Raw genomic sequence first — 114,371 nt, 5'->3', positions numbered from 1 at the left:
CAGCAAAAGGCGGCATTGCCCCCACGAGAAGCCCCACGGAATGGCGCGCAAGTCTTCGATGCGGCGATGCTTCGGGTCCTGCAGCTTGCGCGAAGCCGGCCGGCTGCCGATATTGAGCTCGGCGATTTCGGAAATCGGCGTCGATTCAAAGAAATAATCGGTGAAGCCCGGCGTTTCGTACACAAGCGCGCGATAGGCGGCCATTGCGGCGTCCGAGAGCGACTGCATCGTCTCCTCGAACGCCGACAGATTGGCCGGTGCATTGCCTTGCGGCAGCAACGTCGCTTCGAGCGTGGCCGCGATGACGGTTTCCAGGTTGCGCCGCCCGATCTCGGGGTTGCCGAACTTGCTCGCGATGACTTCGCCTTGCTCGGTCAGACGGATTTGACCCTGGACCGTGCCCGGCGGCTGCGACAAGATGGCCTGGTAGGTCGGGCCGCCGCCGCGACCGACCGTGCCGCCGCGGCCGTGGAAGAGCCGCAGCGTGATGTCGCGCTCGCGAAACAGCGCGACGAGGGCGAGTTCGGCGCGATAGAGCTCCCAGTTCGACGTCAGGAAGCCGCCGTCCTTGTTGCTGTCGGAGTAGCCGAGCATGACCTCCTGCTCGCCGCCCTGATGCGCGACCAAAGCGTCGACGCCCGGCAGCGCGAAGAACTCGCGCATGATGACGGGCGCGTTGCGCAAGTCGGCAATCGTCTCGAACAACGGGATCACCATCAGCGCATTCTTCGCCCCGGCGCCGCGTGCGTTGCTGCCCAGCGTGCCTTCGAGCAAGCCCGCTTCCTTTTGCAGCAGCAGGACTTCGACGAGGTCGCTGACGGTTTCCGTATGCGAAATGATGTAGTTGCGAACGGAACGCGCACCGAACCGTTCGCGCGTGGCGCGCGCCGTTTCGAGCACGCGCATTTCGCTTTGCACGAGCGGCGAATAGGCGAGATACGGCGAGCGCAGCAACCGCGGCTGTTCGAGTTCGGCCAGCAGCACGCGCAGTTTGTCGGCTTCGGACAGCGACGCGTAATCGTCCTCGACGCCGGCGCGCGCGAGCAGTTCGGCGATCACGGCCTCATGCACGTCGGAACTCTGGCGCAGATCGATCGATGCGAGGTGAAAGCCGAACACCTGCGCGGCGCGCGCGAGCGGCGCCAGCCGCGGCGTGGCCAGCGAGGCGCCGTGATGCGCAGCGAGCGAATCGACGAGCACTGTCAGATCGGCCGCGAAGGCTTGCGCGTCGGCGTAGGGCGCCGCGTCGGGGGCAACCCCGCTGCGCGTATGCACGACACCTTCGCCAAGCAGCGCGCGCGCCGTTGCGGCCAGACGCGCGTACACGCCGATCAGCGCGCGCCGATACGGCTCGTCGACGCGGTGCGGCGATTGGTCGGGCGACGCGGCGGCGAGTGCTTTCAACGCTTCGCTCGAACCGGCGAGCAGATTCGAAACCGACAGTTCGGCGCCGAGTGCGTGGACCTCTTCGAGATAGTGTTCGAGGATGACGGTGGCTTGGCGCGTGATCGCATGCTCGAGCGTGTCTGCCGTCACGTTCGGATTGCCGTCGCGGTCGCCGCCGATCCAGCTGCCCATTTGAAAGAACGCGGGGACATGCGCCGGCGTGCCCGTGTGTTCGGCGAGCGCCGTTTCGATATCGTCGTAAAGCGCGGGAATCTCGTTGAGGAACGTGGTGCGGTAGTACGACAGCGCGTTTTCGATTTCATCGGCGACGGTCAGGCGCGAGTCGCGCAACATGCGCGTTTGCCAGAGCGTCGTCACGCGTGCGCGCAGCATCGCTTCGTTGCCCGCGCGCTCGCGCTCGGTCAGCGGCTGGTCGCGCTCGGCCAGCAGGCGCGCGATGTCGTGCTGCGCGTCGAGAATGCTCTTGCGCTGCACTTCGGTGGGGTGGGCCGTCAGCACGGGCACGATCAGTGCGTCATCGAAGAACCGGGCCAGCGCAGCGGCGTCGGGATTGCCGTTCAGCGCGAGGTGGCCGAGCGCGTACGCGATCGTGCCCGCTTGCGGAGCCGAGCCCGCGAGCGCGTGAATGCGGCGACGCCGGTTGTGGTGGCGGTCTTCGGCGATATTGGCCAGATGCGAGAAGAAGCTGAACGCGCGCACGACGCTGACTGTCTGCCCGGGTTCGAGCGCGCGCAGTTGCTTTTCGAGCGACTGCGCGGCGCTGATGTCCTCCTCGCGCCGGAATTTGACGGCGCTTTGCCGAATCGTTTCGACGACGTCGAACACGGCGTCGCCTTCCTGCTCGCGCACCACGTCGCCGAGCAGGCGGCCGAGATAGCGGATGTCCTGGAACAGCGGCTGATCTTTGTCTTCGCGGCCGCGACCGGCCGGTTTGGAGGGAGCAGGGCGGGCCGCGCCGTTGGTGCGGGCGCCGGTGGCAGCGGGTGCGGCGGCGCGCACAGCGGCTGACGCGGCGGCCTTTGCGGATGAACGGGGCGATGCATCGTTGCGGCGGGCGGTGCGCGCCGATCCGGAAGACGTCACGGTGAATTCCTCAGTGAAGCCAGGGTGAAAGGGGCTACAACAGGCAGATACGCAAAACTGACGAAACGACTGCAAACTGCGGATGGGCGCTCAGGTCCTGTTTCCGTTCCTCACGGCGCGGCGTTCGTGGCGACGCACCCGGACGCCGGCGGCGCGCTGATAGAGCGCGCCTGTTCACCGGCAAGCGCGAAAAATGGGGCAGGGCGTGCGTGCTACCATTTCCCGATGTTCGATCCCGTCATTCGAAGTGTTGACTCATGAATTCCGAGACGCTTTCAGCCGCACCGCCTGCCAAACTCGTGATTGCTTCGCGAGAGAGTCGTCTCGCGATGTGGCAGGCCGAGTTCGTCCGCGATGCGCTGCGGAAATTATATCCATCTTGCGACGTGCAAATTCTGGGAATGACGACACGCGGCGATCAGATTCTCGATCGCACCCTGTCGAAGGTCGGTGGTAAGGGCCTGTTCGTCAAAGAGTTGGAAAACGCGTTGGCCGACGGCAGGGCCGATCTGGCCGTGCATTCGCTCAAGGATGTGCCGATGGCGCTGCCCGAAGGCTTCCTGCTGGCGGCCGTGATGGAGCGCGAAGATCCGCGCGACGCGTTCGTCTCGAACGATTTCGACTCGCTCGACGCCTTGCCGGCCGGCAGCGTCGTCGGCACGGCCAGTTTGCGCCGCGAGGCGATGTTGCGCGCGCGCTACCCCGACCTCGTCGTCGCGCCGCTGCGCGGCAATCTCGATACGCGTCTGTCCAAGCTCGATCGCGGCGATTTCGCGGCCATCATTCTGGCGAGCGCCGGGCTGATACGGCTCGGGCTGGCGGCGCGAATTCGTGCCTCGCTCGATGTCGAAGACAGCCTGCCGGCTGCCGGACAAGGTGCGCTCGGCATCGAAATCCTCGCCGGGCGCCCCGATCTGCAGGCTTGGCTTGCCCCGCTGAAGCACGAGCCGACGCGGTTGGCCGTCGAAGCGGAGCGGGCCGTCTCACGCGCGCTCGGCGGCAGTTGCGATGTGCCGTTGGCCGCCCATGCAAGCTGGCAGGGCGAGCGCATGCATCTGGCAAGTAGCGTCTCGATGCCTGACGGCAGTCGCGCGGCGTTCGCGCAAGCGTCGGCGCCGGTGGCCAGCGACGTCGATGCGCTTGCGCTGGGCGACGCCGTTGCGCGTTCGCTCGTGGCGCAAGGGGCGCGCGCCGTCGTCGACGAGCTCGCGGCCGCGCGCGGCGCCGAGCCGGCCGCCTAGGGCGCTGCACCGATCGTGACGAGCGTCGAGCCCGGCCGCGGCGAGTCCAGCGTGAACGCTGGCGCTGCGCGCTTCACCGTTGTGCTGACGCGCCCAGCCGGGCAATCGGCCGCGCTTGCCGCCGCGCTCGAACGCGAGGGCATCGCCGCCTTCGATTTCCCATTGATCGAGATCGCGCCTGCCGAAGACCTGGCGCCGTTGCGCGAACGATTGGCTTCGCTGGAACGGTTCGCGCTCGTGGTCTTCGTCTCGCCGAACGCGATCGAGCGTGCGTTGGAGCTTGCGACCCGGCTCACGCCCGGCTTTGTTTGGCCGCGCTCCGTCCCCATCGGCGTCGTCGGGCCCGGCAGCGTCGCCGCGTTGGCCCGGCACGGCATCGTCGCGCCGGCCTACGAAGTCATCGCACCGGCGGGGGCGCAGGCGCCCGATGAGGGCGTCACATTTCGTGCGGGCGCCACGCACGGCTATGCTGATGCACCGGGTGCACCGGGCCAGGCGCAAGCCCCGTCCGCCGTGGCTTGCGCGAATGACGAAAGCAACGGCGACGCCGACTCCGGCGCCCGTTTCGATTCCGAGGCGCTGCTGGCCGCGCTGTCGCAGCGCTTGGGGCTGTCCTCTCTCGACGCCCATTCCGTGCTGATCGTGCGCGGCGACGGCGGCCGCGAGTGGCTGGCCGAGCGACTGCGCGAGGCGGGCGCGCATGTGCAAGCCGTGTGCGCCTACCGGCGTGTCGTCCCCGCTGTCTCCGACGCGACCTGGACGCGCGTGCGCGCCCTTTTGGGTGGCGCGCCGCATGCCTGGCTGCTCACGAGTTCGGAGGCAGTGCGCAATCTCGACGCGATGGCGCGCACGGCGCTCACCGATGCCGAACACGAGGCGCTGCTGCATGCTCCGCTCGTCGCGCCGCACCCGCGCATCGCCGAAACGGCGAGGGCGTTGGGTTTTGATACGATTACGGCATCCGGCCCCGGCGATGCTCGCATCCTCGGGGCGTTGCGCGCCTTATCCGCATCGTCTCGCGCCTTCCTCGAACAACCGGCTCAGGCCTTCTCCTCGACCCATTCGCGCATGACTGATACGAACCAAGAACCGTCTCCCGCGTCGTTTCCGCCGGCTGCGCCGCCGCCTTTTCCGCCTTTGACGCCGCCTGTCTACGAGGCGCCGCCCCGGCGCCGCAACGGCCTCGTCTGGCTCGTCGTGCTCCTGCTCGCGATCGCGACGGGCGTCGCCGCGTTCGCCTTCAACCGTAAGCTCGACCGGCTCGATGCGCGGCTCGCCGCGCGCCAGCAGGCGCTCGACGCTCAAACCGCGGAGCTGCGCGCCAAAACCGATCAAGCCGTGGCGACGGCGCATCAGGCCGACGCCGCGCTTTCGCAGTTGCAAGGCAAGCTCTCCGACGCGCAGACGGCCCAGCAGGCGCTGCAGCAGCAGTACCAGGACCTCGCGCGGAACCGTGACGATTGGACGCTCGCCGAAGTCGAGCAGATGCTGTCCAGCGCCAGCGAGCAGTTGCAACTCACGGGCAATACGCAGCTCGCGTTGTTCGCGCTGCAAAGCGCCGATACGCGGCTCGCTGCCTCGGCGAGCCCGCAGGCCCTCGTCGTGCGTCGCGCGATCGCCGCAGACATCGACAAGTTGAAGGCCGCGCCGTCTACCGATCTGACAGGGCTCGCGATCAAGCTCGACGATGCGATCGGGCAGATCGACGCGCTGCCGTTGCTGGGCGAAGCACCGGCCCCGCACACCGCATCGGCATCGGCTGCGTCGGCTCCGGTTGCGGCGAGCGGCGCCGCCCCCGGCGAGTCGCGCGTGGCCCATTGGTGGCGCGTGTTCTCGCAAGCGGCCGGCGACGAACTCAAAAACCTTGTCCAAGTGCGCCGGCTCGATAACGCCGATGCGATGCTCAACACGCCGGAGCAGGGCGAATTCATCCGCGAGAACGTGAAGCTGCGTTTGCTCTCGGCGCGCCTCGGGCTGCTTTCCCGCAACGAGGCGACGCTGAAGTCCGATCTGCAAGCCGCCGATGCCGCGCTCGCACGCTACTTCGACGGTGCCTCGAAACGCACGCAAACGGTCCGCGCGCTGGTCCAGGACGTCGCCCAGGGCGCGGCGACGGTTGAAGTGCCGAACCTGAACTCGAGCCTGCAGGCGGTTCACAACTATAAGAGCCGAGGCTGACGATGGCGCTCAGAGGACTCGTGTGGCTCGCCTTGTTGTTCGTGCTCGCCGTCGTGCTGGCCACGGTCGGCCATTTCGACGCCGGGCAGGTGCTGCTCGTCTATCCGCCGTATCGCATCGACGTGTCGCTCAATCTCGTCGTCGTCGGCGTGATCGCGCTGTTCATCGTGCTCTATGCGCTGATCCGCATCGGCCGTAACGTCTGGACGATGCCGCAGCGCGTGGCCGCCTACCGCGTGCGCGCCAAGGAAGCGAAGGCCCATGCGGCGTTGCGCGAGGCGATCGGCAACCTCTACGCCGGGCGTTTTTCACGCGCGGAAAAGGCGGCTCGCGAAGCGCTTTCGTCGCCGGCGAATAAAGGCGCGGCCGGGCTGATCGCCGCCGTGGCTGCGCATCGCATGCGCGAGTACGTGCGCCGCGACGAATGGCTTGCGGCGATCGATGCCCCCGATTGGCAGGATGCCCGTCTGATGGCCAGCGCCGATATGCGCGCCGACGGCCGCGACCCCGACGGCGCGCTTGCGGCGCTGACGGAAATGCAGGCGCAAGGCACGCGCCGCATCCATGCGCAGCAAATCGCGCTGCGCGCGCAGCAGCAATTGAAGAATTGGGCCGAAGTGCTCAAGCTCGTCAAGACGCTCGAAAAGCGCGAGGCGCTGCATCCGGCCGTTGCCGTGCGGTTGCGTCAGCAGGCGGCCGAGAATCTGCTGCGCGATCGACGCCATGACCCCGAGGCACTGCTCGCGCTCTGGCATTCGCTTGCGCCGGTCGAGCGGCAATCGCCGCGGCTTGCCGATCTGGCCGCCGAGCTGCTGATCGCCCTGAACCGGCACCCGGAGGCGCGCAAGATCGTCGAAGAGGCGCTCGCGCACAACTGGGATGCGCGCCTGTTGCGTCGCTACCCCGAAACAGCGCAACCCGACGACGCGCTGCCGCTGATTCAAAAGGCGGAAGCGTGGCGCAAGGAGCGTCCCGAGGATCCCGATCTGCTGTTCGCGCTGGGTCGGTTGTGCCTGCACCAGCAGCTGTGGGGCAAGGCGCAGTCGTTCCTCGAATCGGCGCTCAGGCTCGCCGACGACAACGACGCGCTCGTGATCCGCACGCATCGCTCGCTTGCGCGACTGTTCGAGCAGCTTGGCGATACCGCGCGTGCGAGCGAACACTACCGCGCCAGTTCGTTGGCGATGAAGATCGTCTAAGCGAAGCCGGCAACGATCGCGACAACATCGGCGCCCCATCGATCGAAGCGGCCGGTTCGGCCGATTCGACGTCCGGCGGGTGGTTCCCTTACTTGTTGACGAGCCGCGCCGGCACGCTGAGTGCGAGCAGCGCGCCAAGCACCATGAACGCGGCCAGCATGTACATCCCTGAGTCGTTCGCTCCGGTGGCCTGCTTGAGCCAGCCCACGGCATAAGGACTCAAAAAGCCGGCGAGATTGCCGATCGAGTTGACCATGGCGATGCCGGCTGCGGCGCCCGTGCCGGCCAGAAACGCCGTTGGCAGGCTCCAGAACAGCGGCAGCGACGTGATGATGCCGGCGGTGGCGAGCGTGAGCGCGGCCATCGCCAGCGTCGTGTCATGCGCCCATACCACCGATAGCACGAGCCCGAGCGCGCCCGCGATGCCCGGCAACGCGACGTGCCAGCGGCGCTCGCGACGCTTGTCGGCGCTGCGCGCGACGAAAATCATGGCAACGACGGCCACGGCGAACGGAATCGCAGAGAGCGAGCCGATCATGAATGCGTCGGTTACGCCCGTCGCCTTGATGATCGTCGGCAGCCAGAAGCTGACGCCGTAAAGGCCCATCACGAACGACAGGTAGATGAGGCTCATGAGCCAGACGCGGCCGCTTGCCAGCACGGCCATGAGCGGCATCTCCTCCTTGCCCGCATCTTCGGCGCCGATGTTGCGTTCGAGCAGTTGCTTCTCTTGCGGGTCAAGCCAGCCTGCATCGGCGATGCGGTCGTCGAGCAGGAAGAAGACGAACACGCCGGCGATCACCGACGGCAGCCCTTCGAGCAGGAACAGCCACTGCCAGCCCTGCCACCCGTGCGCGCCGTCGAACGTCTTGAGGATGTAGCCGGAGACGGGGCCGCCGATGACGCCCGAGAGCGCGACGGCCGTCATGAACCATGTCGTCATGCGCCCGCGCCGATGAGCGGGATACCAGTAGGTCAGATAAAGAATGATGCCGGGGAAGAAACCGGCTTCGGCGAGCCCGAGCAGAAAGCGCATCGCGTAGAACATCGCGGGCGTCGTGACGAACATCGTAAGCGCTGAAATGATGCCCCACGAAACCATGATGCGGGCGATCCAGAGCCGCGCGCCGACGCGATGCAGGATCAGGTTGCTCGGAATCTCGAAGAGAAAGTAGCCGAGGAAGAAGATGCCGGCGCCGAGGCCGTAGACGGCGTCGCTCAGGTGCAGGGCGGACGCCATCTGCAACTTGGCGAAACCGACATTGACACGGTCGAGATAGGCGACGAGATAGCAGACGAGCAGCAACGGCAAAAGCCGCCACGAGACCTTGCGGTAGGTGGCTTCTTCGAAGCTCGACGACGGTGCGCCGGCACCGGGCATCGCGAGCGGGTCGACGGGGTTGGGGCTGGCCATACGGACTGTCTCCTCTTCGTTATGTGATCGGTCGTGAGGTGAAACGGTACATCGGTGAAATCCGGCAACTCAGGTAAAGCGGCTACACGCAGCGCCCGCCGTCGACTTCGAGGCTGACGCCCGTAATGAACGCCGCCTCGTCGGACGCCAGATAGAGCGCGGCGTTGGCCACATCCTGCGGCGTTGAAAATCGGCCGAGCGGGATGCCGGCCAGAAAGCGCTGACGGTTCTCGGGCGTGTCCTCGCAGCCCATGAACTGCGCCAGCAGGCCCGTTTCGCCGATGACGGGGTTCACGCAATTCACGCGAATGCGGTCGGGGCCGAGTTCGGCGGCGAGCGCCTTGCTGGCGACGATCACGGCGCCCTTGCTGCCGTTGTACCAGACGAGCCCCGGACGCGGACGCACGGCGGCCGTCGACGCGATGTTGACGAACACGCCGGCGCCTTGCTCGCGGAAATACGGCACGAAGGCCTGCACGCTCCAGTAGATGCTTTTGACGTTGACGGCATAGACGCGATCGAATTCCGCTTCGGTCACTTCCATGACAGGCTTGTTTCGGTGCGTTGTGCCGGCGTTGTTGACGACGATCTGCACGCTGCCGAAATCGTCGATCGCCGCGGTGCGCAGCGCATGCCAGTCGTCGATCCGGGTGACGTCGCCTTCGGCGAAAATCGCGCGCCCGCCTGCGAGTGCGATCTCGCTTGCGACGCGCTGCGCAGCCGAGCCGTTCAAGTCGTTGACGACGACGTTGGCGCCCTCGCGGGCGAACGTCTTCGCGATGCCTTCACCGAATCCGGAACCCGCGCCTGTGACGACGGCCGTCTTGCCCTGCAATCGCATGATGTCTTCCTCCTGGCCTGATCGGCCCTGCCCATTGTTGTATCTCGTCCCGGCGAGCGCCTGCAGCCCGACCGTACGCGTCCGGTCGCACCTGCGTGAATGGACCGCTGCGGTCCACCGCAGCGACCGCGCCCGACGCGCTAACCGTGCCGAATGGCAATCGTCTTGAGCGTCGTGAAACCGTAAAGCGCTTCGAATCCTTTCTCGCGCCCGTGCCCCGATTGGCCCGTGCCGCCGAATGGCAATTCGACGCCGCCGCCGGCACCGTAGTTGTTGACGAACACCTGCCCTGCGCGAATCCGTCTGGCGAGCCGCAGCTGGCGCGCGCCGTCGCGCGTCCAGACGCCTGCGACCAGCCCGTAGCGCGTGCCGTTGGCGAGCGCCAACGCTTGCGCTTCGTCGTCGAACGGCATGGCCGCGAGCACAGGCCCGAAGATCTCTTCCTGGGCAATGCGGTGTTGGGGGGCGACGTCGATGAAGAGCGTCGGCGCCTGGTAGAAGCCGCCGCGGGGCGCTTCGGCGACGATTTTGCCTTGGGCCGCGAGCCGCACGCCGTCGCGCTCGGCATCCGCGATAAATTGCGCGACGCGCCGATGCTGCCGGGCATTGATGAGCGGGCCGCAGTCGGGATCGAGCGCGCTCGGCCCGACGCGCAGCGCGTCGAACGCGGCCGAGAGACGCTCGACGAGGGGGGCGTAGATCGCGCGCTCGATCAGCACGCGGCTGCCGGCCGAGCAGGTTTGCCCGGCGTTTTGGACGATCGCCGCCAGGAGCGTGGGCAATGCGGCGTCGAGGTCGGCATCGGCGAAGACGATCTGCGGCGATTTGCCGCCCAGTTCCAGCGTGACGGGCGCATGGTGCTCGGCGGCCAACTGCGCGACGAGCGTGCCGACGCCGGGCGATCCCGTGAACGAAATATGATCGACGCCCGGGTGGCGTGCGAGCGCCGCGCCGGCCTGCGTGCCGTAGCCCGTCACGATGTTCAATGCGCCGTCGGGCAGCCCGGCCTCGGCTGCGAGCGCCGCCACGCGCAGCAGCGAAAGACACGCGTCTTCGGAGGGTTTGACGACGCAGGCGTTTCCGGCGGCCAGTGCTGCGCCGACGCTTCGCCCGAAGATCTGCAACGGATAGTTCCACGGCACGATATGGCCCGTCACGCCATGCGGCTCGCGTACGGTCATGACCGTGTAGCCCGCCTGATAGGGGAGCGTTTCGCCGTGGAGCTTGTCGCACGCGCCCGCATAGAACTCGAAGTAGCGGGCGAGCGCGGCGGCGTCGGCGCGCGCTTCGCGCAGCGGCTTGCCCGTATCGCGCGCTTCGAGGCGCGCGAGTTCGTCGCCGCAGGCAGCGATCAGCAGCGAAAGCCGCGACAGAATGCGGCCGCGCTCGGCGGCGCTCGTTTGCCCCCAGGCATCGTCGTAGGCCGCACGAGCCGCGCGCACCGCCGCATCCACGTCGGCGGCATCGCCACGCGCGATGCGGGCGAAGACCTCGCCGTCGGACGGATCGATCACGTCGATCGACTCGCCGCTCGCGGGGGCCGTGGCGCGACCGCCGATGAAGTGTTTCGCTTCTTCCATCATCCAAAGCTCCTCGTGGTCGCACGGATCGGATCAGAACTGTCAGTCGAAACGTCACTCGGAGGGCATTATGGCCCGATCCGCGCGCAAAGTGCGCATGCCTGCTCGGCTATAATGGCGCGCAACGCCCGTCGCGCGCTCCGGCGCGCCTTCGGGGCGCGCCTGCATCAGCCGCCGCTGCCGTGTCTGGCGGCGCGAGCCCTACGTTTTCCCATTTCCATTTCCTGAAGAGAACGCCATGAGCTTCAATCACGTCCCCGCTGGTAAGGATCTGCCGCAAGACTTCAACGTCGTCATCGAAATCCCGGCGCAAAGCGATCCGGTCAAGTACGAGGCGGACAAGGAACTGGGCCTGCTCGTCGTCGACCGCTTCATCGGCACGGGCATGCGCTACCCGGTCAACTACGGCTACATTCCGCAAACGCTGTCGGGCGACGGCGATCCCGTCGACGTGCTCGTCATCACGCCGTTCCCGCTGATCCCGGGCTGCGTCGTGCGCTCGCGCGCCCTCGGCATGTTGCAGATGACCGACGAATCGGGTGTCGACGCGAAGCTCGTCGCCGTGCCGCACGACAAGCTGTGCCCGATGACGGCGCACATGAAGTCGATCGACGACGTTCCCGGCTACCTGAAGGACCAGATCAAACACTTCTTCGAGCAATACAAGGCGCTCGAAAAGGGCAAGTGGGTCAAGGTGGAAGGCTGGGCCGGCATCGACGCCGCGCACAAGGAAATCAGCGAAGGCGTCGCGAACTTCAAGAAGTAACGAGTTCGGGCATGACCGACTCCAACGTGCGCTCGCCGGCCGCGAGCGCACGCTTATCGGCAGCGCAAAGCTGCTTGACGCGGTATTCGGCGCGCAACGCGCTCGAACGGTCGGCCAACTCGAACGAAGCCAGCAGCGCGACAGGTTTGCGCGCACGCGTATAGCGGGCTCCCTTTCCGGCCGCATGCTTGTCGTAGCGCGCTTGTACATCCGTGGCGATGCCGGTATAGACGCTGCCGTCCGCGCATTCGATCAGGTAGAGAAACCAAGCCATCGTCGCGTGATCCGTGGGTGTGCCGGGCTATCCGTGCTTCTTGAACGGATCATGTTCGCGCAGTTCGTCGAAGTGCGCGTGAATGAGGTTCGATTCGTTTTCCAAGAAACGCGCGACGGCGTCCGAATAAGCCGGATGCGCGAGCCAATGCGCCGAATGCGTGACGGTCGGCATAAAGCCGCGCGCCATCTTATGCTCCCCTTGCGCACCGCCTTCGAACACGCCCAGCTTTTCCTCGATGCAAAACTCGAGCGGCTGGTAATAAGCCGTCTCAAAGTGCAAGCACGGGACATGCTCAACGGCGCCCCAATAGCGCCCGTATAACGCCCCTCCTGTTTGCGCATCTCGCTGATAAACGATCAGCGAACTCGCAATGGGCCGGCCTTCGCGCTCGGCGATCACGAGCAGCAGATTCTCGGGCATGCTCTGCCCGATCATGCGAAAGAATTCCAGATTCAAATACGGCGACGAGAAATGCTCGCGATACGTCTGCCGATAACATCGATTGAAAAACCGCCAGTCGGCATCGGACGCATCCTCGCCGCGCACGCGCCTGAAGGTGACGCCCGCCTCACGCACCTTGCGGCGCTCGGCGCGAATGTTCTTGCGCTTCTTCTGTTCGAGCGTCGACAGGAAATCTTCGAAATCCCGATAGCCGTCGTTGATCCAGTGAAACTGGATGCCCTCGCGCCGCATCATGCCCAGTGCTTCGAGCGTGTCCGCCTCGTACTCCGTGGGAAACAGCACGTGCAGCGATGACACGTCCGATTGCTCGGCCAGCGCCACGAGCGTAGCGGCAAGCCGGCTGCGCGCGTGCTCGTCGGTGGCGATGAGCCGTGTGCCCTGCACGGGCGTGAACGGCACGGCGCAGACGAGCTTCGGGTAGTAGGCGAGCCCGTTGCGCTGATAGGCGTCGGCCCAGGCCCAATCGAACACGTACTCGCCATACGAATGCTGCTTGACGTAGAGCGGCGCCGCGGCCGTGAGCGCGCCCGTTTGCGCATCGACGAGCGTGACGAAGCGCGGCGCCCAGCCCGTTTGCCCGGTGGCGCAATTCGTGGTCGTCAACGCGCTCAGAAATTCATGCCGCAAAAATGGCGTCGGCTGCGGCTGGCGTGCAACGAGCGCGTTCCACTCGCGCGCGTCCACCTCGAGCGGCGAGTCTAGAAGCCCCATGCGATAATCGATGCGTTCCTGTTTCAACTGTCGTCCGACCGTGTTCTTCGGGACGGTGCGATGCCTGTGCGTCGCACACCGCGCCCGTCGTTTATTTCGCCGAGTCGTCCGGCCGCAACGGCCGCTTGCCGCTCACTGCCATGAAAACCCGTATTGCTCTAGCACAAATCAACGCTACCGTCGGCGATTTCGCCGGCAATATCGCCAAAATCGTCGACGTCGCGCAGGCGGCGCATCGCGACGGCGTGAAACTGGTCATTACGCCGGAGCTTTCGCTGTCCGGTTATCCGCCGGAGGATCTGCTGCTGCGCCCGGCGTTCTATGCCGCGTGCGCCGCGGCCTTGCGCGAGCTGGCCGCGAAACTGGCGCCGCTTGCCGGGCTGCACGTCATCGTCGGCCATCCGCACCGTGCTGCCGATGCTGCGGCGGCGAGCGGTCATGGTAATGCAAACGCGCCGATCCAGCGCGGCGCAGCTCCCGTCGACACCTACAACGCGGCGTCGTTGATCGTCGACGGCCGGATTGTCGGCACCTACCTGAAGCAGGATCTGCCCAACACGGAAGTTTTCGACGAGAAGCGCTACTTCGCCTCCGACACGACTCCGTTCGTGTTCGAGCTCGATGGCGTCAAATACGGCGTCATCATTTGCGAAGACGCATGGCACGCATCGGCGGCGCAACTCGCGAAGGCGGCGGGTGCGCAGGTGCTGTTGATTCCGAACGGCTCGCCGTTCCACCTGAACAAGGACGCGACGCGCGTCGACATTGTCCGCGCGCGAGTGGTCGAAACGGGCCTGCCCGTCGTCTATGTCAATCTCGTCGGCGGACAGGACGAACTGATCTTCGACGGTGGTTCGTTCGTGCTCGATGGGCAAGGCGAGATGGTCGCGCGCATGGCTCAATTCGTCGAGGGCCACGCGATCGTCGAATTCGAAGGCGCACGGCCGCTGGGCGGTGAAATCGCCGCCGCGGAGTCGCTCGAAGCGCAGGCGTATGCGGCGCTCGTACTCGGCGTGCGTGATTACATCGGCAAGAATGGCTTCCCGGGCGCGATCATCGGCCTTTCGGGCGGGGTCGATTCGGCGCTCGTGCTCGCGGTTGCGTGCGACGCGCTGGGTGCCGATCGTGTGCGAGCCGTGATGATGCCTTCGCGCTACACGGCCGACATCTCGACCTCCGATGCGGCCGAAATGGCGCGGCGCGTCGGGGTGCGCTACGACGAAATCGCGATTGCGCCGATGATGGAAGCGTTCCGCGGCGCGCTCGCGCCCGAATTCGAAGGCCTACCCGAGGATGCGACGGAAGAGAACATCCAGGCGCGCATTCGCGGCACCTTGCTGATGGCGTTGTCGAACAAGTTCGGCTCGCTCGTGCTGACCACAGGCAACAAAAGCGAAATGGCCGTTGGCTACTGCACGCTGTATGGCGACATGGCCGGTGGTTTCGCCGTGATCAAGGACATCGCGAAAACGCTCGTCTACCGTCTCTGCCGCTATCGCAACAGCGCGACGCGGTTCGCGAGCCGCGACGTGATCCCCGAGCGGATTCTCACGCGCGCGCCGTCGGCAGAACTGCGCGAGCACCAAACGGATCAGGACAGCTTGCCACCGTACGACGTGCTCGACGCGATCATGCGCATGTACATGGAAGAGGACAAGTCGCTCGCCGACATCGTCGCGGCCGGCTATGCGCGCGCGGATGTCGCCCGCGTGACGCGCCTCATCAAGCTCAACGAATACAAGCGCCGGCAGGCGCCGATCGGCATCCGCGTGACTCATCGTGCATTTGGGCGCGACTGGCGCTATCCGATCACCTCGCGTTATACCGAGCCGATCCAGTCATAGCGCTGTCACGCCGTTGCGCTGGCCGGACGCGGGCGGCCGCGGCGTAGAATCGCTGGATCGGGTCGTCCATTTGTCCGTTTTAAGTTCGTTGATCTTACGAGGCACGCCATGAAACGCATTACCGCCATCATCAAACCGTTCAAACTCGACGAAGTGCGCGAAGCGCTGGCCGAAGTGGGCCTCACAGGCCTGACGGTGACAGAAGTGAAGGGCTTTGGACGCCAGAAGGGGCACACGGAGCTGTACCGTGGTGCCGAATACGTCGTCGATTTCCTGCCGAAGGTGAAAATCGAAGTGGTGGTTGCGGCCTTGCAGTGCGACCAGGTCATCGACGCGATCATCGGCGCGGCTCGCACGGGCAAGATCGGCGACGGCAAGATCTTCGTGACCGAAGTCGAACGCGTGATTCGCATTCGGACGGGCGAAGAGAACGAAGCGGCAGTCTGATTCGCTTCGATCGACGAAATGATCGGCCGGGGCGCTCGCCGTTGCAACGGGCACGGGCGCATTGGTTTGTTCAGTTTGTTCGGTCTTTTCGCTTCTTTCGGTCTGCGGATGCGAGCGCGAGCCATCGCCCTTGCACGGATAGCGCCGATCTGAACACACAAAAAAAAAGGTGCGATGCCCTGACGGGACACCGCACCGATACGCGCCTCTCGCAGCAGCGTGAAACTTAAAACTCGTATAAAACTCGTGGAACACCCGGGCAAAGCCCGGGTGAAACCCGATTAAGACTTTTTTTGTAGGCTACGCCGTTCGTTTAGAACGAGTGCTGAATGCCAGCGTAGACGCCCGATTGGCTGTGGCCGGGCAGAGGGTTGTCCGCATTGCCGACGCCGTTCGCTTCCAGGCTGAAGTTGGCATTCTTGCTGTTGCGTACCGTTGCGATCTGGATGTCGAGCAGCGTGCGCTTGGACAGGTTGTACGTGCCGCCGATCGTGTAAATCGTCGCATTGCCCGCACCGTTGTTGCCGTTCACGTGATAAACGGCGGCGATAGCGGCTGCGGCCGGCGTGGCTTGCCACGTCACACCACCCCATTCGTGATCAAGCGTCGAGGGCACGCCAGCGACTTGCGCGTTGATACCCGAGGTGCGGATAGCCTGGTAAGCACCTTGAAGTTTGAACTGGCCAAGGAACACGTTCACTGCAGCCGTGTACTCGCGCGAGTAGTTGTACGCGCCAGTGTTCGCCGGGTTCCCGCCGGCAGCGACGGTGCCGTTGAGCTGGCCATTTGCCGGGTCGCGGATTTCGTCATAGATGCCTCGCACCTGGAACAGCGAGTTCGTGTACGTCAGTTGCAGACCGGCTTCGCGGCCTTGGCCGTTCGCGTTATTGCCGTTCCAGTTCGTCGCATTCGACAGCGCGTATTGGCCGTAGATGTCGAAACCGTTCCACTTCGGCGATTGGTACGCGATGTTGTTGCTCGACTGCGGCCAGTTGCGGCCACGCACGAGCGATGCCGACGACCAGCTCGATTGACCGAACGGATCGAAGTCCCACACGCCGTTCGCGATGTAGAGCATGCGGCCCATCGTCAACGTACCGTAGTTGGCATTGGACAGGCCGACCGTCGCCCAACGATTGAAGAGACTGCTTTGGAGCTGGCCGTTCATCAGGTTGAAGCCGTTCTCCAACTTGAACACAGCCTGATTGCCGCCGCCCAGGTCCTCAACACCCTTCAAACCCCACAGGCTCGTGCCCCAGTCACCGCTCTCTGCGCGGAAACGCGAGCTCGAACCGCCGCCAGCTGCATTGGGGATGCCCGTCATGTACTCGATACCTGCGTCGACGCGACCGTACAGCGTCACGCTGCTTTGAGCGTGGGCGATGACGCCAGCCGACATGAGCGCTGCGGCGAGCAAAGCTTTCTTCATCTTCTCCTCCATTACCCTGTCAAAAGTGAAGCCACTACTGCGAATAGCGCTCGGGCGAGAGCATCGCCCGAGCGGGAATTTTTCTAGGGAGATCCATCGGAACGCGCGAGGGTCAGCCGCGGGCCTGGTGAGCCGTTCGCGCTGCGCTCGGGTTCGAGACCGCTCGTGGGGGCGGTGTCTCCTCGTTTGAAGTAAAACTACATTTGTAGAACTTTGTTTTGCTACTTTGGTTACTAATTTAGCAAAAATACATCCCGGTCGCCAAGCAAATCGTAGTCTTGCTAGCCGGTGTCTCTAAATTGCCATATTCAGATGGTGGGATATCGAGTCGGGGCGCCCCGCCGCGCCTTGCGGGATGTAGTGCAGCAATACACTCACATGTTGTGCAGGACTGTGGTCGAGGATTTTCGGTATTGACGTCAAATATTGGTTGGGGTAGTCGAATTTATCCGGTGTGAGCGTCTTTGTTCGTCGATTGTGCGAGCGGTAGTGCAGGCCGTTGACAAGCGCCGTGTATCCGCGCCGCCCGACGCCTTACCGCGGTTTCCTCAGCCTTGAGAGGGTCTCTTTCCCTTCCTGCGTCGATCGTGCCCGGCCGGAACCAAGCGAGTGCGGGCGCCCACCCTCGAAATCTTCCGAATTGGCCGATAACGCATTGATCGTGCGTCCTCTCGCGTATTCGTGGCCGCATCGATTAAAATCAACGCCCAATAAAAACGCAAAGATGTCTGAGAGGGCCGATCTCCATGGGATCTCAATTGCTGTCCGACACCGCATTCGCGGGAGGCGGGCAAGCCGGTCGTTTGCTTCGACTCGACACGCCATTGGGCGCGGATTGGTTGCTGCCATTGCATGCTAAGGGCACATCCAGGTTGGGCCGGGATTACGAGTTCGTCGTCGACGCCGCATCGACGAAAGGTCGTGAAATCGAATTGAAGGCTTTGATTGGGCAGCCGGTAACCTTGTGGCTGCAGCAAGCCGATCGCTCGTATTTGCCACATCACGGGTATGTCAAATCGTTCTGCAGGCTAGGCAGCGATGGCTATCTGACGTTCTATCAGTTGCGCTTTTCCTCCTGGATGTGCTTTTTGCCGCTGCGCCGCGATATGCGCGATTGGCAGGAGCAAACGGGCGAGCAGATTGTTGCCGATGTGTTCGACCAACATCCGCAGGCGCAGGGCGCATATCGCTTCGATCTTCGGCAAGCCATGCCGCAGTATTCGAACCGCGTGCAATGGGAAGACGACTGGAATTTCGTGCATCGCAGTTTGGAAGAGGCCGGCGTATTCGGTCGCTTCGAGCAGGCTGAGGATGGCAAGTCGCATGCGCTGGTGTTGATGGACGATTTGTATTTCGTGCCGCGGCTCGCGGATAAGACAGTGCGGTTTGTCCGCACGGGTCTACGCGAAGAAAGCGAGGGATTTACGCAGTGGAAAGAGCAACAGCTGATCCAAAGCGCGAAGCTGACGACGCGAACCTTCGATTACAAGCGGCCTGATCTGCATAAAGAGGTGCGCAGCGCGATCAGCCCGCGTGACGATATCCCGGCGCAAGGCGAGGTGTACGACTATACGGGCGCGTATTCGTGGGGTGTGCGCGATCGAGGCGAGCATCAAAACGCCATGTGTGTGGAGGCGTGGGAATCGCTGATGAAGCGGTTTCATGGGATCGGCAGCTTGCGCTCGGCGCGGCCCGGGTATTGGTTCACGTTGGAAGGGCATCCGATCCACGAAAAGGAGCCTGAGGAAGATCGCGAGTTCGCGATCTTGGAGACGACCTGGACCATTCGCAACAACCTGCCCGGTATGGATGGCGTGGCCGATTTCGCGGACAGTTTGCAATCGGAAGTGTCAGCGGCCGCGCGGGCGAATGCGGGCGGGGTGAAGGTTCGTCATCCCGATGGCAGCGAAGGCTATTTTCAAGTCGAAATTGAAGCGCAACGGCGGCGCTTGCCGTTTCGCAGTCGGTTCGAGCATCGCAAGCCCGTTCTCGAATTGCAGACCGGGATCGTTGCCGGGCCCGATAGCGAGGAGATTTATACCGATTCGCTCAACCGGGTGAAGGTGTGGTTTCCGTGGAATCGGCGCAATGAAGGCGATGAAAAGGCGTCGGTATGGGTGCGGGCTGCGTTTGCCGATGCCGGGCATCAGCGCGGGGGGCATTTTCCGCTGCGCAAGGGCGATGAGGTGGTCGTCGGCTTTATGGGCGGTGATTGCGATCGGCCAGTGATTGTCGGCCGTATGCATGGTGGGCCGACGCCGCCGGTTTGGCACACGAACGGGTTGCTGTCGGGGTATCGGTCGAAGGAGTATGGCGGCAGCGGATTCAATCAACTCGTTATGGATGATGCGACGGGGCAGAACCGCGTCCATCTATATTCGACGAGCGCGGATTCGCATCTGCATCTCGGCTACCTGATCGATCACAACGGCAACACGCGGGGCGGGTATCTCGGCTCGGGCTTTGATCTGAAGTCGAATGCGTATGGTGCGATTCGGGCGGGGCAGGGGTTGTATGTGTCCAGCCATCCGGCTTCGGTCAAGCAACCGATGGATGTGGGGCCGGCCAGTAAGCAGCTCGTCAATGCTGAGAGCGTGGTTGAGGCGTTGTCGGATGCGAGCGCGGGGCATCAGGCGGAGAGTCTGAAGGACGGGCACGACTCGCTGAAGGCGTTCACGGATGCGACACAGAGCAGCGTGTCCGGCGATGCATCGAGCGGCGGCAGGACAGCGGGTGGAGGGACCGGCAACGCGAATGGCTTCGCAGAGCCGATCATGCTGATGGCGAGTCCATCGGGTATCGGGCTGTCGACCCAGCAATCGACGAATATCGCTGCGGACAAGCACGTGAGCGTCGTCAGCGGCGCGAGCACTCATATCGCTAGCGGGAAGTCGCTCATCGCTTCGATAGGCGAGAAGCTGAGCCTTTTCGTGCAGAACGCGGGGATGAAGTTGTTTGCGGGGAAAGGGAAGATCGAGGTTCAGGCGCACTCTGACGGAATCGACCTGAGCGCGCATAAAGGTGTGAAGGTGATTTCGATCACCGATGTCATTGAAATGGCCGGTAAGCGCGAGGTCCTGCTGACTTCAGGCGGCGCATATATCCGCATCAAAGACGGCAACATCGAAGTACACGCCCCGGGGTCCATCGATGTGAAGGGCGCGAAGCGCGTGTTTGCCGGGCCCACGGAGATGCCGTATCCCATGCCTCAACTACCGCAGCAAATCTGCGTGGAGTGCATGATTCGGGCGGCACAAACCAAGATGCCTTTCGCGATCAGCAACTGAAGATGAACGACGAAGAATTGCTTAACGGGTTGCGATCGGTTGGCGCCGTGCAAGGCGAGGGGCTTACCCTCTACGCGTTGCTCGATAGCGCAATCTATGCCGGCGCGACGATGGATGAGACGGGCAAGAAGTTCGGCAACCTTGCATCGGTGCTGGTCGACGCGCAGCTGGAGTCGCTTTTTGTCTATGCGTTCGACGACGAGCGCACAGACGCGTCGCCGTTGCTCGTGTCGCTTAGTGATCTGAATGGTGGACTCGCCGCCAGGATCGCAACGCTGGCGCGCGAATACCATCTGACGAGTTGGATCTGGTCGCCGCTGCCGTCCAATGAGCTTGCTCGTCATCTGGCTGCATTCATTCGTGCGAAATTCGGAGATGCCGCTGCGATGCTTCGACCATACGATCCGCGCGTGATGGAAGACATCATTGCGTGTTTTGATCCGGGAAGGCAGGCGGCCTTGTGGGGGCCGATTTGCGCTTGGGCGTATGTCGATGAGGACGGTGTGCTGAAGCAATTGTCGCGTTCGCGGGTGCAGCCGGCGTCACGGGTTGTCACACCGCTAGTGCTTGACGAGGACGAGCAACGACGGTTCGAGGCGCTGGCAAGTCGGATTGCGCTCCAAACATACGTCGAGACACACGCGCCGTCGATCATGACGCCCTTGACGCCCACTCAGCGGAAAGCGTTCAGTGCGCTGCAAATCGAAATCGGCAACCGGCTGAACGTTGAATCGATGGGAGATTTGTTGATCGTTGCGGCGCTGTCCGGCGCTTACGGGGCTGAATGGATCGACGAAGACGCGATTGCACCGTTGGTGCGGTCTGTCTCTTCTGGCTCGACGTCGCTGGCAATGGTGGCGACGGAGATCAGCCACCGGTTGGAACAGCGATCGTGATCGTGATCGCGAGTGCCCTATGGGAACTGCGGTTCGTTTGGCGTCGGGTGCCGTGGCTGTGCCGTTATTGGGCGCTGACGTTGGTGAATGACGCTAACAACATCGATAAACAATCAATTCCGCTGGCAACATAAATTCGTTATGCGAACCTTAGACCGAATTGCGCTCGCGTCAGCGTTGCTGTGTGCACTTAATGGATGCTCGCGTGCGAAGCCGATTGGACTCGCCGTGGAAGGGTACAACTACACGAACCGGTACGTCGCGAGTTTCACGGTGACGGACGAAAGCGGAAACGGGGCATGGGGCGGGAACGTCGAACTGAGCACACCGACGGCTGGGGGGGGTAAGTCCACCTGCTGTGTAATGCTTGATCCGAATGTCAGTCGGCCCGTTCGACTGCGCGTCGACTGGACGTTGGACGAGGTAGACGATGCGATGGGACATGTAATTGCGCCTGAAATGAAGAGGCAGGCATGGGTGACAGTAGATCCTCCCTTTCCCAGTGATCCTCAAAATCTCGAAGTACATTTTTATCCCGATGGTCACGTAGAAGCTGTTGTGACGCACTGGTCGTCGCCGCCTCGCATTTTGCTGCCGGAAGGACGGAGGCCGACACCATGAGTGATGCCGCGCTTCTTCCTGATGCGGAACTGATCGCCAGACCGTCCCCGACAAACGTGGTGCGGCGAGCAGCACAAATGGCGTCGGCCGCGATCGACCGCCCTCATACAACAGCATCCTGTATCGCCGACGTATGGTTCACCGCCTTCTTTGACGGGACCAGCAACAGCATGTACGACGAGGATTCGCGTCCGCCGGAACAGCAGGCTTATACCAATGTCGCGAGGTTGTTCTTGGCGCATGAGTCGCAAGACGATTCAAAAGGAATATATGCGCAATACCTGCAAGGAGTCGGGACGAAGTTCCCCGAAATAGGGGATGGAGGTGGTGTCCAAGGAGCAGCCACAGGCTTCATGGGAATGGAGCGGATCGACTTTGCCGAAAAGCGTCTCGGAATCGCTGTCAACACCCAGAAGTCGCGCGGTTTCAAGATCGACACGGTGCATGTGGCGGTGTTCGGCTTCTCTCGCGGTGCTACTTTGGCGCGCTCGTTTGTCAACCGGCTCGCTAACCAGTCTAAGCGGCAAGGGGCACATTGGGTACGCGATGGTGCCCGGTTCCGCATCTACTTTGTTGGAATTTTCGATACTGTGGCGTCGGTCGGATTGCCCCGCGATCACAATACGTACGCCAAGGAGCTTGGCATACCGCCAATGGTTGAACGGTGCGTACATATGGTCGCCGGGCATGAACTCAGATTTGCGTTCCCACTTGATTCGGTGCGGCGTGATGGTCGGTATCCGACGAATACTGTTGAGTACGTATACCCGGGAGTCCATTCCGACGTTGGAGGCGGTTATGCGGTAAACGAACAGGGGCGGTCTAACGCGTATGCAAGGCTGCCCCTGCACATGATGTATCGGCAGGCGTATATGGCGGGGGTGCCGCTCAATCCAGCAGAGAGGTGGCAGCCACATGTCCAAAAGCAATTCACGGTTTCCGATGACCTGCCCGTGGCCTTCCGCGCCTACATGACTGCCCTGGAAACCAGCGGCGAATCCCTCGAAGAGCAGGCCTTCGGCCATCTGAAACTCTATTGGCGTTGGCGCAAACTTCGCTTGAATGACGAAAACGCGCCCATCCCCCAGCGACTCGAAACGCTCTCGCAGCAGGCGAAGCAGGAAAACAAATCGCTGTTCCAGCGATTGAGGTTGCTACGGGACGACGATACGCGATTCCTCTTGTTCAAAGCTCAGGGCGGCATCCTTACCAAAAACCAATCCGCGCAGCTGAGGAGCAACGCTACGCAAGAGGCTGCACTCGGCAAAGCAATATCAACGAACAACCAGTTCGGAACCGACACCGCGCAAGCGGAGGAATCCGACCGCACCCTGCAAGGCGAAGCGCGCGCACTTGACCGCATCGTGGCGGGCGGCCGCGCATCGGTCTGGGAGAAAGCCGTCTGGGAGGCATGGAACGATCCACGTCCTTTGCCTCAGGCAGTCGCTGCGTTCTTCGACAATTACATTCACGACAGCCAGGCCGCGTGGAATCATGCAACGGACGCAGCGGCAGTCGCGTTAAATCAAGTCGGCGCTGCGCAAACCTGCGGTCGCTACTTCAACGTGATCGCGGCGAAATACTGTGCAGAGGTCGAGGACGAGAATAGAGCCGGCACGGTCAAATATTTACGACCGCGCACGCTCTTCTTTGGCCCGAAGGAGGCGGTTTTCGCCGCGTCGGACACAAACCTTTAGGGTGACGAAGGCCGATCGACGACCATTGAGGTAACCGGCAACACAAAAATTCTGACACCCCCTGCGCGTCGGAGCACGAACTGGAGTCCAACCTTGTGTGCGACCGCCCAATGAGAATTGTATTTGATGTCTGGCCTCGCTGTGAGAACACCTATTCGTATTGTTTTTGTTGCCTCTTTGATGACTGCGCTGATTGGATGCTCGCGAGCCAAGCCAATCGGGCTGTCCATCGAGGGTTATAACTACACGAACCGGTTCATTGTCGATCTCACAGTTACAGATGAAAGCGGTAATAGTGCTTGGGGTGGAGACGTGCTACTCAGCACGCCCACTGCAGGCGGGGGGAAAGATGCTTGCTGCGTAATGCTTGATCCAAATAACAAAAGGCCGGTTCGCCTTCGTGTCGCCTGGATGTTCGATCGGGTAGATGATGTGAATGGGCATACGATCGCAGCGGCAGTAAAAAAAGCGGCGTGGGTAACGGTTAATCCACCTTACCCCAGCGATCCTCGAAATTTCGAGATTCATTTTTATCCGGACGGTCACGTGGAGGCTGCGGTGACCCACTGGTCCTCGCCGCCACGCATTTTGTTGCCCAAGGACCGGAGGCCAACGTCATAAGTGACCTTGCAATTCGCTTTGGAAGCCGTCTGCGGCACAGATTGTGACGCTAGCGGCTCATTGATTTGATAAGCGAAGTGAAAAAAATTAAGAGAAAATGATGAAATCAGCATTTCACATGCTTCTGACGTTGAGTATTTACTTGGGGATGAATTGCGCCGCTTATGCGTCAGACGTCGATGCGGTTGGGGGTGTTTAATTTATCTCGCCATTCTTTGTGACGATAAACCATGAGAGCATTTCGGCGCGCCTTTGCAACAATCACGTGTGTCCTGGCATTGATTCCGTGCCACGCTTTCAGCGCGCCGCCGTTCCATAAAGCAGTCGCAGTCTTGCACATTGACGATGGTGGCGTTTACACGACCGATTGGACTGTCTACCCACTTCGAGTGGAACGAATCGACATGACCAATCAGAAGCCTGAAGAGATGATTTTAGCGCTGTTCGAGGATGGAAAAGAGGGTGGATTTACAGGGGTTGTCAAAATTTACTGTGATCAACCGGTCGCCTCTTACGTTTCGACCGGCAACAGCGGAATGCAACAGTTCAACGATGTCTCGTTGAAAGACATGATGAAGAGTGAAGCGTTTCCTCGCAAACTCGTTGAAAACGTATTTAAATTATTTTGCGAAAATGTTTCGCTAAAGGCCGCGGATCTCAACATGAGCCGGAATTGACAAACTATAGCCGGCAACAAGGGACCCCGCCAACCGCGGACGCGGTCACTCGCAGTGACTGTCGCGCCCTACTTCAAACTCCCCGCCAAAAACTGCTTCAGCCGCTCGCTCTTCGTATTGGCAAAAACCTCATCAGGCTTGCCTTCTTCCTCGACGCGCCCCTGATGCAAAAACATCACGTGATTCGAAACGTTGCGCGCGAAACCCATCTCGTGCGTCACGACAATCATCGTACGGCCTTCCTCGGCCAACTTCTGCATCACCTTCAGCACTTCGCCCACCAGTTCGGGATCCAGCGCCGAAGTAGGCTCATCGAACAACATCACATCGGGGTTCATCGCCAACGCCCGCGCGATCGCCACGCGCTGCTGCTGCCCACCGGACAAGTGCGACGGATACTGCTTCTCAAGCCGCGGCGCGAGCCCGACCTTCTCCAGATACATCCGCCCACGCTCTTCGGCTTCGCGCCGCGCGAGCCCCAACACATGCATCGGCGCTTCGATCACATTCTCGAGCACATCCATATGCGCCCACAGATTGAAGTGTTGAAACACCATCGACAGCTTGGTGCGAATGCGCTGCAACTGTTTCTGATCGGACACGCGTAGCGCACCGGTCTTATCCTTGTTCGTCCGCACCTCTTCCCCATCGACGTAAATCCGCCCAGCGCTAGGCTGTTCGAGGAAGTTGATGCAGCGAAGCATCGTGCTCTTGCCTGAGCCCGATGAGCCGATGACGCTGATCACATCACCGGCATTCGCTTTGAGGGAGACGCCCTTGAGGACTTCGTTGTTGCCGTAGTGCTTGTGCAGATCGTCGATGAAAAGCTTATGCATGAGTTACTTGCCTTGCGGGCGCAGATAGGCGAGCCAGCGCCTTTCGGCGCGGCGAAACAGCGCGACGAGCGCGAACGAGATGCCCAGATAGAGCAGCGCCGCGATACCGAACGCCTGGAACGACATATAGGTGGCCGAATTCGCGTCGCGCGCGATCTTCAGAATATCGGGCACGGTGGCCGTGAATGCGACCGTCGTCGCATGCAACATCAGAATCACTTCGTTACTGTAAAGCGGCAACGCACGCCGCAATGCCGAAGGCAGAATCACGCGCCGATAAAGCGTGAACGTCGACATGCCGTACGCGCGCGCCGCTTCGATCTCGCCGTAGGCCGTCGCCTTGATCGAGCCGGCGAAGATCTCCGTCGTATAGGCACATGTGTTCAGCGTGAACGCCAGAAGCGTGCAGTTCATGCCGTCGCGAAAGAACGCGTTCAGCAATTCATGGTTGCGTACGACTTCAAGGCTGTAAAGCCCCGTATAGCAAAGCAGCAGCTGCACATAAAGCGGCGTGCCGCGAAAGATGTACGTGTACAGCCAAACAGCGCTCGACAGCACCTTATTGCGCGAGACGCGCGCCACCGCCAGCGGCACCGACAAACAAAAGCCGATGCCGATCGAGACGACGAGCAGCCACATCGTGATGGCGAGGCCCGTGATGCGATAGCCGTCGGTGAACAGGTAGTTGCGCCAGTAGTCGTGAATCAGCTCGATCATGGTGTTGTGTGACAGACCTTATAGCTCGGCCTTGCGTACGCCGATCGAGTAACGCTTCTCGAGCCACAACAGCACGAGATTCGATATCGTCGTGATCGCGAGATAGATCGCACCCGCGATCAGCGTGAAGAAGAAAAACCGCAACGTGCCTTTCCCGGCGTCTTGCGTCGCCTTGACGACATCGGCCAGCCCGATGATCGACACCAGCGCGGTCGCCTTGACCATCACCTGCCAGTTGTTGCCGATGCCGGGCAGCGCGAAACGCATCATCTGCGGAAACATGATGCGCGAGAACGTCTGCCAGCTTGTCATGCCGTACGCCGCGCCCGCTTCGAGCTGCCCGCGCGGCACCGAAAGAAACGCGCCGCGGAATGTTTCCGTGAAGTAGGCCCCGTAGATGAAGCCCAGCACGATGACGCCGGCGATGAACGGGTCGATATCGATCTCGTCCCAGCCGACGAAGTCGGTGAAATTGTTCAGCCAGATCTGGATGCTGTAAAACAGCAGCAGCATCAGCACGAGGTCGGGCACGCCGCGCACGAGCGTCGTGTAGACCGTGCCGGCGCCGCGCGCCAGTCCGTTCTTCGAGAGTTTCGCCGCTGCGCCGATGAGGCCCAGCACGAAGGCGAGCGCAAGCGAGAGCAGCGACAGCTTGACGGTCTGCCAGGTGCCGGCGAGGATCAGCGGGCCGTAGCCTTGTAGAAGCATGGTAGGAAGTGCGGTCCTTGACGGCGCGCGCATGGTGCGCGCCGCGAAATTCTAGGCGGACAAAAAAAGCGTGCCCTGATGTCAGTGAACCCGCCGCCGGCGAATCCGCCTGCGGCTGGCTGCGAGCGCAACAGAAGCGGGCGGGGCCGTCAACTCACGGGCCACATCCCTCTCGTCGCGCCCGGGCGGCGCCGTCTTACCGGTTGCCCGCGCCCGGTCGAGGCCGTCCGAGGGCAAAAAGCGCGGTATTTTAACCGAACGCGCGGTCGGTGCCAGTGCGGTGAACCCGAGGAGTGCCACCGGCCGGTGCGATCGGCCGTGCCGGAACCGTGCGCGGGCGGGGCGGTTCCAGGGGCGAACCTGCTACGCCGCGCGTGCCTTGAGCGCGTACCGCACGCCCCTGCAGCGGGCATCAAGCGCCACACGGTCACACAGTCATCCGGTCACCAGCCACATCGCCGACGTAAAAGACGTAAACGACGAACGCCGCGGCCGAGAGGCGCGCGGCGTCTGTGGTGCCTGGCGCGCCCCGCCCATGCGGGCGAGGCGATCATCCGGCTTAGGCGCAGGCGGTTATTGATTCGCCGGCGCAGCCTCCGACGCAGCGCCCTGCCGCTGCTCCCAGCGCTTGTGCATATGTTCCCGTATCGATTCCATCCTCGAGAAACGTTGCTTGAACATATCGCTGACCATCGTCTTTTGTTGGTCGTCGAGCGCGTTGTAGGCGGCCAGCCAAGCCGTCGCCGTCTCCTCGCGCAGGCGCGCGCCGTCTTGCTGGGTCTGCATATGGGCCGCGTGCAGCGCGTTCATGTCGAGGATCGGCTGCTGCATCATCGTTTTGAGCTGCGCTTGGATTTTCTCGCGGTCGACCCGCGCGGCGGCACGGTCGCGTTTCATCGTATCGAGGGCGCTTTGCCAGAGTTTGTCCTGGTCGCGCGTGAGCTTCAGGCGCGTGTGCAGATCGGCAAGCTGCTTTTCCATCATGAAGCCGCCATGGTGATGCCAACCCGCGGCGGGGCCGGCGTCCGGGCCTGGCCCGCTCTGCGTGCCGGCCGCGTAGGCGCCCAGCGAGAGGGCCAGCGCCGCAGCGGCTGCCGTGACGAAGCGTAAAGGGCTGCGAGTGGTGGGAGAGAGGGCATTCATCGAATTGACTCCGTGGTTCGAAATCGACGGTGAGCGGCGTGGATGCGCTCTTTGTCGGTTCGACCAAGGTAGTCGCCGTGCCGATCGGCCGTGTTACGCGCCCGGTGCGCGCAATTACGGCGCATTACGGATTGCTTTCGCCGTAACGTCTGGTAACCCTTCGGGCAACCCTGGGCATCGTCTCGCCGGCGGCAGGCGTTAAACTTCGCTCCATGGCTACACAAATCCTGGTCGTCGACGACGACGCCGAACTGCGCGACCTCCTGCGCGACTATCTCGTCCGTCAAGGCATCGAGGTGTCGGTGCTGCACGATGCCGCCTCGCTGGAACGCCGGCTCGAACGCGAGCGGCCCGATCTCATCGTGCTCGACCTCATGATGCCGGGCGTCGATGGGCTCACGGCCCTGCGCAAGCTGCGCGCGACGGGCGACGACATCCCGGTCATCATGCTCACGGCGCGCGCCGACGACGTCGACCGCATCGTCGGCCTCGAGTTGGGCGCCGACGATTACCTGGGCAAGCCGTTCAATCCGCGCGAACTGCTCGCACGCGTGCAAGCCGTACTGCGCCGGCGCCGCACGATTCCGTCGGCGGCGCCCGAGCAGCGCGAGCCCTTTGCGTTCGGCCGTTTCCAGCTCGACTTCCAGTCGCGTACGCTGAACCAGGAAGGCCGGCCGCTGACCTTGTCGGGTAGCGAGTTCGCGCTCCTGAAGATTTTTGTCAATCACCCGATGCGCACGCTCACGCGCGAGCGGCTGCTCGAACTTCTGCACGGGCCGGAATACGACGGAACCGACCGCGGTATCGATGTGCAGGTCTGGCGTCTGCGGCGCATCCTCGAAACGGACCCGTCGGCCCCCCGGTTCATCCAAACCGTGCGAGGCCGCGGTTACGTCTTCGTCCCCAACGGCGACTCCGATGCGGCGCCCAATTGATTCGCTGTTCGGTAGGCTTGCGCTACTTGTCGTCGCTGTCCTGCTGATCTCGCACTTCGCCTGGTTCGTGCTGATACGCGTCGAGCGCAGCCAGTCGCAGGCGCGGTACGCGGTCGAGGAAGCCGCCTTTCTGATCGACGCCGTGCGGCAGCACGTGGCCCGCACGCCGTCGGTGCCGCTGCCCTCGCGTGTGCGGCTCGTCGATCCGGCCAGCCCCGAAGTGCCTGCGGCCGATCAGGAGCTACCGCCCGCGCTGAAACGTTTCGTCGAGGATGTGCGCGAGCGCTTGCCGCCGGGCTCGCTCGTGCGCGTCGGTGCGCCGGGGCGTCCGCCGATCCTCTGGGTTCACGAGGCGGCCGACCGTGATTGGATCGTCGTGCCGATGCTGGCGCTGCACCCGCCGCGCCCGCGCGACAAGATGCTCGCGTGGCTCGGCACCATTTTTTCGGTGGCGGTGATGTGTGCGCTGTTCGTCGCGTGGCGCTTGCAGCAACCGCTGGCTGCGCTTGCCGGCGCGGTCGTGCGTTTCGGCCGCGGTCAAAGCGTGCCGCCGCTCGCCGAACGCGGTCCCCGCGAGTTGCGCGAACTCACGCGCGGCTTCAACCAAATGGTGCGGGAAGTGTCACGCACAGAGCAGGATCGCGCGGTCATGCTCGCCGGTGTGGCGCACGATTTGAAGACGCCGCTTGCGCGGCTGCGGCTGCGTGCCGAGATGATGGAGGAGGCCAAGCTGCGCGATGGCGTGGTGCGCGACGTCGATTCGCTGGCCCACATCGTCGATCAATTCCTCGTATTCGCCCACGACGCAACGGACCGTAGCGAACCCGTCGTGGTCGACGAACAGTGCGAGCGCATCGCGCGCAGTTATCGCGCGGTGGCTCCAGGCAGCCCCGCGGTGCGCACAGAACTCGCCGCCGGGCCAGACTTTCGCCTGCCGGCCGCCACGCTCGAGCGCATTATCTCCAATCTGCTCGACAACGCACATGCGTACGGCGCACCGCCCGTGATCGTGGCGACGGCGCGCAGGACCACGGGCTGGGAACTGTCGGTCAGCGATCATGGTCGCGGCATCTCGCCGCAAGATCTGGTCAATGCGAGCCGGCCGTTCGTGCGGCTCGATCCCGCGCGCGGCGGCAACGGCCACAGCGGCCTGGGCCTCGCCATCGTCGAGCGGCTCGTGCGACGGCTGGGCGGCGTTTGCGAAATCGGTAACGCGCAAGATCGCGGCCTGCGCGTGGCCATGACGTTCCCGTTCACGACCGCGACGCGCGCAGCGCCGCATTCCGAGAGCGCCTGGTAAAGCCGGCCGCCCCGGGGCGGCCGATCGCTGTTGCGCTCCTACTATCCGGCTGCGATTCGGCTGCTATGCGGCCGTCACCGAACCGTCATTCGGCGAAGAGCGAATCGAGCGCGGCGGCGGCCTCGCCGTCGACCGTGTTGTAGGTCACGCTGTTCGCTTCGAAGATGTAATGCGTGGTGTATTTGCCCAGCCGCGCCAGAATCTCGTCCTGGATGTCCTCGGGCGCGCTGTCGAGCTTCACGTACCACGCGGTGGAGGACAGCCTCGTTTGAAACGCGCCGTATTCGGCCATGAGTTCGTCGAAGGCGGTCGCGTCCTGGTCGCGACAAACGATGACCAGATTTCCTTTCATTCGGCATCTCCCGGTAGATCGGTGGGGCATTCGCCACGAGAGACCGATCATACGCGTTCTCGGCGGCGTGCCGTTTGTTCGCCGTTTTTGCATGGACGGCGGTCTGCCTTTGCCGGCCGCGTGGGTTCCCCGCGGACCGGCTTCACGGCATAATTTCATGTTTGCAGGCTTGCTTTCGGGTTATTTTTGCGTCCACGCGCGCGCCAGGGCATGGCCCTGGCGGAAGAACGCCACGTGCATGCACATTTCATTCACACACGCCGCGCTGGGCGGCGGCCAGGCGCGCCATCCAGCCCCCGAAGGCATTTTATGGCTATTGCGGTTGTGCCTGAAACACAGGTTGTAGTAGTGTCGTGCCGTCAAAAAGAAAGGCGACGAAGGCCGCCAGTAAGATCGACGGCTCGGCAACCCAACGATTCGCGCTCAACGCATCACCGCAACCCTACGCTCGTCATGCTCGTATTTCGTGTCACGGATCGTGTCAGTGTCCCGCACTCGCCCGGCTGCGCCCGTTTAGCGGCCGTACACAGCGCCGCCACGGGCGGCCCCGTGGCGGCCATTCACCGTTCGCCACCCGGCGCGAAGGGGGCTTGATGGAATTCGGCTTCAACCTGAATCGCACGGCGAATGCGTCGGCATGGCGCCTCGCGCCAAACCGTTGGGATTTCGTCGCGTTCCCGCTCATCATCTGCGCCATCGCCATGGCCGCGATCGGCTTTCACCAGACGATGGCGCCCATTTCGACGCTCAAGACGCAGGTCATCTCGCTCGATCCCGCGATGTTGCCCGAGTACGCCCTGCGCACGACGTTGCGCATGCTGGCGGCCATGGTCGCGTCGCTCACGTTCACGCTCGGCTACGGCACCCTGGCGGCCAAGAGCCGCCGTGCGGGCATGGTGCTCGTGCCGGTCCTCGATATCCTGCAGTCGGTGCCCGTGTTGGGCTACATCTCGTTTACGGTCACGTTCTTCCTTGCGCTCTTTCCCGCCCGTGTCCTCGGCGCGGAACTCGCGGCGATCTTCGCCATCTTCACGAGCCAAGCTTGGAACATGACGTTCAGCTTCTACCAGTCGTTGCGTACGGTGCCGCGCGATCTCGATGAAGTTTCCCGCGGTTTTCACCTGACGGCCTGGCAACGCTTTTGGAAGCTCGAAGTGCCGTTCTCGATGCCCGGCCTGATCTGGAACATGATGATGTCGATGTCGGGCGGCTGGTTCTTCGTCGTCGCCTCCGAAGCGATCACCGTAGGCAACAATACGATCACGCTGCCCGGCATCGGCGCGTATCTGGCGCAGGCCATTGCGGCGAAGAACCTGGCGGCCATCGGCTGGGTGATCGTCGCGATGTCGGTCGTCATTCTCGCTTACGATCAGCTGATGTTCCGCCCGCTGGTGGCCTGGGCCGACAAGTTCCGCATGGAAACGACGAGCTCCGGCGACGCGCCCGAATCATGGCTGCTCGACCTCGTGCGCCGCACCCGGCTGATTCATCTGCTGCTCGTGCCGGCGGGTTGGTTGTTCGCCAAGCTCGCGCGCCTGCCGCTGCGCCTGCCGCGCGTCGATGCCGCTCCGTTCACGCGGCTTGCCCGCCTGGAGAAGCGCTCGCTCGTGGGCGACATCGTCTGGGGGCTGCTCGTGCTGGTCGCGATGGTGTACGTGGTTTGGCGCGTCGTCGCCTACGTGCGCACCGGTGTGACAGGGGCGGAAGTCGGCCACGTCTTCGTGCTCGGGTTCATCACGCTTGCCCGCGTCGTGATTCTGATCGCGATTTCGTCGCTGATCTGGGTTCCCGTCGGCGTGAAGATCGGGCTCAAGCCTGCGCTCGCCGAGAAAGCCCAGCCGATCGCGCAGTTTCTGGCCGCCTTTCCGGCGAACCTGCTGTTCCCTGTATTCGTGATCGTCATCGTGCGCTTTCACCTGAACGCCGATGTGTGGCTGTCCCCGCTGATCGTGCTCGGCACGCAGTGGTATATCCTGTTCAACGTCATTGCCGGCACGATGGCGTACCCGAACGACTACCGCGAAGCCGCGACAAACTTTCGCATCCGTGGCTGGCAATGGTGGCGTCAGGCAATGCTGCCGGGCATTTTTCCGTATTACGTGACAGGGGCCATCACGGCGTCGGGCGGCGCGTGGAACGCGAGCATCGTGTCCGAATTCGTGCAGTGGGGCGATACGAAGGTCGCCGCGCACGGGCTCGGCGCATATATCGCCGAATATACGGCCGCGGGCGACTTCCCGAAGATCATATTGGGGATCGCGGTGATGTCGTTGTTCGTGACGCTGTTCAACCGCCTGCTGTGGCGTCCGCTCTATGCGTACGCCGAAGCGAAGCTGCGGCTCGATTGATCGGGATCGATCGGAACTCGCCTGAAGGCGCGCCGGGCAGGCGCGTCTACCGAAAGCTCAATTCAAGAGTGAAGCGCAATGCAAAACCCCAAAGCTGACCTAAGCGCCGCCCCGTTCGCCAACGCTGCGCCAGCCGCGCCGCGGCTGGGCGAAGAAGTTCTCGACGTCAAAGGCGTGCGCCGCGGATTTTCTAAAGCGCAGGGCGAGCTGCTCGTGCTCGACGACGTCAATCTCACGCTGCGTGCAGGCGAAATCGTCGGCCTGCTCGGTCGTTCTGGCTCGGGCAAGTCCACACTCTTGCGCATCATCGCAGGTCTGATCGAACCGACCGCCGGCGAAGTGCGCTACCTCGGCGAGCCGCTTTCCGGTCCGGCCGAAGGCGTGGCGATGGTGTTTCAGACGTTCGCGCTGTTCCCCTGGCTCACGGTGTTGCAAAACGTGGAAGCGGGGCTCGAGGCGCAAGGCGTGGCCGCGCGCGAGCGACGCGAGCGTGCGTTGGCCGCGATCGACCTGATCGGCCTCGATGGTTTCGAAAACGCGTATCCGCGCGAGCTTTCGGGCGGTATGCGTCAGCGCGTGGGCTTTGCGCGCGCGCTCGTCGTCGATCCGACCTTGTTGCTGATGGACGAGCCGTTTTCCGCACTCGACGTGCTGACCGCCGAGACGCTGCGTACCGACCTGCTCGATCTGTGGACCCAGCGGCGCATGCCGATCAAGTCGGTGCTGATCGTCACGCACAACATCGAAGAAGCGGTGTTCATGTGCGATCGCATCCTCGTGTTGGCGTCCAATCCCGGGCGCGTGCTGGCGGAGATCAAGGTGCCGTTCGCGCATCCGCGCAACCGGCTCGATCCGGCCTTCCGGCGGCTCGTCGACGAGATCTACGCAAAGATGACGGCTCGCCGCACCGACGAGGCTACCAAGAAGGGCCTTGAACTCGGCAGCTGGTTGCCGAGTGTGTCGACGAACCTGATGGCCGGTCTGATCGAGACGCTGGCTGCGCCGCCGTACCACGGCCGTGCCGACATGCCGGAAATCGCGCGTTCGTTGCACCTCGAAGTGGATGATCTGTTTCCGATCGCCGAAGTGCTGCAATACCTCGGTTTCGCCGATGTGCGCGAGGGCGATATCTTCCTGACCCCGCCCGCGCGCGTGTTCGCCGAGTTCGGTACGCAAGAGCGCAAGATGATGTTCTCCGAACACCTCCTGCGGCACGTGCCGCTGGCCGCGCGAATCAAGAAGGTGCTCAACGAGCGTCCCGGCCATCGCGCGCCGCGTGTGCGCTTCGAGCAGGAGCTCGAGGATTTTCTGTCCGACAGCGCCGCAGAAGAAACGCTCGACGCCGTCATCAACTGGGGCCGTTACGGCGAGATCTTTTCGTACAACGATCAAACCGAAATCTTCAGCCTCGAAGACGTCGAGTCGTGAGCCGGGTCTTAAGCCTGAGTACGCCGGGCGTCGATCGAACCACCCGCGCCATCTGATGAATGCGCCGCATCGCGCCGAAGGCGGGCGCGATGCGGCGCGTTTGCCGTTATGCCTCCGGCGCGCTGGCGCCGTCGTCTTCTTCCTCGTAAGCGCCGAGCCGGTTGTACAGCGTCTTCAGGCTGACGCCGAGCGCCTTCGCCGCGCGACGTTTGTCGCCGCCGCAGTGCTTGAGCGTTCCGAGGATGATCTGCCGCTGCGCTTCCGCGAGCGGCGTGCCGACCCATATGCTCATCGCGTCGCCTTGCGTGACAGCCTTCTTCGAGCGCGCGGCCAGCCGCGGATGCTCGATCTCGACAGTCTTCTCGGCGAGGATGAACGCCCGATAGACGCTGTTCTTGAGTTCACGTACGTTGCCGGGCCAGGAGTAGGTGCGCAGCGTTTCCCTCGCGCGTTTGCTGAAGACCTTGTTCGTGCCTTCCTGCGCGTTCAGCTCGGCCAGAAAGTGCTGCGCGAGCAACTCGCGATCGCCTTCGCGTTCGCGTAGAGGCGGTGCGCGCAGCGGAAAAACGGCGAGCCGATACATCAGGTCTTCGCGCAGGCCGTTTTCCTTGACGGCCACGAGTGGATCCCGGTTCGTCGCTGCGATGACGCGCACGTCGCTGTGCAAGAGCTCGGTGCCGCCGACGCGGTAGAACGTGCCGGTTTCGAGCGCGCGCAGCAGCTTGACCTGACGCACGGGCATCATCTCGGTGACTTCGTCGAGGAAAAGCGTGCCGCCGTTCGCATGCTCGAAATAGCCTGCACGGCCTTGCACGGCGCCGGTAAAGCTGCCGCGCTCATGGCCGAACAGCTCGGCCTCGAGCAGGCTGTCGGGAATCGCGCCGCAGTTGACGGCGACGAACGGGCCGTCCTTGCGCGAACTGCGATCGTGAATCGTGCGGGCGACGAGTTCCTTGCCGGTGCCCGATTCGCCGACGACGAGCACCGTTGCGTCCGTCGCTGCAACGCGGTCGATTTGCTCATACAACTCGATCATCGACGGCGAAGAACCGTATAGCAGACCATACGATTGGAGCCCCGCCGCATCGCGTACGAGGTTTTTGGCGAACCGCGCTGCCGCACGTTGCTCCGGCGAGGCAGGCGCAGTTTCGATATCGGTTAGCTCGGCCATGTGATTGCTGTCCATAGAGCGCTCGCGCGCCGAAAAAAGAGAGTGATGCTCTCCTTTTGGCGCCGCTGCGCGTGGCGGGTTCCCAAACAACTATTTAACCACGCAACGTAGGCCCTACGTAACGGCGAGCGATGCGTGGTGCTGGCACGAAACATGCGACATGTGGAACTCGGCGGTCAGCGGAACTTGGCGTCGTCCGATCGATCCCATCTGGATGCGAGCGGCGCGCGGGCGATTGCTCGGCCCCGCACTCGTCAATGAACCGGGCAATGCGAGGGGGATACGATGGCTCGTCCCAGAATCGGCATATTTGGCGCGCTGGTCGCGGTCGGCGGCATGATCGCGTGGCGCTGGGCGCAAAAGCACCGTGCATCGCGAGCGCGGCTCGCGGCCGAGCTGAGCCGGTGGGAAGGCGAAGGCGGCGCGGTCGTGGCGCAAGGGGCGGCCCCCGGTGCCGCGCCGCAATTGTCGGCCGGCGGTCAGGGGCGCGATGTCGCGCCTAACGGCGCGGGCCACGGTGCCTTCGGGCACGTAGGCAGCACGCCCGACGCGTGGATTTTCCCGCACGGGCATGGCTGACCCAGCAGCGCGCGCCAGCGCCGCAGCGTAAAGCGCCGCCGTTCAGGCGGCGCTTGTTTCACCCGAGTGTGCTGAATCGCTCGCTTCCATCGTCGCGTCTAGGCAGAATAAGGTGCGACGTGCGATCCGGGCAGGGGTCGTTCGCGCCGGGCGTCGGCCCCTCTTCTTCAACCTTTATACAAAACTGATCCAGCTAACTCCGATATGCCACATGTGCTGATCGTCGACGACGACCCCGAAACCCGCGAAGCCCTCGTATCGATCATCGCCGCAGACGGCTTGACGACAGCGACTGCCGGCGATTTGCGCGAGGCTCGCATTCAGCTCGGGCGACAGACGCCCGATGTCGTCTTCACGGACTTGCAACTGCCCGACGGCAGCGGCGTCGATTTGTTCGAAGATCTCGACCCGCGTTCGGGCGTCGAAATCATCGTGATCACAGGCCATGCGACGGTGGAGTCGGCCGTCACGGCGCTCAAGATGGGCGCCACTGACTACCTCGTCAAACCGATCAACATGCAGCGCGTGAAGGCGGTGCTCGATCGCCTGCCGCGCGCCGGGGATCTGAAAGCGCAGATCGGCACGCTGCGTGGCGAATTGCGGCGAATGGGGCGCTTCGGCCTCATGCTCGGCAGTTCGCCCGCCATGCAATCGGTCTACGACCAGATCGGCCGGGTGGCGCCCACCGCCGCGTCGGTCCTGCTCGTCGGCGAGTCGGGTACCGGCAAGGAAGTCGCGGCGCAGACGATTCATGAGTTGAGCCTGCGTCGCAAGCATGCGTTCCTCGCCGTCAATTGCGGGGCGATTTCGCCGAATCTGATCGAATCGGAAATGTTCGGCCACGAGCGTGGCTCGTTCACGGGCGCCGACCGCCAGCACAAAGGGTATTTCGAACGGGCCAGCGGCGGCACGATCTTTCTCGATGAAATCACCGAGATGCCGGCCGAGTTGCAGGTCAAGTTTCTGCGCGTGCTCGAAACCGGCATGTTCATGCGCGTGGGCACGACCAAAGAGATCGAGACCGATGTCCGCGTGATCGCGGCGACGAACCGCGACCCTGAAGAAGCGGTGCTCGAAGGCAAGCTGCGCCTCGATCTTTACCATCGGCTCAACGTGTTCCCGATCAGCCTGCCGCCGCTACGCGAGCGCGGCAACGACGTGTGGCTGCTGGCGCAAGCGTTTCTCGAAGAATTCAACGAGCGTCACGGCACGCGCAAGCAGTTCCCGCCCGCCGTACGCGACATGATGTTGTCGTATCCGTGGCCCGGCAATGTGCGCGAATTGAAGAACTACGTGCAGCGCGCTTTCATCATGGCGGGCCCCGACGCCGACAGCACGGCAGCCGTGCCGTTGCAAATCTCGCTGTCGAAGCCTTCGGCTGGCACGGCCGTGACGATCCCGTTCGGCACCTCGCTGGCGACGGCCGATCGCCAACTCATTCTTGCGACATTGGAGCAGTGCGGTGGCGTCAAAACGCGTGCGGCCGAGATCCTCGGCATCAGCCTGAAGACGCTCTACAACCGTCTCGTCGAGTACGGCGAAGATGCGAAATCGGCCAGCGAAAGCGATGCGGCCGGAGAAACCGGCGAGGCTACCGCCGGCAAGTAAGCGTGCGTGCCGCGTGCCGCGGTCGTCGGCCAGGGGCCGGCGCCGCGCTGCACGCCGCCTCGGAGATCTCGAAAGGGCGGCCCCTCGTCGCCGCCCCACGTCATGTGCTATCGGCGTGCAGCTACGCTGGCGCGCTTACCCTTTCCTTCTGGCAGAAGACTTGCTCGCTTGAACACCTGACCCAGGTTGCTCAGCGAGGTACGCCGTGACATCAGCATTGCAGAGCGGGCCGTTGCAGTTGCATACGCCCGAGCCGGAGCCGTCGGTACCGCCGCCGGAGGAGCCGCCCACTCCGGGGCCGATCCCCGAGCGCGATCCTCCCGAACCACCTCAACCTCCGATCGGCGATCCACCGCCCACGCCGTCCGATATGCCCCCAATGCGCTGAGCAATCCCCTGACGAATTCGATGACGAATTCCACGAGAACCCGAGTGTATCGGTTACAAATCTGACGCAATTGTTACCGCGCGAAGGGTCGCCCGGCATCCTAGACTTAATTGCTTGTCGGCCATTCGCTCAGCTCCTGGAGACCGTTCCATGAGACATCCCGCGTTGCGGCGTTCGCCGCGCCATGCGCTCAAGCGCGAAGCGAAGAACGGCGGCGCTTTTGCCGCCCGGTCGTCGCCATCGTCGCAAGACCCGTCCGCTCAGAATCGCTCCGCGCCCGACGCGCCCGCCGACGGCGAGCATAACCAGGGCGGCGCTCGCGCAGAAGGGCTCGACTATCAACGCGACCTGGGCTCCGAACAGGACGCCTGAGCGTCGTTCCTCGAACGGGCGCACGGTTGGCGCCTGCGGATCCAGGCATCGGCTTCGGTCGATGAGGGCGTGCGCGCTGACATTTCATCGAAGGCGCGACTTCGACATTGTCGAATGCCGTGCATAGCGACCCGCAGCACCGAAGTGCTTTGTTCAGACGTATATCACGGCACGCACCTTGCATACCCGATATTTCAGCGACGGCGAGACGGTTCGCCGCGCAAGAATGCCAACCGAAGAGGTGGAGCCGCCAATGAGCAGATTAATCGTGGTGTCAAACCGCGTCGCGCCGACGCAGGAGGGCCGCCCCGCGGCAGGGGGGCTCGCGATCGGCGTGCTGGACGCCCTGAAGGAAACGGGAGGCGTTTGGTTCGGATGGAGCGGAGAAATCGTCGGTGAGCCGCAGGCCCCGTCGATCGACACGCAAGGGAAGGTCACGTACGCGACCGTCGGTCTCACACGGCGCGATTACGATCAGTACTACAGAGGGTTTTCGAACGCGACCTTGTGGCCGGCGTTTCACTATCGCACCGACCTGTCCCGCTACGATCGCCAGGAGTACGCCGGGTACCTGCGGGTGAACGCAACGTTGGCCAAGCAGTTGAAGGCCATGCTCCAACCCGACGACATCATCTGGGTACACGACTACCACCTTCTGCCGTTCGCGCGGGCGTTGCGCGATATCGGCGTGCACAACCCGATCGGCTTCTTCCTGCATATCCCGTTTCCCGTGCCGGAGATGCTGCGCACCGTGCCGCCGCACGAGGAACTCGTCAAGGCGATGTGTAGTTACGACGTGCTCGGCTTCCAAACCCAGGCCGATCGACAGTCGTTCGTCGATTACATCGAACGCGGCGGGTTCGGCACGGCGAGCGACGACGGCATGATCCACGCCTTCGGGCGCGTGCTGAAGGTCGGCGCCTATCCGATCGGCATCTATCCCGATGCCATCGCCAAAGCCGCACAACAGTTCGGCGACCGCAAGCAGGTGGGTACGTTGCGCGAGGCGATGCGCGGCCGCAGGCTCATCATGAGCGTCGATCGTCTCGACTACTCGAAGGGGCTTGTCGAGCGGTTCCAGGCGTTCGAGCGGTTGTTGCTCAGCGCGCCGCATTGGCATGGACGTGTGTCCCTGGTGCAGGTCGCTCCGCCGACGCGCTCCGACGTGCAGACCTATCAACGCATTCGGCAAACGCTCGAAGGCGAGGCGGGTCGCATCAACGGCCGTTTCGCGCAGCTTGACTGGACGCCGATTCAGTACCTGAACCGCAAGTACGAGCGCAACATCCTGATGGCGCTGTTCCGTCTATCGCAAGTGGGCTACGTCACCCCGTTGCGCGATGGGATGAATCTAGTAGCGAAAGAGTATGTTGCCGCGCAGGACCCTGAAGATCCGGGCGTGCTGGTGCTGTCGCAGTTCGCGGGCGCAGCCGAGCAATTGCCTGGAGCGCTGGTCGTCAATCCGTTCGATCTGACGCAGATGGCAGAAGCGCTCGAGCGGGCGCTGTCGATGCCGCTCGAAGACCGCAAAGCGCGGCATGCCGACATGATGGCGCGTTTGCGCGCGAACGATCTGTCGACATGGCGCGATGCGTTCCTTGCCGATCTGCGCAATGTCACGACCGCGGCGTCGGTCACGCGCAAGGCCGTCAAGCTTGCCGATATCGCGGCCTGAGTAGCAAGCGCTGCTGCTTGCGCGGCAGCGCTCCCCATCACGAGAAAGGGCCGGCGTAGCGCCGGCCCTTTCTCGTTTCCGCTCCCGAACGGGCGATCAACCAGCGATCGCCCGTTCGCGGACCATCACCACGATGCGCTAAGCCTGACGCCGCAGTTGCGCGGGCGGCACCTTCAGCAGATTGCGATACTTCGCTACCGTGCGACGCGCGACGATCATGCCTTCCTGCGAGAGCATCTTCGCCAACGCGACATCGGACAGCGGATTGCGCGCGTCTTCCTGATCGATCATCTCTTTGATCAGCGCCCGCACGGCCGCCGCAGAACAGCGCCCGCCCGTCTCGGTCGCAAGTTCGCGCGGGAAGAAGTGGCGGAACTCGAAGATGCCGCGGGGCGTGGCCATGTACTTGTTGCTCGATGCGCGCGACACCGTCGATTCGTGCAGGCCCAGTTCTTCGGCAAGCTTGCTGAGCACGAGCGGCTTCAGTGCGATTTCGCCGTAGTCGAAGAACGCCTTTTGATAAGAGACGATGCACTGCGCGACGCGTTGGATCGTGGTGAAGCGTTGTTCGGCATTGCGCAGCAGCCAACGCGCTTCTTGCAGTTGCTGACCGAGCGGCGAGCCGGCTCCGCCCGACTGTGCGAACAGCTCGGCGTAGACGCGATGAATTCGCGCTCGCGGCAGCACGGCCGGGTTGATTGTGGCTACCCAACGTCCTTTGACGCGACGCACGATGACATCGGGGATCACGTAGTTGTCGTCGGCCCGCGAGTAGAACTGGCCCGGTTTCGGATCGAGCCGACGCACGAGCGCGCATGCCTTGCGCAACTCTTCGGCCGAGCACCCGAGCTGCCTTTGCAGTTCGGCATGTTCGCGTCGCGCCAGTCGTTCGAGATGATGTTCAACGACTTCGCAAGCGATATCGCGTGCCGGCGTTTCCGCCGGCATGACGTCCAATTGCAGCTTCAGGCATTCGGACAGCGAGCGTGCGCCGACGCCGGGACGGTCGAGCGTCTGCACGAGCCGCAGTGCGACCCGCAATTCCTCTTCGCCGAGCGGCGGATCGGCTTCGAAAGAGGCGGCCAACTCGTCGAGCGGTTCGCGCAGGTAGCCGTCGTCGTCAAGCGCTTCGATAACGATCTGAGCGGCTGCCCGATCGCGCTCGCTGAGCGGATACAGATGCAAGAGGCTGTGCAGATGCTCGTGCATCGTAGGTTGGGCGTGTGCCCAGGCGCCGGGATCGACGTCGTCCGAATCGCCGTTGTTGCGCGAGGCGCTACGCGTCGTCCAATCCTGACCGAAATCGCCGGTGGGATCGTCCGCGGGCGAACTGCTCACGGTATCGACACCGACGCCGTCATACGAGTCGGCTGAATCGGCTGACTCGGCGGTCGGCGCTGCGTCGGTCGCGACGCCGGCTTCCAATGTGCTGCCATCGCGCTCGTGCGTGCCGTTCGGACCCGTTTCGGTTTCCTCGACGATAGGGTCGTCGTATTCGAGAAATGGGTTGTTGTCGAGCGCCTGACGCAGTTCGTGCTGAAACTCGAGCGACGACAACTGCAGCAGACGCACCGATTGTTGCAGACGCGGAGTCAGCGCGACGTGTTGTTTGCTGCGCAGTTCGAGAGTGGGCGGCATAACGAAATGTCCAGTGGAATAGTCCTAGCTTTTAAGCAATGGCCGTACCAAGCGTTGCCCCGCGCGGTGTTGGCCCGATTCATTCCTGCCAGGAATGTGCCTGGCGAGCGCGGCGGCGGCAGCTTTTACAGGGCGCAGTGCAAAAAGCGAGGCGCGCTTTGCTGCGCCTGCGTCCGACCCTTTTGCTGCGAGGGCATCTCGCGGCGATGTAAAGGGGGCACGACTATTGCGGTGGGTCGGGGGCGGGCCTGCGGCCGGTAGGTATCTCTTTCCGATCCAGTTGCGCATCGTTGCGCATCCGCTATCCGTGCTTCGGCAATCCCTTCCATCTTTGAGCAGGAGAAATCGTGAAGACGCTCCCAGTTCTCAAAATCGCCACGATCGTTGTGTCCCTCGCATTCGCCGGTGGCGTGACGGCCCAGACCACGGAATCGTCGGCGGCCTCGGCGCCGTCCGGCAGTTCCGAGTCGCTCGGCCAGCACATCAGCGACGGCACGATCACCACGAAGGCCAAAGCCGCGTTGATGGCGGCCAAGGACGTCAAATCGACGCGTATCCACGTCAAGACGCGACGCGGCACCGTCTGGCTGACCGGTTCGGTACCGACCAGCGATGAGAAGTCGCGTGCTCAGGAGGTGGTCGAGGGCATCGACGGCGTGCATCAGGTGAAGAATCGCCTGAAGGTGCGCGCGGCTGGGACGAAGGAATAGCGCCTTGCGCGGAGACGGCCGGCGCGTCGAAGCTGTCGCGCCGCGCCCGATCTCGCGCGGATAAGCATCAGTCGATGCGACTGGGCGTGCGTAGGCGCATCAGGCTGACGATCGACGCGACGCCGGCGACACCCGCCGCGGTGACGAGCGCGAGTATGGGGCCGCGTTCGGCCGACACGCCGAAGATCAGCGCGACGAGCGCTGCGCCGATCGTTTGCCCGGTCAGCCGTGCGGTGCCGAGCATCCCGCTCGCACCGCCGCTGCGCTCGCGTGGCGCAGCCGACAGCATCTGCCGGTTATTGGGCGATTGGAAGATACCGAAGCCCGCGCCGCACAGCGCCATCCGCCAGGTGATGGCGAACGCGCTCGGGTGCGGCCCCAGCGTGGCGAGCAGCGCGAGGCCGAGCGTCAGGGCGAGCAGCCCGATGCCGCCCAACGCACCGGCCGAGTACCGATCCGACAACACGCCCGAGAGCGGTGCGGCAAAGATAATCGCGAAAGGCCAGGGCGTGATGAGCAAGCCCGTCTGGACCTGGTCGAAGCCGAAGACGTTCTGAAACAAAAACGGCAGCGACACGTAGGCCAGCATCTGCGCGCAGAACGAACAGACGGAAGTCGCGATCGACAACGCGAAAACGGGGATCTTGAGCAGATCGATCGGCAGCAGCGGCGCAGCCTGCGTCAGTTGGCGCCGAACGAACACGTAGCCGACGACCAACAGAACGAGCGCCTGGACGACGAGCCAGCCCGCTGCCTCCGCATGGCCCAGCCCGTCGATCGTAAAGATCAGCAGGCCGAATACGACCGCGTTCATTGCCGCACTCAAGAAATCGTAGGGCGCTTGGTGTCCTTGATTGGTGGGCAGCGCGCGCATCGCGCCGACGACCGCAGCGATGCCGATCGGCACATTGATCGCGAAGAGCCACGGCCAGCTCGCGACCGACAGGATGGCCGAAGCGACGGTCGGCCCGACGGCCGACGACACGGCGACGACCATCGCGTTGATCGCGACGCCGCGGCCAAGCTGGGTGGGCGGGTAGATCGTGCGGACCAACGCTGTGTTGACGCTCATGATGCCGGCTGCGCCGAAGCCCTGCACGACGCGCACCGCCGCGAGCACGGGCAACGAGGTCGCGAGCGCACAGCCGAGCGAGGCGATCGTGAATAAAGCGAGCCCCGCCGTATAAATGCGTCGATAGCCGATCCGATCGCCGAGCGAGGCGAGCGGCAACAACGAGATCGTGATCGAAAGCTGGTAGGCGTTGACGATCCAGATCGACGAGGAGGGGCTGGCCCGCAGGTCGCGCGCGATCGTCGGCAGGGCGACGTTGGCAATGGCGCCGTCGAGAACCGCCAGCGTGATGCCGAGCGCGATGACCACAATCGCCCAATAGCGTTGAGGGAGGGGGAGGCCTTGTTCTACTTCCATCGGGAGCGACTCGGGTGGCAGCGGGGACAAACCCTCGCATTCTATGCGCGAATCCCTCGATGCGCTGGCGGGCGAGCTGCGGCGGGGGGAGCCGGCGTCGTTGTGCGCGCAACGAGCGTACCGCCGGCCCCGGCGGTCCTTGGCGACGACGCGGGGAGTGCCCCGCATCGCCCGGTGGCATGCGCTTACTTCAGCTCGTAGAGGCCCGTATAAGTGGTCGAATCGATCTCGTTCAAATGCGTCATGAAGCGGGCAACCGCATTGGTCGTCTCGGGCGTGATCGGCAGATGATCGACCTTCAGCGCATGCAAGCGAAAGATATAGCGATGCGGCTTGTCACCGCGCGGCGGCGCTGCGCCGCCGAATCCCTGCGTGCCGTAATCGTTGCGAACCTGAATCGCGCCGGCGGGCAGCAGGCTACCGTCGGCCTTGCCCGCGCCGAGCGGCAACGAGCGCGTATCGGCCGGAATATTGACGACGACCCAGTGCCAAAAACCGCTGCCGGTCGGGGCGTCGGGATCGTACACGGTCAGCGCGAGACTTTTCGTTTCCTCGGGCGGCGCTTCCCATTGCAGTGCCGGCGACTGATTGCCGCCGGTGCCGTCGACGCCGAATGCCTTGTCGTTGCATTCCTGAGCCTTCGGCATGAAGCCGTTGATGGGAAAGTCGTCTGACCAGATTCTGAATTCAGCCATCGGATGCCTCCTTGTTCTTGACGGGGTCAACGGTGCAGCGCGATGCGCCGCGGTGCGGCATGCGAGCCGAGTGTATCACCGCGGTTCGATCGTCTCGGCGCCACAAAGCGGGGTGTCGCGTCACTGGCGTTCGCGCAGTTTGCGCAGCCGCCAGATCAGGCTGGACGTATCGAAGCGATTGCCGCCGAGCGCCTGCACGTCGCTGTAGTACTGATCGATCAGCGCCGTGACCGGCAGCGGAGCGCCGTTGCGGTTGGCTTCTTCGAGGCAGAAGCCGAGATCCTTGCGCATCCAGTCGACGGCGAAACCGAAATCGTACCGGTCTTCGATCATGGTCCGGCCGCGATTGTCCATTTGCCAACTGGCGGCCGCGCCTTTGCCGATGACGTCGAGCACGCGCGGCATGTCGAGTCCGGCGCGCTCGCCGAAGTAGATCGCTTCGGACAGGCCCTGCATGAGGCCGGCGATGCAGATCTGGTTGACCATCTTCGTCAATTGGCCGGCGCCGGCCGGGCCCAGATGCGTGACGGCGACCGCATAGTGGTTCAGAACGGTGGCGGCGCGTTCGAACGCCGCTGCGTCGTCGCTGCCGCACATGATCGTCAGCTTGCCGTTTTGCGCGCCGGCTTGCCCGCCCGAGACGGGCGCGTCGATGAACGCGATGCCTAGGGCGCCGGCAGCCTGGGCCAGCTCCCGTGCGACGCCGGCCGAAGCCGTGGTGTGATCGGCGAATAACGCGCCGCGCGCCATGCCCGCGAACGCACCGTCCGGCCCTAACGCGATGCTGCGCAGGTCGTCGTCGTTGCCCACGCACGCGAGCACGAGTTCGGCGCCGTCGGCAGCTTCGCGGGGCGTGCGGGCGGCGCGGCCGCCGTGCTCGGCGACCCATGCTTCGGCTTTCGCAGAGGTGCGGTTGTAGACGGTGACGTCGAACCCGGCTTTGGCCAGATGGCCGGCCATCGGATAGCCCATGACGCCGAGGCCGATAAAGGCGACGCGGCGAATTGCGTTGGCGGAAGAGGAAGTCGGCGCGCTCACAGCGGCTCCTTGTGGTGAATCGGTGGGAGGGGGTTCTGATTATCGCAGGCGCGATGCATTTCGTGCGGCGGCGCACATTCGCGAACGGCGCGAGCGCGCCTAGAATGGGACTATCGAGACGATCGCGGAGACCATCATGTTCGATTCATCGATCGGTTTGATACTTGTGCTGGCGCTGTTCGCCTGCGCCGCGCTCGCCTTGTCGACGCGTTACCGCACCGATCATCCTCTGGCCGATCTGATGCGCTGGATGCAGGCGCATCATTGGCTCGATCGGGTTCATCACCGACACTAGCCGTGCTGTCGCCGCGCCCGCGGCGGCGGCTCAGTGAGCGCGTCCCGTTCGTGTGGTTGCCGGTGGCAGGCGTGTCAGCCTTCCAGATCGAGATTGCCTAGCAAGACGACAGGTTCGGCTTGCGAGCGCGTGCCCAAGTCGAAATCGCGTGCGAGCTGCCATGCGCGCAGTTTGCGCGGCAGGGCGTCCAGATAGTGAGCGAATCGCTGCGGGCCGTGTTGCGCCATCAGCGAGGCGATTTCGCATTCATCCCAGGTCAAATGCAGATTGAGCGGATGGCGCGTGCCGCGCACGCGCTCGGAGCTCGGCGCCGTGATTTTCAGTGTGGTCGGACGGCCGGGGCCGCCGTAAGGCTGGAGTTGCACATCGGCGTTGGGGCCGACGACGGCTTTGACTGCCTGCGCAATGTGCGGCGCGAATTCCTCGTCGAATCGATGAGCTGTAATCGGGTTCATAACGCGCTTTCGTGACTGGGGAATGCTAGCACGGTGCGGTTTGTCCGGTTTTTGAGGTGGACAGCGTTGTCCGGTGGGCAATGGTCGAATACAAGCGCGGAACACGGCGTTGCTCCGACCCGGCGACGGCTGGAACTTTGTCCGCCTCTGCGTTTGTATTGCGAATCAAATGTGTGGCGCTGCCATTTCAAATTCGTCGTCGGCTGGCTGAATCGGTCAATCGAAGCCTGTTCGTCCGTTTCGATCAAACGGCGGGCGATGAGGCGGCCGATGAGACGCCCCTTCGCGAATGGCTGTGCGGCCAGCAAGGCGAGCTTGCGATGGTCCCCCCGACAGGAATCGAACCTGTATCTAGCGCTTAGGAGGCACTTGTTCTATCCATTGAACTACGGGGAGGATGGCTCGTCGGGCGAGGAGCCCGAATGCACCGGCGCGCGCAGAGTATAGCAAAGGCGACGCGCTTACCGGTGCGCTCATGCGCGCAAAATTGCGTCGGCGCTCAGCGATCGGCGCCCAGCGATCCGATCAGCCGGCCGTTCAGAACTCGACCACCGCGAAGTCGCCCTTGCCGACGTCGCATAGCGGGCAGCGCCAATCGTCGGGAATATCGGCGAAGCGTGTACCGGGCGCGATGCCTTCGTCAGGCAGCCCCTCTTCTTCGTTGTAGATCCAGCCGCAAATCAGGCAAACCCAGCTCTTGTATTCGATCACTTCGCTCACAGCGTCCCACCCCGCTTACTAACCAAGTTCCAACCCAAAAAACGCTGCATTGTACCGAACGGACGGCGTGAGCCGGCAATCGCAGCGCGGCCGGTACAATGGACGTTTCGTTTATTGCAGGCGCGCTCTTTCATGTCGCTTTACTCAATCGTCGACGCGCAGCTCGCGTTCGGCCACGTCGCGCTGCTCGATCACACCGACTTTTCGCTCGAAGCCGGCGAACGCGTCGGCCTGATCGGCCGTAACGGGGCGGGCAAGTCTTCCCTGCTCAAGATCGTCGCCGCGCTCATGCAGCCCGATGACGGACTCGTCACGCGTCAGCAGGATTTGTCCACCGTCTACGTGCCGCAAGAACCGGAGTTCGACGCGCAGGCTTCGGTGTTCGATGCCGTCGCCGGCGGTCTCGCACCCGTGCGCGCCTCGCTCGAAGAATACGACGCCGTGGCCCATGCGCTCGCGGCCACACCGGAAGGACCCGAGCACGACGCGCTGCTCGCGCGCATGAACACGCTGCAATCGTCGCTCGACGCAACCGACGCCTGGAATTGGCGTACGCGCGTCGCTACGACGATCGCGCAATTGAATCTCGACGGCGACGCCCGCGTTGGCGCGCTGTCGGGCGGCATGCAAAAGCGCGTCGCATTGGCGCAGGCGCTCGTCGTCGATCCCGATGTGCTGCTGCTCGACGAACCCACGAACCACCTCGATTTCGACGGCATTCGCTGGCTGGAAGACCTGCTCGTCGGCTCGCGCGCCGGTCTGCTGTTCATTACGCACGATCGCGCTTTTCTCGATCGCGTCGCCACGCGCATCGTCGAACTCGATCGCGGCCGGCTGCTCTCGTATCCCGGCAATTTCTCGGCCTATCAGACCCGGAAGGCGCAACAGCTCGAAGTCGAGCGCGTCGAGAACGAGAAATTCGACAAACTGCTCGCGCAAGAGGAAGTGTGGATCCGCAAGGGCGTCGAAGCACGCCGCACGCGCAGTGTCGGTCGCATCGCGCGGCTCGTCGAAATGCGGCGTCAGCGCGAGGAGCGCCGCAACGTGCAAGGCAATGTGAAGCTCGACGTGGGGCAGGGCGAGCGTTCGGGCAAGATCGTCGCCGAACTCGTCGACGTGACGAAGCGGTTTGGCGAGCGCACGGTCGTCGATCGCTTCACCACGACGGTCATGCGCGGCGACAAGATCGGCTTCATCGGTCCGAACGGCGCGGGCAAGACGACCTTGCTCAAGCTGATCCTCGGCCAGATCGCGCCCGACGAAGGCACCGTCCGCGTCGGCACGAATCTGCAGGTGGCCTACTTCGATCAGATGCGCGCGCAGCTCGACCCGGAAAAGAGCCTTGCCGATACGATCAGTCCCGGCAGCGATTGGATCGAGGTCAACGGCACGCGCAAGCACGTGATGAGCTATCTCGGCGATTTCCTGTTCGCGCCCGAGCGTGCGCGCTCGCCCGTGAAGTCGCTCTCGGGCGGCGAGCGCAATCGGCTTTTGCTCGCGCGTCTGTTTGCGCGGCCCGCCAATGTGCTTGTGCTCGACGAACCCACGAACGACCTCGACATTCCCACGCTGGAGTTGCTCGAGGAACTGCTGTCCGAGTATGACGGCACGGTGCTCCTCGTCAGCCACGATCGCGCGTTTCTCGACAACGTCGTGACCTCCGTGATCGCCTCGGAAGGTGCCGGACAATGGCGCGAGTACGTCGGCGGTTTCACCGACTGGCAGACGCAGAGCGCGCGCGCCGAACGTCTGGCGCAGGAAGCGGCGGCCAGGAACGCCCCGAAGGCCGCGCCGCGCGAGTCGGCGCCCAAGGAAAGCGCCGCGGGGCGCAATGCCCAGCGTACCGTCAAGCTCTCGTTCAAGGAGCAGCGCGAGTTGGAGGCGCTGCCCGATGCGATCGCGGCGCTCGAAGCCGAGCAGAAAGCCATCGGTGCGCAGCTCGAAGATGGGTCGATCTTCGCGCGCGACGCGAAGGAAGGGGCGCGTTTGACCGAGCGCTTTGCCGCGATCGACGATGAACTGCTCGCCGCGCTGGAGCGGTGGGAGGCGCTTGAAGCGAAGCGCAAATGACGCGAGCGCGCGGGCAGGCCCGCCGATGAGACGGCCTGCCCGAGGGACGGCCGGAGGTTGGGTCGCCCCCGGCAAAGAGGCCGCCGCAGGGGCCGCCGAACCGGGAGGATAGGCCGCTCGGAGGATCGGCCGCCTCACCGATAGGCCGGGCAACCGAATTGCCGCATCAAACGAAACCAGTAAAATACGCCGCGACCAGGACGGACGAGCATCCAGAGCCGCCGGCCGCGCCCGCTTCGCGGGCACGCCAGCCGCTTTCATTGTTTCGATTCGCTTTTTTTGACCTTTCAACGCTTTGTCCACGCGGATATCCACACGCGCTGTGGACAACGACCAACACGAGGCCAGGCGCCCCCAACCATGTCCACGAAAAAGCCAAGCACCGCCTATAGCGAGGCGTCGATCAAGGTGCTCAAAGGGCTCGAGCCGGTCAAGCAGCGGCCGGGCATGTACACGCGCACCGAAAATCCGCTGCACATCATCCAGGAAGTGATCGACAACGCCTCGGATGAAGCGCTCGGCGGCCACGGCCGGCAGATCACCGTTACGCTGCATGCCGATCAATCGGTCTCCGTCGACGACGACGGGCGCGGGATTCCGTTCGGCATGCATCCCGAGGAAGGCGTGCCCGTCGTCGAGATCGTCTTCACGCGTCTGCATGCGGGCGGCAAGTTCGACAAGGCGGCGGGCGGCGCCTATACGTTCTCGGGCGGCCTGCACGGCGTCGGCGTATCGGTCACGAACGCATTGTCGTCGCGGCTCGATGTGACGGTTTGGCGTGAGGGCAAAGTCGCGCACGTCGGCTTTGCGCACGGCGACGTCAAAGCGCCGCTCACCGTGCGGCCGGCCGAACGCGGCGAGAAGCGCTCGGGTACACGCGTCACCGCGCTGCCCGATCCGAAGTACTTCGATTCCGCGAATCTGCCGCTTGGCGAACTGCAGCGGCTGTTGCGCTCGAAAGCCGTGTTGTTGCCGGGCGTCGAGGTCGTGCTCGTCAACGAGAAGACGGGCGAGCGCCAAAGCTGGAAATACGAGGATGGCCTGCGCGGCTATTTGCTGGAAGGCATGGCGGGCAGCGAACTCCTGATTCCGCTGTTCGAGGGCGAGCGCTACGCCGACAGCGCGCGTGCGAACGAAGATGCGTTCGCCGAAGGCGAAGGCGCTGCCTGGGTCGTCGCCTGGAGCGAGGAAGGCCCGCTGCAGCGCGAGTCGTACGTGAACCTCATTCCCACCCCGGCAGGGGGCACGCACGAATCGGGTCTGCGCGACGGGCTGTTCCAGGCGGTCAAGAGTTTCGTCGAGCTGCACAACCTGCAGCCCAAAGGCGTGAAGCTGCTGGCGGAGGACGTCTTCGCGCGCGTGTCGTTCGTGCTGTCTGCCAAGGTGCTCGATCCGCAGTTCCAAGGCCAGATCAAGGAGCGCCTGAACAGCCGCGACGCGGTCAAGCTCGTTTCGTCGTTCGCCCGTCCCGCGCTCGAATTGTGGCTCAATCAGCATGTCGAGCACGGCAAGAAGCTCGCCGAACTCGTCATCAAGCAGGCGCAGGCGCGTACGCGCGCCGGACAAAAGGTCGAAAAGCGCAAGAGTTCGGGCGTGGCTGTGCTGCCCGGCAAGCTGACCGATTGCGAATCGACCGACATCTCGCGCAACGAGCTGTTTCTCGTCGAAGGCGATTCGGCCGGCGGCTCGGCCAAGATGGGCCGAGACAAGGAATTCCAGGCGATTCTGCCGTTGCGCGGCAAGGTCCTCAACACGTGGGAGACGGAGCGCGACCGGCTGTTTGCGAACAACGAAGTGCACGACATCTCGGTGGCGATCGGCGTCGATCCGCATAACCCCGACGACAATGTCGATCTATCGAATCTGCGGTACGGCAAGATCTGCATCCTGTCCGACGCGGACGTCGACGGCGCGCATATCCAGGTGTTGCTGCTGACGTTGTTCTTCAAGCATTTCCCGCAGTTGATCGAACGCGGGCACGTCCACGTCGCGCGGCCGCCGCTGTTTCGCGTCGATGCGCCTGCGCGCGGCAAGAAGCCCGCGCAAAAGCTCTACGCGCTGGATGAAGGCGAGCTCGAAGCCACGCTCGACAAGCTGCGCAAGGACGGCGTGCGCGAAACGCAATGGTCGATCAGCCGCTTCAAAGGGCTCGGCGAAATGAGTGCCGAGCAACTGTGGGATACGACGATGAACCCCGACACGCGGCGGCTCATGCCGATCGCACTCGGCGAGCTCGAATACGACGGCACGGTTTCGCGCATGACGATGCTGATGGGCAAGGGCGAAGCGGCGGCGCGGCGCAGCTGGCTCGAAGAGAAAGGCAACGAAGTCGAAGCCGACATTTGAGGCAGGCACCGCCAGGGTCGTGCGCGAGGCGAGCGGCGTGCATCGCCGCCATGCCAGTGTTCGAAGGTCGCATCGGCCCTAAACCAGGCGCTTCTCCTTTGGTCTTCTGAATACGGACAACATTTTCGATGGATCAACAAGACGATCTGTTCGCACCGGCCGCCGCGCCCGATGGCGAGTCTCTGACACTCGGCCACTACGCCGAGCGCGCTTATCTCGACTACGCCGTGAGCGTCGTCAAAGGCCGGGCGCTGCCCGACGTCTGCGATGGCCAAAAGCCCGTGCAGCGCCGCATTCTGTTCGCGATGAACGAAATGGGGCTCGGCGCCGAGGCCAAGCCGGTAAAGTCGGCCCGCGTCGTCGGCGACGTGCTCGGCAAATATCACCCGCACGGCGATCAATCGGCCTATGACGCGCTCGTGCGTCTCGCGCAGGGTTTTTCGATGCGCTATCCGCTGATCGACGGCCAGGGCAACTTCGGCTCGCGCGACGGCGACGGCGCGGCGGCCATGCGCTACACCGAAGCCAGGCTGACGCCGATCGCGAAGCTGCTGCTCGATGAGATCGACGAAGGGACGGTCGATTTCTCGCCGAACTACGACGGCTCGTTTCAAGAGCCGAAGCTGTTGCCCGCGCGGCTGCCGTTCCTGCTGCTCAACGGCGCATCGGGCATTGCCGTTGGCCTCGCGACCGAGATCCCTTCGCACAATCTGCGCGAGGTCGCGCAAGCCGCCGTGGCGATGATTCGTCATCCGAAGATGACGCACGCCGAGCTGATGGAGATCGTGCCCGGGCCCGATTTCCCCGGTGGCGGGCAGATCATTTCGAGCGCGGCCGAGATCGCCGCCGCTTACGAAGCCGGTCGCGGCAGCCTCAAAGTACGGGCGCGCTGGAAGATCGAAGAGCTTGCGCGTGGTCAGTGGCAGCTCGTCGTCAATGAGTTGCCGCCGAGCACGTCTTGCCAGAAAGTGCTCGAGGAAATCGAGGAGCTCACGAATCCGAAGCTCAAGCTCGGTAAGAAATCGCTGACGCCGGAACAACTGCAGACGAAGCAGGCGATGCTGGGGCTGCTCGACGCCGTGCGCGACGAGTCGGGCAAGGATGCGCCCGTACGAATCGTGTTCGAACCGAAGTCGAGTCGCATCGATCAAACCGAGTTCGTCCATTCCCTGCTCGCGCATACGAGCCTCGAATCGAACGCCGCGTTGAACCTCGTCATGATCGGCGCGGACGGGCGGCCGCGACAGAAGGGCCTGCTCGAAATCCTGCAAGAGTGGATCGGCTTCCGCTTTACGACGGTGACGCGCCGCACGCGCCATCGGCTCGCGAAGGTCGACGACCGCATCCACATCCTCGAAGGGCGGATGATCGTCTTCCTCAATATCGACGAGGTCATCCACATCATTCGCGAATCGGAAGAACCGAAGGCAGCGCTCATGAGCGCGTTCGGTTTGAGCGAACGGCAAGCCGACGACATCCTGGAAATCCGGCTGCGTCAACTTGCCCGGCTTGAGAAGATCAAGATCGAGAAGGAGCTTGAAGCGCTGCGTGAGGAGAAGTCCAGGCTCGAGGACCTGCTCGCGAACGAATCGGCGATGAAGCGCCAGATCATCAAGGAGATCGAAGCCGATGCGAAGCAGTACGGCGACGAACGTCGCACGCTGATCCAGCAGGAAAAGCGTGCGACGTTCGAAGCCCGCGTGGTCGACGAGCCCGTAACCGTCGTGGTCTCGCAGCGCGGCTGGGTGCGTGCGCTCAAGGGCCATGGGCTCGACGTGGCCGGCTTCACGTTCAAGGATGGCGACAGTCTCTACGCCGCGTTCCAATGTCGCACGCCCGACGTGCTGATCGCATGGGGCAGCAAGGGGCGCGTTTATTCGGTGCCTGTCACGCTGTTGCCGGGCGGGCGCGGCGACGGCGTTCCGGTCACTTCGCTGATCGAGCTCGAAGCGGGCACGCATCTGATGCACTACTACGCCGCCCACGCGGAGCAACAACTGTTGCTCGCGTCGAGCAACGGCTACGGCTTTATCGCGCGCGTCGGCGATATGGTCAGCCGGGTCAAGGCCGGCAAGTCGTTTATGACGATCGACGAGGGTGCGCAGCCGCTTGCGCCGATGCCTGTGTTGCCGCAAGCGACGCAGGTTGCGTGTCTATCGGGGTCGTCGCGTCTCGCGGTGTTCGGCCTCGATGAGATGAAGCAGCTCAGCGCGGGTGGCCGCGGCATCATCCTCATGGGGCTCGACGACGGCGAAAAGCTCGTACAGGCGCTGGCGATCGGGCCGGCCGGCGTTGTTCTGCTCGGCACGGGCCGCGGCGGCAAACCGCAAGAAGAAAAGTTCGGGGCTGCGCAACTTGCGCCGCACATTGGCAAACGCGCACGGCGCGGACGCACGCCCGATACGCGCTTGAAGATCGCCTCACTGCGCCCTGCGCTCGATTGAGGCTGGGCAGAACCGGCGGCGCGCGCGGGCGTCTGGCGCGTGCCGTTCGCCGGATGAGCCGCCGCAGCGGCCAAGCAACGACGAAGCATAAACAAAGCAACAACCGAACAACAACCGAACAACAACTGTTAACACAGCCCGCCTTTGGAGAGTCCTATGTCCCCCGTGTCGATCGCGATCGACGTTGCATTGTTTCTGCATCTGGCCTTCGTTGCCGTGTGGGTGGGCGGCATGGTGTTCGCCCATTTCTGTCTGCGCCCTGCGCTTGGGGATGTCTCCCCGCAGCTTCGCCTGCCGTTGATCGAGGCCGTGTTCTCACGGTTCTTCAACTGGATCGGTGCGGCGGTGATTGCGATCCTGATTTCGGGTGGTTTCCTGATGTCGCGCTTCGGCGGCGCCCGGGCGCCGTGGCAGATCCATGCAATGGCGGCGGCCGGCGTCGTCATGATGCTGATCTTCGGCCACGTTCGATTCGCCGTGTTTCCGCGCATCCGCCGTGCCGTGCAGGCGCAGCGCTGGCCCGACGGGGCGCGCGCCGTCGATACGATGCGCCGGCTCGTACTGCTCAATCTCGTGCTCGGCGTTGTCGCGATCGCACTGGCGGTGCTCTCGCGCGGGTTCTGATCGAAGGTAACCGGGGCGGCAACCCCGGCCGAACGCGGCGCGGCAACCAGCCGAAGGATCGTTGCGAATGCAACGATTACCGTTCGTTGCATTAATGGTGCTTGCAGGGCCACTTGCGCGATACTGCAGGCTTTACGGGCAATCAGACGATGAACCCCCGCGACTCTTCCGCCGCCGCGCCCCCCGAGGTGCGCCGCTCGGCGCGCGTTTCGGCGTCGGAGCTGTTTCGTACATTTGCCGAGATGAGCATCTACGGCTTCGGCGGCGTCATGCCCTGGGCCCGCCGGATGCTCGTCGATCGCAGGCGCTGGCTCGACGATCGCGAGTTCGCCGAGTTGCTCGCCGTCGGTCAAATCCTTCCCGGACCCAATATCTGCAATATCGCCGTGATCGTCGGCTATCGACATTGCGGCTTGCGCGGCGCGCTCGCCGCGGCAATGGGTTTGCTGCTCGCGCCGTTTTTCATCGTGCTCGCACTGGGCGCGCTCTATCACCGCTTCGGCGCGCTCGCCACGGTTCAAGGCGCGTTGCGCGGCATGATGGCGGTGGCTGCAGGGCTCGTGCTGATGACGGGCGTAAAGCTCGCTCAGAGCCAACCGCGCACCGTGCGTGGGCTGGTTTTCGGCCTCCTGTCGTTGACGACCGTCGGCATCCTCCATCTGCCGCTCGGCTGGGTCATGCTTGTGCTGATTCCTGCCGCGCTCGTCGTTGAATGGAGGGCGCAGCGATGATTCTGATCGAACTCGCCTGGCGCTTCGCGCTCGTGTCGGCCATCGCGTTCGGCGGAGCGACGGCGGTCATCCCGGAGATGCATCGATTTCTCGTCGAACAGAATCACTGGATCGACGATACGACATTCGCGGCGTTGTTCGCCATCTCGCAGGCGTCGCCAGGGCCGAACGTGTTGTTCGTCGCGCTGTTCGGCTGGCAGGTGGCGGGGTTCGCGGGCGCGCTCGTATCGACGTTGGCGATGTGCGGTCCGTCCTCGCTCTGTGCGCTCGCATTCGAACACTATACGGGCGCGCACCGCGATGCTCGTTGGATGACGATCATTCGCCGGGCGCTGGCGCCGGTGACGATCGGTCTGCTGATGGCAACGGGCGCGACGCTCGCGCAGGGCGCCGATCATTCGATCGCTACGGTCGCGTTGACGATCGCAACGGTTGCAGTAGGGCTGAGCACGCGGCTCAACCCGCTCTGGCTGATCGCCGCCGGCGCGGCCATCGGCGTGCTCGGCTACGCGTAGTCAGGCTGCGCGCTCTGTCTGCCGCCGTTCATCGAAATCCAAGCAGATGCGCCGCGCCGAACACGACGGCGACGATCGCATAGACCGCGTACACGGGCATCTTGAAGCGGGCAAGGCATACCAGCGCGAAAGCCGCCGTGACGAGATAGGCCGCCTCATGCGGGGTGTGCTCGCCGATCCGTACCACGGCAGTCAGCAAGAACGCCGTGGTGGCGGCACGCAGCATGCGCATGCCGTGCTCGAAGCGCTGGTGCGTTTCGAGCAGACGGTGCGTATGACGCCGTGCGAACACAATCAGTATCCCGGACGGGATGAACAGCGCGCAGGTCGCTTCAACGGCACCGGGCCATCCTTGCACGAGATAACCGAGAAACGGCACGACGTTCAACAGCGGCCCCGGCGAAACGGGTGAAAGCGTGAACGCCAGCGTGAACTCGCGCGCGCTGACCCCGAGCCCTGGCGCCTCGAACAGCGCTTTCAGAACGGGCAGCGCGGAGAACCCGCCGCCGAATAACGTCACCCCGGCACCGGCGAGCCGCGGCCAGATCAGGCGAGTGGCATAGTAGGGCGACAGCGGCGTGGCAAATAGCACGATCAGCGCGATGAGCGCCAGCACGACGAGCTTATCGGCGAATGAAAGCGAGACTTTCAATTTGCCGCCGCGCGCCGGACTCGCGATCCATCCTGCGGCGAACGAGCCGGCCAGCAGCAGGACGAATGCGGCCGTGCCATGGACTGTCAACAGCACCAGGCACGCTATAGTGGCCGAAGCCCATTCGAGCGGTTCATGCACGAGCGCGCGCGTTTGCCGGTACCAGGTAAGGCCGATCAGCGCGGCGAGCACGATCGCAAATTGGTCGATCAGCCCCGGCGTTGCGAGGGCGCGTATGAATGGCGCCTGATAGAAGGTGGCGAACGCCGTCATCGTGCAGAAGAACGGCAGCACGGAGGCGAAGCCGGCTACCCATGCGCCGATGCTTCCGCGCAGCGCGTAGCCGACTTGCACGGCGACGTTACAGCCGACGGCGCCCGGCGTCATCCATGCCAGCGCGACCAAATCGGAGTACTCCACCGGGGTGAAGCGGCGCTCGCGTTCGACGTAATGCAACTCGAGCTGCGCCATCAGCGCGAGCCCGCCCCACGAAAGCGCCGATAACGCGAAGATGACGCGAAACAGCGTCCATAACGATTCGGGTCCGCTTTGACGCGCCGTGGATCCGTGCGACCGCTCCTCCACGGTTGCAGCGGTGCTGGCGGTGCGCGCAGAAGGCCTTCGTTTCGTGCTGGCATCGCTCATCTGAGCTGTCCTTCGTTGTCTCCGTGCTCCGTTGGTGGCCGGCGCGCGTCGTTACGCCGACTGTTTGCTTGTATTCTTCTTGCTCTTTCCGTGCGCGCCGAAAGGCTCGCGCGTGTCGCAGACGCCGAAGCGCTCGAGCAGCGCGGCGATGCCGTCCGCGGGGACGGGGCGCGAGAAAAGGAAGCCTTGCGCTTGAATGCTGCCAAGGGCCGAGAGCCACGCGATCTGTTCTTCGGTCTCCGTGCCTTCGACGACAACGGTCAACCCCAGCGAGCGCGCGAGGTTGACGATCGCCGAGACCATCACGCAGACGCTACGGTCAGCCGGGATCGCCTGCACGAACGATCGATCGACCTTGAGCGTATCGACGGAGAACCGGTTCAGGTACGACAAGGACGAATAACCGGTGCCGAAATCATCGAGCGCGATGCTGACGCCCAGTCGCTTCAACGCTACGATCTTCTCCGAAACGAGTTCCGGGTACTCCATCATCGCGGTCTCGGTGATCTCGAGCTCGAGCCTGTGAGCCGGGATGCCCGTCTCCTCGATCGCGCGTGAGATCGTCTCGTAGAGATCGCCGCGCCAGAACTGCACGGCCGAGACGTTGACGGCGAGCGAAAGCGACTCGTAGCCGTCGCGTTGCCACTCGGCGAGTTGCCGGCAAGCCGTTTGAATCACGAACTCGCCGATCGGTACGATGAGGCCCGTCGACTCGGCCACCGGAATGAATTCGCTTGCCGAGATGACGCCCTGCTGCGGATGATTCCAGCGTGCGAGCGCCTCGAAGCCGGTGATGCAGCGCCGGGCGAGATCGATTTTCGGTTGATAGACGAGGAACAGCTGATTTTCGCCAAGCGCGACGCGCAGTTGCTGTTCCCATTGCATCAGGTGATCGGCACGATGCGACAGATGCGGCGAATAGAACTGATAGCAATTCTTGCCAGCGTCCTTCGCGCTGTACATGGCGAGGTCGGCCTTTTTGAGCAGATCGATTTCGCTTTCGCTGCCGACCGAGTAGAGGGCGATGCCGATGCTGGCGTGCAAGACGAACGACGTGCCGCGCACATCGAACGGATGCTCGAACGTCTCGCGCACGCTTTCGGCCAGCTGCACGGCCTGTCGCTCGACGTCGCCGCCTTTCAGCACGACCACGAACTCGTCGCCGCCGATGCGCGAGAGCACACCGGCGGCGCCGACGGCGTCGGACAGCCGCGAAGCCGTCATCTGCAGCACGATGTCGCCGGCATTGTGACCGAGCGTATCGTTGACGGTTTTGAAGTTGTCGAGATCGATGAAGAGGATGGCGAGGCGCCCGACGTTGGTGGGATCGCCGACGTCGCGCCGCAAGCCCTGCAGCGTCGCGTAGCGATTGCGCAGGCCCGTGAGCAGATCGTATTCGACGAGGTGCGTCATCTCGCGCTCGCGGCCTAGCAGTTTGCCGATCAAGCCCGTGGCGACGGCGAAAAAGGCCAGCATGGCAAGCGAGATGAAGCTCGCCATCAACAGATAGACGTTGCGCGTGTGGTTATAGTCGGCAAATTCCTCCGCTTCCGACAACCCGACGAGCACGCCCATCGGATAGCCGTCGATGTGCCGATAGGAAACGATGCGCTTGATGTGATCGATGGGATCGACCATCGTCCCCGAAACGTGCTCGGAGATCGGATAGGTGCCGCTGGCCGAGAATGCGCCAGCCGGGGTGCGCGCCAAGCCGGTGCGGCGCGCGAGCACGGCGCCGTTGTCGGCGATCACGGCGATGACGCCGTCCTTGCCGATCGCTGCGTTGTTGTAGAAGTCGCTCGTGAAGTAGCTCGGATCCTCCGACACCACCACGACACCGGCGAACGAGCCATCGGCATGATTCAACCGACGCGTCATCTGCAGCGTCCACTGATGCGAGACGCGCCCGAGCACGGGCTTGCTGATGTACAACTGGTCGTCGTTCTCGTGCTCGTGAACCTTGAAGTGCTCGCGATCGGACAGATCGATCGGCGCGGGGTTCGATTCGGCCGTGCTGGCGACGAGGATCCCGCGCTCGTCGATGATGGCGACCTGCACGAGCGTATCGCTTTGCACGACGCCTTTTTCGACCGTGCTGGTGAGGTCGAAATGCTCAGGGCTCTTTTCGAACTCGTACTTGACGAAACGCGTGATCTGATCGACCTGGTGGATCGCCTTGACCGTGTGTTGCTCGAGCGCGGACGAAAGAATCGCCGCAGAAGCCGTCGCTTCACGGTAAGTCGAGTCCCGCTCCACCGACAGGCGCGCGGAAATGACCGTCCACAGCAGCGCGAGCACAAGCACGCCCAGCACCGGGATCGCGATCAGGGCGCGACGGCGCGAGCCCGCGGCATCGGGCTTGCTGCGGGGGTCTCTCGTCGAGTGGAGCCGGGCGAAGTTCATCGTTGACTGGTTTAGGGCGGGCCGCTTCGGTCGCGGACGCTCCTCATCGAGGATATTACTGAATGGATAAAAATTAAGATAGCGCCGGTTTAGGGGGTAAACGTTTGTCGCGACGGGCACGCTTTCGGCAATGATATTCGCGTTTCGTTGCTTCGGTAGCGGCGAAACCCCCGCGGCGCGGCGCAGACAGAGGGAAAAGGCGAGCGAGACCGGTAGCGGGACGCTGCAAGCATTGATCCTGCGAGGTCTCGATAGGCTGAATGTCTATTCCGACGGCGCTCGAAAAGCGCCGATAGATGGGAACGTGAAGAAGGATGCGCGCTTGCCCGCGCCATGAAACCGCCTCGTGCGGACTGAAACGATTCCGGCTTAGCCGAGCCGGACAGTGCCGTCGACGATCGTCACCGAGCGGCCGCCTACCCAGATCTTGCCGTCTTCGCCGTAATGGACGGTGACGCGTCCGTCGCGCCCGATGGCCGTGCCCTGCCGCACCGAGTAACTTGCACCGGGCCGCTGGTTCCGCGCTGCCAGCAGGCAGGCAATCCCTGCGTTGGCGCTACCGGTGACCGGATCTTCGTAGAGATCGAACGGGCCGTCTACGACAATGCAGCGCACTTCGAGGGTCGCCGGGCCGTCCGGCGCGTGTGCTGCATAAAAAGCGAGTCCGGACATGCCCGTTTTTTGCATGATTTGCCACGTGAGGGCGGGATCGGGCTGAATGGCGAGGCAGGCCTGCGGCGAATCGACACCGATCGTCAGCCAGGTCGCACCGTTGTCCATACGGCACGGCGGACGGGTTATGAAACCGATGCCATCGCATCGCAACGCGCACTTGAGCAACTGCAATTCGTCGGCGTCGAGCGGTGCGATGCGGGCTGGCGGCGCGACGAACGCCAACGAGCCGTCTTCGTGCACGGCGAGCTCGACGAGCCCGACCCCGCATTGCTGGACGAGCCGTCCGGCGCGACGCGGCACGTAACCGCTTTCGAGCAACGCGTGCGCGGTGCCCAGCGTCGGATGGCCCGCGAAAGGCATCTCGTAGACGGGCGTGAAGATCCGCACGAGATAGTCCGCCTCGGGATCGGTCGGGCGGCAGATGAACGTCGTTTCGGACAGGTTGGTCCAGCGGGCGATCGTTTGCATGTCCTGCCCGCTCAAGCCGTCCGCATCGAAGACGACGGCCAGCGGGTTGCCCTTGAAGGGCGTGTGACCAAACACATCGACCTGCTTGAAGCGAACCTGACGCGCGTTCATCGGCAAGCTCCGCTTGACTTAGGCGACTTCCGCAATCAGTTCGATTTCGACGCACGAACCGGTCGGAATCTGGGCGACGCCGAATGCCGAACGCGCGTGCTTGCCGGCGTCACCGAACACCTCGAAGAACAATTCGGACGCGCCGTTCGTGACGAGATGCTGCTCGGTAAATTCGAGCGTCGAGTTCACGAGGCTCATCACCTTGACGATGCGCTTGACGCGGTTCAGATCGCCGAGCTGCGCATGCAGCGTTGCGATGAGATCGACAGCCACCGAACGCGCTGCGACCTTGCCTTCCTCGGTCGTCATGTTCGCGCCCAGCTTGCCGACCCACGGCTTGCCGTCCTTCTTTGCCGTATGGCCCGACAAGAAGACAGTGTTGCCCGTTTGCACGGACATGACGTAGGCCGCGGCCGGCGTGGCGGCGTTGGGCAGCTCGATGCCGAGTGCCTTGAGTTTGTCGTAGACGTTGGGAGTTGCCATGTCAGTCAGTTCCTTGAACGTTGAAGTTAGGGTGTGGCTTGGTGACTCGTCAGGGTTCGCTTGGGAGTCGCGTAGTGCTTGCTCTGTCACCCGCGTGCAATGGCGTTCAGCTTCGCGGGTGCCCGGGTGCTTACAGACGTTCGCGAATGAGCTTGGCCAGACGCGCGACGCCTTCATCGATGCGCGCCGGCGGCACGGTGACGAACGAAAGGCGCAGCGTGCTGAGATCGGGCTCGTGCGCGTAGAAGGGGCCGCCTGGCACGAACGCGACGTTGTCGGCCACGGCGGCTTCGAGCAGCTTCATCGTGTCGACGTGTTTGGGCAGGTTGACCCAGACGAACATGCCGCCTTCAGGGCGATTCCACTTGACGCCCTCGGGCATATGACGCTCGAGCGAAGAGAGCATCGCGGCGCATTGGTCGCGATAGAGTGCGCGGATCGACGGGACGTGCTCGTCGAGGAAACCGTCCTTGACGACCTCGTGGACGATGCGCTGGGTAAAGCTCGGCGTGTGCAGATCGGTGGCTTGCTTCGCTTGCACGAGTTTGAAATGGAGTTCCTCGGGCGCAATGATGTAGCCGATGCGCAGGCCCGGCGCGAGCACTTTCGAAAACGAACCGCAATGAACGACGTGGTCGGGCGCCATCGACAGCAGCGTCGGCAACGGCGCGCCGGCATAGTCGAGCGCGCCATAGGGATCGTCTTCGATCACCGGGAAGGGGCTCGTGCGCGCGAATGCGGCCAGCGCGCGGCGGCGTTCGAGCGGCAGGCGGCGCCCCGTCGGGTTTTGAAAATTCGGCTGCGCGTAAAGCAGACGCGCGCCCGCGGTCAATTCGGGCGTCAGGCCCTCGGGGATGAGACCGTTCTCATCGGTGGGGACCTGCACGTAATCCGCTTCGTACATCGAGAACGATTGCAGCGCGCCCAGGTACGTCGGTGTTTCGACGAGCACCGGGCTGCCCGCGTCGATCAGGACCTTGCCGAGCAGATCGAGCGCCTGCTGCGAGCCCGTGACGATGAGCACCTGGCTCGGGCGAATCGTGACGCCGTCTTTCGAATAGCGCGCCGCGACCCATTCCCGCAGCGGCATATAGCCTTCGGTCGCGCTGTACTGAAGCGCGGCGGCCGGCGAGTCGCGCAACACGCGCTCCGACGCCTCGCGCATGCGTTCGGCAGGGAACGTTGCCGGCGAGGGCAGGCCGCCCGCAAACGAGATGACTTCAGGCCTTTCGGTGACTTTCAGGATCTCGCGGATGGCGGAGCTCGTAAGTTTGCGCGCGCGCTCGGAAATGCGCCAATTCATATGCGGCAGATCGCTGTGATCCATGAAATGTCTCCTTAGTCCTCGATGGTGGTTGAGTCGGTTTTCGTCGTCGGTACCGAAACACCGGTAAATGTTTCGCGGCGAGAAGCGCGATTATCGCGCGAGTCGGTCCGTTGCGGGCGCCGGCGTTGCGTAGGTGCGAACGGCCGCCTTGCGGCCGAGCACGACCGTGGCGATGACGGCGGCGGCGAACATCCATGTGGAAGGCGCGACAGTTTCGCCGAAAAACAGTGCGGCGAACGCGATCGTGAAGAATATCTGCAACAGCTGGACTTGTCCCACGCGAGCGGTGCCGCCCATGGCGAGTCCCGCATACCAGGCGAAAAAGCCGATGAATTGGGAAAACAGCGAGACGTAGCCGAACGCGAGCCACGTGCGCAGCGCCACCGGCTCCGGGTGCTGCAGGTGCTGCTGCCAGCCGAGCCAGGCAACGGGCACGACGAGGACGGGCGCTGCCAGCACGAGCGCCCAGCAGATCACCTGCCAGCCGCCGAGATCGCGTGCGAGACGCGCGCCTTCGGCATAGCCGAGCGCGCCGACCGCGACGGCCGCCAGCATCAGCAGGTCGCCCGCTTGCAGTGAGCCGCCACCGGCGTGCAGCGCATAGGCGACGACGAGCGCGCTACCGAGCGCCGCGCTGGCCCAGAATGCGGGCGAGGGCCGCTCGCGCGAGAGCCAGGCGGCGTAGATGGCCACGAACAACGGCTGCAGGCCATTGACGAGGGCGCCGTGGGAGGCGGGCACCGTTTTCATCGCCCATGCAGAAAACACGGGGAAGGCCACGATCACGCCAAGCGCCGTCACGGCCAGGCCTTTCAACTGGGCGCGGTTGGGCAGGCGCTCGCGGCGCCAGGCGAGCAGGATCGCGGCAGGGACGGAGGCCGCGAGCGCGCGCCCCAGGCCATTCAGCAATGGGTGAAATTGCTCGACGACGATGCGCGTCATCGGCAACGTCAGGCTGAAGATGATGACGCCGATAAGCCCGAGCAGCATGCCTTGCGTTTCACGCGACTTCGTCACGAAGCGACTCCTTCCGATCAATGGTTCAGCAATGGATGACTGTTGCGCGGGCGCCGCTTATGCGAGCGTGCGCACGCCCGACGGCGTCTCGATTTCGGCGACGAGCGCAGGTCCGCTGTCTTGGGCGTCCGCAGTGTCGTCGAACTCCACCAAATGGGCCGCGCCGAGCCATTCGAGCTGTGCGCGGACTGCGTCAGCGCGCGGGTGGCGCGCCAGGAGGCGCTTGACCGCCAAACCCGTCGCGGGCAGCCGCGAGCTGGGGTGTGCGGCCGTGTCCCATTGAATCAGGGTTGGCAGGATGCCTTGGCCGGCGCCGTCCCAGCTTGGAAACGCGCCGTCGTCCGGCACGGTCAGCCGCCAGGTCAACTCGCCGCGCGCCATGCGGATCACGCTCGGGATGCGCGACGGATATTGGGTCTGCCAGCGGCCGAGATCTTTCGGCCGGGGGACGCGGGCGGCCCAATGCGCGAGGTAGGGCCCGCGCGCGAGCCGCTCCTGCATGGCCGGGTCGTCGAGCGAGAACCAGCGCGGACGCGCCCGGGCCAGGGTGCCGTCCGTGCCGGCGCGCTCGCTGCCCGCCTGCGGATCGATCGCGATTACTTCGAGATAAGCGCCGCCCCACAAGCCGAGCAGCCGGTTGTGCGTCCCCATGGCGACATGGGCGCCGCCCTCGACGGGTTCGACGCCGAGCGTATCGGCGATAAAGCGTGAGCCCTCTTCGAGCGTGCGGGCGGCGACGACGAGATGGTCGAGTTCGAGCGCAAAGGCGTGGTTCATCGGTGTCAGATCAAAGGCAGGTACGGTACTGGCGCGCGCCGCGCGGATCGAACGACGGCGGCGGCACGGGAGATCGAGCCAGGATCCAACTTTAATCGTCTGGGCCGGCACAGTAACGGTACAATCGCCGCGATACTATTCGGTACAGTTCGGATCCCCCATGTCGACTGCCCTCGATCTCATTCCCGCGCCGCACGGCGCTTCACAGCTGACGCTCGTCGAGCAGCTCGTGCAATGGGCGCGGCGCCGGATCGAGGAGCGCGTTTTTCGGCCCGGCATGAGAATGCCGTCGATCCGCAAGCTCGCGCAAGACAAGGGGGTCTCGCGATTCACCGTCGTCGAGGCCTACGAGCGGCTCGTGGCGCAGGGTTATCTGGATTCCCGGCGCGGCTCCGGGTTTTATGTGCGCGAGCGCGCCGGCGCGGTGCCGGGCGAGCGCGGGGCCGCAGGCGCGGCGGTGCAGGGTGAGCGGCCGTCGCAACGGCCGATCGACGTCGTCTGGCTGCTGCGCAACACGCTTCATACGGGCGCGCCAGAGAAAGGCCCGGGGCTCGGCTACCTGCCGAGCCGCTGGCTCGACGGTGAGCTGGTCGCCGGCGCATTGCGTACGCTGGGCCGGCAAAGCGGCGGCCAATGGTTGGGAAGCGGCACGGCGCAGGGATTTCTGCCGTTGCGCCAGCAGTTGCAGACGCGGCTCGAGGAGTTCGAGATCGGCGCGGCCCCCGAGCAGATCGTGCTTGTCTCGGGCATCACGCAGGCGATCGATCTGATCGCCCGGCTCTACGTGCAGGCCGGCGATGCCGTGATCGTGGGCGATCCCGCCTGGTTTCAGATGTTCGGCCGTTTTGCCGCGCAAGGCGCGCAACTTCTCGGTTTGCCCTATACGCCGAACGGCCCCGACCTCGATGCGTTGGAGTCGCTTGTCAAAACCTGGCGGCCGAAAATGCTGGTCATCAATTCCGTGCTGCAGAATCCGACGGGCACCTCGCTGTCGCCGGCCCAGGCGTTTCGCATCTTGCGTTTGGCCGAAGAACACGACTTCATCGTGGTGGAAGACGACGTTTATTGCGATTTATGCCCACCGAGCTACCCGGCGACGCGGCTGGCGAGCCTCGACCAACTGGGCCGCGTGATCTACCTCGGCAGTTTTTCGAAGACGCTGACTGCCAATCTCCGGGTCGGCTTTGTGGCCTGCGCGCCGCAGATCGCGCAGGCGATCGCAGATCAAAAGGTGCTGATCGGCATGACCACGCCCGAGCTCAACGAGCGCGTGCTCTACAAGATCCTGACCGAAGGGCACTATCGACGCCATGTCGAGCGCCTGCGTGCGCGGCTCGACGGCGTGCGCGACAAATGTGGGCGCATGCTCGAACATGCGGGATTTTCGCTCTTCTCGATGCCCGCCGCGGGCATGTTCCTGTGGGCCGACGCCGGCGTGGATGCCGACGCGTTCGCCGCTGCCGGCCAGGAGGCCGGTTTCTTGCTCGCTCCGGGCAGTTTGTTTTCTCCGCAGCAGTCGCCGACCACCTGGATGCGCTTTAACGTCGCCAATTGCGGCGATCCGGAGCTGCCGGCGTTTCTTGGCGGGTATCTCGAGTCAGTTGCACGGCGCTTGGCGGGCTGATCCTTTGATGCCATGTCTGCAATCGCCTCGCGAAGGCGACCCGTTAGGCCAGCCGGGGCGGGCTCGCCTAACGGGTGCGAAGGCGCTTGCAGATGCGCCACGCCGTGAACGTGCAAAGGGATACCAAGAGGAAGGAGGCCCCTAGCGTGTAGTAGATATCGACCAAGCCTGAAGCCTCGGCATCGTATGCAGCAAATAGATTGTCCAGCCAGAGAGAGAATGCGATTGGTGGTGGGGCAATTGCATCAGGATGCCTGCCCCACACATAGGCCAGCGCGAACGTCGCAGAGTTCTTCCGGTGGTGGACAATCCAGAATTGCACGGCGTCAATGCTTGGATGGGAATCAGATGGTTCTGATTTTTGTGCAGCCCTTGAATTTTCGACAGCCGCCCCAAATTGGGAGCACGATTCACGTCGCGCGCCATTTGCAAGCCCACTGGGCGGAGTCTGCCGGCCTGCACAGCAGCGGTGCGCGACGCGTCAGAGACATCCCATCCACGAACGAGGTAACGCCGACCATGGCACAAGAGACCATGAGCTTTCAAGCGGAAGTCAAACAGCTTCTGCAATTGATGATTCATTCGCTCTACAGCAACAAGGAGATCTTCCTGCGCGAGCTGATCTCGAACGCCTCGGATGCCGCGGACAAGCTGCGCTTCGAAGCGATCGCCAAGAGCGAGCTCTACGAGAACGATTCGAACCTGCGTATCCGCGTGTCGTTCGACAAGGCCGCGCGTACGATCACGATCGACGACAACGGCATCGGCATGAGCCGCGATGAAGCCGTTTCGCATCTCGGGACGATCGCGCGTTCGGGCACCAAGGAGTTTTTCTCGCAGCTGTCGGGCGATCAGCAGAAAGACGCGGCATTGATCGGCCAATTCGGCGTGGGTTTCTATTCGGGCTTCATCGTCGCCGACAAGATCACGGTCGAGACGCGTCGCGCGGGCCTGCCGGCAGCCGAAGGCGTGCGCTGGGTCAGCGCGGGCGAGGGCGATTTCTCGGTCGAGGCGATCGAGCGCGCGCAGCGCGGCACGACCATCACGCTGCATCTGCGTCCTGACGAAGACGAGCTGTTGTCGTCGTACCGGCTCAAGTCGATCATCCGCAAGTATTCGGATCATGTCGCATTGCCGATCCTCATGAAGCATGAGGAGTGGGACGCCGAGAAAGGCGAGATGGTCGAGAAGGACGAAGACGAAACCGTCAATCAGGCGAGCGCGCTGTGGACGCGGCCGAAGAACGATATCGAAGACGAGCAGTACAAGCAGTTCTACCACCATCTTGCTCACGACGAACAGGACCCGCTTGCATGGACGCATAACCGCGTCGAGGGCCGCAGCGAGTACACGCAGCTGCTCTACGTGCCGGCGCGCGCGCCGTTCGACATGTGGAATCGGGACCATCGCGGGGGCCTGAAGCTCTACGTGAAGCGCGTGTTCATCATGGATGACGCCGAGCAATTGTTGCCCTCGTATTTGCGCTTTGTGAAGGGTGTGGTCGATTCGGCGGACCTGCCGCTCAATGTCTCGCGCGAAATCCTGCAGGAGAGCCGCGACGTCAAGGCGATCCGCGAGGGGGTGACCAAGCGCGTGTTGTCGATGCTCGAAGAGATAGCAGGCGCGGAAACCGAGGAGGGCAAAGCCAGGTACGCGACGTTCTGGAAAGAGTTCGGCCAGGTGTTCAAGGAAGGGCTGGGCGAAGACTTCTCGAACCGCGAGCGTATCGGCAAGCTCGTGCGCTTCGCGTCGACGCATACGGATTCGGCCGAGCAGACTGTCTCGTTGGCCGACTACGTTGCACGGATGAAGCCCGAGCAGACCAAGATCTACTACGTCACGGCGGATACCTGGCAGGCTGCGAAGCATAGCCCGCATCTGGAGGTGTTCCGCAAGAAGGGCATCGAAGTGCTGCTGCTGACCGATCGTGTCGACGAATGGGCGCTCGCATACTTCACCGAGTTCGACGGCAAGCCGCTCGCAAGCGTGGCGCGCGGCGATCTTGACCTCGACGCGTTCAACGACGAAGAGAAGAAAGCGCACGAGGCGATCGGCGAAACGATGAAGCCGCTCGTCGAGAAGATGAAAGAGGTGCTCAAGGATAAAGCGAAGGATGTGCGTCTGACGTTCCGGCTCACCGATTCGCCGTCGTGTCTCGTTGCCGATGAAGGCGAGATGACGGGCTACTTGCAGCGTATGTTGAAGGCCGCGGGGCAGAAGACGCCCGACTTCCATCCGATCCTCGAAATCAATCCGGAGCATGCGCTCGTGAAGGCGCTTGCGCCGGAGCAGGGCAACTTCGACGACTGGTGCCACTTGCTGTTCGACCAGGCGATGTTGGCTGAAGGTGGTGCGCTCGAAGATCCCGCAAGCTTCGTCAAGCGCACGAATACGCTGCTGCTCGCACGGTGATGCGGGCTGCGCGGCTCCAATACGATGCGGCGGGCCGCGCCTGGCGCGCGGCCCAGCGACCCGGGTCGACTTTCGATCAGAAGGATTGGCTCACGCGCGGCGGTTCGTTGACCGCGCATTTGCGCAAGCTCGGCGATGTGCGGGTGCGTGTGACGCGCGAGGCTGTCGATCGCGCGTGGCCCGACGAGTGTGCGGCATTGCATATCGGGCCGCGTACGCGCGTGTGGGTGCGGGAGGTGGTGCTCGAGGTGGATGGCGTGCCGTTCGTCGTGGCGCATAGCATTGCGCCGCTGCCGGCGAGCCGTGGCGTCTGGCAGGCGATGCGGCGGCTGTCCACGCGCCCGCTTGCAGAATTGCTCTATGCGGACAGCACCGTGGCGCGGTCGGTGCTCGTCAGCACGCGGCTCGCGCCGCGGCACCCGCTAGCCGTGCTGGCCCGGCGGCAGATCGCGGGGCGTGTACCTCATGCGTTGCTTGCGCGCCGGTCCGTGTTCGTGCGGCACGGCGCGCCGCTCATGGTGACCGAGTGCATGCTGCCGGCGCTGTGGTCTCATCTCGATGCGCGCTCGCGTGCCCCAGCGCGGGGCGATGCGCATTCTTATGTCCTTCCGCACGATCGCGGCGGTCGGCCCGCGCGGCCTTCGCATGCGGGGCATGGACCTTCGCGCACGACGGAGCGAGCGGCGCTCACCCGACGACGACCGCCGCCGTCATCATCGTCATCGTCGTGACCTTCAAGCATTCGTTTGCGCCGGTTGTGAATGAGCATACGCGCGTGCTTGTGCTCGGCAGCCTGCCCGGCGAAGCGTCGCTCGCGCAGAGTCGGTATTACGCACATCCGCAGAACCGGTTTTGGCATTTGATCGGGGATGTGATCGGCGAGGATTTGCCGGGGATGGATTACGAAGCGCGGCTGCAAGCGCTGCTCGATCATCGGGTGGGGCTGTGGGATGTGATTGCGAAGGCGAAAAGGGAAGGCAGCCTCGATAGCCGCATTCGTGACCATGCGACGAACGATCTGGCGGCGCTTGCGGCTGCGTTGCCGAATCTTGCGGCGGTCGCGTTCAACGGGGGGGCGGCTGCGAAGATCGGGATGCAGGCGTTGGCGGAAAGCCGTGTGTCGCTCGATCTCATCAAGCTACCGTCGAGTAGTCCTGCTTATGCGGCCGTGCCTTATTCCGAGAAGTTGAAGGCTTGGGAGGCGTTGCGAAAGTGGCTGGCGGTCTAGTGTCGTCCGTATCCAGTCTCCGCAACGCCATCTCGGATCTTCCCCGGCGCCCCGGCGTTCTTATCCAAGGCTCTTCAAGCGATGGCACGGTTGTCGACGCTGCTTCAACTGTGCCGCGCATACGCTATTTTTTCAATTCGGCAGCGTCTGCCAGCGCCGACTGCAGTTTTGTTACTGCGTCAGCGGTCGCAAGCTGCCCAGCAAGGCTCAGGTTGTGCTTGAATTGGCTGAACTCCGCGTGGCCGGTGCCGGTCACGTCCTCGGTGACGACGGTTTGACCGGTCGGGTCCGCGACGGTACAGGCGAGCGTGACCGAGAAGTCCGTCGGCGGCCACGTGAGGAGGCTCGGGGACGAGGATGTGGTCTTGATCGTCGGCGTGATCACATAGTCGAGATGCTTGGCCTGGATCGTCGCTGCGTCGGGTGCGGTCTTGAGCTTCGTCACGTTCTTGAATACATGACCGAGCCCTACGTATATCGGCAATTCAAGGTCGTGGTACGGGTGATAGCTCACTTTGTCACCGCCGCCCCCGGGAGTAATCACCTCCTTCGACAGTTGATCGTCCGTGATGACAAGACCCACTGTCTTGTCGAGCGGCGCGGTCGAAAGCGTCGGGATTTTGCTTGCGTCTCCAGTCAGCGAAATTTCGTGAGCACAGCCTGCCAATGCGGCGATCATGCTTCCTGCCGCGATCATTCGAATCAATGCCATTGTATGGGGTCTCCCGTGGTGTGGCCGGTAATGTTATTGAATCGCCTCGACGAAGGCGGGGTCTGCGTATAGCTCGCCGAGTAACTTCTGTACGGCGAGAGGATATTCTTCACGCGCTTTCGGTACGGCAATCATTGCCGCGAACGCGGAATCCCATTGCGTGTGCGCGGTCTTGACCTGGTCGTAACGTACCGTTCCACCTCGCGTCACGATGAAGCGTGCCGCCAGTGTCGCGGTGCCGGTTGCAACACCGGTATCGATGTCGTTTTCCAAGAGCGTTGCCTTGATTTCGACGTCGCTTTGAGGGGAAAGCTTGCCGGCCATCAGCAATTCCTTCGTCATTGCGTCGGCCAGGTATGCGCCGAATGAGTTCCCAACCGGGGACTTCATTACGTTCGCGCGCAAGGGGACCGGGTACGGGTTTTTTGCACCCGAGTGGGATTCGAATGTCCCGATTTTCGCGTGAGCGGTGGCGACGTTCTTGAGCGACTGGATATTGTCGACATCGGGGGAGTACGGCGGAGCGACTAGCGAGCATGCCGTCAATAGAGCAATCGGCGCAGTCAGGCCGACTACACGGACAACGTTGAACATATTCGAGTTACCTTGTGATTATTGGAGTTGACATACACAGGAACCTTGGCTGCAAGCGCCGGCCGGCTGACGTTTGGCCGGCGTAAGTTCTTGCCTGGTTGCTCGGATTGGCCCCCTCTCGTGGATATCGGCACGGAGCCGCAAACCTTGAATCGTTCGGATTGAAGCACCGCATTTGACGCGGGCTGGACGCCCGAGGTGGTTTCGGCTTGATGTCAAATTGGCCAAGACGCCAACCGGTTTTGGCATTTGATCGGGGATGTGATCGGCGAGGATTTGCCGGGGATGGATTACGAAGCGCGGCTGCAAGCGCTGCTTGATCATCGCGTAGGGTTGTGGGACGTGATTGCCAAGGCGAGACGCGAGGGCAGTCTCGATAGCCGCATTCGTGACCATGCGACGAACGATCTGGCGGCGCTTGTGTCCGGGCTGCCGAATCTCGCTGCGGTTGCTTTCAATGGCGGTACGGCCGCGAAGATCGGTATGCAGGCGTTGGCCGAGAGCCGCATTTCACTCGATCTCATCAAGCTGCCGTCGAGCAGTCCAGCGTATGCGGCCGTGCCTTATGCTGAGAAGCTGAGGGCCTGGGAGGCGTTGCGCAAATGGCTGTCTGTGTGATCCCCGCTATCGGACATGGCGAAGACGAGGCCAGCCAGTAACAAGTCGTAGCAACGGCTGAAGCGAACCTGCAAGAACGGCGCCGAAACCCGCGGAATAGGCAGCAGCAGGCGACGTTTGGCGACTGACATTATTCGAAGGACATCTCCAACTCCACGCCAGAATAGTTGACGCGTGGCGCGACTTCTCGGCCCTCGCCTTCTTCGAAGTGAACGAGCCCATATCGCTCCATGGTCCGAAGCGTTCGCGAGAGATTAGATTTCGCGCGGCCGGAGCGTTCGGCCAATTCACTGAGCGACGCCGGTTTCGTCTCAGCGATCAGAGCGAGCAACGACCGGTTTCGGTCGGACAGCACCTGCGCCAGCGTTTCAAGTGATTGGAACCAAACTTTCGGCTCACCGGGGCTGGGCACATATTCACCCCGCGCGATCGCCATCGTCCGAGCCTTGTATTGCTCGAGTGATGCAATTCCGACCTTCAAGACGTTGGTTGTGCTCATATTGGCTGCTCCTTCTTTCGAGAATCAGTTCGACTTCGATCCAGAAGTCCGCCAGTAACGTCGCGGCGTCCTCGTAGACATAAAAACGGACGTGGGGGCCACGATGTTTGTGGTCATATTCAATGCGCGTACGTGCGCCCGGTCCGGAGCCCTCGCGGATGGGGTGCGCGTTATCGAAACCCAGCAGGCGAGAGCCCGTCTCGTCATGGAGCGTGAGCGAATACCGAAGCCCCTGAGGTCGCTCCGCCGTCATGGCACACTGCTTCACCTCAAACTTCACCCAACATTTGCCACCGGAATCCACGACGAACGTTTCACCATCGAGGTAGAGCAGCGCGTCAAGGCCTGGATCGTGCACATTCGCTTCCATGTATGTTATCACCGGATCATAACTTTGTCGATCGACTCGCTCTGGGAATCTCCGCGCAGAACCGTTGCCGCACTGATTTCGGCTGTCATCCGTCGGCCTACGGTGCCATACGCGCATGCGCGGGTCCGCGAGTTGCCGAATGTTAATGAGGGCGAGCCGCCGTTTCGGCACATGCCCTTGTTTCTAAGACCAGATGCCGGTTGGACGCCATTCGATCCTGCACTGGGCGGCCTGCCGATGGCTTCGTCGCGAGACGTTTGGCAGTGATATGAACGATGAGCGGGATGTCAAATTGACCAAAACATCAATCGGTTTTGGCATTTGATCGGGGATGTGATCGGCGAGGATTTGCCGGGGATGGATTACACCCGTCGGGTGGAAACGCTGCTGGCCCATCGCATCGGCTTATGGGACGTCATTGCTCAGGCGCGGCGAGAAGGTAGCCTCGACAGCCGGATTCGCGATCATGCGACGAACGATGTCGCAGCGCTCGTGGCTGCGCTGCCGAATCTCGCGGCCGTTGCCTTCAACGGCGGCACAGCCGCGAAGATCGGGATGCTGGCATTGGCGCAAAGCCATGCGTCGCTCGATCTCGTCAAGCTACCGTCGAGCAGTCCGGCCTATGCGGCTGTGCCTTATGCCGAGAAACTGCGTGCGTGGGAAGCGTTGCGCAAGTGGTTGCCGGCGTAGCTTCCCCGAAATTCCGAACCGGCGATTCGGAAATCCTGCTCATTCGACGCGAGCCGGTGGTGTTTCCTTTGCTACGGGTTTTCAGACGAATTCGGTGGTAGGCTCGTGCGTAGAGCGCGCGTACCGGGGAAACCCTCGCCAAGCCGCACCGGTACGTGCAATTGTGAGCGGTGCGGCAGGTGCGGGCAAGCCGCCGTGCGCGCCTTGTGACGACATACAGGATCAACAGTGACCGAGCCCAAACAGGAATCCACCCTCTTCTCTGCCGAAGAGTATGTGCAACGCGTTGAGACTTTCCTGATTGAAGCGAGGCGTTGGTGTGAAAGCCATGGTCTGGCCGTCGAAAGAGGTGTTGTGACGCTTAGGGAAGAGCGAATGGCGCAATATGATGCGCCAAGCCTCGCGATTTCGAAGGGCGGTATGCCAGTCGCGAAGATCTTGCCTGTCGGGTCGAAGATTATCGGCGCGCAAGGGAGGATCGACCTGGTTGGCCGAGTGACGAGGCATGCGTTCCTTTTCTATGTTGGAAAAGGTCCGGCGATTTCTACACAGACCGTCGTAGCGGGGAAAGCCACAAACTCGTCATCTATGCCCATGTTTTCGGGAGTTGACGGAGACGGTTGGTACTGGATAGAGGCGACGGTCCGACGAGCGAAACGCGTCGAAGAAAGTCTGTTTCTCGACTTGCTTACGGACGTCTCCGATTATGAATTCTGACAACCCGCTCGATCCAGTCTATAAGGCGTTCTCTGTAGCGAGCGATTGCTTCAAGGTCGCTACACGCACGATTCAAGTCCAGCACGAGGAACTTATCCGTCGTACTCAGTTCATCGGAGCCACCGAGGAGGAAGCAAACACAGTCCTTCAAGACGCGGCAAAACAGGCTGCCGATCTTGCCATCTTGGCGCTGTTTGCAACGTTCGAGCGATTTGTCATCGAGCATCTGCAGACGGCGAACCGTTTGCTTGCAGAGGGATACCCGCAGCAGTACTCAGCCAAACTGGCGGAGAAGTTCGAGAGTGAGGTCGAATACTGGAGATTCGGCGAAATTCTCAATCTCTTCAAGGGCGAAGTCGATGCCGACTTAATCGGGCAGGTGAAACAGATCAAGCAATATCGCGACTGGATCGCTCATCAAAACCCGAACAAGCCAACCCCGACGCAGGCCACGCCCGAAACGGCCTTCGACGTGTTGACCAGGATGATCGAGCAAATTCGGTTGACTCATACGCCACCGGCCGAACAGGAAGCAGCCGAGGCTGCTATCGGCTGAATAAGGCTCAACGCCCGAGCCCTGGACGGATGCCAAATTGACCAAAACCCCAACCGGTTTTGGTATTTGATCGGGGATGTGATCGGTGTGGCGCCGCCGGGGATGGAATAGAAGGCGCGACTGCAAGCGCTGCTCGCGCCTTCTTCGAAATGGACAAGCCCATATTGCTCCATTGTTCGAAGTGTTCGCGATAGATTGGATTTTCGCACGGCCGGAGCGTTCGGCCAATTCGGTCAGCGATGCCGGCTTCGTCGCCTCGATGTTTCATTTCTTGAAAAGGACGGCACGAGATGAAAAGCACCGCAAACGCAATCCGGTATGCGCTGAGCGCGACCCTGTGCGTACTGTCGCTGCACGGCATAACTGCCTGCGCCGCAGACGCGTTCGAACTGACTTCACCAGGTCTTTCCGACGGCGGCACGCTCGCTTTGAGTCATGCCGGGAGCCAGAACGACTGCGGTGGCAGCAATGTGTCGCCGGCATTGCAATGGCGCAATGCACCCGCCGGCACGCGCAGCTTCGCGATTACGCTCTTCGATCCGGATGGCGCGAAAGGCTTGGGCACTGTGCATTGGGTGGTGTACGGCATTCCCGCTTCGACGACGTCGCTTGCCGCGGGTGCCGAGCCGCCGGCCGGCGTGCGTGTGGGCCTCAATGTCAGCGGGCAGGCGGCTTACCGCGGGCCGTGCCCACCGGTCGGCGAGATTGCCCATCACTATATCGTGCAGATCTATGCGCTCGACCTCGCGCCTGATGCGCTCGCGGCTGGGCTAACGCGCGATGCTTTACATGCGGCGATAAAGGGTCACGTGCTGGCCAATACCAGCACCGTCATGCGTTTTGGGCGCTAGCGGGACCACCGGGTCGATGGGCGCGCTGCTTCGCTCGATCTCGTCAGACTACCTTCGAGCAGCCTGGCCTATGCAGCCGTGCCTTATGTCGAGAAGTTGAAGGCTTGGGAGGCGTTGCGCACATGGTTTGACGATCTGACCGAGCCGTAGCGTTGTCGTCGGCAGTCGGGCGATAAGTCGGCGTCGATAAAACCGACCATTGTGCATGGTGTCTCGAGATATGCCCGCATGCTGTTGCAGTTGATTCAGATCAATGCTCAACCAGGGACCGGGCATAGTCTGAAGCTGTACGCCGCACGTAAGGTAAGAAAATGCGCACACTCCTTGTCGCTTTATCGATCCTGGTCGCACAGCCGATTTCAGTTAACGCTCAGATCGATGTCAATATCGGGTTGCCGGGCATCAATATTGGCATCAACATGTCGGCCTACCCCAGACTCGTCCGTGTGCCGGGCTATCCGGTCTACTACGCGCCGCAGGCCAATTGGAATTACTTCTTTTACGACGGCCTTTATTGGGTCTACCAGCAAGACAACTGGTATGTCAGCAGTTGGTACAACGGACCATGGCAGTGGGTGGGTCCCGAGAACGTGCCGCTGTACGTGCTGCGCATTCCGGTGCGCTATTACCGTCGACCTCCGTCATATTTCGTCGGCTGGAATCGCAATGAGCCCCCTCGCTGGGGCGACCATTGGGGCCGGGACTGGGAGTCGCACCGGCGCGGCTGGGATCAGTGGGATCGCCGGTCTGCGCCGCCTCCGGCGCTTTTGCCGAACTACCAGCGGCAGTATTCGGGCGCGCGGTATCCTCGTGCGGCCGGCCAGCAAAATGCGATTCGATCGGAGCATTACCACTACGAGCCGCGTGAGCCGATCACGCGGCAATATTTCCGACCAGGGGGTAACGCGGGCGACGGTCACGCCCGGCCACAGCCCCGAGAGCTGCGGGGGCAGCCGCAAGTCGATATGGGGCAGCCCGGCCAGCAACGGAGGGAGTTGAATCAACAGTCGCCGCGGTACGAGCAACAGCAGAATCAGCAACGGCAGAACCAGCAACAGCAGAACCAGCAACAGCAGAACCAGCAACAGCAGAACCAGCAACAGCAGGACCGGCAACGGCAGAACCAGCAACAGAACCAGCAACGGCCGCAGCCAAGCGCGCCTCCCCCGCAAGTGCGGCCGCCTCAGGCGCCCGGACAGGAGTCGGTCCGTCCACAACAGCGGCCTGCGCCACAGCAAGCGATGCCTGCGCCTGCGCCGCAACGTCAGCCTGCACCAGCGGATGCGATGCCGCCTCGTGGCAAACCGAATCCACCTCGGCAGCAGCCGTCTGGGCCGCAGCAAGACCGACAAGTCACGCGGCAAATGCCTCCCGCTCAACCCGCGCAGCAGACACCGGGTCCTCAGAGGGGAGCGCCGGGCAACGAAGGGGACAACAAGGGAGACAGGCGCGGCCAGTCCAATCACTAGCCTGCCATCGTGCTTCGGCGCCATCGGCGGATGACGACGGAGGCACACGATATGCGGAGAGCGGCGGGCCACTATGGCTAACCGGAGAAACCACCATGAGCAAGTCGTACGGATTTGGCAAAACCGTTACATGTTCGTTCGATGAAGCGACCGAGCGGGTCAAGCGGGCGCTCGCCGACGAAGGATTCGGCATACTCAGCGACATCGATGTCGCCGAGACCCTCAAGAAAAAGCTGGGCGAGACCATGCCTGCCTATCGCATATTCGGCGCATGTAACCCGGCGCTCGCCCACCGCGCACTGCAGGCAGAACCGGAAATCGGCCTGTTGCTGCCGTGCAATATCGTCACTCGGGAAGATGCGGCGGGAGTCGTTCACATCGATGTCATCGAGCCGACCGTGATGTTCGAACTCGTCGAAAATCCGGATCTGGCCAAGCTCGCGACGGAAGTGAGCGAACGTCTCAAGCGTGCGCTGAACGCCATCTGATCGAAACGCACCAGGATCACGGGTACGCCGCCTGACTGACCGCGAGCACCTCCGCGCGCAGCCACGCGTGCGCGGGATCATTATCGAGTCGGGGATGCCAGATAGCAGAGATGTGAAAAGCTGGCAGCGGCATCGGCAACTCGAAGCTCTGCAACCCGTTGGCGCCGGCGTAGTCGGGCGTCAATCGATTCCCGAGGCAGGAGTGCGGAATCACGGCAAGCAGGTTTGTTTGCGCGACGATCTGCATGGCGTTCGTATAGGCCGGCACCACGATCGGAACCTGCTGCGTTAGCCCCTGCGACTCGAGCGCGGCATCGACGGGAGTTCGCGCGTAGCCGGTACGGGACGCGACAACGCGGCCATATTGCGCATATCGCTCGATCGAAACGTGGGTTTCAGTCAGGATCGGATGACCGATGCGGCACACGCCCACATAGCGATCATGAAACAAGCGTCGCGTGCGTATCTCCGGCGCGGAAGTTTGAACAATGCCGATTTCCAGGTCGATGGTGCCCTCGCGAAGGGGACCGGCATCCCAATCGGGTTTGGGCACGAAGCGAAGCTGCACTCGGGGCGCCGTTTGCCGGACACGTTCGGTCAAAGCCCCCGCGAGCAAATCGATAAAGCCCTCGCCCGCCCGGATCGTGAAACATTGTTCCAATGTGTCGAGGCTGAGCGACCGGTCAGCGGGACGCAAGACGGTCCGGACTTCACGGGCCAATAACGGTACCTGCTGGCTCAGTTGCTCCGCATAAGGCGTCAGGACCAGCGTGCGCCCGGCCTGAAGCAACAGACGATCGCCGGTCGCGTTGCGCAGCCGTGTCAGCGTGCGGCTCATGGCAGAGACACTGAGGCCCAGGCGCCGGGCCGCGCCCGTCACGCTGCGCTCGGCTAACAGCGCATCAAGCGCAACGAGCAGATTCAGATCGACGTTTTGCATCGGCCCATTATAGAGACGAGCCATGCAATGTGCGGCGTTTCGTGCAATCGAAGATTGTTCTTGAGGCGTCTGGTGCAAATGCGGTGCGGTGTCTAGTATCCGCGGCGTAAGGACTCTTCCTGGAGAAACACCGTGACACGCACCGAGGGCCGCACGCCCACCATTTTGTTGATCGGCGCCTCGCGTGGTCTTGGCCACGCCATGGCAGCTGAGTTTCTGAAGAAAGGCTGGGATGTCGTCGGGACGGTCCGTCGCCATGCTCCGTCGACGCCACTGCACCACCTGGCGCAAGCGAACCCCGGACGCATCGAAATTGAACTGCTCGACATCACGCAGCCCGAAGAGCTAGATGCGTTAGCCGATCGCCTATCAGATCGCGTGTTCGATATGCTGTTCGTCAATGCAGGTACGACCAATCCCGACCCGACTCAAACGATCGGCGAGGTCTCGACTCGCGACTTCGTCGATCTGATGATCACGAATGCGCTCAGCCCGATGCGCGTGGTGGAACGTCTCGCCGCCCACGTGCCTTTGAGCGGACTGATCGGCGTCATGTCATCCGGGCAGGGCAGCATAGCGAACAACGAGACGGGCCAACGGGAGATCTATCGAGGCACCAAAGCAGCGCTGAACCAGTTCATGCGCGGCTTTGCCGCCCGCGAGGCGGATTCGCCACGAGCGATGGTCCTCATGGCGCCCGGCTGGGTGCGCACGGACCTCGGTGGTCCCGATGGTCGTCTCAGCATCGAGGAAAGCATCCCCAATCTCGTGAATGTCTTGCTCGCCAAACGAGACAGGCCCGGCCTTGAATACCTCGACTACCTCGGGCGAACCGTTCCCTGGTGATCGACGGATTGCACCTGCAGTGGCCGACGCGCGGCTGCGGCGTCGATCGGAACAGCGGGACGAACGAGGACAGGTGTCGACTGTCGACCTGCGTCCGCATGATGTGGGCACGCGTCGCTCTTGTCCGTTCGACATAGCGCCGCGTCGATCACGCGGCCGGCGGGTAAAATCACGGACATTGTCTCGCCTGCCGCGCTCGCCATCACCGTACTCTCGCAATGACCGATAAGTCCACTTCCGCTCCCTCGTCCGATTCCGTCAGCCATCGCGTCGCCGATACTTCCCCCGAAAGTGATAGGGGCGAACAGCCCGAAACGATTCACGAAGACCGTCTCTGGTGCGACGGGGGCTGGACTGCCCGTGTGATCAAGAACGAGGACGACGACGGATGGGCCGTCGAAATGATCAAGGACGGTGAGCCCGAGCCGGCGCTCGTTGGCCCGTGGACGATGGGCCGCAACAAAAAAGACCCGAAGCCGCTCGATGTATCGGCGTTCAACACCCTTGTGAAAACGGCGTCCGAGGTACTGCGCCGGCACGAGCAGCAACTGCGTGCGCAGTTGCATAAGCGCGTGGCGGTCGATGCCGCAACGGGCGACGGACAATGGGAGATCACGCTGGACATCGTGCCCGACGACGACGAACCTTATGCGCTGTTGACCGCGATCGACGCCTTTGGCGAGCAGCTTGCTCAGGTGCAGGTGGCGGCCAGTTTCAAGCTCAGCAAGGCGAGCGCCGCGAGCTGGGTGGAAAACGGGTTCCGCCGGCCGGGCTGAGCGTCGATCCCGGACGAGCCGGTCGCAGCCTGGCTTGGCTTGCCGGCGCGATCGCCATGGCGCAGCGTGCTGCAGGACACCCGCAGCAGGCCGGCCCATGCCGGCCCGCCTGTGAGCGTGCGAGTCAAAGCTAACCGGAGACGATACGATGACCCTCGTCATATATCTTGTTGGATGGCTGATCCTGATCGGCGGCGTGTCGTGGGCGCTGATTGCGATGCATGTCTCGCAACACACGGTCACCATCGTCGCGGTCATCCTGCTCGGCATCGCCGTGATCACGGCCGCGACCCGGACCCGCAATCGCGACCGCTCCTGAATGCCATGGTCAGCCCGGGCACGCCGTTTGCGCGGCAGTTCGCACGGCGTGGCGCATGGCGCATCCTGCTCCAGTCCCGCCGTGAAGCGATCTGCGCAAAGGCAGGAGATCGCCGACCGTCGAAGCCGTTGATCGCGTCGCTGAGCGCCGCTACCCAACGGCTCGTCTTGCCAAGGGAGGACGCTCATGACACGACTTATCGCACTCATTTTGCTCGGAAGCACCGTCTTGCTGACGGCCTGCAATACCGTCGCCGGCGCGGGCCAGGATATTTCGAAAGGCGGTCACGCCATCACGGATTCGGCCGAAAAGCATTCCGATTAGCAACGCGTGAAGCAGGCGGGGTCGCGGTCAGAATCGGGCCTATCGGTATCGGCCCTGCGCTGAAGACCGCGTCCGCCCTCAGAAGCAATGAGCGAAGGGTCGGCCCATCAACGGTGCGCGGACGCGACAGTGCTATGCTCTCGTCCGATTCAACCCGGCGCCTGGGCGCTCTTTATTTTTCCTATGACAGACCTCATCAAGCGCGCGTCGGCTGAAGCGCGCGCATTCGCACGCGGCGAGCGCGCCGATCGCAAGAGCCGCAAGCACGGCAAGCACGCAGACTCCTCCAAACATATTTCGCGCGAAGCGCGCAACGATGCATTCGACGACGACCAAGGCCGCCACGCCCCGCGTATCGACATGCCGCGCAAGCCGCGCTTTGCCCCCGTGACGTTTTCGGAAGAGCGCGGGGTCCGCTATCTGCATTTCGGCACCGAGTGGGTTCAAGGTGCCATGCGCATCAACAAACCCGATCGAATCGAGCTGGAGTATGCGCAGCAAATGATGGCCTGGCTGCTGTTTCTCGAAACGCCCAAACGCGTCGTTCAGCTCGGGCTCGGTGCAGCGGCGCTGACGAAGTTCGCCTATCGATTCCTGCCGCGGGCGCAGGTGGAGGCGGTCGAGTTGAACCCGGCCGTGGTAGTGGCTGCGCACACGATGTTCGCGCTGCCGCCCGACGACGCGCGCCTGACCGTGCATGAAGCCGACGCCTGGGATTTCGTCAACGACCGCACGAACCACGGCACGATCGGGGCGATGCAGATCGATCTCTACGACGCGACCGCGCGCGGCCCGGTCCATGACAGTCTGGCGTTCTATCGCGCCGTTCGCGCGTGTTTGACCGAGGCGGGCATCGCCACGATCAATCTGTTCGGCGACCATCCGAGCTTCGTGCGCAACATGAAGCAATTGAATGCGGCATTCGACGGCCGCGTCATCGCGCTGCCCGAAGTACACGAGGGTAACCGCATCGCGCTCGCATTCTCGGGCCCGGCGCTCGAAGTCGCCTATTCAGCGCTCATGGGCCGCGCCAAGCTGATAGAAGACATGCTTGGCCTGCCGGCGCGGCGCTGGGTCAAGGCGTTGCGCGAGGTTGCCGCGGCGCGCAAGAGCGCCGACAAGACGGTCGCCCCCGACATCTTCAGCATTTGAGCGTGCCTACGGGTTTGCTTCATTGAGTCCGGTCGGCACATCCGGCTAGGCTTTGCGAGTGGTTCCGCCCCGGGTCTGTCCCGCTTGACCGCTCACGCAACGCTCTTATACTCTTGCCAAGCTTAATAAGCTGATGGATTGGCCGGCAGCTCCGCACGGAGCTTTCCGGCCGGTCGGATACGGGTTGTCCTTCCGCAAGGCTTCCCGCGGGGTGAACAAGAGTAAAAGAGGAGACGTCATGGCTCACAACGCCGACGCCAATCGAGCCAACAAAAGCTGGCTCTGGCTGCTGGTCATCCCCTGGATCGCGATGATCTGGGTGCCGTCGTACAACAAAGTCGAGCCGCAACTGGGCGGGTTCCCGTTCTTCTACTGGTACCAGTTGTTCTGGGTACTCGTGAGCGCCGTGATCACGGCCGTCGTCTACTTCAAGACCAAATCGCGTTCGAAGCCGGGCGCCTCTGCCGGAGACGCTCGATGAACGCAACTGCAACATTCGTCTTCGTCCTGTTTTTCGTCGGCGTGACGATCCTCGGCTTCGTCGCTGCCCATTGGCGCCGCGGCGATCTGTCTCATCTCGAAGAGTGGGGCCTCGGCGGCCGCCAGTTCGGCACGATCGTCACCTGGTTTCTGCTCGGCGGCGATCTCTACACCGCTTATACGTTCGTGGCCGTTCCGGCGCTCGTGTTCGGCGCCGGCGCGATGGGCTTCTTCGCGCTGCCGTACACGATCCTGATCTATCCGTTTGCGTTCGTCGTGTTCCCGAAGCTGTGGGCCGTCGCCAAGCGTCATGGTTACGTGACTTCGGCCGACTTCGTCGGTGCGCGTTACGGCAGCCGCATGCTCGCGCTGGCCGTGGCCGTGACGGGTATTGTCGCGACGATGCCGTATATCGCGCTGCAACTGGTCGGCATTGAAGTGGTGATTGGTGGCCTGGGCTTCAATACGGCCGGCTTCATGGGCGATCTGCCGCTCATCATCGCCTTCGCGATTCTCGCCGCTTACACGTACACGTCCGGCCTGCGCGCACCGGCCATGATCGCCGTCGTCAAGGATTTGCTGATCTACATCACGATCATTGCCGCGATCATCGTCATCCCGGCGCAGCTCGGCGGCTTCGGCCACATCTTCAGCACCGTGCCGCCTGCCAAGCTGCTGCTGAAGGCTCCCGACGTCTCGGGCATGAACGGCTATAGCGCCTATGCGACGCTCGCCGTCGGTTCGGCCCTCGCGCTGTTCCTGTACCCGCACTCGGTCACGGCCATTCTGTCGTCGTCCTCGGGCAACACCATTCGCCGCAATATGGCGATGTTGCCCGCGTACTCGCTCGTCCTCGGCCTGCTCGCGCTGCTCGGCTATATGGCGCTCGCATCGGGCGTGAAGGACATGCCCGAGTTCGCGCCGTACTTCAAGGCGTTCGGTCCGAACTTCGCCGTGCCGGCGTTGTTCCTGCATTACTTCCCCTCGTGGTTCGTCGGCGTCGCGTTCGCGGCCATCGCTATCGGTGCACTCGTGCCGGCGGCGATCATGTCCATCGCCGCGGCCAACCTGTACACGCGCAACATCCATCGCGAGTTCGTCAATCGCAATATGTCGCACGAGCAGGAAACGGGCGTCGCCAAACTTGTTTCGCTGATCGTCAAGGTCGGCGCCGTGGCGTTCATTCTCGGCTTGCCGCTCACGTACGCGATCCAGTTGCAGCTGCTCGGCGGGATCTGGATCATCCAGACGCTGCCGGCCATCGTGCTCGGCCTGTACACACGCAAGCTCGATTCGCGTGGGCTGCTGGCAGGGTGGGCTGTCGGTATCGCGGTCGGTACCTGGATGGCTGCATCGCTGCACCTGAAGGGCTCGATCTACGCCATTCATATCGGCGGCTATGCGATTCCGGGCTACGCGGCCGTCTGGTCGCTCATCGTGAACCTCGTGGTGGCCATCGTCGTGAGCCTTGCGTTGCGGGCGGTCGGCGCGAGCCGTGCTGAAGACCGCACCAGCCCCGAGGATTACCTGGACCCGGTCGAAACCTGATCCGCGGCGCGCGAGCGTCACCAGCGAATGAGGGCGGCCGCGTGCCGCCCTTTTTTTGTGCGCGCCTGGAGCGAGTGCGGCAAGTGCGCCAGGTGGAGCGCGTCGTGCTCGGGGCATCGACGAAGCGCCGCCTTTACCCGACAATCAATCCGTGACCACACTCATTCGTCTTTTCCAACGGCTCACGACGCCGCTCGTGCACGTCGTCATCTCGCCGTACTATCGATATCGCCACGCGCGCCTGCTGCATGGCGTGCGCGTCGGCCTTGCGATGCTCGTCTCGATTCTTGTCACGACGGGCATCAATGTGCCTAACGGCATCTGGGCTTCGGTCACCGTGCTGGTTGTGATCGGCGGGCTGCAGCATCACGGGAACATTCGCAAGAAAGCGGCGGACCGGGCGCTCGGAACGATGCTCGGCGCTGTCGTCGGTCTGTTGCTGATCGCGCAGCTGCATGTGATCGGATCGCTGACGCTCACGCACGTGCTGATGTCGATTGCCGCCGGCGTGTGCGGCTATTTCGCGATCAGCAGCGCCGGCTACATCGCGCTGTTGACGGCGATCACGATCTGCGTCGTCGCCGGACATGGCGACAGCACCATCGATACGGGCCTGTGGCGGACGCTGAACGTCATGATCGGCATCGCCGTTGCGCTCGCGTTTTCATTTGCATTGCCGCTGTATGCCACCTATTCGTGGCGTTATCTGCTTGCGCGCAATCTGCGCGACTGTGCGCGAATCCTGGCGCGCATCGCCCGTGATCAGCCATTGGACGTGGATGCCCATGTTGCCGCCTTCGCCACATTGAATGGCCGGCTCGTCAAATTGCGCTCGCTGATGCCGTCGGTCGCGAAGGAGATCGACATTCCTTTGAAGCGGATCGAGGCCATTCAGCGAATGCATCGCTCGATGCTCAGCGCGCTCGAAATGATGTCGACGAGTGCCGCCGTCCATCCGGTGTCATCGGGGCAAGCAGACGACGATGCTCGCGCCGTGCGCGCCTCGTTGCTCAGAATGGCGCGCGCGTTGCGGTTCGGCTCGGAGTCGCGCGCCGGGCAGCGCTTGTCCGTGGCCACGCCGGGGGCGCACGGCATAAAGGCTGCGACGGGCGGACAAGCGGGCGAAGTGCTGGATACGCCTGACGACACATTGCCCGGACCGAACTGGGTCGCGCACTGGTTTGCAGAGCAGGTCGACGCGCTGCGTGCGCTGCTTGCCGATACGGAACGCCAATGGCATATCGAGGGCGACGCCGCCGCGCGCGCGCAAATGCGCCGTGCAGAGTGAACCGATGACGCCAATGGGGCCGATAACGCCGATGGCACCGATGAAGCTCACCGAACGGGCTTCGACGGCCGGCCAGCGGCTCAAGGCTCGGTGTTTTCGACGTTGACCATCCAGGGCACGCCGAACTTGTCGGTCACCATGCCGAACCCTTTCGCCCAGAACGTCGGCTGCCACGGAAACCGCACCTGGCCGTCTTGTGCGAGCGCGTTGAAAATCCGTTCCCCCTTGCCGACGTTGTCAAGCGAGAGCGAAATGCTGAATCCGGAATAGTTGGGTGCTGCCGTATGGCCAGGCATGCCATCGGTTGCCATCAGCGTGGTCTGCCCGACCTTGAACGACGCATGCATGATGCGTTCGCCCGCTTCGCCTTCTACGGCATACTCGGCGGGCGCTTCGTTGTTGCGCATCTTGAACGTCACCTTGGCGCCGAGCGCTTGCTCGTAGAACGCGAGCGCTTCCTCGCAGCGGCCGTAGAAGTACAGATAAGGCTGCACTACCATCATCGTCTCCTTGGTTGGCAACCGATGCCGTTCGGGCGCGCTAGAGCGAGGCGGCGTGCCGCGAAGGCTGGCGCCGCGCCCGCAACAGAGCCAACGCGCGGCCTACGCGCCGGTGGGCCGCAGTGCCGACGTGCTCAGCGCAGAGCGTCGATCAGCTTTTCGAGCTTGACGGCGTCGGCCGCGAAGGCGCGAATGCCTTCGGCGAGCTTTTCGGTGGCCATGGCGTCGTCGTTCAACTGGAAGCGGAACGACGGTTCGTCGATGGCGATACGCTCCACTGCTTCCTTCGTCGCGCTATCGACCGAGAGTTTGCGCTCGACCTTGTCGTCGCTGTCGTGCAGCTTTTGCAGCAGGTCGGGGCTGATCGTCAGCAGGTCGCATCCGGCCAGTTCGACGATCTGGCTCGTCGTGCGGAAGCTGGCGCCCATCACCTCGGTTTGATAGCCGAAATGCTTGTAATAAGCGTAGATGTGACGCACCGACTGCACGCCCGGATCGTTGGCGCCGCCCATCTTTGCTTCGTCCCACTCGCTGCCGGCCTGCTTTTTGTACCAGTCGTAGATGCGGCCGACAAACGGCGAGATCAGCTTCGCCCCCGCTTCGGCGCAGGCCGCCGCCTGAACGGGGGAGAACAGCAGCGTCATGTTGCAGTTCACGCCTTCCTTCTGCAGCACTTCCGCCGCGCGGATACCTTCCCACGTCGACGCGAGTTTGATGAGCACGCGCTCGCGATCGATGCCGGCCGCTTCATAGAGCCTGATGATCTCGTGCGCCTTGTCGATCGAGCGCTGGGTGTCGAACGAAAGCCGCGCGTCGACTTCGGTCGATACGCGGCCCGGAATGATCTTCAGAATCTCGCAGCCGAACGCGATCAGCAATTGGTCGATGATCGCCGCTGCGGGCTGGCCTGCATGCGCGCGGACGGTCTTTTCCCGTAGCGGCTTATAGGCGTCCTTTTGAACGGCCTTGAGGATCAACGACGGATTCGTCGTTGCATCGCGCGGCTTGTACTGGGCGAGTTGTTGGAAGTCGCCGGTGTCCGCGACGACGATCGTGTACTGCTTCAGTTGATCCAGAGCATTGGTCATGACAGATCCGCGGCGCCAAGCGCCTCCAGGGTGGGTTGAGTTGGGGGTCGCACCGCCCAAGCGACGCGACGGGCTGCAAGTGAGACTATTTTATGCCCCTGCGCGTTCACTCGGAAACGGGTGCCCGCAAGCGGCGGCATGCGTTGCACACCGGCCCGCATCAGGCAGCGCGCCGGGCGCCGAGGACAACCTGCGTGATGACGCCTGCAACGAGTCCCCAGAACGCCGAGCCGATCGACAGGAGCGTGAGTCCCGAGGCCGTCACCATGAAAGTGACGAGCGCCGCTTCGCGCTCGCGCACATTGCTCATGGCGTTCGTGAGGCCGCTCATAATCGAGCCGAACAGCGCCAGCGCCGCCACCGAAACGACGAGCGCCTTGGGCAGCGCGGCAAAAAGCGCGGCGATCGTCGCGCCGAAAATCCCTGCAACGAGATAGAACAGGCCGCACCAAAGCGCGGCCGTGTAGCGCTTGCTGCGATCTTCATGCGCTTCGGGGCCGGTGCAGATCGCCGCCGTGATCGCGGCGAGCGTGATCCCGTGCGAGCCGAATGGGGCGAGCAGCAGCGACACGATGCCCGTCGTCGAAATGAGCGGCGCGGACGGCGTCGTGTATCCATCGGCGCGCAATACGGCCAACCCCGGCATGTTCTGCGATGCCATGGCGACGACGAACAGCGGCACGCCCAGGCTGATTGCGGCCGAGAGCGAGAAGTGCGGCATCGTGAACACGGGGTGGGCGAGCGCAACGTGAAAGCGGCTGAAATCGATGAGCCCGAGCGCGGCGGAGACGGCGGTGCCCGTGACCAGCGTCGTCACGATCGCATATCGCGGCGCGAGGCGCTTCACGAACAGGTAGACGAAGAACATCGTCAGCACGAGCGCCGTTTGATACTGCGCCGCATGGAAGATCTCGATCCCGATTTCGAACAGGATGCCGGCCAACAGCGCACTGGCGATACCCGCGGGCACGCGTTGCATCAGCGTGTCGAACCAACCCGTCAGGCCGACGGCCGTGATGAGCAAAGCGCAGATGATGAACGCGCCGATCGCGTCGGCATAAGGCACATGCGGCAGAGCGGCGATCAGGAGCGCCGCGCCGGGCGTCGAGTATGCGACGACGACGGGCGTGCGAAAGCGCAACGAGAGCACAATCGTCGAGAACGCCATGCCGATCGACAGCGCCCAGATCCATGATGAAACCTGCGCATCGGATAGATGGGCCGCGCGGCCAGCCTGAAACACGAGCACGAGCGAACTCGTATAGCCCGTCATCATCGCGACGAAGCCCGCGACGACCGCATGCAGCGAGGTATCGGCGAGCGGTTGCAGAAATGAGCGGCGCATGGCGGGCGCTGCGGCGAGGTCGGGGGTGGAGCGGGAGGTCATCGTTGTCAGGGAAGCGGGATGCTGAGCAGTCGGTAGAAAGAATTCGAATAGGCGATGAGTGCGCACAGCTACTTGCTGAGCTTGCGCATGGCCGTTTCCAGCCCCGCAAGCGTCAGCGGATACATCCGCTCGCCGAGCAACTGACGGATGATCGAGACGGACTGCCGATATTCCCACAGGCCCTCGGGCTCGGGATTGAGCCAGGCGTAATGGGGGAAGTGATCGGCGAGGCGCCGCAGCCAGACGGCCCCCGCCTCCGGGTTGTTGTATTCGACCGAGCCGCCGGGCTGCAGGACTTCATAGGGACTCATCGTCGCATCGCCGACGAAGATCAGCTTGTAGTCGGGCGTGAATTTGTGCAGCAGGTCCCACGTCGGCATTCGTTCGACATGCCGGCGGCGATTGTTCTTCCATAGGTGGTCATAGACGCAGTTATGGAAGTAGTAGAACTCGAGATGCTTGAACTCGGCCTTGGCGGCCGAGAACAATTCCTCGGTGCGCTTGATGTGATCGTCCATCGAGCCGCCGACGTCGAGCAACATCAACACTTTCACGGAATTGTGCCGCTCGGGCACCATCTTCAGATCGAGCCAGCCCGCGTTCGCGGCCGTGCTGCGAATCGTGTCGGGCAGATCGAGTTCCTGCGCGGCGCCTTCGCGCGCGAAACGGCGCAGCCGCCGTAGCGCGACTTTGATGTTGCGCGTGCCGATTTCGACCTGATCGTCGTAATCGCGGTAGCCGCGCGCCTCCCACACCTTGACGGCCGTCCGATTGCCGGCCGATGGCCCGCCGATGCGCACGCCTTCCGGGTTGTAGCCACCGTTGCCGAACGGCGACGTCCCGCCCGTGCCGATCCACTTGTTGCCGCCTTCGTGGCGTTCCTTCTGCTCGTCGAACAACTGCTTGAGCCGCTCCATGAGCTTGTCGAGCCCGCCCATCGCTTCGATCTGCGCTTTTTCGTCGGGCGTCAGTTCACGCTGCAGACGTTTTTCGAGCCAGTCGAGCGGCACGTCGAACGCTGCGTCGGTCAGCTGCTGAACGCCGCGGAAGTACGCGCCGAACGCTTGATCGAATTTGTCGAAATAGCGCTCGTCCTTGACCAGCGTCAGACGTGCGAGGTAGTAGAACTCGTCGAGCGACGGCGCGATCACGCGCTCGCGCAATGCCTCGACGAGCGTCAGATACTCCTTCACCGACACCGGCAACTTCGCCTCGCGCAGCGTGTAAAAGAAGTCGATCAGCATGCCGATGCCTCTGAAAAGCGATGAGCGCTCGTGCTAGCGGTTATGACGGTTCATGAAGACGAGCCGCTCGAACAGGCTCATGTCCTGCTCGTTTTTGAGCAGCGCGCCTGCGAGCGGCGGCACGATCTGCTTCTGATCGATCGAGCGCAGCGCCTCCGGCGGGATATCCTCGGCCAGCAGCAGCTTGAGCCAATCGAGCAACTCCGACGTCGACGGCTTTTTCTTCAGGCCCGACACGTTGCGCAACTCGAAAAAGCTCGTCAGCGCCGCACGCAGCAGGTCCTCGCGGATGCCGGGGTAGTGGACGTCGACGATACGTTGCATCGTGGCAGGATCGGGAAACTGGATGTAGTGAAAGAAGCAGCGGCGCAGGAAGGCGTCGGGCAGCTCCTTTTCGTTGTTGGAAGTGATGACGACGAGCGGCCGATGTCTGGCGCGCACGACTTCGCGCGTCTCGTAGACATGGAACTCCATGCGATCGAGCTCACGCAGCAGATCGTTCGGGAACTCGATGTCGGCTTTGTCGATTTCGTCGATGAGCAAGACGGCCGGCACGTCGGATTCGAATGCTTGCCAAAGCACGCCCTTGACGATGTAGTTCGCGATGTCTTGTACGCGTGCATCGCCGAGTTGCGAATCGCGCAGCCGCGAAACCGCGTCGTACTCGTACAGACCTTGCTGCGCCTTGGTCGTCGATTTGATGTGCCACTGATAAAGCGGCATGCCGAGCGAAGCGGCGACTTCTTCCGCGAGCATCGTCTTGCCCGTGCCCGGCTCGCCCTTGATCAGGAGCGGCCGCTTGAGCGCGATGGCGGCGTTGACGGCGAGTTTGAGATCGTCGGTGGCGACGTACTGCGACGAGCCTTCGAAGCGCATGGCTGCCTGCTGTTTTGAGAAAAAACCCAGTATAAGTCAGAAGGGCTGGGCGGCCCGGACCTCTGGCATTATCGTGTGGATCGATTTGTGCGCGGCGCAGGCCTCGCGCCGCCGGGTGGACGCCCAGCCGAGCGGCGCGGTACAATTGCCGCGATTTTTTTGGCCGCTCGTTGCGAATTTCGACAACAAGAACGGCGCAGCGCCATTGCCCGCAGGCTTTTAGCGGGCGCTCGTTTCCCCTCAAGCCAGGTTAGAACCTATGAACTCTTTCGTCGGCAAACATGTCGTGACCGCAGCGCTCGCCGCGCTTGCGGGGTTTGCGGTGAGCGCGCAGGCGGCCGATGTGGTCGGCAATGCGAAGGCGGGCCAGAGCAAGGTCGCGATGTGCATTGGTTGCCACGGTATTCCCGACTATCGCACGGCGTTCCCCGAGGTTTATCGCGTGCCCAAGCTGGGCGGGCAGAACCAGCAATACCTCGAGAACGCGCTGCACGCGTACAAGAAGGGCGAGCGCCACTTCCAGACGATGCACGCGATCGCGGCATCGCTGTCGGACCAGGACATCGCCGATCTCGCGGCTTACTACGCGTCCCAAACGTCGGCGTCGACGAACAATCCCGAAAAGTGACCGTCATCGCGGCCGCTTTCAGCTACCTCATTTCGCGGGATAGGAGAATTCATGAACAAGCCTGAACAGGCACTGGCCATCGTCGTCAAGGCTGCTGCGGCTGCGCTCGTCGCGGCCGTCGGGGTGATCGGATCCGCTCACGCGGCGGACGTCAGCAACGGCAAAGCGCTCGTCGGATCTCACAACTGCGCGGCTTGCCACGGCGCCACTTTCACGAAACCCGTCAGCAGCGACTATCCGAAGCTGGCCGGGCAGCACGCCGACTACATCGTCATGGCCCTGCGTCAGTACCAAATGGGCACGGGCAACCCGAACTTCGGCCGCAACAACGCAATCATGCAGGCGCAGGTGCAAAGCCTGTCGCTCAGCGACATGAAGGACATCGCCGCCTATATCGAGTCGCTGCCGGGCGATCTCGTCGACAAGAAGTAGGCGCGCCGGCGCCGGGAATGAGCGCCCCATGCGGCGCGGTTCGCCCCCGGCTCGTCATCCGAAAACACCCCGCCAAGCGGGGTGTTTTTGCGTGAACGCCACAGTGCGACAATGTGTCGCAGGGCTCGGGCGGGCCCGATCGGGGCTCAGTCCTTCGATGCGCGCCGTTCGATGCGGGCCAGGTAGGCGTCGGTGTCCGGCGGCGTGTTGTTTCGCTGCGCTTCCCAGATCGTTTCGCCGAGGCACTCCATGATCGCGTGTTGCGCCTCGTGGGTTGAGCCGAGTCGCGCGGCGAGCCGATCGTGGGCTGCGCGGATGCCGGGCGGTTGATCGATCGAGAGCTGCTCGCTGATCGCAAGGTGCATCGACAGATGAAGGAACGGATTCGTTCTGCCCGCTTCGGGCGCGTAGTCGGCCGAAGCCGTCGCGTCGTCGGCGAGATCGGCGTGATACTCGGGATGCTCCACGATCCAATCGGCCGCGATCGCTTCCAGCGGCGTCAGGATGCCCCCGTCGCGCTGCTTGCGCCAAGTGTCGATGAAAAAGCGTCGGACTTCGTCTCTGCTCGGATTGAACATCGTAGGGATCGACCTTTGAGGTAGCGCCGCACGGCGAGAGCGCACAACGACCGCGCTGCCGGACAGCCAATCGGCTATTTTACGCTGCGCTGCCGGGGCGGTTCGCGGCGCGGCCCGGGCGCCGCCGGGTAGAATCGCCGGGCCGACACTGAACACGACACTTCTTCTGCGATGCCCGCTCCGTCTTCTCATTCGCGCGCCGATACGCTGCGCGGCGCTTTGCTCGTCGCTTTATCCGCCAGCGCTTTCGGCGCAATGGCCATTTTCGGTCGTTACGCCTATGCGGGCGGCGCCGACGTGCTTGGACTCCTGACGTTGCGGTTCGTCATCGGCGGTGCGCTGCTCGCGGCCGTCGCGCGTCGCAGAGGCGTCACATGGCCGCGCGGTCGCACGCTTTGGGGCATCGTCGCCATGGGGGCGCTCGGGTATGTCGGCCAGTCGCTGTGCTACTTCATCGCCTTGCAGCATGCGCAGGCCAGTCTCGTCGCCCTGTTGCTCTACCTCTATCCGGCCTTTGTGACGCTGTTGGCGGCGCTTTGGCTGGGCGAGCGCCTGACGCCGGTGAAAGGCGCGGCGCTGGTGCTGTGTCTGGGCGGGTCGGCGCTGATGGTCGGCGGCGGTCATGGCGAGCCGTTGGGGATCGCGCTCGCGCTGACGGCCGCTGTCGTCTATTCGCTTTACATCGTCGTCGGTGCGCGGGTGACGCATGGGGTCGATCCGCTTGCGACGACGTCCATCGTCTGCCTGTCGGCCGCTGCGGTGTTCTGCACCGTATCGATCGTCCGCACGCTGTCGGGCGCGCCGCCGCATCTTCCGGCGACGTTGCCCGCGTGGGCCGCGCTCGTGGCCATCGCGCTCGTATCGACCGTCACGGCCATGCTCGCCTTTTTCGCCGGGCTCACGCGGCTTGGCGCGGCGCGCACGTCGATGCTGTCGACGCTGGAACCGGTCGTGACCGTCCTGCTCGCGGCCGTTTTGCTCGGGGAACGCCTGACACCGTTGCAATGGGCCGGAGGCGTGGCCGTGCTGGCGGCCGTGTTGTGGCTCGTGCGTGCAGGAGGCGGAGCGCACGACGAGGCCGTCTCGCTCGAAGCGAATCTTTGACGCACGCCGGATCGGGTTGACGTTCAGGCGCGTCGCCGCGAGGCGGCTTTGAGGAGCCTCGGGCCGGGACCCTCAAAGGTCCGGCGGTGGTGTTTTCGGCTTGAATTCGCAGAGCGGCTCGATCGCGCAATGCCAGCACTCGGGCCGGCGCGCTTTGCACACGTAGCGCCCGTGCAGGATGAGCCAGTGATGCGCGTCGTGCCGGTACTCGGGCGGCGTGAACTTTTCGAGCGCCGTTTCGACCGCGCGCACATCCTTGCCTGGCGCCAGCCCCGTGCGATTGGCAACGCGGAAGATGTGCGTATCGACAGCGATCGTCGGTTGACCGAACGCCGTATTGAGCACGACGTTCGCCGTCTTGCGCCCGACGCCGGGCAGCCCTTCGAGCGCCTCACGCTGCGCCGGCACTTCGCCGCCATACTGATCAAGCAAGATGGCGCACGTCGCGATGACGTTCTTGGCCTTCGTGCGGTACAGTCCGATCGTCTTGATGTATTCGGCAACGCCGGCCTCGCCGAGTTCGAGCATCGCGCGCGGCGTGTTCGCCACGGGAAACATCTTGCGCGTCGCCTTGTTGACCGACACATCAGTCGCCTGCGCTGACAACATGACGGCGATCAGCAATTCGAACGGTGTCGTGTATTCGAGCTCCGTCTTCGGATGCGGATTGAGGCTTTGCAGCGTCTCGTAGATGGCCCGTCGTTTTTGTGCGTTCATGCGGCAAAGCTCGTCGAAAAAGCCTCAGGGATTCTCGTCCGCGCGTCGATCCGCTGCGGGTTGGTCGCCCGCGTGTTTCGGGTCCGCTTCGCCAGGCTGGGCAGGCTGGCCAGGTTGGGCAGCCGCGTTCGATTGGCGGGGCGCCTGGCTCTCAGGCTGCTCGCCCCTCGCAGCGGTCGGATCTGCCAAGGCTTGTCGGCGCGCCTCGGCGGCGTCGATCTGCGCTTGGACAGCGGCGCTGACGCCCGTGACGTTCTTCGGTCCGAGCCCCTGTGCCGCCAGTGCTTCCTTCTTCTGCCGGGCGCGTTCGAGGGCAGCCTGGATGATGGCGCGTTTTTTCGCGGCTTCGTCGTTGGCCGGTGCAGTCGCCGGTGCAGTCGCCGGGGCGCAGACGGACGTCGACGCAAGCGCGGTCGCCTCGGCGCGGCGTGCCGCGGCGCGCGCCTGCGCGGCCTGGCGCTCGCGTTCGAGCCTTGCCATACGCCGGGCGTGGCGCTCGCGCGCGGCGTCGGCCTGCGCTTGGCTCCATGCATCCCAACCGGTTCGCTCGCCTGTGACGGGCGTCATCTCGATGCAGTCGACGGGACACGGCGCGACGCAGAGGTCGCACCCCGTGCAAAGCTGCGCGAGAACCGTATGCATGAGCTTGGGGGCGCCGACGATGGCGTCGACGGGACAGGCCTGCATGCAGAGCGTGCAGCCGATGCACAGCGTTTCGTCGATGACGGCGAGCGGGCGCGCCCGCTCTTCGCCGTTCTCGGGGTTCAACGGGATGACGGGCTTGCCGAGCAGCCTGGCGAGGCGCGCGACGCCTTCCGCGCCGCCCGGCGGACATTGGTTGTGGGAGGCTTCGCCTTGCGCGAGCGCTTCGGCGTAAGGCCGGCAACCGGCATAGCCGCACTTCGTGCATTGCGTTTGGGGAAGCAGATCCTCGATGCGGTCTGCGAGAGTTACACGATCGGTCACGTTCGGTACGTCTTGGGCATGCGGGGCAAGGCCGAAAGCATCGCGCCGTATGGCGCGAGGAAAAGTGGCCGCGGAGGCGCTTCGCGTGCGGGAAAAGTGCGCATTATCGCCGATTTCCCGGATTGCGATCGGTCATCCATGTGCCATAATCGAAGCGCTTTTTCGCACGAGGCGCAGGGTGTTTCGAAAAAACGGCGCGCTCGTCGGCCAAGCCGGCATAGGGTCCAGGAGGGGGCGGCGGCACGACGGGGCAACGCGGCTCACGAAGCAAAAAGGCCACCATGAATCAATCGAAAATCAAAAGAGATCCCGAAGGAACCCGGCGTCGCATCTTGCTCGCGGCCGCCGAAGAGTTCGCAAATGGTGGTTTGTTCGGCGCCCGCGTCGACCAGATTGCCCGGCGCGCGGAGACGAATGAGCGCATGCTCTATTACTACTTCGGGAGCAAGGAGCAGCTTTTCACCGCAGTACTCGAACATGCCTTCGGCGCATTGACGGAGGCCGAGAAGACGCTCGATTTGAACGGCGTCGCCCCGATCGAAGCCATTACCCGGCTCGCGCATTTCGTGTGGGACTACTATCGCGATCACCCCGATCTGCTGCGCCTGATCAACAACGAAAATCTGCACGAAGCCCGTTATATCCAGAAGTCGACGCGCATTCGCGAAATGATTTCGCCGATGGTCGCAACGCTGTCTTCGATACTCGACCGTGGCCAGCGCGCCGGCTTGTTTCGCACGAATGTCGACCCGCTGCGCTTTTACGTTGCACTGTCCGGGCTCGGCTACTACAGCGTGTCGAATCGATTCACGCTCGAGGCCACGCTCGGCCGCGATTTCAGTGCGCCGTCCGAACGCGGTGAATTGGTGCGGATGAACACGGAGCTGTTGCTCGCCTATCTGATGCGCAAGTGATCTGCCGCGCAAGAGGGCGCCGCCGCCGTATTCCGGCGGCGGTGCCAACCTTCAGGCCTCGACCGGCTCGCGCGTGCGCTTCGTTTCCCGATTGTGTTCCAGGATGAAGTCGCGCAATTGCGGGTAGATGATGGTGCGCCAGCGACGGCCCGAGAAGATGCCGTAATGGCCGCACTTTTCCGCGGTGAAGTGATGCTTGTTGTTGTCGGGGATACCCGTGCAGAGATCATGCGCGGCACGCGTTTGACCGCAGCCCGAGATATCGTCGAGCTCGCCTTCGATCGTAAACAACGCGGTTTTCCTGATGTCCTGCGGGCGGACGAGTTCGCCGTCGATCTCCCAGGTGCCGTCGGCGAGGCGGAACTCCTGGAACACGATGCGAATGGTGTCGAGATAGTATTCGGCCGCCATATCGAGCACGGCGTTGTACTCGTCGTAGAACTGGCGATGCGCTTCGGCGTCGTCTTCGTCCCCGCGCAACAGGCTTTGATAGAAATCCCAATGCGACGCAGCGTGACGCTCCGGGTTCATCGCGACGAAGCCCGCGTGCTGCAGGAAGCCCGGATAAACGTGGCGGCCCACGCCCGGATAATTCGACGGCACCGTATAGATCACGTTGTTCTCGAACCACGAGTACGAGCGCTGCATCGCCAGCGAATTGACCGACGTGGGGCTGCGGCGCGCATCGATCGGGCCGCCCATCATCGTCATCGTGCGCGGCGTGTCCTCGCCGCGGCTCGCCATCAGCGAGATGGCGGCGAGTACGGGCACCGTCGGCTGACAGACGGACAGCACGTGCAGATTCTTCGCGCCGATGTGGCGGATGAATTCCTGAATGTAGGCGACATAATCGTCGAGATGGAACGGACCATCTTCGAGCGGCACCATGCGCGCGTCCATCCAATCGGTGATGTAGACCTTGTGGTCCTGCAACAACGTGCGGACGGTGTCGCGCAGCAGCGTCGAATGGTGACCCGACAGCGGTGCGCACACGAGCACGACGGGCTCGTCCTTCAATTGCGCGACGGCGTCGCTGTCGTCGGCGAAGCGCTTGAAACGCAGCAGACGGCAAAACGGCTTTTCGATGATCGTTTGTTCGATGATCGGAATGTTATGGCCGTCTTTGACGATTTGATGAATATCGAACTCGGGCTTTTCGTAATCCTTGCCCAGCCGGTAGAGCAATTCATAGCCGGCCGACAGACGCGTCGCGCCAGGCACATAAGCGAAGGGACTGGCCGGGTTGGCGAAGGACTTCGAAGCGGCCTGCGCCCAGGCAGTCAGTGGGTTCAAGAGCGCGCGCTGAAACTCGTAAAACTGGTAAAGCATGATGTGAGGCTCCCGCGGGGGTGGGGACGGGGCAAAAAATAATGCGGCGCTCGGCGTCGCGGCTGGTCTTGAACGATTGCAACGGTGGTCGCTTGTGGCGGCGTTACTTAATTGATGATAAAGGAGAAACGTTGTTGGGTGCAATGCAGCAATCTTCTCGCCAGGAGGGTATTTTCCCCGATGAAGTTCGGCCGGTTCGCGCCGTCGGCCGTGCATTCGGGCTTGCCCGGGCCGCCGCAGCGGCGATGCATCGGAGCATGCCCCACAATGGGGCATGCTCCCGGTGGGTGCCCTAGAGCGCCTGATCGGCCAAATCGGGTCCTTCGGCGTGTCGTTTGCAGCCGGGGTGGCCCGTTTCGCCCGCCATTTCTTCTTCGTGTCGCATCAGATTCAACCCGGTATTAACGAGCGCAACATGTGAGAACGCTTGCGGGAAATTGCCGGTGAAGCGTTTCGTTTGCGGATCGAATTCCTCGGCCAGCAGGCCCACATCGTTCACGAGTCCGACGAGCCGGTCGTACATCGCGTGTGCTTCGTCCATCCGGCCTTGCAGCGCCAGATTGTCGACCATCCAGAAGCTGCAGGCGAGAAACGTCCCCTCGCCGGGCGGTAGCCCGTCATCGACCTTGTGCGTCCGATAGCGGAGCACGAACCCTTCGAACATCAAATCGTGTTCGATCGCAGCCATGGTCGAGGCAATGCGTGGGTCGTTCGGCGGCAAAAAGCCGAGCAGCGGTATCAGGAGCAGGCTCGCATCGACTTCGTCGCCGCCGTAGACCTGCGTGAACGTATGCCGCTCGTCGCTCCAGCCCTTTTCGCAGACATCGGCGTGGATTCGGTCTCGCACCGCACGCCACCGATCGAGCGGCGCAGATAGCTTGAATTTTTCGGCCGAGCGGATCGCCCGGTCGAACGCGACCCACGCCATCACTTTCGAGAAGGTGAACTGCTGTCGGCCGCTGCGCACTTCCCACAAGCCTTCGTCGGGTTCGGCCCAAATCGTTTCAAGGTGTTCGAGCATCACGGATTGAAGCGCCCATACGGCTTCGTCCGCATGCAATCCGCCTACGCGCGCCAGATGAAGGGCATTCATGACTTCGCCGTAGACGTCGAGTTGGAGTTGCCCCACCGCTTTGTTGCCGATGCGCACGGGCCGCGCGCCTTCATAGCCGGGCAGCCATTCGAGTTCGATTTCGGGTACGCGGCGCTCGCCTGCCACGCCGTAGAGAATCTGCGCTTGAGCGGGCGAGCCTGCAAGCGCGCGTTCGAGCCAGATGCGCCACGCGCGGGCCTCGTCATAGAACCCGCAGCGCATCAGCGCAAGCAGCGTGATCGTCGCATCGCGCAGCCAGCAAAAGCGGTAATCCCAGTTGCGCGTGCCGCCCAGCCGCTCGGGCAGCGAGGTGGTGGGCGCCGCGACGATGCCGCCCGTCGGCTCATAAGCGAGCGCTTTGAGCGTGATCAGCGAACGGCGAATCGGCGCTGCGTAGCGGCCTGTCACGCGGCATTGCGCAATCCAGTCGCGCCAGTGTTGCTCCGTACGCCCGAGCGCGTCGAACGGATCTTTGGCAGGGGGCAGCCGTTGATGCGAAACCGAATAGGCAAGCACGAAAGGAATGCGCTCGCCTGCCGAGACCGTGAACTGCGCGGCCGTATGCATGTTCTCGCCGCACAGTTGAACCGGCGTGCGCAGCACCACGGTATTGGGACCGACGACGGCTTTGATGCCCGGGCCGTGTTTGAACTGCGTGACCCACGGGATCGACAGTCCGTAATCGAAGCGCAAGGTCAGCTTCATCGACATCGGCACCTTGCCGCGCTTGCCTTCGACGATCCGCACGAGTTGCGAGCCGCCGTTGCCTGGTGGCATGAAGTCGATGACGGTGACCATGCCCTCCGCGCACTCGTGATCGGTCTCGAGGATGAGCGTGCCGTCGCGATAGCGGCGCGTGCGCGTGACGGGGCCTTCCACGGCGGGCGCGATGCGCCACGACCCGTTCGTATCGTCGCCGAGCAGGGCGGCGAAACAGGCGCCGGAATCGAATCGCGGCCAGCAGAGCCAGTCGACCGATCCATCACGGGAGATCAGCGCGGCCGTATGGCCGTCGCCGACGAGTGCGTAATCTTCGATGTGCGCGGGCATGGCGTCGGTATTTCTCCTGTCGTTCTTGTATCGGGCACGGCAACGCCGCGACGAACGCGGTGCGGGAGACCTGTCGATCTACCCGTTCGCGGGACAGACGTAGCAAAGCTTACGCCTTATGTCCGATCGGCCGCACCGGAAACGATTTTGCTTTTGCCATGGCGCAAGTTCGCTCGCTACAATCAGGTTTCGGGGATTCCGGCCACGCGCGGCCGATATAACGAGCTACGCATTAGCGGGTCGCGCACGGGGCCATCATCGCGCCGGTCATCAAACACTCAAAGCGAGAATTGACGCCATGCTGAATCCGTCGAAGGTCGACTGCATCACGATCCTCTCCGCAGCACGCGAGCTTGGCGAAGACGCCTTGCTCCACCTCGATCCCCGCACCCTCGGTCTCACGCGCAACGGCATGGAAACCGCCGCCGCGTTTCTGATCGAGCGTGCCTGTTTCAAACGTCACCGTGACGGTGGCGGTCAATACGCGGTCGGCGGTCTGTCGTTGCAAGGCAGGCTGCGGCTGGATCAGTTCGTCAACGGTTGAACGAGATGCGCGGCCGGTGCGCCACCTCACAAGTGCAACGAGTGAGTGCCCGGTCCGAGTAGCCCCATCACACCGATGATGATGAGGTAGATCGCGACAATGTAGTTCAACAGTCGCGGTGCGACCAAAATCAGAATGCCCGCGATCAGCGCTGCGAGCGGTCCCAAGCTGACGGAAATATTCATGGCGGCTCCTTTCAGGTTTGGCATCTTCGATGCAGCGCCACGGCGCGCATGTCCGGTAAGAGCCTCCGAGTGGCTCAAAGGTTTCATGATGACGGCCACATTCGCCGCGGCGAGCGCGTTTGCGCAGGGCAGCACAGCTGCGGCGGATGCGACCGCTTACAACCTGCTTGTCGGCACCTACACGGCGGGTGGCAAGAGCGAAGGTATCGATGTGTTTCGCTTCGACCCGGCGACAGGGCAGGTGCGGCCCCTGTCTTCGGTGAAGACAGTCAATCCCTCGTATCTCGTCGTATCCCGCGACCAGCGCTACGTCTATGCGGTCAATGAACTGCCTGGCGACAACGGTCCCGCAACGGAGCGTGGCGGCATCAGCGCCTTTACGTTCGATCCGCAAGCGGGCCGCTTGACCTTCATCAATCAGGTCTCGTCGGAAGGCAACGACCCGTGTTATCTGAGCTTGTCCCCGGATGGCCGCTACCTGCTGGCGGCAAATTATTCCGTTGCGGCCGATCCTGGCGGCAGCTTTGCGGTGTTTCCGCTGCAGGAAGGCGGGCGCGTCGGCACCGCGGTGCTCGTCGTGCATCAGCAGGGCGGGGGACCCGTGCAGGGCCGTCAGGATAATGCGCATGTTCACTCGACGGTGTTCACACCCGACGGCCGTTATCTGTTCACACAGGATCTCGGCAACGACAAGCTTTACGAGTACCGTTACACCAACGACGGCAGCCGCGGGCTGATCAGTCCGACGCCTGAGGGATACGTGCAGATGCCGGCAGGCTCGGGGCCGCGCCATCTCGTGTTCGACGCAGGCGGCCACTATGCTTATCTCACGAGCGAACTGGCCGGCACCGTGACGACGTTGCAGTACGCGAACGGCACGCTCAAGCCGCTGCAGACGCTAAAACTGACGGCACCGGGCTTCAAAGGCAAGATCGGCGCCGGGGCGATTCACTTGTCCCCCGACGGCAGATTCCTCTATGCGACGAACCGCGGCGACGCCAACGAAATCGTCATCTTCGCGGTCGATCCCTCCGACGGAATGCTCAGGCCGGTCGGCAGGCAATCGACGCTCGGCCGTACGCCGCGCGAGTTCGCGATCGATCCGACGGGCCGCTGGCTCATCGTCGGCAATCAGGACAGCGATACGGCCTACGTGTTTCGGCGCGACCCCGCGACGGGCATGCTGACGCAGCCCACGCGGCTCGACATCGGCTCGCCGGTCGACTTCAAGTTCACGCCGTCCTCGTAATCGCCATAGACGATGCAGCGGCAAGGCATGGTTTCCGCCTGGAGTTGCGCCATTTTTTACGCCATTTCCGCGTGCCTTCCGTTCAGCCGTTTACTGCAACGCGCGTGCCGGGCCACAAGCAGACGCGCGGGCGCGCATGTTCGCGGTCCGCCCGCTCGGGCGTTCGGCGGCTCTGGGCAGGGACGCAGGCGGCTACGGGGAAGCAGGCGCGGCATCGATCGGCTTTCATCGGCTGGTTTTTGCAATCGCTGCGCATCTTTTACCGCGTGGAGCGATTCGGGCGCCCGTGAAATGGCGACGGACGGTTCACCGATTGGCCGATCGGCGCGCCGTCACGGCTCAGAGCTCGGCGGCGCGAGGACCTCGCGGCTGCCGTTGATCCCCATCGACGAAACGAGTCCCGCTGCCTCCATTTGTTCGACGAGGCGCGCGGCGCGGTTGTAACCGATCCGCAATTGACGTTGCACGGCCGAGATCGATGCGCGGCGCGTGCGCACGACGAAAGCGACGGCTTCGTCGTACAGCGGATCCGCTTCGGCGTCGGGCGCATCGCCGAACAGATCTTGCGCCGCCCCTTCGGTTGCCGGGCCGTCGAGGATGCCTTCCTCGTACTCGGGCTCGCCGAACTGCTTCAGATACTCGACGACGCGATGGACTTCTTCGTCGGAGACGAAGGCGCCATGGACGCGCTGCGGGTAGCCGGTGCCGGGCGGCAGGAACAGCATGTCGCCCTGGCCCAGCAGCGATTCCGCACCCATCTGGTCGAGAATCGTGCGCGAATCGATTTTCGATGAAACCTGGAACGCCACCCGGGTCGGGATGTTCGCTTTGATGAGACCGGTGATGACGTCGACCGAAGGACGCTGAGTCGCGAGAATCAAATGGATGCCCGCGGCTCGCGCCTTCTGCGCGAGGCGCGCGATGAGCTCTTCGATCTTTTTCCCCGCAACCATCATCAGATCGGCGAGCTCGTCGATGACGACGACGATCAGCGGCAACGGCGACAGGGGTTCCGGCGCTTCGGGCGTCAGCGAAAACGGATTGCCGATCTTCTTGCCGGCCGCCTGTGCGTCGCGCAGCTTTTGGTTGAAGCCGGCCAGATTGCGCACGCCGACGGCCGACATGAGCCGATAGCGCTTTTCCATTTCGCCGACACACCAGTTCAACGCATTCGCCGCGAGCTTCATGTCCGTGACGACGGGCGCAAGCAGATGCGGAATGCCCTCGTAGACCGACAGCTCGAGCATCTTCGGATCGATCATGATCAGCCGCACTTCTTCGGGCGTCGCCTTGAAGAGCAGCGAGACGATCATCGCGTTGATGGCGACGGACTTGCCCGAACCCGTCGTGCCGGCCACGAGCATGTGCGGCGCCTTGGCGAGGTCGGTGACGACCGGATGGCCCGTGATGTCCTTGCCCATCGCGAGCGTGAGCTTCGAGGCCGAGTTGCGATAGGGCGTGGCAGCGAGAATCTCGGACAGCGCGATCGTCTGGCGCTTCGCGTTCGGCAGTTCGAGTCCCATGCAGGTCTTGCCGGGAATCGTCTCCACGACGCGGATCGACGTGAGTCCGAGTCCGCGCGACAAGTCTTTCATCAGGCCGACGATCTGACTGCCGCGCACGCCGAGCGCCGGCTCGATTTCGAAGCGCGTGATGACGGGGCCCGCCGAAGCGCCGACCACGGTCACGGGCACTTTGAATTCCTGCAAGCGCTGCTCGATAAGTTGGCCCGTCTGCGCGAGGCGTTCGGCCGGGATCTCTTCGGTTTCCGTGGATGCGGGGTCGAGCAGATCGAGGTTCGGCAGCTCGATGGCCGAGGCCGCCGGCGCATGGAACGTAAATTCGGCGCCGCCATGGCCACGTAGCGGGGACCGCACGGCGGGCTCCGCTGTGGTTTCTTCCCGTTCGACGGGAGCCACGGTGTCGGGGGCGGCGGCGATGGATGGCGGCGATGACTGTATCGGCGTCGGTATCGATGTCGGCTCGGGCGTGATCGAGGGCGGTTCGGATGCGGTCGATGGTGTCGCTGCCGGCTCGGCGGGACGCGACTCTTCCGCCTTGGGCGCAGATGGAAGTTCGAGCAGCACGTTCTGCTCACGCTGGGGCGCCGCGCTTGCCGTTGGCGATTCGTTCGCCACAGTGGCTGTGCCCATGGACGCGAAGGCGTGGGTGGGCGGCAGCGCGGCCGTTTGCGACGGGAGGCCCGTCGTCAGGACAGCGCGCGCGGGCGGCGAGGCGGTTTCAGGCACGAGCACGCTGGCGCCCGGCGGGTCGGGGGCGTCATGGTCCATCCATGGCGCGGTCGACTCGACGCTGGATTGCGCATCGCTGGCGTCGCTGGCAGCCTCGGCCCGGTCGCTCGCACCGACCGGAATGGCAGTGTGGTCAACTGCCTCCTCGGCGGATGGCGTCGCTACAGGTGCCGCCGCATGGTGCTCCGGCAAGTTGTCGGCGCGAGCCGTGTCGAACACGCTGCGCGCGGCCTGCTCGTCAACCGCTGCGTCCGGGGTTTGCGGCGCCGGCGCGACGTCGGTCTCGTGGGCGGCGGGCGAATGGCTGTCTGCCGCGGATGGCGTGCTTCCCGCTGGCGCAGCGGGCATCCCTGCCTGCGGATCGGCCTCGGACATCCTCTGCACGGTTGCCGCGCCGCGGCGCGCGAGGCTCGAACTGGCGAGGGCGGTCCATTGCGCGGCATTGGCCTCGATGGCCCGCAGCGTTTCAAGCACGCCCGGCGATCGCTCGGCCGTCGCGTCAGAGCCGCTGCCGGCGTCGAAGGAAGGGGCGCGTTGGACCTGGATTGTCTGGGGGCGTGCCACAGTCCGAGGCTGTGCCGTGGGACCGGGGCGGGGCTGACTAACCGGTGCGGTCGTCGGCGCGGAATTCTTGGAACCCGGTGGGGTTCCCGCGCGCGCGGATGCCGCCGCCGACGCTTGTGTCGCACGCAGCCCTGCATAGCCGACCGAGGCAGGCGAGCCGCCTTCAGCTGCGCGCGAGTACACGGGTGTCGACGCCGTGCGAGCCGGCACGTTTGCCGGCCCGTAAGACCGGGAACGTGTGGCAGCCCGAGGGGCCGTGTTCGCCGCAGCCGTCGGCCTCCCATTCGCAGCGCGAGCGTCGCGCGAACCGACGCCCGAGACCGACGCTCCCGTGCGCGGGTTGACGGGCGGCTGCCAAACGGTCGGCCGGGCGTAACGGCCTGTCGATTTCGGCGCCATGACATTGGTGGTGCTCGTGCGCACGACCGAACTGCCCGCGCCGCGCATTGCCCGCGGCTCGCCCTCGCGCGCGCTTGCCGCGGTATGCGACGGCGCGCTCGACCGCATGTTCAGACCGAGGCCGAAGGCGCGGTCGGCCCAGCGCAGCGCATCGCGCCAGCGAAAACCGAGAAGCCAAGGCAGCGACGCCAGCATCAATGCGGGCAGCACGAAGTACGACCCGCGGCCCAGCACATGCAGCGAGGCGCCGAGCAGGGCGTGCCCGAGCGCATTGCCCGTCTGCGGCGCGAGCGCCGCTTCAAGCGAGCCGCTGCCGATCAGAACGCCGGCGAACCCCAGCCCGAGCCGGATCTTGCCGCGTCCGCGCGCGCCGCTGTCGCGCATCATGGCCGCGAGCGCGAGACGCACGGCCAGGGGCGCGAACCAAATCGACGAGACACCGAACCAGCCGAAAACTACCGTATGCATAGAAGGTAAAACATTCGGGAAAGACGCGCCGCGCGCATCATCGGGATTCGCGCGCGAACGTCAGCGTGAGGCCGGTCGTCGCGATGATTCGCATTTCCTGCGGCGGTCGCATTTGCACGAGCGTCGTGCCGATGTGCGCCAAGGCGTCCAGATAGGCCTGCTCGAGCCGGTCGGCGTCCGGGCCGCATGTCTTGCGCGTCGTCGCCAGAGGACCGAACGTCATGTTGCCGCTGGCGAGATTGTAAGTGCCCGAGAATCGGTTGCAGCCCGCAAAACCGCTTGCGCGACGCTGGCCCGAGTTGGTGTCGAGCGTGAGCGTAGGCGCCGCCGTCGGGTCGGCCGGAACGTCGAGCGCGGGACGGCCGTCGCTCGTCTGCGCGCGTTTGAGCACCCAGCTCGTGTCGTCGAGCAGTTGCACGCCGGCCGGATTGAGCGGATTGCCGGGCCCGGCAGCGGAATCCGGGTGTGTCGGCATCGTGCAACCAGCGAGCGCGAGTGCAACCGCAACCGCGAACGCGCCGACGCACGGCGACAAGCGCTTGCGCGAGGCGCCGGAGGCGTCTCGGGACGGCGCATTGAGTGGAGTCGACATGGCCCCGAACCTTCTTTTTGAACTGACGAAGGCGTAAGGGTAACGCACTCCCGTTGCACCGCGTGAGCGGATGCGTGTCGCAACCGCCTTGTCCGAACGGACAACGTGTGCCTGGGCGTATGCGCCCGAGGCCGAATGACGGCGCCGCGCATGTTAGGATCGGCCCTCTTTCCAATATACGGATACGGGATCACGTCATGCAGATCGGTCAACGGATCGGCACGCCGCTCTCGCCCTCGGCCACGCGCGTCATGCTGCTCGGGGCAGGCGAACTCGGCAAGGAAGTCATCATCGCGCTTCAGCGGCTGGGCGTCGAAGTCATCGCCGTCGATCGTTACCCGAATGCGCCGGGCCACCAGGTCGCACATCGCGCCCATACGATCGACATGACCGATGCCGAGGCGATCAAAGCCCTCGTGCAAGCCGAACGGCCGCATCTGGTCGTGCCCGAAATCGAGGCGATCGCGACCGATGCCCTGGCCGATATCGAAGCTCAGGGGCTGGCCGAAGTCATCCCGACCGCGCGCGCGACGCAACTCACGATGAACCGTGAAGGCATTCGCCGCCTCGCGGCCGAGACACTGGGGTTGCCGACTTCGCCGTATGCATTTGCCGATTCTGTTGAATCGTTCAAGGCCGCGGTCGCCCGCATCGGTTATCCGTGCGTCGTGAAGCCCGTCATGTCGTCTTCGGGCAAAGGTCAGTCCGTCCTGCGCGGCGACGCCGACCTCGACCACGCCTGGCAATACGCGACGGCCGGTGCGCGCGTCAATGTGGGGCGCGTCATCGTCGAGGGGTTCGTCACGTTCGACTACGAAATCACGTTGCTGACCGTGCGCGCCGTCGATCCTGCCACCGGGACCGTGCAGACGTCGTTTTGCGAACCGATCGGCCACTTGCAGGTCGACGGCGACTACGTGCAGTCGTGGCAGCCGCAACCGATGTCGGCGGCAGCGCTTGCCCGCGCCAGAGAGATCTCCGAGGGGGTCACGAGCGCGCTGGGCGGGCGAGGCGTCTTCGGCGTCGAGCTGTTCGTGCGCGGGGACGAAGTCTGGTTCTCCGAAGTCAGTCCGCGTCCTCACGATACCGGGCTCGTTACGCTGCGCTCGCAGCGCCTGTCGGAGTTCGAACTGCATGCGCGCGCGATTCTCGGGCTGCCCGTCGATACGTCCCTGTCGGAGCCGGCCGCTTCGGCCGTTATTTACGGTGGGCTCGATGAAGCCGGCATTGCGTTCGAAGGCGTGCGCGAGGCGCTTTCGGTGCCCGGCGCGGACCTGCGCCTGTTCGGCAAACCCGAGAGCTTCAAGAAGCGTCGCATGGGCGTAGCCGTGGCGACCGGCGCGAACATCGACGAAGCGCGCGAGCGTGCGCTCGAGGCCGCCGCAGCAGTGCGGCCGGTGTCGACGCGCTGATCTTTCGCTGCCCGGGGCGTGCTCCAGGCTCTTGTAGGGCGCGCGTCCGGCAGCGGCCGGCCGGCGCGGGCAAGGGAAGCTGCGGCGCGCTGCAAAGGGTTCGATCGGGCCCGATCCCGTCGCTTACGCGGCCGGGTTGGCCTGGGCACGGCTCGTGCAACCTTGCAGTGCTACAATACCGGCCTTTCCGGCGGCATGTCCGTCGGCTGGAGCCGGCCACGCGCGAAGCGCGGTCCTTTCGGGCGTCCTCCGCGAGAGCGTGAGACTTGCCGTGGCTCCGCCTTCACGTCGATCTCTATCGAGCGGCTGTGCGGCCGCAGCCGCGCGCTCGACCGACGCAGCGCTTAGCGGCGCACTTTTAGCGAACGCCACCATGTCCGATCCCGCTGTCACGCCTATTACCGAGACTTTCGACCAGTTCGGTCTCGCCCCGGAAATTCTGAGGGCCGTCGCCGAACAGGGCTACTCCACGCCTACGCCGATCCAGGCGCAGGCGATCCCGGTCGTCTTGTCCGGACGCGACGTCATGGGCGCCGCGCAAACCGGCACCGGCAAGACGGCGAGCTTCTCTCTGCCGATCATTCAGCGCTTGCTGCCCGCCGCGAGTACGAGCGCGTCGCCGGCGCGCCACCCGGTACGCGCACTGATCCTCACGCCGACGCGCGAATTGGCCGACCAGGTTGCAGCGAACGTGCAGTCGTACGGGAAGCACACGCCGCTGCGCAGTGCTGTGGTGTTCGGCGGCGTCGACATGAATCCGCAGTCGGCCGAGCTGCGGCGTGGCGTTGAAATTCTGATTGCGACGCCGGGCCGCCTGCTCGACCACGTTCAGCAAAAAACCGCCAATCTAGGACAGGTGCAGATCCTCGTCCTCGACGAGGCCGATCGCATGCTGGACATGGGCTTTTTGCCCGATTTGCAGCGCATTCTCAATTTGTTGCCCAAAGAACGTCAGACGCTGCTTTTTTCGGCCACGTTCTCACCCGAGATCAAGAAGCTCGCCTCGACCTATCTGCGCAACCCGCAGACGATCGAAGTCGCGCGCAGCAACTCGACGGCGACAAATGTCACGCAGCTCGTCTATGAAGTGGCAGAAGGCGACAAGACGGGCGCCGTCGTGCAACTGATCCGCGAGCGCGAACTGAAACAGGTGATCGTTTTCTGCAACAGCAAGATCGGCGCAAGCCGGCTCGCGAGGCAGCTCGAACGTGACGGTGTAGTCGCCACCGCCATCCACGGCGACAAGACGCAAAACGAGCGCATGCAGGCGCTCGATGCGTTCAAGCGCGGCGAAATCGAGGCGCTCGTCGCAACCGACGTCGCTGCGCGCGGGCTCGATATCGTCGAGTTGCCGGCTGTCATCAACTTCGATTTGCCGTTCAACGCCGAGGACTATGTTCACCGCATCGGACGGACGGGGCGCGCGGGGGCGTCGGGCGATGCACTATCGCTTTGCAGCCACAACGAACGCAAGCAATTGGCCGACATTGAAAAGCTGATCAAGAAGCCGCTGCAGGTGCAGCAGCTTACCGTGCAAGTGCCGGCGCGCCGGGGGCGCGAGGATCATGCCCGTCGCGAACGCGACGAGCATCCGGGGCGGCGTCGGGCGGGCGGACACGAACGCACGAGCTATCGCGTCAATCACGCGCCGATCGACGATTTCTTCCTGAAGCCCTATGAGCCCTCGCCCTCCGCGCGGAAGGAAGACGAAACGAAAAAGACCGAGGCTGCGCCCGGGAAAGCGCCGAAGCAGCCGCTCGCGGCGCTGCTTGGCGGATTTGGGATGCCGCGGCGAAATAGTTCGTCCTCCTAACCAAATAGCAGGGCTTGCCGGGCGCTCTACCACTGTAAGTTTTTGCCGCAGCGGTGCCGCGCGGTGCCAACGCCCTCGGGACGTGGAGGGCGGGCGGCTCGCGCCGGCTAGAAGATGGCGGCCAGGCCGCCGAGCACGCCCGTTGCGATACCGGCAGGGATCTCGACGGGGGCGAGCGCGGCAATGACTGCCACGGCGCCAACGGCGATCGCCGCGCCCTCGACGATCGGAACGACACTGCTGCCATGTGATGCCGCCGGCGCCGAATTCGCGTTGGATGCGTCTCTGGAAAGGCCAAGCTGCTTATCGCTTGCTGCTCGATCTTTCGCGCCCTGTGCGTCAGCGGCGGCTCGCTCCTTCGCACCGGCGGCATCGGCCGCAGCTCTCTCCTTCGCGCCTGCGGCGTCGGCCGCGGCTCTTTCCTTCGCACCTGCGGCGTCGGCGGCAGCTCTGTCTGCTGCACCGCCATCGTCGTTGCGAGCGACGATCAATGGACCCCCGGCGTCATTGGCGGACGAGGCGCTGGCGGGGACGGCTGTCGGCGCCGCTGACGGCGCAAGCGATCCCATGTCGTTCGGAGTCGGCATTTGCGCGTAGGTCGCAATCGGGGAGCGGCCGATGTCAGCTGGAAACATGGATGGTTTTCTCCTTGGGAGTGGTTCGAAAGGCTGCCAAACGCGAGGTGCTGCGCGGCAGCGTTACGCAGATGGTCAGTCAACTGTTACCGCGTTGCGGCGAGTGAGCGTGCGCAACGCACTGTCCATTTGCTACCCAGGAGTCTATTTACCGCTGTAACAGCTGTGTTTCCGTCGACCCGTAGTGAAAACGATATTGATCGGACGCTACGCTGCGAACTGCATGGCGGGTACGACCCTTTGCAGCGTCAGCTGGCCCGCGAGATAGCGGCTTGATAGGATCGCGCGCGTTGTCATCGCTACATCAATATGCTTAGCAGTCCTGACTGATCGCTAGCCGAGCGGAAACTCCGTCGTCGACAAGATCTCCTTGAGCACCATAAACGAGCGGATTTGCCGCACCCCCGGCAGGTAAAGCAATTGCTCGGCATGCAGCCGGTTGAAGCTTTCGCTATCGCGCGTGCGCACGAGCATGAAGTAGTCGAATTCGCCCGTCACGACGTGACATTCCATGCATCCTGAGACGTCGCGCGCTGCTTGCTCGAACGCGGCGAACGCATCGGGCGTCGACCGGTCCAGCACGATCCCGATCACAACGAGCATCCCCGCGCCGACAGCCTTCGGCTCGAGCAATGCCACGATGCTTCGTATCATGCCGAGCGCTTTGAGCCGTTCCACGCGCCGCAGGCATGCGGGTGCGCTGAGCCTGACCTTGCGCGCCAACGCAACGTTCGAGATCGATGCATCGTGCTGGAGTTGCTTGAGGATCGCCCGATCGATGCGGTCGAGTTGCGAGAGACCGACCTGTTCCTGCTTCGCGGGCGAGTGGTCGGTGGCCCGCGCCGAAATGGAGCGAGACGGCGACGCGGCATGACGAGCAGGGCCACGCAATTTCGTTGCGCACATAGCGGTAACGGGAAGAGTTCGTTAGGGAAGACCGAAATATTGATAATTAAAATTAAGCAGTGCCCCGCAACTTTGCAAGCTCATTTCGTCGATACATCCCTATCATCTTCCGGTATGCGGCGGCTCATCTTTTCTTTGAGCGGCATCGCCCATCCTTGACCGCGCTTGCCAGCGCGCGCTCCACCGACTGGAGGCTTCGATGAATCTGCAACGATTCCCTCGTTATCCCTTGACGTTTGGCCCGACACCTATTCATCCGTTGGCGCGCTTGAGTGCGCACCTGGGCGGCAAGGTCGAGCTTTATGCGAAGCGCGAGGACTGCAACAGCGGTCTCGCGTTCGGCGGCAACAAGACACGCAAGCTCGAATACCTCGTGCCCGAAGCCATCGAGCAAGGCTGCGATACGCTCGTGTCGATCGGCGGAATTCAGTCGAATCAGACGCGGCAGGTCGCGGCCGTCGCCGCGCATCTGGGCATGAAGTGCGTGCTCGTGCAGGAGAACTGGGTCAACTCCTATGACGCCGTCTATGATCGCGTCGGCAACATCGAGCTCTCGCGCATCCTCGGCGCGGATGTTCGTCTCGTACCGGACGGTTTCGATATCGGCATTCGTAAGAGTTGGGAGGAGGCGCTCGAGAGCGTGCGCGCCGCCGGCGGCAAACCGTATGCCATTCCGGCCGGTTGCTCGGAGCACCGGCTGGGCGGACTAGGGTTCGTCGGCTTTGCTCAGGAGGTGCGCCAGCAGGAGGCTGAACTCGGATTTCGCTTCGACTACATCGTCGTCTGCTCGGTGACAGGCAGCACGCAGGCCGGCATGGTGGTCGGTTTCGCCGATGACGGGCGCGCCGATCGCGTGATCGGCATCGACGCTTCGGCCAAGCCCGAGGCCACCCGCGCGCAGATCGCGCGCATCGCAGAGCATACGGCGGAACTCGTTGGTCTGGGCCGCTCCATCAAGCCGAACGACGTCGTGCTCGATACGCGTTACGGCGGCCCCGAGTACGGTTTGCCGAACGAAGGCACGCTCGAAGCGATTCGTTTGTGCGCGCGCATGGAAGGCATGCTGACCGACCCCGTTTACGAGGGCAAGTCGATGCACGGCATGATCGATAAGGTGCGGCGGGGCGAATTCGAGCCCGGCTCGCGCGTGCTCTACGCCCACCTGGGTGGCGCGCCCGCGCTGAGTGCCTACAGCTTCATCTTTCGCGACGGATGAACGGCAGATGAGTGCCAGTCAGGGCTGGTGCGTGATCGACGACCGAATACGGTGAGCCGGCGCGCTGGCTCGCGTCAACGCTGTGCGTCCGAGCCGCCATCGACGAATCGCTGTGCCCAAGCTGCGACAGCGTCGTCGTAGAACGCGTCGAGGGAGGTGTAGGCCTGCGCGGCGAGGTGGGGACGAGCGGTGGTGTTGTCAGCATCACATGCGAGCGCAAGCCCCAGGTGCCGGGCAGCCGCGACGAGTGCCGGCAGCGGATCGTTGCGATCGAGCGCGCGGGCGCCCGTCTGCTTGCTGAGCTTTTCGCCTTCGGCGGTGACAACAACCGGTACATGCAGATACGAGGGTGTCGGCACGCCCAGGCAGCGCTGCAAATAGATCTGGCGCGCCGTTGAATCAAGCAGGTCCGCACCCCGCACGACGTGCGTGATGGCTTGTTCGGCATCGTCGACGACGACCGCGAGTTGATATGCCCACTGCCCATCGGCGCGCTTGAGCACGAAATCGCCCACTTCGAGCGCAAGATTTTGCGTCTGCGTCCCTTGCCATCGATCTTCGAACGTGACTTCGGCATCGGCGCCATCGGGCACGCGCAATCGCCAGGCGCGCGCGATCTTCCCGTGCAGGCCGGTGCGACAAGTGCCAGGGTAAGCGAGGGTCGTATGGCGCTCGTGCGCGTTCGCCAGAGAGTCGGCAATTTCCTTACGCGTGCAGCCGCAGGGATAGACGAGCCCTGCGTGCTCGAGACGGTCGAATGCCCGCGCGTAATGGGCCGTGCGCGTGCTTTGCCAGACGGGCGGCTCGTCGCTTTCCATGCCGAAGCGCGCAAGTGTTTCCAGGATGGCGCGATCGGCGCCCGGCACTGTGCGCGGTCCATCGATGTCTTCGATTCGCACGAGCCAGACGCCGCCATGTGCGCGTGCATCGAGATAGCTCGCGAGTGCGCCGACGAGCGAGCCGGCGTGAAGCAGACCGGTAGGCGACGGCGCAAAGCGACCCCGGTACGTCGGCTGCGGGCCCGTCGCGCGCGGCCCGTTAGGCGTAGCGGGACGGGTCACGCCGTGCGCGCCGGGTCCTTGTCCGGATGGCATGCGGGACACGTCTTGCCGGGCGTGTACAGCGGCGAGCGTTGCGCTTCGGGTGCAACGACCGCGCGACAGCCGAAGCATTGCACGGTTTCGGTCGGTTCCAACTGCGGGTTGAGCGCGGTGCGGTAGTCGAAGACAAAGCACTCGCCGCGATAATGCGCGCCGCCGACCTCTTCGAAATACTTGAGAATGCCGCCTTCGAGCTGATAGACGTGCTCGATGCCGGCCTCTTTCATATGGATGGCCGCTTTCTCGCAACGGATGCCGCCGGTGCAGAAGGAAACGACGGTCTTGCCTTCGAGCTCGTCGCGACGCGCCTCGACGATGCCCGGGAATTCGCTGAATTTCGTGATCCGGTAATCGATCGCATCTTCGAAGGTGCCGACATCGACCTCGAACGCATTGCGCGTATCGAGCATGACGACAGGGCGGCCTTCGTCGTCGTGGCCGCTATCGAGCCAGCGCTTGAGCGTCGGCGCGTCGACCGACGGTGCGCGGCCAAGCTCCGGCTTGATCGCCGGCTTGTGCATCGTGATGATTTCGCGCTTGCGTTTGACCAGCATGCGGCGAAACGGCTGCGTTTCCGAGAGGCTTTCTTTGAACTGCAAATCGGCGAATTTGCCCTCGAACAGCGGATCGCCGCGCAGGTAGTCGACGAATTCGCGCGTTGCTTCGGGCGTGCCCGCGACAAAGAGGTTGATGCCCTCGGGCGCGAGCAGGATGGTGCCGCGCAGGCCGAGCGCCGTACACCGCTCGATGAGCAGCGGACGCCAGGTGTCGATGGCGTCGATGGTGACGAAGCGGTAGGCGGCGAGATTGACGATACGCATGATGGCGGTGCAATGATTAAAGCCGCCGCAACGGCCGGCGCGGCGACCGCCCTGAATGGGCGGGGCGGCATGATCGCCGGAACTCGAGGCCCGGGCGGCGCGGCAAGGGGCGAAAACCGTATTATCCCGCAAACTGCCGATGGTCCGTCATTGGCCGTTCGGCCGGACTGCGCAGCCGGAGGCCGGATGTACAATACGGCCCATGTCAGATCCTCGCTTCGTCCATCTCCGCGTCCATTCCGAATTTTCGATCGCCGACGGCATCGTGCGCCTTGACGACATCGTCAAAGCCGCTGCCGACGACGGTCAGGGCGCGCTCGCATTGACCGATCTCGCGAATGCTTTCGGTCTCGTCCGGTTCTACAAGGAAGCCCGCGGCAAAGGCGTGAAGCCGATCGCCGGCTGCGACGTCTGGGTCATGAACCCGGACGATCGCGACAAACCGTCGCGTCTGCTGTTGCTCGTCAAAGATCGGCGCGGTTACCTGAACTTGTGCGAATTGCTGACGAAGGCGTGGCTTACGAACCAATATCGCGGACGCGCGGAACTCGACACGCAATGGCTCGACTCGCCGCTCAGCGAGGGCCTGATCGCATTGTCCGGCGCCCAGCAAGGCGACATCGGCCTCGCGCTCGCCGCCGGCAACGAGCAGGCGGCGAGGCGCCATGCCGAACGTTGGGCTGCGCGCTTTCCGAACGCGTTCTACATCGAGCTGCAACGCGCCGGCCAGCCCGGCGGCGAGGCGTACGTGCAGCAGGCGGTGGCGCTCGCTTCGGCTTTGAAGCTGCCCGTCGTCGCGACCCATCCGGTCCAATTCATGACGGCCGACGATTACACGGCGCACGAAGCGCGCGTCTGTATTTCGGAAGGCGACATACTCGCGAATCCGCGGCGTCCGAAACGCTTCACGACCGAACAGCGGTTCTGCACGCAGGACGAGATGGCGGAGCGATTCGCCGATATTCCGTCGGCGCTCGCCAATACCGTTGAAATTGCCAAGCGCTGCAATCTGACGCTCGAACTCGGCAAGCCGAAGCTGCCGCTGTTCCCGACGCCCGACGGCATGTCGCTCGACGACTATCTCGTCCAGCTCTCGAAAGAGGGCCTGGAAAAGCGCCTCGTCGAGCTTTTTGCCGACGAGGCCGAGCGCTCGCGCGAGCGCGAGAAGTACTACCAGCGGCTCGACTTCGAGTGCGGCACGATCATCAAGATGGGCTTTCCGGGCTACTTCCTGATCGTGGCGGACTTCATCAACTGGGCCAAGAACAACGGCGTGCCGGTGGGGCCGGGGCGGGGTTCCGG

103 protein-coding genes, 1 tRNA gene and 2 pseudogenes (1 of these 106 running past the window's edge) are annotated in these 114,371 nt (G+C 63.6%); 57 read left to right on the top strand and 49 right to left on the bottom strand.

All coding sequences use genetic code 11. The annotated features are described in order from the left end of the window. On the bottom strand, nt 1-2,490 hold the 5' portion of the coding sequence (ppc, locus tag C0Z19_RS16535) for a phosphoenolpyruvate carboxylase (RefSeq protein ID WP_102610918.1). Its footprint begins 480 nt before the window's first position; 2,490 of the gene's 2,970 nt are visible here — the first part of the coding sequence; its start codon is at nt 2,488-2,490; its stop codon lies beyond the left edge, outside the window. A gap of 257 nt (nt 2,491-2,747) precedes the next feature. On the opposite strand from ppc, the gene hemC reads away from it, so the two are divergent. The 3 genes from hemC to C0Z19_RS16520 are packed head-to-tail and all read left to right on the top strand — an operon-like array spanning nt 2,748 to nt 7,108. After that, entirely contained in the window at nt 2,748-3,731 is a 984-nt protein-coding gene (hemC, locus tag C0Z19_RS16530; protein ID WP_102610917.1) for a hydroxymethylbilane synthase, read from the top strand. A 51-nt stretch (nt 3,732-3,782) separates the two neighbouring features. Further along, entirely contained in the window at nt 3,783-5,909 is a 2,127-nt protein-coding gene (hemDX, locus tag C0Z19_RS16525; RefSeq protein ID WP_102610965.1) for a fused uroporphyrinogen-III synthase HemD/membrane protein HemX, read from the top strand. A gap of 2 nt (nt 5,910-5,911) precedes the next feature. Beyond that, on the top strand, nt 5,912-7,108 hold the full coding sequence (locus C0Z19_RS16520) for a heme biosynthesis protein HemY (protein ID WP_102610916.1): 1,197 nt from the start codon (nt 5,912-5,914) through the stop codon (nt 7,106-7,108). An 88-nt stretch (nt 7,109-7,196) separates the two neighbouring features. Here the strand turns inward: C0Z19_RS16520 and C0Z19_RS16515 are convergent, their stop codons facing one another. The 3 genes from C0Z19_RS16515 to C0Z19_RS16505 all read right to left on the bottom strand — a co-directional run bounded on the left by C0Z19_RS16515 (nt 7,197) and on the right by C0Z19_RS16505 (nt 10,943). After that, nucleotides 7,197-8,522, bottom strand: coding sequence for an MFS transporter (locus C0Z19_RS16515; protein WP_102610915.1), 1,326 nt, complete (start codon nt 8,520-8,522; stop codon nt 7,197-7,199). Between the two features lie 82 nt (nt 8,523-8,604). Continuing rightward, nucleotides 8,605-9,363 (bottom strand): SDR family oxidoreductase, encoded by a 759-nt coding sequence (locus tag C0Z19_RS16510; protein WP_102610914.1) that lies wholly within the window; start codon nt 9,361-9,363, stop codon nt 8,605-8,607. 140 nt (nt 9,364-9,503) lie between these two features. Beyond that, on the bottom strand, nt 9,504-10,943 hold the full coding sequence (locus tag C0Z19_RS16505; protein ID WP_102610913.1) for an aldehyde dehydrogenase family protein: 1,440 nt from the start codon (nt 10,941-10,943) through the stop codon (nt 9,504-9,506). A gap of 238 nt (nt 10,944-11,181) precedes the next feature. On the opposite strand from C0Z19_RS16505, the gene ppa reads away from it, so the two are divergent. Further along, a complete protein-coding gene (gene ppa / locus C0Z19_RS16500; protein ID WP_102610912.1) occupies nt 11,182-11,709 on the top strand; it encodes an inorganic diphosphatase in 528 nt (175 codons plus the stop codon). Here the strand turns inward: ppa and C0Z19_RS16495 are convergent. Continuing rightward, nucleotides 11,699-11,983, bottom strand: coding sequence for a GIY-YIG nuclease family protein (locus tag C0Z19_RS16495; protein WP_102610911.1), 285 nt, complete (start codon nt 11,981-11,983; stop codon nt 11,699-11,701). The genes ppa and C0Z19_RS16495 overlap by 11 nt on opposite strands. 27 nt (nt 11,984-12,010) lie before the next feature. Further along, nucleotides 12,011-13,186: a GNAT family N-acetyltransferase gene (locus C0Z19_RS16490; RefSeq protein ID WP_102610910.1), complete on the bottom strand. Its 1,176-nt coding sequence runs from the start codon at nt 13,184-13,186 to the stop codon at nt 12,011-12,013. A 113-nt stretch (nt 13,187-13,299) separates the two neighbouring features. Here C0Z19_RS16490 and C0Z19_RS16485 point away from each other — a divergent pair, with 113 nt between their 5' ends. After that, nucleotides 13,300-15,003, top strand: a complete 1,704-nt coding sequence (locus tag C0Z19_RS16485; protein WP_102610964.1) for an NAD+ synthase — start codon at nt 13,300-13,302, stop codon at nt 15,001-15,003. 108 nt (nt 15,004-15,111) lie between these two features. After that, nucleotides 15,112-15,450 carry a P-II family nitrogen regulator gene (locus tag C0Z19_RS16480; RefSeq protein ID WP_102610909.1) on the top strand — a complete coding sequence of 113 codons (339 nt, stop codon included), beginning with the start codon at nt 15,112-15,114 and terminating at the stop codon, nt 15,448-15,450. 313 nt (nt 15,451-15,763) lie between these two features. Here C0Z19_RS16480 and C0Z19_RS16475 read toward each other — a convergent pair whose 3' ends face one another. Next, nucleotides 15,764-16,879 carry a porin gene (locus tag C0Z19_RS16475; protein ID WP_102610963.1) on the bottom strand — a complete coding sequence of 372 codons (1,116 nt, stop codon included), beginning with the start codon at nt 16,877-16,879 and terminating at the stop codon, nt 15,764-15,766. Nucleotides 16,880-17,625: 746 nt separating this feature from the next. Here C0Z19_RS16475 and C0Z19_RS16470 point away from each other — a divergent pair. The 6 genes from C0Z19_RS16470 to C0Z19_RS16445 all read left to right on the top strand — a co-directional run bounded on the left by C0Z19_RS16470 (nt 17,626) and on the right by C0Z19_RS16445 (nt 24,678). Next, nucleotides 17,626-20,166: a type VI secretion system Vgr family protein gene (locus tag C0Z19_RS16470; RefSeq protein WP_102610908.1), complete on the top strand. Its 2,541-nt coding sequence runs from the start codon at nt 17,626-17,628 to the stop codon at nt 20,164-20,166. A 2-nt stretch (nt 20,167-20,168) separates the two neighbouring features. Then, complete coding sequence (locus C0Z19_RS16465; RefSeq protein ID WP_102610907.1) at nt 20,169-21,062, top strand: DUF4123 domain-containing protein; 894 nt, start codon at nt 20,169-20,171, stop codon at nt 21,060-21,062. Between the two features lie 87 nt (nt 21,063-21,149). Then, nucleotides 21,150-21,683 (top strand): DUF3304 domain-containing protein, encoded by a 534-nt coding sequence (locus C0Z19_RS29075; RefSeq protein ID WP_102610906.1) that lies wholly within the window; start codon nt 21,150-21,152, stop codon nt 21,681-21,683. Beyond that, nucleotides 21,680-23,380 (top strand): phospholipase effector Tle1 domain-containing protein, encoded by a 1,701-nt coding sequence (locus C0Z19_RS16455; protein WP_102610905.1) that lies wholly within the window; start codon nt 21,680-21,682, stop codon nt 23,378-23,380. The genes C0Z19_RS29075 and C0Z19_RS16455 overlap by 4 nt, the downstream gene beginning before the upstream one ends. A gap of 126 nt (nt 23,381-23,506) precedes the next feature. Then, nucleotides 23,507-24,001: a DUF3304 domain-containing protein gene (locus tag C0Z19_RS16450; RefSeq protein WP_102610904.1), complete on the top strand. Its 495-nt coding sequence runs from the start codon at nt 23,507-23,509 to the stop codon at nt 23,999-24,001. A 404-nt stretch (nt 24,002-24,405) separates the two neighbouring features. After that, nucleotides 24,406-24,678 carry a hypothetical protein gene (locus C0Z19_RS16445; RefSeq protein WP_102610903.1) on the top strand — a complete coding sequence of 91 codons (273 nt, stop codon included), beginning with the start codon at nt 24,406-24,408 and terminating at the stop codon, nt 24,676-24,678. Nucleotides 24,679-24,746: 68 nt separating this feature from the next. On the opposite strand, the gene C0Z19_RS16440 is transcribed toward C0Z19_RS16445, so the two are convergent. The 4 genes from C0Z19_RS16440 to C0Z19_RS16425 form a co-directional block, all read right to left on the bottom strand. After that, nucleotides 24,747-25,514, bottom strand: coding sequence for an ABC transporter ATP-binding protein (locus C0Z19_RS16440; protein ID WP_102610902.1), 768 nt, complete (start codon nt 25,512-25,514; stop codon nt 24,747-24,749). A gap of 3 nt (nt 25,515-25,517) precedes the next feature. Further along, nucleotides 25,518-26,231, bottom strand: coding sequence for an ABC transporter permease (locus tag C0Z19_RS16435; RefSeq protein WP_102610901.1), 714 nt, complete (start codon nt 26,229-26,231; stop codon nt 25,518-25,520). An 18-nt stretch (nt 26,232-26,249) separates the two neighbouring features. Next, a complete protein-coding gene (locus C0Z19_RS16430; protein ID WP_102610900.1) occupies nt 26,250-26,939 on the bottom strand; it encodes an ABC transporter permease in 690 nt (229 codons plus the stop codon). A 573-nt stretch (nt 26,940-27,512) separates the two neighbouring features. Beyond that, on the bottom strand, nt 27,513-28,082 hold the full coding sequence (locus C0Z19_RS16425) for a periplasmic heavy metal sensor (RefSeq protein ID WP_102610899.1): 570 nt from the start codon (nt 28,080-28,082) through the stop codon (nt 27,513-27,515). Between the two features lie 212 nt (nt 28,083-28,294). Here C0Z19_RS16425 and C0Z19_RS16420 point away from each other — a divergent pair, with 212 nt between their 5' ends. After that, nucleotides 28,295-29,017: a response regulator gene (locus C0Z19_RS16420; protein ID WP_102610898.1), complete on the top strand. Its 723-nt coding sequence runs from the start codon at nt 28,295-28,297 to the stop codon at nt 29,015-29,017. Then, a complete protein-coding gene (locus C0Z19_RS16415) occupies nt 29,001-30,317 on the top strand; it encodes an ATP-binding protein (RefSeq protein WP_102610897.1) in 1,317 nt (438 codons plus the stop codon). The genes C0Z19_RS16420 and C0Z19_RS16415 overlap by 17 nt, the downstream gene beginning before the upstream one ends. A gap of 85 nt (nt 30,318-30,402) precedes the next feature. On the opposite strand, the gene C0Z19_RS16410 is transcribed toward C0Z19_RS16415, so the two are convergent. Further along, nucleotides 30,403-30,669 (bottom strand): hypothetical protein, encoded by a 267-nt coding sequence (locus C0Z19_RS16410; RefSeq protein WP_102610896.1) that lies wholly within the window; start codon nt 30,667-30,669, stop codon nt 30,403-30,405. Between the two features lie 593 nt (nt 30,670-31,262). Here C0Z19_RS16410 and C0Z19_RS16405 point away from each other — a divergent pair. Then, nucleotides 31,263-33,017, top strand: a complete 1,755-nt coding sequence (locus C0Z19_RS16405) for an ABC transporter permease (RefSeq protein WP_102610895.1) — start codon at nt 31,263-31,265, stop codon at nt 33,015-33,017. Nucleotides 33,018-33,095: 78 nt separating this feature from the next. Further along, nucleotides 33,096-34,445, top strand: a complete 1,350-nt coding sequence (locus tag C0Z19_RS16400; RefSeq protein WP_102610894.1) for an ABC transporter ATP-binding protein — start codon at nt 33,096-33,098, stop codon at nt 34,443-34,445. Nucleotides 34,446-34,551: 106 nt separating this feature from the next. Here C0Z19_RS16400 and C0Z19_RS16395 read toward each other — a convergent pair whose 3' ends face one another. Next, nucleotides 34,552-35,631, bottom strand: coding sequence for a sigma-54 interaction domain-containing protein (locus tag C0Z19_RS16395; protein WP_425330270.1), 1,080 nt, complete (start codon nt 35,629-35,631; stop codon nt 34,552-34,554). A 270-nt stretch (nt 35,632-35,901) separates the two neighbouring features. Here C0Z19_RS16395 and C0Z19_RS16390 point away from each other — a divergent pair, with 270 nt between their 5' ends. The 4 genes from C0Z19_RS16390 to otsA all read left to right on the top strand — a co-directional run bounded on the left by C0Z19_RS16390 (nt 35,902) and on the right by otsA (nt 40,238). After that, nucleotides 35,902-36,195, top strand: coding sequence for a hypothetical protein (locus tag C0Z19_RS16390; protein ID WP_102610893.1), 294 nt, complete (start codon nt 35,902-35,904; stop codon nt 36,193-36,195). A gap of 204 nt (nt 36,196-36,399) precedes the next feature. After that, nucleotides 36,400-37,803, top strand: coding sequence for a sigma-54-dependent transcriptional regulator (locus C0Z19_RS16385; RefSeq protein ID WP_102610892.1), 1,404 nt, complete (start codon nt 36,400-36,402; stop codon nt 37,801-37,803). 538 nt (nt 37,804-38,341) lie between these two features. Next, nucleotides 38,342-38,563 carry a hypothetical protein gene (locus C0Z19_RS16375; protein WP_102610890.1) on the top strand — a complete coding sequence of 74 codons (222 nt, stop codon included), beginning with the start codon at nt 38,342-38,344 and terminating at the stop codon, nt 38,561-38,563. A 253-nt stretch (nt 38,564-38,816) separates the two neighbouring features. After that, nucleotides 38,817-40,238: an alpha,alpha-trehalose-phosphate synthase (UDP-forming) gene (gene otsA, locus C0Z19_RS16370; protein ID WP_102610961.1), complete on the top strand. Its 1,422-nt coding sequence runs from the start codon at nt 38,817-38,819 to the stop codon at nt 40,236-40,238. A 138-nt stretch (nt 40,239-40,376) separates the two neighbouring features. Here the strand turns inward: otsA and C0Z19_RS16365 are convergent, their stop codons facing one another. After that, the gene (locus C0Z19_RS16365; protein WP_102610889.1) at nt 40,377-41,876 is read right to left on the bottom strand and encodes an RNA polymerase factor sigma-54; all 1,500 of its coding nucleotides are present in this window, start codon (nt 41,874-41,876) and stop codon (nt 40,377-40,379) included. A gap of 347 nt (nt 41,877-42,223) precedes the next feature. Here C0Z19_RS16365 and C0Z19_RS16360 point away from each other — a divergent pair, with 347 nt between their 5' ends. After that, on the top strand, nt 42,224-42,586 hold the full coding sequence (locus C0Z19_RS16360) for a BON domain-containing protein (protein WP_102610888.1): 363 nt from the start codon (nt 42,224-42,226) through the stop codon (nt 42,584-42,586). Between the two features lie 67 nt (nt 42,587-42,653). On the opposite strand, the gene C0Z19_RS16355 is transcribed toward C0Z19_RS16360, so the two are convergent. From C0Z19_RS16355 to C0Z19_RS16345, 3 genes are all read right to left on the bottom strand, one after another. Further along, nucleotides 42,654-44,015: an MFS transporter gene (locus tag C0Z19_RS16355; protein ID WP_102610887.1), complete on the bottom strand. Its 1,362-nt coding sequence runs from the start codon at nt 44,013-44,015 to the stop codon at nt 42,654-42,656. Between the two features lie 185 nt (nt 44,016-44,200). After that, entirely contained in the window at nt 44,201-44,710 is a 510-nt protein-coding gene (locus tag C0Z19_RS16350) for a YbhB/YbcL family Raf kinase inhibitor-like protein (protein WP_102610886.1), read from the bottom strand. A gap of 120 nt (nt 44,711-44,830) precedes the next feature. Then, nucleotides 44,831-45,748: an NAD(P)-dependent oxidoreductase gene (locus C0Z19_RS16345; protein ID WP_102610885.1), complete on the bottom strand. Its 918-nt coding sequence runs from the start codon at nt 45,746-45,748 to the stop codon at nt 44,831-44,833. 136 nt (nt 45,749-45,884) lie between these two features. On the opposite strand from C0Z19_RS16345, the gene C0Z19_RS28255 reads away from it, so the two are divergent. After that, on the top strand, nt 45,885-46,043 hold the full coding sequence (locus tag C0Z19_RS28255; protein ID WP_158242998.1) for a hypothetical protein: 159 nt from the start codon (nt 45,885-45,887) through the stop codon (nt 46,041-46,043). A 74-nt stretch (nt 46,044-46,117) separates the two neighbouring features. Here the strand turns inward: C0Z19_RS28255 and C0Z19_RS16340 are convergent, their stop codons facing one another. From C0Z19_RS16340 to C0Z19_RS16330, 3 genes are all read right to left on the bottom strand, one after another. After that, nucleotides 46,118-46,498: a DUF5594 family protein gene (locus C0Z19_RS16340; RefSeq protein WP_102610884.1), complete on the bottom strand. Its 381-nt coding sequence runs from the start codon at nt 46,496-46,498 to the stop codon at nt 46,118-46,120. 321 nt (nt 46,499-46,819) lie between these two features. Then, nucleotides 46,820-46,894, bottom strand: a tRNA-Arg gene (locus tag C0Z19_RS16335). A 141-nt stretch (nt 46,895-47,035) separates the two neighbouring features. Then, nucleotides 47,036-47,218: a rubredoxin gene (locus C0Z19_RS16330; RefSeq protein WP_102610883.1), complete on the bottom strand. Its 183-nt coding sequence runs from the start codon at nt 47,216-47,218 to the stop codon at nt 47,036-47,038. A 132-nt stretch (nt 47,219-47,350) separates the two neighbouring features. On the opposite strand from C0Z19_RS16330, the gene C0Z19_RS16325 reads away from it, so the two are divergent. From C0Z19_RS16325 to C0Z19_RS16300, 6 genes are all read left to right on the top strand, one after another. Next, complete coding sequence (locus C0Z19_RS16325) at nt 47,351-49,288, top strand: ATP-binding cassette domain-containing protein (RefSeq protein ID WP_102610882.1); 1,938 nt, start codon at nt 47,351-47,353, stop codon at nt 49,286-49,288. A gap of 360 nt (nt 49,289-49,648) precedes the next feature. Further along, complete coding sequence (locus tag C0Z19_RS16320) at nt 49,649-51,634, top strand: DNA topoisomerase IV subunit B (RefSeq protein WP_102610881.1); 1,986 nt, start codon at nt 49,649-49,651, stop codon at nt 51,632-51,634. A 128-nt stretch (nt 51,635-51,762) separates the two neighbouring features. Continuing rightward, a complete protein-coding gene (parC, locus tag C0Z19_RS16315) occupies nt 51,763-54,078 on the top strand; it encodes a DNA topoisomerase IV subunit A (protein WP_102610880.1) in 2,316 nt (771 codons plus the stop codon). Between the two features lie 165 nt (nt 54,079-54,243). Next, nucleotides 54,244-54,702 (top strand): CopD family protein, encoded by a 459-nt coding sequence (locus C0Z19_RS16310; RefSeq protein WP_102610960.1) that lies wholly within the window; start codon nt 54,244-54,246, stop codon nt 54,700-54,702. Between the two features lie 149 nt (nt 54,703-54,851). Continuing rightward, complete coding sequence (locus C0Z19_RS16305) at nt 54,852-55,433, top strand: chromate transporter (RefSeq protein ID WP_102610959.1); 582 nt, start codon at nt 54,852-54,854, stop codon at nt 55,431-55,433. After that, on the top strand, nt 55,415-55,948 hold the full coding sequence (locus C0Z19_RS16300; protein WP_102610879.1) for a chromate transporter: 534 nt from the start codon (nt 55,415-55,417) through the stop codon (nt 55,946-55,948). Before C0Z19_RS16305 ends, C0Z19_RS16300 begins: the two co-directional genes overlap by 19 nt. Nucleotides 55,949-55,976: 28 nt before the next feature. Here C0Z19_RS16300 and C0Z19_RS16295 read toward each other — a convergent pair whose 3' ends face one another. The 7 genes from C0Z19_RS16295 to C0Z19_RS16260 all read right to left on the bottom strand — a co-directional run bounded on the left by C0Z19_RS16295 (nt 55,977) and on the right by C0Z19_RS16260 (nt 64,506). Further along, nucleotides 55,977-57,245 (bottom strand): chromate transporter, encoded by a 1,269-nt coding sequence (locus C0Z19_RS16295; protein WP_102610878.1) that lies wholly within the window; start codon nt 57,243-57,245, stop codon nt 55,977-55,979. A gap of 51 nt (nt 57,246-57,296) precedes the next feature. Continuing rightward, a complete protein-coding gene (locus C0Z19_RS16290) occupies nt 57,297-59,648 on the bottom strand; it encodes a bifunctional diguanylate cyclase/phosphodiesterase (protein WP_102610877.1) in 2,352 nt (783 codons plus the stop codon). A gap of 369 nt (nt 59,649-60,017) precedes the next feature. Next, on the bottom strand, nt 60,018-60,902 hold the full coding sequence (locus tag C0Z19_RS16280; RefSeq protein ID WP_102610958.1) for a PhzF family phenazine biosynthesis protein: 885 nt from the start codon (nt 60,900-60,902) through the stop codon (nt 60,018-60,020). Between the two features lie 18 nt (nt 60,903-60,920). Then, nucleotides 60,921-61,385, bottom strand: a complete 465-nt coding sequence (locus C0Z19_RS16275) for a RidA family protein (protein ID WP_102610875.1) — start codon at nt 61,383-61,385, stop codon at nt 60,921-60,923. A gap of 130 nt (nt 61,386-61,515) precedes the next feature. Further along, the gene (locus C0Z19_RS16270; RefSeq protein ID WP_102610874.1) at nt 61,516-62,712 is read right to left on the bottom strand and encodes an aminotransferase-like domain-containing protein; all 1,197 of its coding nucleotides are present in this window, start codon (nt 62,710-62,712) and stop codon (nt 61,516-61,518) included. Nucleotides 62,713-62,802: 90 nt separating this feature from the next. Then, nucleotides 62,803-63,702: a DMT family transporter gene (locus C0Z19_RS16265; protein ID WP_102610957.1), complete on the bottom strand. Its 900-nt coding sequence runs from the start codon at nt 63,700-63,702 to the stop codon at nt 62,803-62,805. Nucleotides 63,703-63,786: 84 nt separating this feature from the next. Next, the gene (locus C0Z19_RS16260) at nt 63,787-64,506 is read right to left on the bottom strand and encodes a VOC family protein (protein ID WP_102610873.1); all 720 of its coding nucleotides are present in this window, start codon (nt 64,504-64,506) and stop codon (nt 63,787-63,789) included. A 160-nt stretch (nt 64,507-64,666) separates the two neighbouring features. Here C0Z19_RS16260 and C0Z19_RS16255 point away from each other — a divergent pair, with 160 nt between their 5' ends. From C0Z19_RS16255 to C0Z19_RS16240, 4 genes are all read left to right on the top strand, one after another. Next, nucleotides 64,667-66,130 carry an aminotransferase-like domain-containing protein gene (locus C0Z19_RS16255; RefSeq protein WP_102610872.1) on the top strand — a complete coding sequence of 488 codons (1,464 nt, stop codon included), beginning with the start codon at nt 64,667-64,669 and terminating at the stop codon, nt 66,128-66,130. 519 nt (nt 66,131-66,649) lie between these two features. Continuing rightward, entirely contained in the window at nt 66,650-68,542 is a 1,893-nt protein-coding gene (htpG, locus tag C0Z19_RS16250; protein ID WP_102610956.1) for a molecular chaperone HtpG, read from the top strand. Continuing rightward, complete coding sequence (locus C0Z19_RS16245) at nt 68,542-69,273, top strand: chorismate--pyruvate lyase family protein (RefSeq protein WP_102610871.1); 732 nt, start codon at nt 68,542-68,544, stop codon at nt 69,271-69,273. Before htpG ends, C0Z19_RS16245 begins: the two co-directional genes overlap by 1 nt. Beyond that, nucleotides 69,270-69,770, top strand: a complete 501-nt coding sequence (locus C0Z19_RS16240; protein ID WP_102610870.1) for a DNA-deoxyinosine glycosylase — start codon at nt 69,270-69,272, stop codon at nt 69,768-69,770. The genes C0Z19_RS16245 and C0Z19_RS16240 overlap by 4 nt, the downstream gene beginning before the upstream one ends. 124 nt (nt 69,771-69,894) lie before the next feature. On the opposite strand, the gene C0Z19_RS16235 is transcribed toward C0Z19_RS16240, so the two are convergent. Next, nucleotides 69,895-70,449, bottom strand: coding sequence for a hypothetical protein (locus C0Z19_RS16235; RefSeq protein ID WP_233196172.1), 555 nt, complete (start codon nt 70,447-70,449; stop codon nt 69,895-69,897). Nucleotides 70,450-70,515: 66 nt separating this feature from the next. Next, nucleotides 70,516-70,824 carry a hypothetical protein gene (locus tag C0Z19_RS28730; protein ID WP_233196171.1) on the bottom strand — a complete coding sequence of 103 codons (309 nt, stop codon included), beginning with the start codon at nt 70,822-70,824 and terminating at the stop codon, nt 70,516-70,518. 486 nt (nt 70,825-71,310) lie between these two features. Here C0Z19_RS28730 and C0Z19_RS16225 point away from each other — a divergent pair. Continuing rightward, nucleotides 71,311-71,694 (top strand): annotated as a pseudogene (locus C0Z19_RS16225) (DNA-deoxyinosine glycosylase); the annotation flags it as partial. Nucleotides 71,695-71,824: 130 nt separating this feature from the next. Here C0Z19_RS16225 and C0Z19_RS16220 read toward each other — a convergent pair. Together C0Z19_RS16220 and C0Z19_RS16215 are read right to left on the bottom strand one after the other, a co-directional pair. Next, nucleotides 71,825-72,130, bottom strand: coding sequence for an HVO_A0114 family putative DNA-binding protein (locus C0Z19_RS16220; RefSeq protein WP_233196170.1), 306 nt, complete (start codon nt 72,128-72,130; stop codon nt 71,825-71,827). Beyond that, a complete protein-coding gene (locus C0Z19_RS16215; RefSeq protein WP_199180782.1) occupies nt 72,111-72,563 on the bottom strand; it encodes a toxin-antitoxin system TumE family protein in 453 nt (150 codons plus the stop codon). Before C0Z19_RS16215 ends, C0Z19_RS16220 begins: the two co-directional genes overlap by 20 nt. A 306-nt stretch (nt 72,564-72,869) precedes the next feature. On the opposite strand from C0Z19_RS16215, the pseudogene C0Z19_RS16210 reads away from it, so the two are divergent. The 6 genes and pseudogenes from C0Z19_RS16210 to C0Z19_RS16180 form a co-directional block, all read left to right on the top strand. Continuing rightward, nucleotides 72,870-73,253, top strand: a pseudogene (locus C0Z19_RS16210) (DNA-deoxyinosine glycosylase); the annotation flags it as partial. A 228-nt stretch (nt 73,254-73,481) separates the two neighbouring features. After that, nucleotides 73,482-73,970 (top strand): hypothetical protein, encoded by a 489-nt coding sequence (locus C0Z19_RS16205; protein ID WP_102610864.1) that lies wholly within the window; start codon nt 73,482-73,484, stop codon nt 73,968-73,970. Then, the gene (locus C0Z19_RS16200) at nt 73,960-74,526 is read left to right on the top strand and encodes a hypothetical protein (protein WP_102610863.1); all 567 of its coding nucleotides are present in this window, start codon (nt 73,960-73,962) and stop codon (nt 74,524-74,526) included. The genes C0Z19_RS16205 and C0Z19_RS16200 overlap by 11 nt, the downstream gene beginning before the upstream one ends. A 290-nt stretch (nt 74,527-74,816) precedes the next feature. Continuing rightward, entirely contained in the window at nt 74,817-75,377 is a 561-nt protein-coding gene (locus C0Z19_RS16190; protein WP_102610862.1) for a YbhB/YbcL family Raf kinase inhibitor-like protein, read from the top strand. A 311-nt stretch (nt 75,378-75,688) separates the two neighbouring features. Next, nucleotides 75,689-76,846, top strand: a complete 1,158-nt coding sequence (locus tag C0Z19_RS16185) for a PAT1 family protein (RefSeq protein ID WP_102610861.1) — start codon at nt 75,689-75,691, stop codon at nt 76,844-76,846. A gap of 95 nt (nt 76,847-76,941) precedes the next feature. Beyond that, nucleotides 76,942-77,334, top strand: coding sequence for a DUF302 domain-containing protein (locus tag C0Z19_RS16180; protein ID WP_102610860.1), 393 nt, complete (start codon nt 76,942-76,944; stop codon nt 77,332-77,334). A 16-nt stretch (nt 77,335-77,350) separates the two neighbouring features. Here the strand turns inward: C0Z19_RS16180 and C0Z19_RS16175 are convergent, their stop codons facing one another. Next, entirely contained in the window at nt 77,351-78,274 is a 924-nt protein-coding gene (locus C0Z19_RS16175) for a LysR family transcriptional regulator (RefSeq protein WP_102610955.1), read from the bottom strand. A 132-nt stretch (nt 78,275-78,406) separates the two neighbouring features. On the opposite strand from C0Z19_RS16175, the gene C0Z19_RS16170 reads away from it, so the two are divergent. The 8 genes from C0Z19_RS16170 to C0Z19_RS16140 all read left to right on the top strand — a co-directional run bounded on the left by C0Z19_RS16170 (nt 78,407) and on the right by C0Z19_RS16140 (nt 85,007). Next, entirely contained in the window at nt 78,407-79,120 is a 714-nt protein-coding gene (locus C0Z19_RS16170; protein ID WP_102610859.1) for an SDR family NAD(P)-dependent oxidoreductase, read from the top strand. A gap of 218 nt (nt 79,121-79,338) precedes the next feature. After that, entirely contained in the window at nt 79,339-79,896 is a 558-nt protein-coding gene (locus tag C0Z19_RS16165; protein WP_102610858.1) for a hypothetical protein, read from the top strand. 148 nt (nt 79,897-80,044) lie between these two features. Then, complete coding sequence (locus C0Z19_RS28485; RefSeq protein ID WP_175084021.1) at nt 80,045-80,215, top strand: hypothetical protein; 171 nt, start codon at nt 80,045-80,047, stop codon at nt 80,213-80,215. Between the two features lie 186 nt (nt 80,216-80,401). Beyond that, nucleotides 80,402-80,539, top strand: a complete 138-nt coding sequence (locus tag C0Z19_RS16160) for an entericidin A/B family lipoprotein (RefSeq protein WP_102610857.1) — start codon at nt 80,402-80,404, stop codon at nt 80,537-80,539. Nucleotides 80,540-80,722: 183 nt separating this feature from the next. Beyond that, nucleotides 80,723-81,691, top strand: a complete 969-nt coding sequence (locus C0Z19_RS16155) for a class I SAM-dependent methyltransferase (protein ID WP_102610856.1) — start codon at nt 80,723-80,725, stop codon at nt 81,689-81,691. Between the two features lie 238 nt (nt 81,692-81,929). Then, on the top strand, nt 81,930-82,172 hold the full coding sequence (locus C0Z19_RS16150; protein WP_102610855.1) for a DUF3311 domain-containing protein: 243 nt from the start codon (nt 81,930-81,932) through the stop codon (nt 82,170-82,172). Next, nucleotides 82,169-83,719, top strand: a complete 1,551-nt coding sequence (mctP, locus tag C0Z19_RS16145; RefSeq protein ID WP_102610854.1) for a monocarboxylate uptake permease MctP — start codon at nt 82,169-82,171, stop codon at nt 83,717-83,719. Before C0Z19_RS16150 ends, mctP begins: the two co-directional genes overlap by 4 nt. Before the next feature lie 151 nt (nt 83,720-83,870). Continuing rightward, nucleotides 83,871-85,007, top strand: coding sequence for an FUSC family protein (locus C0Z19_RS16140; protein WP_233196169.1), 1,137 nt, complete (start codon nt 83,871-83,873; stop codon nt 85,005-85,007). Nucleotides 85,008-85,087: 80 nt separating this feature from the next. Here C0Z19_RS16140 and yjdN read toward each other — a convergent pair whose 3' ends face one another. The 5 genes from yjdN to C0Z19_RS16115 all read right to left on the bottom strand — a co-directional run bounded on the left by yjdN (nt 85,088) and on the right by C0Z19_RS16115 (nt 90,102). After that, complete coding sequence (gene yjdN, locus C0Z19_RS16135; protein WP_102610953.1) at nt 85,088-85,507, bottom strand: VOC family metalloprotein YjdN; 420 nt, start codon at nt 85,505-85,507, stop codon at nt 85,088-85,090. A gap of 134 nt (nt 85,508-85,641) precedes the next feature. Then, nucleotides 85,642-86,595 (bottom strand): transaldolase, encoded by a 954-nt coding sequence (tal, locus tag C0Z19_RS16130; RefSeq protein WP_102610853.1) that lies wholly within the window; start codon nt 86,593-86,595, stop codon nt 85,642-85,644. Between the two features lie 160 nt (nt 86,596-86,755). Beyond that, nucleotides 86,756-87,940, bottom strand: a complete 1,185-nt coding sequence (locus C0Z19_RS16125; RefSeq protein WP_233196168.1) for a benzoate/H(+) symporter BenE family transporter — start codon at nt 87,938-87,940, stop codon at nt 86,756-86,758. 110 nt (nt 87,941-88,050) lie between these two features. Next, nucleotides 88,051-89,226, bottom strand: a complete 1,176-nt coding sequence (locus C0Z19_RS16120) for a vWA domain-containing protein (RefSeq protein WP_102610851.1) — start codon at nt 89,224-89,226, stop codon at nt 88,051-88,053. A 33-nt stretch (nt 89,227-89,259) separates the two neighbouring features. Next, on the bottom strand, nt 89,260-90,102 hold the full coding sequence (locus C0Z19_RS16115) for an AAA family ATPase (protein ID WP_102610850.1): 843 nt from the start codon (nt 90,100-90,102) through the stop codon (nt 89,260-89,262). Nucleotides 90,103-90,361: 259 nt separating this feature from the next. Between C0Z19_RS16115 and C0Z19_RS16110 the strand changes: the two genes are divergently transcribed. Both C0Z19_RS16110 and C0Z19_RS16105 read left to right on the top strand, forming a co-directional pair. Further along, on the top strand, nt 90,362-90,730 hold the full coding sequence (locus tag C0Z19_RS16110; RefSeq protein ID WP_102610849.1) for a c-type cytochrome: 369 nt from the start codon (nt 90,362-90,364) through the stop codon (nt 90,728-90,730). A 51-nt stretch (nt 90,731-90,781) separates the two neighbouring features. After that, nucleotides 90,782-91,162 carry a c-type cytochrome gene (locus C0Z19_RS16105; RefSeq protein ID WP_102610848.1) on the top strand — a complete coding sequence of 127 codons (381 nt, stop codon included), beginning with the start codon at nt 90,782-90,784 and terminating at the stop codon, nt 91,160-91,162. 146 nt (nt 91,163-91,308) lie between these two features. Here the strand turns inward: C0Z19_RS16105 and C0Z19_RS16100 are convergent, their stop codons facing one another. Then, the gene (locus tag C0Z19_RS16100; protein ID WP_102610847.1) at nt 91,309-91,740 is read right to left on the bottom strand and encodes a DUF1841 family protein; all 432 of its coding nucleotides are present in this window, start codon (nt 91,738-91,740) and stop codon (nt 91,309-91,311) included. 171 nt (nt 91,741-91,911) lie between these two features. Here C0Z19_RS16100 and C0Z19_RS16095 point away from each other — a divergent pair, with 171 nt between their 5' ends. Beyond that, entirely contained in the window at nt 91,912-92,844 is a 933-nt protein-coding gene (locus C0Z19_RS16095) for a DMT family transporter (protein WP_102610846.1), read from the top strand. A gap of 72 nt (nt 92,845-92,916) precedes the next feature. Here the strand turns inward: C0Z19_RS16095 and nth are convergent, their stop codons facing one another. Together nth and rsxB are read right to left on the bottom strand one after the other, a co-directional pair. Then, nucleotides 92,917-93,561 (bottom strand): endonuclease III, encoded by a 645-nt coding sequence (gene nth, locus C0Z19_RS16090; protein WP_102610845.1) that lies wholly within the window; start codon nt 93,559-93,561, stop codon nt 92,917-92,919. A gap of 24 nt (nt 93,562-93,585) precedes the next feature. After that, nucleotides 93,586-94,527, bottom strand: coding sequence for an electron transport complex subunit RsxB (gene rsxB / locus C0Z19_RS16085; protein WP_102610844.1), 942 nt, complete (start codon nt 94,525-94,527; stop codon nt 93,586-93,588). A 281-nt stretch (nt 94,528-94,808) separates the two neighbouring features. Between rsxB and C0Z19_RS16075 the strand changes: the two genes are divergently transcribed. Beyond that, nucleotides 94,809-95,441, top strand: a complete 633-nt coding sequence (locus C0Z19_RS16075; RefSeq protein WP_102610842.1) for a TetR/AcrR family transcriptional regulator — start codon at nt 94,809-94,811, stop codon at nt 95,439-95,441. Nucleotides 95,442-95,492: 51 nt separating this feature from the next. Here the strand turns inward: C0Z19_RS16075 and C0Z19_RS16070 are convergent, their stop codons facing one another. After that, a complete protein-coding gene (locus tag C0Z19_RS16070) occupies nt 95,493-96,770 on the bottom strand; it encodes a polyhydroxyalkanoate depolymerase (protein WP_102610841.1) in 1,278 nt (425 codons plus the stop codon). Between the two features lie 292 nt (nt 96,771-97,062). Beyond that, complete coding sequence (locus C0Z19_RS16065) at nt 97,063-98,913, bottom strand: glycoside hydrolase family 15 protein (RefSeq protein ID WP_102610840.1); 1,851 nt, start codon at nt 98,911-98,913, stop codon at nt 97,063-97,065. 298 nt (nt 98,914-99,211) lie between these two features. Between C0Z19_RS16065 and C0Z19_RS16060 the strand changes: the two genes are divergently transcribed. Beyond that, the gene (locus tag C0Z19_RS16060) at nt 99,212-99,457 is read left to right on the top strand and encodes a hypothetical protein (protein WP_102610839.1); all 246 of its coding nucleotides are present in this window, start codon (nt 99,212-99,214) and stop codon (nt 99,455-99,457) included. A gap of 26 nt (nt 99,458-99,483) precedes the next feature. Here the strand turns inward: C0Z19_RS16060 and C0Z19_RS16055 are convergent, their stop codons facing one another. Continuing rightward, complete coding sequence (locus tag C0Z19_RS16055) at nt 99,484-99,642, bottom strand: DUF3096 domain-containing protein (protein WP_102610838.1); 159 nt, start codon at nt 99,640-99,642, stop codon at nt 99,484-99,486. On the opposite strand from C0Z19_RS16055, the gene C0Z19_RS16050 reads away from it, so the two are divergent. Then, a complete protein-coding gene (locus C0Z19_RS16050) occupies nt 99,641-100,891 on the top strand; it encodes a lactonase family protein (RefSeq protein WP_102610837.1) in 1,251 nt (416 codons plus the stop codon). The two genes, C0Z19_RS16055 and C0Z19_RS16050, sit on opposite strands and share 2 nt — an antisense overlap. 332 nt (nt 100,892-101,223) lie before the next feature. Here the strand turns inward: C0Z19_RS16050 and C0Z19_RS29220 are convergent, their stop codons facing one another. Then, the gene (locus C0Z19_RS29220) at nt 101,224-104,574 is read right to left on the bottom strand and encodes an FtsK/SpoIIIE family DNA translocase (protein WP_102610835.1); all 3,351 of its coding nucleotides are present in this window, start codon (nt 104,572-104,574) and stop codon (nt 101,224-101,226) included. Nucleotides 104,575-104,611: 37 nt separating this feature from the next. Then, entirely contained in the window at nt 104,612-105,166 is a 555-nt protein-coding gene (locus C0Z19_RS16035) for an META domain-containing protein (RefSeq protein WP_102610834.1), read from the bottom strand. Between the two features lie 197 nt (nt 105,167-105,363). Here C0Z19_RS16035 and purT point away from each other — a divergent pair, with 197 nt between their 5' ends. Then, on the top strand, nt 105,364-106,578 hold the full coding sequence (gene purT / locus C0Z19_RS16030; protein WP_102610833.1) for a formate-dependent phosphoribosylglycinamide formyltransferase: 1,215 nt from the start codon (nt 105,364-105,366) through the stop codon (nt 106,576-106,578). A 373-nt stretch (nt 106,579-106,951) separates the two neighbouring features. After that, nucleotides 106,952-108,391, top strand: coding sequence for a DEAD/DEAH box helicase (locus C0Z19_RS16025; RefSeq protein WP_102610832.1), 1,440 nt, complete (start codon nt 106,952-106,954; stop codon nt 108,389-108,391). A gap of 107 nt (nt 108,392-108,498) precedes the next feature. Here the strand turns inward: C0Z19_RS16025 and C0Z19_RS16020 are convergent, their stop codons facing one another. Next, a complete protein-coding gene (locus C0Z19_RS16020) occupies nt 108,499-109,026 on the bottom strand; it encodes a hypothetical protein (RefSeq protein ID WP_102610831.1) in 528 nt (175 codons plus the stop codon). A 333-nt stretch (nt 109,027-109,359) separates the two neighbouring features. Then, complete coding sequence (locus C0Z19_RS16015; RefSeq protein WP_102610830.1) at nt 109,360-109,932, bottom strand: Lrp/AsnC family transcriptional regulator; 573 nt, start codon at nt 109,930-109,932, stop codon at nt 109,360-109,362. A 199-nt stretch (nt 109,933-110,131) separates the two neighbouring features. On the opposite strand from C0Z19_RS16015, the gene C0Z19_RS16010 reads away from it, so the two are divergent. After that, nucleotides 110,132-111,148, top strand: a complete 1,017-nt coding sequence (locus C0Z19_RS16010; protein ID WP_102610829.1) for a 1-aminocyclopropane-1-carboxylate deaminase — start codon at nt 110,132-110,134, stop codon at nt 111,146-111,148. 74 nt (nt 111,149-111,222) lie between these two features. Here the strand turns inward: C0Z19_RS16010 and gluQRS are convergent, their stop codons facing one another. Both gluQRS and C0Z19_RS16000 read right to left on the bottom strand, forming a co-directional pair. Next, nucleotides 111,223-112,209, bottom strand: coding sequence for a tRNA glutamyl-Q(34) synthetase GluQRS (gene gluQRS, locus C0Z19_RS16005; protein WP_233196167.1), 987 nt, complete (start codon nt 112,207-112,209; stop codon nt 111,223-111,225). Beyond that, nucleotides 112,206-113,069 (bottom strand): sulfurtransferase, encoded by an 864-nt coding sequence (locus tag C0Z19_RS16000; protein ID WP_102610827.1) that lies wholly within the window; start codon nt 113,067-113,069, stop codon nt 112,206-112,208. Before C0Z19_RS16000 ends, gluQRS begins: the two co-directional genes overlap by 4 nt. A gap of 202 nt (nt 113,070-113,271) precedes the next feature. Between C0Z19_RS16000 and C0Z19_RS15995 the strand changes: the two genes are divergently transcribed. Next, nucleotides 113,272-114,371, top strand: a 1,100-nt coding sequence (locus tag C0Z19_RS15995) for a PHP domain-containing protein (protein WP_146012081.1), incomplete at its 3' end; no start/stop codon positions are given.

Source organism: Trinickia soli (assembly GCF_002879855.1).
Classification (GTDB): Bacteria; Pseudomonadota; Gammaproteobacteria; order Burkholderiales; family Burkholderiaceae; genus Trinickia; species Trinickia soli.
The sequence above is the reverse complement of the archived record's forward strand: the minus strand, read 5'-3'. Positions and strand labels throughout refer to the sequence as shown.

Coding starts and splice junctions, on each gene's coding strand:
- C0Z19_RS16430 (WP_102610900.1), bottom strand. CDS start 26,939: ATGCTTCTACAAGGCTACGGCCCGCTGATCCTCGCCGGCACCTGGCAG.
- C0Z19_RS16105 (WP_102610848.1), top strand. CDS start 90,782: ATGAACAAGCCTGAACAGGCACTGGCCATCGTCGTCAAGGCTGCTGCG.
- C0Z19_RS16400 (WP_102610894.1), top strand. CDS start 33,096: ATGCAAAACCCCAAAGCTGACCTAAGCGCCGCCCCGTTCGCCAACGCT.
- C0Z19_RS16180 (WP_102610860.1), top strand. CDS start 76,942: ATGAGCAAGTCGTACGGATTTGGCAAAACCGTTACATGTTCGTTCGAT.
- C0Z19_RS16425 (WP_102610899.1), bottom strand. CDS start 28,082: ATGAATGCCCTCTCTCCCACCACTCGCAGCCCTTTACGCTTCGTCACG.
- C0Z19_RS16095 (WP_102610846.1), top strand. CDS start 91,912: ATGCCCGCTCCGTCTTCTCATTCGCGCGCCGATACGCTGCGCGGCGCT.
- C0Z19_RS16110 (WP_102610849.1), top strand. CDS start 90,362: ATGAACTCTTTCGTCGGCAAACATGTCGTGACCGCAGCGCTCGCCGCG.
- C0Z19_RS16515 (WP_102610915.1), bottom strand. CDS start 8,522: ATGGCCAGCCCCAACCCCGTCGACCCGCTCGCGATGCCCGGTGCCGGC.
- C0Z19_RS16185 (WP_102610861.1), top strand. CDS start 75,689: ATGCGCACACTCCTTGTCGCTTTATCGATCCTGGTCGCACAGCCGATT.
- ppa (WP_102610912.1), top strand. CDS start 11,182: ATGAGCTTCAATCACGTCCCCGCTGGTAAGGATCTGCCGCAAGACTTC.
- hemC (WP_102610917.1), top strand. CDS start 2,748: ATGAATTCCGAGACGCTTTCAGCCGCACCGCCTGCCAAACTCGTGATT.
- C0Z19_RS16280 (WP_102610958.1), bottom strand. CDS start 60,902: ATGAACGCGCGTCAGGTTCGCTTCAAGCAGGTCGATGTGTTTGGTCAC.
- C0Z19_RS29220 (WP_102610835.1), bottom strand. CDS start 104,574: ATGCATACGGTAGTTTTCGGCTGGTTCGGTGTCTCGTCGATTTGGTTC.
- C0Z19_RS16035 (WP_102610834.1), bottom strand. CDS start 105,166: ATGTCGACTCCACTCAATGCGCCGTCCCGAGACGCCTCCGGCGCCTCG.
- C0Z19_RS16325 (WP_102610882.1), top strand. CDS start 47,351: ATGTCGCTTTACTCAATCGTCGACGCGCAGCTCGCGTTCGGCCACGTC.
- C0Z19_RS16495 (WP_102610911.1), bottom strand. CDS start 11,983: ATGGCTTGGTTTCTCTACCTGATCGAATGCGCGGACGGCAGCGTCTAT.
- C0Z19_RS16465 (WP_102610907.1), top strand. CDS start 20,169: ATGAACGACGAAGAATTGCTTAACGGGTTGCGATCGGTTGGCGCCGTG.
- C0Z19_RS16000 (WP_102610827.1), bottom strand. CDS start 113,069: ATGCGTATCGTCAATCTCGCCGCCTACCGCTTCGTCACCATCGACGCC.
- purT (WP_102610833.1), top strand. CDS start 105,364: ATGCAGATCGGTCAACGGATCGGCACGCCGCTCTCGCCCTCGGCCACG.
- C0Z19_RS16190 (WP_102610862.1), top strand. CDS start 74,817: ATGAAAAGCACCGCAAACGCAATCCGGTATGCGCTGAGCGCGACCCTG.
- C0Z19_RS16450 (WP_102610904.1), top strand. CDS start 23,507: ATGTCTGGCCTCGCTGTGAGAACACCTATTCGTATTGTTTTTGTTGCC.
- C0Z19_RS16435 (WP_102610901.1), bottom strand. CDS start 26,231: ATGATCGAGCTGATTCACGACTACTGGCGCAACTACCTGTTCACCGAC.
- C0Z19_RS16455 (WP_102610905.1), top strand. CDS start 21,680: ATGAGTGATGCCGCGCTTCTTCCTGATGCGGAACTGATCGCCAGACCG.
- C0Z19_RS16365 (WP_102610889.1), bottom strand. CDS start 41,876: ATGCCGCCCACTCTCGAACTGCGCAGCAAACAACACGTCGCGCTGACT.
- C0Z19_RS16415 (WP_102610897.1), top strand. CDS start 29,001: ATGCGGCGCCCAATTGATTCGCTGTTCGGTAGGCTTGCGCTACTTGTC.
- C0Z19_RS16265 (WP_102610957.1), bottom strand. CDS start 63,702: ATGCTGCTCGGGCTTATCGGCGTCATCATCTTCAGCCTGACGTTGCCG.
- C0Z19_RS16120 (WP_102610851.1), bottom strand. CDS start 89,226: ATGCTGATCGACTTCTTTTACACGCTGCGCGAGGCGAAGTTGCCGGTG.
- mctP (WP_102610854.1), top strand. CDS start 82,169: ATGAACGCAACTGCAACATTCGTCTTCGTCCTGTTTTTCGTCGGCGTG.
- C0Z19_RS16505 (WP_102610913.1), bottom strand. CDS start 10,943: ATGGAAGAAGCGAAACACTTCATCGGCGGTCGCGCCACGGCCCCCGCG.
- C0Z19_RS29075 (WP_102610906.1), top strand. CDS start 21,150: ATGACGCTAACAACATCGATAAACAATCAATTCCGCTGGCAACATAAA.
- C0Z19_RS16375 (WP_102610890.1), top strand. CDS start 38,342: ATGAGACATCCCGCGTTGCGGCGTTCGCCGCGCCATGCGCTCAAGCGC.
- C0Z19_RS16165 (WP_102610858.1), top strand. CDS start 79,339: ATGACCGATAAGTCCACTTCCGCTCCCTCGTCCGATTCCGTCAGCCAT.
- C0Z19_RS16340 (WP_102610884.1), bottom strand. CDS start 46,498: ATGAACCCGATTACAGCTCATCGATTCGACGAGGAATTCGCGCCGCAC.
- C0Z19_RS16355 (WP_102610887.1), bottom strand. CDS start 44,015: ATGGAAGTAGAACAAGGCCTCCCCCTCCCTCAACGCTATTGGGCGATT.
- C0Z19_RS16350 (WP_102610886.1), bottom strand. CDS start 44,710: ATGGCTGAATTCAGAATCTGGTCAGACGACTTTCCCATCAACGGCTTC.
- C0Z19_RS16320 (WP_102610881.1), top strand. CDS start 49,649: ATGTCCACGAAAAAGCCAAGCACCGCCTATAGCGAGGCGTCGATCAAG.
- C0Z19_RS16290 (WP_102610877.1), bottom strand. CDS start 59,648: ATGAACTTCGCCCGGCTCCACTCGACGAGAGACCCCCGCAGCAAGCCC.
- C0Z19_RS16070 (WP_102610841.1), bottom strand. CDS start 96,770: ATGCTTTACCAGTTTTACGAGTTTCAGCGCGCGCTCTTGAACCCACTG.
- tal (WP_102610853.1), bottom strand. CDS start 86,595: ATGACCAATGCTCTGGATCAACTGAAGCAGTACACGATCGTCGTCGCG.
- C0Z19_RS16075 (WP_102610842.1), top strand. CDS start 94,809: ATGAATCAATCGAAAATCAAAAGAGATCCCGAAGGAACCCGGCGTCGC.
- C0Z19_RS16520 (WP_102610916.1), top strand. CDS start 5,912: ATGGCGCTCAGAGGACTCGTGTGGCTCGCCTTGTTGTTCGTGCTCGCC.
- C0Z19_RS16510 (WP_102610914.1), bottom strand. CDS start 9,363: ATGCGATTGCAGGGCAAGACGGCCGTCGTCACAGGCGCGGGTTCCGGA.
- C0Z19_RS16020 (WP_102610831.1), bottom strand. CDS start 109,026: ATGTTTCCAGCTGACATCGGCCGCTCCCCGATTGCGACCTACGCGCAA.
- C0Z19_RS16215 (WP_199180782.1), bottom strand. CDS start 72,563: ATGGAAGCGAATGTGCACGATCCAGGCCTTGACGCGCTGCTCTACCTC.
- C0Z19_RS16445 (WP_102610903.1), top strand. CDS start 24,406: ATGACCAATCAGAAGCCTGAAGAGATGATTTTAGCGCTGTTCGAGGAT.
- C0Z19_RS16295 (WP_102610878.1), bottom strand. CDS start 57,245: ATGAGCGATGCCAGCACGAAACGAAGGCCTTCTGCGCGCACCGCCAGC.
- C0Z19_RS16420 (WP_102610898.1), top strand. CDS start 28,295: ATGGCTACACAAATCCTGGTCGTCGACGACGACGCCGAACTGCGCGAC.
- C0Z19_RS16220 (WP_233196170.1), bottom strand. CDS start 72,130: ATGGCGATCGCGCGGGGTGAATATGTGCCCAGCCCCGGTGAGCCGAAA.
- C0Z19_RS16160 (WP_102610857.1), top strand. CDS start 80,402: ATGACACGACTTATCGCACTCATTTTGCTCGGAAGCACCGTCTTGCTG.
- C0Z19_RS16475 (WP_102610963.1), bottom strand. CDS start 16,879: ATGAAGAAAGCTTTGCTCGCCGCAGCGCTCATGTCGGCTGGCGTCATC.
- C0Z19_RS16270 (WP_102610874.1), bottom strand. CDS start 62,712: ATGGATCACAGCGATCTGCCGCATATGAATTGGCGCATTTCCGAGCGC.
- C0Z19_RS16390 (WP_102610893.1), top strand. CDS start 35,902: ATGGCTCGTCCCAGAATCGGCATATTTGGCGCGCTGGTCGCGGTCGGC.
- C0Z19_RS16055 (WP_102610838.1), bottom strand. CDS start 99,642: ATGAATATTTCCGTCAGCTTGGGACCGCTCGCAGCGCTGATCGCGGGC.
- nth (WP_102610845.1), bottom strand. CDS start 93,561: ATGAACGCACAAAAACGACGGGCCATCTACGAGACGCTGCAAAGCCTC.
- C0Z19_RS16440 (WP_102610902.1), bottom strand. CDS start 25,514: ATGCATAAGCTTTTCATCGACGATCTGCACAAGCACTACGGCAACAAC.
- C0Z19_RS16300 (WP_102610879.1), top strand. CDS start 55,415: ATGGAGGGCGCAGCGATGATTCTGATCGAACTCGCCTGGCGCTTCGCG.
- C0Z19_RS28255 (WP_158242998.1), top strand. CDS start 45,885: ATGTTCGATTCATCGATCGGTTTGATACTTGTGCTGGCGCTGTTCGCC.
- C0Z19_RS16470 (WP_102610908.1), top strand. CDS start 17,626: ATGGGATCTCAATTGCTGTCCGACACCGCATTCGCGGGAGGCGGGCAA.
- yjdN (WP_102610953.1), bottom strand. CDS start 85,507: ATGGTAGTGCAGCCTTATCTGTACTTCTACGGCCGCTGCGAGGAAGCG.
- C0Z19_RS16410 (WP_102610896.1), bottom strand. CDS start 30,669: ATGAAAGGAAATCTGGTCATCGTTTGTCGCGACCAGGACGCGACCGCC.
- C0Z19_RS16125 (WP_233196168.1), bottom strand. CDS start 87,940: ATGCGCCGCTCATTTCTGCAACCGCTCGCCGATACCTCGCTGCATGCG.
- C0Z19_RS16245 (WP_102610871.1), top strand. CDS start 68,542: ATGCGGGCTGCGCGGCTCCAATACGATGCGGCGGGCCGCGCCTGGCGC.
- C0Z19_RS16385 (WP_102610892.1), top strand. CDS start 36,400: ATGCCACATGTGCTGATCGTCGACGACGACCCCGAAACCCGCGAAGCC.
- C0Z19_RS16255 (WP_102610872.1), top strand. CDS start 64,667: ATGTCGACTGCCCTCGATCTCATTCCCGCGCCGCACGGCGCTTCACAG.
- C0Z19_RS16405 (WP_102610895.1), top strand. CDS start 31,263: ATGGAATTCGGCTTCAACCTGAATCGCACGGCGAATGCGTCGGCATGG.
- C0Z19_RS16150 (WP_102610855.1), top strand. CDS start 81,930: ATGGCTCACAACGCCGACGCCAATCGAGCCAACAAAAGCTGGCTCTGG.
- C0Z19_RS16015 (WP_102610830.1), bottom strand. CDS start 109,932: ATGTGCGCAACGAAATTGCGTGGCCCTGCTCGTCATGCCGCGTCGCCG.
- C0Z19_RS28485 (WP_175084021.1), top strand. CDS start 80,045: ATGACCCTCGTCATATATCTTGTTGGATGGCTGATCCTGATCGGCGGC.
- C0Z19_RS16025 (WP_102610832.1), top strand. CDS start 106,952: ATGTCCGATCCCGCTGTCACGCCTATTACCGAGACTTTCGACCAGTTC.
- parC (WP_102610880.1), top strand. CDS start 51,763: ATGGATCAACAAGACGATCTGTTCGCACCGGCCGCCGCGCCCGATGGC.
- C0Z19_RS16115 (WP_102610850.1), bottom strand. CDS start 90,102: ATGCGCTTCGAAGGCTCGTCGCAGTACGTCGCCACCGACGATCTCAAA.
- C0Z19_RS16175 (WP_102610955.1), bottom strand. CDS start 78,274: ATGCAAAACGTCGATCTGAATCTGCTCGTTGCGCTTGATGCGCTGTTA.
- otsA (WP_102610961.1), top strand. CDS start 38,817: ATGAGCAGATTAATCGTGGTGTCAAACCGCGTCGCGCCGACGCAGGAG.
- C0Z19_RS16010 (WP_102610829.1), top strand. CDS start 110,132: ATGAATCTGCAACGATTCCCTCGTTATCCCTTGACGTTTGGCCCGACA.
- C0Z19_RS16395 (WP_425330270.1), bottom strand. CDS start 35,631: ATGGACAGCAATCACATGGCCGAGCTAACCGATATCGAAACTGCGCCT.
- C0Z19_RS16480 (WP_102610909.1), top strand. CDS start 15,112: ATGAAACGCATTACCGCCATCATCAAACCGTTCAAACTCGACGAAGTG.
- C0Z19_RS16200 (WP_102610863.1), top strand. CDS start 73,960: ATGAATTCTGACAACCCGCTCGATCCAGTCTATAAGGCGTTCTCTGTA.
- htpG (WP_102610956.1), top strand. CDS start 66,650: ATGGCACAAGAGACCATGAGCTTTCAAGCGGAAGTCAAACAGCTTCTG.
- C0Z19_RS16050 (WP_102610837.1), top strand. CDS start 99,641: ATGGCGGCTCCTTTCAGGTTTGGCATCTTCGATGCAGCGCCACGGCGC.
- C0Z19_RS16155 (WP_102610856.1), top strand. CDS start 80,723: ATGACAGACCTCATCAAGCGCGCGTCGGCTGAAGCGCGCGCATTCGCA.
- C0Z19_RS28730 (WP_233196171.1), bottom strand. CDS start 70,824: ATGACGAAGGAATTGCTGATGGCCGGCAAGCTTTCCCCTCAAAGCGAC.
- C0Z19_RS16485 (WP_102610964.1), top strand. CDS start 13,300: ATGAAAACCCGTATTGCTCTAGCACAAATCAACGCTACCGTCGGCGAT.
- C0Z19_RS16260 (WP_102610873.1), bottom strand. CDS start 64,506: ATGAACCACGCCTTTGCGCTCGAACTCGACCATCTCGTCGTCGCCGCC.
- C0Z19_RS16275 (WP_102610875.1), bottom strand. CDS start 61,385: ATGGCAACTCCCAACGTCTACGACAAACTCAAGGCACTCGGCATCGAG.
- C0Z19_RS16065 (WP_102610840.1), bottom strand. CDS start 98,913: ATGCCCGCGCACATCGAAGATTACGCACTCGTCGGCGACGGCCATACG.
- C0Z19_RS16100 (WP_102610847.1), bottom strand. CDS start 91,740: ATGTTCAATCCGAGCAGAGACGAAGTCCGACGCTTTTTCATCGACACT.
- C0Z19_RS16060 (WP_102610839.1), top strand. CDS start 99,212: ATGCTGAATCCGTCGAAGGTCGACTGCATCACGATCCTCTCCGCAGCA.
- C0Z19_RS16235 (WP_233196172.1), bottom strand. CDS start 70,449: ATGATCGCCGCATTGGCAGGCTGTGCTCACGAAATTTCGCTGACTGGA.
- C0Z19_RS16305 (WP_102610959.1), top strand. CDS start 54,852: ATGAACCCCCGCGACTCTTCCGCCGCCGCGCCCCCCGAGGTGCGCCGC.